This window comes from Microbacterium sp. 3J1, assembly GCF_001049495.1.
GTDB lineage: Bacteria > Actinomycetota > Actinomycetes > Actinomycetales > Microbacteriaceae > Microbacterium.
Map to the genome: position 1 here is coordinate 57,672 of NZ_CDWI01000009.1, position 111,624 is coordinate 169,295.

At 69.5% G+C, this 111,624-nt stretch carries 113 protein-coding genes (2 of these 113 running past the window's edge); 61 read left to right on the forward strand and 52 right to left on the reverse strand.

Features of this window, described 5'->3' with window-relative positions:
- From BN2660_RS06810 to BN2660_RS06825, 3 genes are all read right to left on the reverse strand, one after another.
- On the reverse strand, nt 1-59 hold the start of the coding sequence (locus tag BN2660_RS06810; protein ID WP_091229081.1) for an MFS transporter. Its footprint begins 1,159 nt before the window's first position; 59 of the gene's 1,218 nt are visible here — the first part of the coding sequence; it begins with the start codon at nt 57-59; the stop codon falls past the left edge of the window.
- Nucleotides 60-248: 189 nt separating this feature from the next.
- The gene (locus BN2660_RS16845) at nt 249-1,238 is read right to left on the reverse strand and encodes an SDR family NAD(P)-dependent oxidoreductase (protein ID WP_304364067.1); all 990 of its coding nucleotides are present in this window, start codon (nt 1,236-1,238) and stop codon (nt 249-251) included.
- A gap of 1 nt (nt 1,239) precedes the next feature.
- Entirely contained in the window at nt 1,240-1,515 is a 276-nt protein-coding gene (locus BN2660_RS06825) for a helix-turn-helix domain-containing protein (RefSeq protein WP_091229679.1), read from the reverse strand.
- Nucleotides 1,516-1,575: 60 nt separating this feature from the next.
- Between BN2660_RS06825 and map the strand changes: the two genes are divergently transcribed.
- Nucleotides 1,576-2,346, forward strand: coding sequence for a type I methionyl aminopeptidase (gene map / locus BN2660_RS06830; RefSeq protein WP_091229682.1), 771 nt, complete (start codon nt 1,576-1,578; stop codon nt 2,344-2,346).
- Between the two features lie 91 nt (nt 2,347-2,437).
- Here the strand turns inward: map and BN2660_RS06835 are convergent, their stop codons facing one another.
- The 3 genes from BN2660_RS06835 to BN2660_RS06845 form a co-directional block, all read right to left on the reverse strand.
- Complete coding sequence (locus BN2660_RS06835) at nt 2,438-3,967, reverse strand: glycosyltransferase family 2 protein (protein WP_176697117.1); 1,530 nt, start codon at nt 3,965-3,967, stop codon at nt 2,438-2,440.
- Nucleotides 3,968-4,101: 134 nt separating this feature from the next.
- Nucleotides 4,102-5,289: an RNA polymerase sigma factor gene (locus BN2660_RS06840; protein WP_091229090.1), complete on the reverse strand. Its 1,188-nt coding sequence runs from the start codon at nt 5,287-5,289 to the stop codon at nt 4,102-4,104.
- Entirely contained in the window at nt 5,286-5,663 is a 378-nt protein-coding gene (locus BN2660_RS06845) for a YciI family protein (protein ID WP_091229093.1), read from the reverse strand. Before BN2660_RS06845 ends, BN2660_RS06840 begins: the two co-directional genes overlap by 4 nt.
- 143 nt (nt 5,664-5,806) lie before the next feature.
- Between BN2660_RS06845 and BN2660_RS06850 the strand changes: the two genes are divergently transcribed.
- The 3 genes from BN2660_RS06850 to BN2660_RS06860 all read left to right on the forward strand — a co-directional run bounded on the left by BN2660_RS06850 (nt 5,807) and on the right by BN2660_RS06860 (nt 10,325).
- A complete protein-coding gene (locus BN2660_RS06850) occupies nt 5,807-6,406 on the forward strand; it encodes a PadR family transcriptional regulator (RefSeq protein WP_091229096.1) in 600 nt (199 codons plus the stop codon).
- Between the two features lie 23 nt (nt 6,407-6,429).
- Nucleotides 6,430-8,160: an ABC1 kinase family protein gene (locus BN2660_RS06855; protein WP_091229099.1), complete on the forward strand. Its 1,731-nt coding sequence runs from the start codon at nt 6,430-6,432 to the stop codon at nt 8,158-8,160.
- A gap of 122 nt (nt 8,161-8,282) precedes the next feature.
- On the forward strand, nt 8,283-10,325 hold the full coding sequence (locus BN2660_RS06860; protein WP_255305071.1) for a BCCT family transporter: 2,043 nt from the start codon (nt 8,283-8,285) through the stop codon (nt 10,323-10,325).
- Between the two features lie 488 nt (nt 10,326-10,813).
- Here the strand turns inward: BN2660_RS06860 and BN2660_RS06870 are convergent, their stop codons facing one another.
- Nucleotides 10,814-12,403, reverse strand: a complete 1,590-nt coding sequence (locus BN2660_RS06870; protein WP_091229102.1) for an SDR family oxidoreductase — start codon at nt 12,401-12,403, stop codon at nt 10,814-10,816.
- A gap of 87 nt (nt 12,404-12,490) precedes the next feature.
- Between BN2660_RS06870 and BN2660_RS06875 the strand changes: the two genes are divergently transcribed.
- Entirely contained in the window at nt 12,491-12,739 is a 249-nt protein-coding gene (locus BN2660_RS06875) for a hypothetical protein (RefSeq protein WP_091229105.1), read from the forward strand.
- A 59-nt stretch (nt 12,740-12,798) separates the two neighbouring features.
- Nucleotides 12,799-12,969 (forward strand): CsbD family protein, encoded by a 171-nt coding sequence (locus BN2660_RS06880; RefSeq protein WP_091229108.1) that lies wholly within the window; start codon nt 12,799-12,801, stop codon nt 12,967-12,969.
- Nucleotides 12,970-13,029: 60 nt separating this feature from the next.
- Here the strand turns inward: BN2660_RS06880 and BN2660_RS06885 are convergent, their stop codons facing one another.
- Together BN2660_RS06885 and BN2660_RS06890 are read right to left on the reverse strand one after the other, a co-directional pair.
- The gene (locus BN2660_RS06885) at nt 13,030-13,587 is read right to left on the reverse strand and encodes a MarR family winged helix-turn-helix transcriptional regulator (protein ID WP_091229112.1); all 558 of its coding nucleotides are present in this window, start codon (nt 13,585-13,587) and stop codon (nt 13,030-13,032) included.
- The gene (locus BN2660_RS06890) at nt 13,587-13,829 is read right to left on the reverse strand and encodes a hypothetical protein (protein ID WP_091229115.1); all 243 of its coding nucleotides are present in this window, start codon (nt 13,827-13,829) and stop codon (nt 13,587-13,589) included. The genes BN2660_RS06885 and BN2660_RS06890 overlap by 1 nt, the downstream gene beginning before the upstream one ends.
- 123 nt (nt 13,830-13,952) lie before the next feature.
- Here BN2660_RS06890 and BN2660_RS06895 point away from each other — a divergent pair, with 123 nt between their 5' ends.
- From BN2660_RS06895 to BN2660_RS06910, 4 genes are all read left to right on the forward strand, one after another.
- Nucleotides 13,953-14,393, forward strand: coding sequence for a MarR family winged helix-turn-helix transcriptional regulator (locus BN2660_RS06895; protein WP_091229117.1), 441 nt, complete (start codon nt 13,953-13,955; stop codon nt 14,391-14,393).
- Between the two features lie 73 nt (nt 14,394-14,466).
- Complete coding sequence (locus BN2660_RS06900; protein WP_091229685.1) at nt 14,467-14,802, forward strand: DUF7882 family protein; 336 nt, start codon at nt 14,467-14,469, stop codon at nt 14,800-14,802.
- A 2-nt stretch (nt 14,803-14,804) separates the two neighbouring features.
- Complete coding sequence (locus BN2660_RS06905; RefSeq protein ID WP_091229120.1) at nt 14,805-15,092, forward strand: hypothetical protein; 288 nt, start codon at nt 14,805-14,807, stop codon at nt 15,090-15,092.
- Between the two features lie 48 nt (nt 15,093-15,140).
- Nucleotides 15,141-16,364 carry an MFS transporter gene (locus tag BN2660_RS06910; RefSeq protein WP_091229124.1) on the forward strand — a complete coding sequence of 408 codons (1,224 nt, stop codon included), beginning with the start codon at nt 15,141-15,143 and terminating at the stop codon, nt 16,362-16,364.
- 104 nt (nt 16,365-16,468) lie between these two features.
- On the opposite strand, the gene BN2660_RS06915 is transcribed toward BN2660_RS06910, so the two are convergent.
- Both BN2660_RS06915 and BN2660_RS06920 read right to left on the reverse strand, forming a co-directional pair.
- Entirely contained in the window at nt 16,469-17,221 is a 753-nt protein-coding gene (locus BN2660_RS06915) for an SDR family NAD(P)-dependent oxidoreductase (protein WP_091229128.1), read from the reverse strand.
- A gap of 199 nt (nt 17,222-17,420) precedes the next feature.
- Nucleotides 17,421-18,467, reverse strand: coding sequence for an NAD(P)-dependent alcohol dehydrogenase (locus tag BN2660_RS06920; protein ID WP_091229130.1), 1,047 nt, complete (start codon nt 18,465-18,467; stop codon nt 17,421-17,423).
- A gap of 150 nt (nt 18,468-18,617) precedes the next feature.
- Between BN2660_RS06920 and BN2660_RS06925 the strand changes: the two genes are divergently transcribed.
- Both BN2660_RS06925 and BN2660_RS06930 read left to right on the forward strand, forming a co-directional pair.
- Nucleotides 18,618-19,025, forward strand: a complete 408-nt coding sequence (locus tag BN2660_RS06925; RefSeq protein WP_091229134.1) for an ArsR/SmtB family transcription factor — start codon at nt 18,618-18,620, stop codon at nt 19,023-19,025.
- Nucleotide 19,026: 1 nt separating this feature from the next.
- Nucleotides 19,027-20,004, forward strand: coding sequence for an SRPBCC family protein (locus BN2660_RS06930; RefSeq protein ID WP_091229136.1), 978 nt, complete (start codon nt 19,027-19,029; stop codon nt 20,002-20,004).
- A 117-nt stretch (nt 20,005-20,121) separates the two neighbouring features.
- On the opposite strand, the gene BN2660_RS06935 is transcribed toward BN2660_RS06930, so the two are convergent.
- Together BN2660_RS06935 and BN2660_RS06940 are read right to left on the reverse strand one after the other, a co-directional pair.
- Nucleotides 20,122-20,511 carry a DoxX family protein gene (locus BN2660_RS06935; protein ID WP_091229139.1) on the reverse strand — a complete coding sequence of 130 codons (390 nt, stop codon included), beginning with the start codon at nt 20,509-20,511 and terminating at the stop codon, nt 20,122-20,124.
- Nucleotides 20,512-20,534: 23 nt separating this feature from the next.
- Nucleotides 20,535-21,035 (reverse strand): TetR/AcrR family transcriptional regulator, encoded by a 501-nt coding sequence (locus BN2660_RS06940; RefSeq protein WP_176697118.1) that lies wholly within the window; start codon nt 21,033-21,035, stop codon nt 20,535-20,537.
- Between the two features lie 95 nt (nt 21,036-21,130).
- On the opposite strand from BN2660_RS06940, the gene BN2660_RS06945 reads away from it, so the two are divergent.
- Nucleotides 21,131-22,315, forward strand: a complete 1,185-nt coding sequence (locus tag BN2660_RS06945) for an FAD-dependent oxidoreductase (protein WP_091229143.1) — start codon at nt 21,131-21,133, stop codon at nt 22,313-22,315.
- A gap of 7 nt (nt 22,316-22,322) precedes the next feature.
- Here the strand turns inward: BN2660_RS06945 and BN2660_RS06950 are convergent, their stop codons facing one another.
- From BN2660_RS06950 to BN2660_RS06970, 5 genes are all read right to left on the reverse strand, one after another.
- On the reverse strand, nt 22,323-23,156 hold the full coding sequence (locus BN2660_RS06950) for a ribonuclease H family protein (protein WP_091229145.1): 834 nt from the start codon (nt 23,154-23,156) through the stop codon (nt 22,323-22,325).
- Between the two features lie 40 nt (nt 23,157-23,196).
- Nucleotides 23,197-23,487, reverse strand: coding sequence for a hypothetical protein (locus BN2660_RS06955; RefSeq protein WP_091229148.1), 291 nt, complete (start codon nt 23,485-23,487; stop codon nt 23,197-23,199).
- Between the two features lie 84 nt (nt 23,488-23,571).
- Nucleotides 23,572-23,916, reverse strand: a complete 345-nt coding sequence (locus tag BN2660_RS06960) for a hypothetical protein (protein ID WP_091229152.1) — start codon at nt 23,914-23,916, stop codon at nt 23,572-23,574.
- A gap of 101 nt (nt 23,917-24,017) precedes the next feature.
- Nucleotides 24,018-24,326 (reverse strand): protealysin inhibitor emfourin, encoded by a 309-nt coding sequence (locus BN2660_RS06965; RefSeq protein ID WP_091229156.1) that lies wholly within the window; start codon nt 24,324-24,326, stop codon nt 24,018-24,020.
- A complete protein-coding gene (locus BN2660_RS06970; RefSeq protein WP_091229159.1) occupies nt 24,301-25,365 on the reverse strand; it encodes a M4 family metallopeptidase in 1,065 nt (354 codons plus the stop codon). Before BN2660_RS06970 ends, BN2660_RS06965 begins: the two co-directional genes overlap by 26 nt.
- A 243-nt stretch (nt 25,366-25,608) precedes the next feature.
- Here BN2660_RS06970 and BN2660_RS06975 point away from each other — a divergent pair, with 243 nt between their 5' ends.
- On the forward strand, nt 25,609-27,126 hold the full coding sequence (locus BN2660_RS06975; RefSeq protein WP_091229162.1) for an SDR family NAD(P)-dependent oxidoreductase: 1,518 nt from the start codon (nt 25,609-25,611) through the stop codon (nt 27,124-27,126).
- Between the two features lie 172 nt (nt 27,127-27,298).
- On the opposite strand, the gene BN2660_RS06980 is transcribed toward BN2660_RS06975, so the two are convergent.
- The gene (locus BN2660_RS06980; protein WP_091229166.1) at nt 27,299-27,637 is read right to left on the reverse strand and encodes a winged helix-turn-helix transcriptional regulator; all 339 of its coding nucleotides are present in this window, start codon (nt 27,635-27,637) and stop codon (nt 27,299-27,301) included.
- A gap of 75 nt (nt 27,638-27,712) precedes the next feature.
- On the opposite strand from BN2660_RS06980, the gene BN2660_RS06985 reads away from it, so the two are divergent.
- Nucleotides 27,713-28,369: an FMN-dependent NADH-azoreductase gene (locus tag BN2660_RS06985; RefSeq protein WP_091229171.1), complete on the forward strand. Its 657-nt coding sequence runs from the start codon at nt 27,713-27,715 to the stop codon at nt 28,367-28,369.
- 83 nt (nt 28,370-28,452) lie between these two features.
- Here BN2660_RS06985 and BN2660_RS06990 read toward each other — a convergent pair whose 3' ends face one another.
- Together BN2660_RS06990 and BN2660_RS06995 are read right to left on the reverse strand one after the other, a co-directional pair.
- Nucleotides 28,453-29,517, reverse strand: coding sequence for a sensor histidine kinase (locus BN2660_RS06990; RefSeq protein ID WP_091229175.1), 1,065 nt, complete (start codon nt 29,515-29,517; stop codon nt 28,453-28,455).
- A gap of 28 nt (nt 29,518-29,545) precedes the next feature.
- Nucleotides 29,546-30,217, reverse strand: a complete 672-nt coding sequence (locus BN2660_RS06995; protein WP_091229179.1) for a response regulator transcription factor — start codon at nt 30,215-30,217, stop codon at nt 29,546-29,548.
- A gap of 103 nt (nt 30,218-30,320) precedes the next feature.
- Between BN2660_RS06995 and BN2660_RS07000 the strand changes: the two genes are divergently transcribed.
- Complete coding sequence (locus tag BN2660_RS07000; protein ID WP_091229182.1) at nt 30,321-30,923, forward strand: M15 family metallopeptidase; 603 nt, start codon at nt 30,321-30,323, stop codon at nt 30,921-30,923.
- 15 nt (nt 30,924-30,938) lie between these two features.
- On the opposite strand, the gene BN2660_RS07005 is transcribed toward BN2660_RS07000, so the two are convergent.
- Entirely contained in the window at nt 30,939-33,467 is a 2,529-nt protein-coding gene (locus BN2660_RS07005; RefSeq protein WP_091229185.1) for a DEAD/DEAH box helicase, read from the reverse strand.
- Between the two features lie 134 nt (nt 33,468-33,601).
- Entirely contained in the window at nt 33,602-34,315 is a 714-nt protein-coding gene (deoD, locus tag BN2660_RS07010) for a purine-nucleoside phosphorylase (RefSeq protein WP_091229188.1), read from the reverse strand.
- Between the two features lie 122 nt (nt 34,316-34,437).
- Between deoD and putP the strand changes: the two genes are divergently transcribed.
- Entirely contained in the window at nt 34,438-35,952 is a 1,515-nt protein-coding gene (gene putP / locus BN2660_RS07015; RefSeq protein WP_091229191.1) for a sodium/proline symporter PutP, read from the forward strand.
- Between the two features lie 46 nt (nt 35,953-35,998).
- On the opposite strand, the gene BN2660_RS07020 is transcribed toward putP, so the two are convergent.
- Nucleotides 35,999-36,667: a DNA alkylation repair protein gene (locus BN2660_RS07020; RefSeq protein WP_091229195.1), complete on the reverse strand. Its 669-nt coding sequence runs from the start codon at nt 36,665-36,667 to the stop codon at nt 35,999-36,001.
- Between the two features lie 90 nt (nt 36,668-36,757).
- On the opposite strand from BN2660_RS07020, the gene BN2660_RS07025 reads away from it, so the two are divergent.
- On the forward strand, nt 36,758-36,955 hold the full coding sequence (locus BN2660_RS07025; protein WP_091229199.1) for a hypothetical protein: 198 nt from the start codon (nt 36,758-36,760) through the stop codon (nt 36,953-36,955).
- Between the two features lie 135 nt (nt 36,956-37,090).
- Here the strand turns inward: BN2660_RS07025 and BN2660_RS07030 are convergent, their stop codons facing one another.
- Nucleotides 37,091-38,125 carry an FUSC family protein gene (locus BN2660_RS07030; protein WP_091229202.1) on the reverse strand — a complete coding sequence of 345 codons (1,035 nt, stop codon included), beginning with the start codon at nt 38,123-38,125 and terminating at the stop codon, nt 37,091-37,093.
- Between the two features lie 165 nt (nt 38,126-38,290).
- Between BN2660_RS07030 and BN2660_RS07035 the strand changes: the two genes are divergently transcribed.
- The 11 genes from BN2660_RS07035 to BN2660_RS07085 all read left to right on the forward strand — a co-directional run bounded on the left by BN2660_RS07035 (nt 38,291) and on the right by BN2660_RS07085 (nt 48,824).
- Complete coding sequence (locus BN2660_RS07035; protein ID WP_091229205.1) at nt 38,291-39,241, forward strand: manganese catalase family protein; 951 nt, start codon at nt 38,291-38,293, stop codon at nt 39,239-39,241.
- Between the two features lie 112 nt (nt 39,242-39,353).
- Nucleotides 39,354-39,809 carry an SRPBCC family protein gene (locus tag BN2660_RS07040; RefSeq protein ID WP_091229208.1) on the forward strand — a complete coding sequence of 152 codons (456 nt, stop codon included), beginning with the start codon at nt 39,354-39,356 and terminating at the stop codon, nt 39,807-39,809.
- A 159-nt stretch (nt 39,810-39,968) separates the two neighbouring features.
- The gene (locus BN2660_RS07045) at nt 39,969-40,208 is read left to right on the forward strand and encodes a hypothetical protein (protein ID WP_091229212.1); all 240 of its coding nucleotides are present in this window, start codon (nt 39,969-39,971) and stop codon (nt 40,206-40,208) included.
- A 68-nt stretch (nt 40,209-40,276) separates the two neighbouring features.
- On the forward strand, nt 40,277-43,174 hold the full coding sequence (locus tag BN2660_RS07050) for an ATP-binding protein (RefSeq protein WP_091229215.1): 2,898 nt from the start codon (nt 40,277-40,279) through the stop codon (nt 43,172-43,174).
- A gap of 74 nt (nt 43,175-43,248) precedes the next feature.
- On the forward strand, nt 43,249-43,452 hold the full coding sequence (locus BN2660_RS07055) for a cold-shock protein (RefSeq protein WP_017831237.1): 204 nt from the start codon (nt 43,249-43,251) through the stop codon (nt 43,450-43,452).
- A 195-nt stretch (nt 43,453-43,647) separates the two neighbouring features.
- Nucleotides 43,648-44,682, forward strand: coding sequence for an iron-siderophore ABC transporter substrate-binding protein (locus BN2660_RS07060; protein ID WP_091229688.1), 1,035 nt, complete (start codon nt 43,648-43,650; stop codon nt 44,680-44,682).
- A 44-nt stretch (nt 44,683-44,726) separates the two neighbouring features.
- Nucleotides 44,727-45,770 carry a FecCD family ABC transporter permease gene (locus tag BN2660_RS07065; RefSeq protein WP_091229217.1) on the forward strand — a complete coding sequence of 348 codons (1,044 nt, stop codon included), beginning with the start codon at nt 44,727-44,729 and terminating at the stop codon, nt 45,768-45,770.
- A 5-nt stretch (nt 45,771-45,775) separates the two neighbouring features.
- A complete protein-coding gene (locus BN2660_RS07070) occupies nt 45,776-46,849 on the forward strand; it encodes a FecCD family ABC transporter permease (RefSeq protein ID WP_255305079.1) in 1,074 nt (357 codons plus the stop codon).
- On the forward strand, nt 46,846-47,646 hold the full coding sequence (locus BN2660_RS07075) for an ABC transporter ATP-binding protein (protein WP_091229220.1): 801 nt from the start codon (nt 46,846-46,848) through the stop codon (nt 47,644-47,646). The genes BN2660_RS07070 and BN2660_RS07075 overlap by 4 nt, the downstream gene beginning before the upstream one ends.
- Nucleotides 47,636-48,592, forward strand: coding sequence for a siderophore-interacting protein (locus tag BN2660_RS07080; RefSeq protein ID WP_091229223.1), 957 nt, complete (start codon nt 47,636-47,638; stop codon nt 48,590-48,592). Before BN2660_RS07075 ends, BN2660_RS07080 begins: the two co-directional genes overlap by 11 nt.
- A 67-nt stretch (nt 48,593-48,659) precedes the next feature.
- Nucleotides 48,660-48,824, forward strand: a complete 165-nt coding sequence (locus BN2660_RS07085) for a hypothetical protein (protein WP_218054103.1) — start codon at nt 48,660-48,662, stop codon at nt 48,822-48,824.
- A 261-nt stretch (nt 48,825-49,085) separates the two neighbouring features.
- On the opposite strand, the gene BN2660_RS07090 is transcribed toward BN2660_RS07085, so the two are convergent.
- The gene (locus BN2660_RS07090; protein ID WP_091229693.1) at nt 49,086-50,093 is read right to left on the reverse strand and encodes a LacI family DNA-binding transcriptional regulator; all 1,008 of its coding nucleotides are present in this window, start codon (nt 50,091-50,093) and stop codon (nt 49,086-49,088) included.
- Between the two features lie 215 nt (nt 50,094-50,308).
- On the opposite strand from BN2660_RS07090, the gene BN2660_RS07095 reads away from it, so the two are divergent.
- From BN2660_RS07095 to BN2660_RS07115, 5 genes are all read left to right on the forward strand, one after another.
- Nucleotides 50,309-52,315, forward strand: a complete 2,007-nt coding sequence (locus tag BN2660_RS07095; protein WP_091229226.1) for a beta-galactosidase — start codon at nt 50,309-50,311, stop codon at nt 52,313-52,315.
- A gap of 103 nt (nt 52,316-52,418) precedes the next feature.
- Nucleotides 52,419-53,645 carry a sugar ABC transporter substrate-binding protein gene (locus BN2660_RS07100; protein WP_091229229.1) on the forward strand — a complete coding sequence of 409 codons (1,227 nt, stop codon included), beginning with the start codon at nt 52,419-52,421 and terminating at the stop codon, nt 53,643-53,645.
- Between the two features lie 62 nt (nt 53,646-53,707).
- Nucleotides 53,708-55,330 (forward strand): ABC transporter permease subunit, encoded by a 1,623-nt coding sequence (locus BN2660_RS07105; protein WP_091229232.1) that lies wholly within the window; start codon nt 53,708-53,710, stop codon nt 55,328-55,330.
- Nucleotides 55,330-56,241, forward strand: coding sequence for a sugar ABC transporter permease (locus tag BN2660_RS07110; protein WP_091229237.1), 912 nt, complete (start codon nt 55,330-55,332; stop codon nt 56,239-56,241). The genes BN2660_RS07105 and BN2660_RS07110 overlap by 1 nt, the downstream gene beginning before the upstream one ends.
- A 32-nt stretch (nt 56,242-56,273) precedes the next feature.
- Nucleotides 56,274-59,054 carry a glycosyl hydrolase 53 family protein gene (locus tag BN2660_RS07115; protein WP_091229242.1) on the forward strand — a complete coding sequence of 927 codons (2,781 nt, stop codon included), beginning with the start codon at nt 56,274-56,276 and terminating at the stop codon, nt 59,052-59,054.
- A 170-nt stretch (nt 59,055-59,224) separates the two neighbouring features.
- Here BN2660_RS07115 and BN2660_RS07120 read toward each other — a convergent pair whose 3' ends face one another.
- Nucleotides 59,225-60,067: an alpha/beta fold hydrolase gene (locus tag BN2660_RS07120; RefSeq protein ID WP_091229246.1), complete on the reverse strand. Its 843-nt coding sequence runs from the start codon at nt 60,065-60,067 to the stop codon at nt 59,225-59,227.
- Between the two features lie 96 nt (nt 60,068-60,163).
- Between BN2660_RS07120 and BN2660_RS07125 the strand changes: the two genes are divergently transcribed.
- Entirely contained in the window at nt 60,164-60,727 is a 564-nt protein-coding gene (locus BN2660_RS07125; RefSeq protein ID WP_091229250.1) for a TetR/AcrR family transcriptional regulator, read from the forward strand.
- Nucleotides 60,728-61,335: 608 nt separating this feature from the next.
- Nucleotides 61,336-62,130, forward strand: coding sequence for a tryptophan-rich sensory protein (locus BN2660_RS07130; protein ID WP_091229253.1), 795 nt, complete (start codon nt 61,336-61,338; stop codon nt 62,128-62,130).
- A gap of 143 nt (nt 62,131-62,273) precedes the next feature.
- On the opposite strand, the gene BN2660_RS07135 is transcribed toward BN2660_RS07130, so the two are convergent.
- The 11 genes from BN2660_RS07135 to BN2660_RS07180 form a co-directional block, all read right to left on the reverse strand.
- Nucleotides 62,274-62,945 (reverse strand): response regulator, encoded by a 672-nt coding sequence (locus tag BN2660_RS07135; RefSeq protein WP_091229262.1) that lies wholly within the window; start codon nt 62,943-62,945, stop codon nt 62,274-62,276.
- A complete protein-coding gene (locus BN2660_RS07140) occupies nt 62,942-65,482 on the reverse strand; it encodes an ATP-binding protein (RefSeq protein ID WP_091229265.1) in 2,541 nt (846 codons plus the stop codon). Before BN2660_RS07140 ends, BN2660_RS07135 begins: the two co-directional genes overlap by 4 nt.
- Nucleotides 65,479-66,081: a potassium-transporting ATPase subunit KdpC gene (gene kdpC, locus BN2660_RS07145; RefSeq protein ID WP_091229268.1), complete on the reverse strand. Its 603-nt coding sequence runs from the start codon at nt 66,079-66,081 to the stop codon at nt 65,479-65,481. Before kdpC ends, BN2660_RS07140 begins: the two co-directional genes overlap by 4 nt.
- Nucleotides 66,082-66,124: 43 nt before the next feature.
- A complete protein-coding gene (kdpB, locus tag BN2660_RS07150) occupies nt 66,125-68,482 on the reverse strand; it encodes a potassium-transporting ATPase subunit KdpB (RefSeq protein WP_091229272.1) in 2,358 nt (785 codons plus the stop codon).
- A gap of 1 nt (nt 68,483) precedes the next feature.
- Nucleotides 68,484-70,166, reverse strand: a complete 1,683-nt coding sequence (gene kdpA, locus BN2660_RS07155; protein ID WP_091229275.1) for a potassium-transporting ATPase subunit KdpA — start codon at nt 70,164-70,166, stop codon at nt 68,484-68,486.
- Nucleotides 70,166-70,255, reverse strand: a complete 90-nt coding sequence (locus tag BN2660_RS07160) for a potassium-transporting ATPase subunit F (RefSeq protein ID WP_056276367.1) — start codon at nt 70,253-70,255, stop codon at nt 70,166-70,168. The genes kdpA and BN2660_RS07160 overlap by 1 nt, the downstream gene beginning before the upstream one ends.
- Nucleotides 70,252-70,392 (reverse strand): hypothetical protein, encoded by a 141-nt coding sequence (locus BN2660_RS16585; RefSeq protein ID WP_176697119.1) that lies wholly within the window; start codon nt 70,390-70,392, stop codon nt 70,252-70,254. Before BN2660_RS16585 ends, BN2660_RS07160 begins: the two co-directional genes overlap by 4 nt.
- A 135-nt stretch (nt 70,393-70,527) precedes the next feature.
- The gene (locus tag BN2660_RS07165) at nt 70,528-71,238 is read right to left on the reverse strand and encodes a ThuA domain-containing protein (RefSeq protein ID WP_091229279.1); all 711 of its coding nucleotides are present in this window, start codon (nt 71,236-71,238) and stop codon (nt 70,528-70,530) included.
- Nucleotides 71,235-71,867: a GNAT family N-acetyltransferase gene (locus tag BN2660_RS07170; protein WP_091229283.1), complete on the reverse strand. Its 633-nt coding sequence runs from the start codon at nt 71,865-71,867 to the stop codon at nt 71,235-71,237. The genes BN2660_RS07165 and BN2660_RS07170 overlap by 4 nt, the downstream gene beginning before the upstream one ends.
- A 212-nt stretch (nt 71,868-72,079) precedes the next feature.
- Nucleotides 72,080-74,134, reverse strand: a complete 2,055-nt coding sequence (locus BN2660_RS07175; protein ID WP_091229286.1) for an APC family permease — start codon at nt 74,132-74,134, stop codon at nt 72,080-72,082.
- 110 nt (nt 74,135-74,244) lie between these two features.
- The gene (locus tag BN2660_RS07180; RefSeq protein ID WP_091229290.1) at nt 74,245-74,604 is read right to left on the reverse strand and encodes a nuclear transport factor 2 family protein; all 360 of its coding nucleotides are present in this window, start codon (nt 74,602-74,604) and stop codon (nt 74,245-74,247) included.
- A 120-nt stretch (nt 74,605-74,724) separates the two neighbouring features.
- Between BN2660_RS07180 and BN2660_RS07185 the strand changes: the two genes are divergently transcribed.
- The 5 genes from BN2660_RS07185 to BN2660_RS07205 all read left to right on the forward strand — a co-directional run bounded on the left by BN2660_RS07185 (nt 74,725) and on the right by BN2660_RS07205 (nt 78,608).
- Nucleotides 74,725-75,423, forward strand: coding sequence for a GTP pyrophosphokinase (locus BN2660_RS07185; protein WP_091229294.1), 699 nt, complete (start codon nt 74,725-74,727; stop codon nt 75,421-75,423).
- Nucleotides 75,424-75,605: 182 nt separating this feature from the next.
- Entirely contained in the window at nt 75,606-75,887 is a 282-nt protein-coding gene (locus BN2660_RS07190; protein WP_141651256.1) for a hypothetical protein, read from the forward strand.
- Between the two features lie 68 nt (nt 75,888-75,955).
- Nucleotides 75,956-77,623, forward strand: coding sequence for a molybdopterin-dependent oxidoreductase (locus BN2660_RS07195; protein ID WP_091229696.1), 1,668 nt, complete (start codon nt 75,956-75,958; stop codon nt 77,621-77,623).
- A 59-nt stretch (nt 77,624-77,682) separates the two neighbouring features.
- A complete protein-coding gene (locus BN2660_RS07200) occupies nt 77,683-78,171 on the forward strand; it encodes a MogA/MoaB family molybdenum cofactor biosynthesis protein (protein WP_091229301.1) in 489 nt (162 codons plus the stop codon).
- Complete coding sequence (locus BN2660_RS07205; RefSeq protein WP_091229305.1) at nt 78,168-78,608, forward strand: molybdenum cofactor biosynthesis protein MoaE; 441 nt, start codon at nt 78,168-78,170, stop codon at nt 78,606-78,608. The genes BN2660_RS07200 and BN2660_RS07205 overlap by 4 nt, the downstream gene beginning before the upstream one ends.
- A 221-nt stretch (nt 78,609-78,829) precedes the next feature.
- Here BN2660_RS07205 and BN2660_RS07210 read toward each other — a convergent pair whose 3' ends face one another.
- The 5 genes from BN2660_RS07210 to BN2660_RS07230 form a co-directional block, all read right to left on the reverse strand.
- Nucleotides 78,830-79,063 (reverse strand): MoaD/ThiS family protein, encoded by a 234-nt coding sequence (locus tag BN2660_RS07210; protein ID WP_091229312.1) that lies wholly within the window; start codon nt 79,061-79,063, stop codon nt 78,830-78,832.
- Nucleotides 79,060-79,539 carry a cyclic pyranopterin monophosphate synthase MoaC gene (moaC, locus tag BN2660_RS07215; protein ID WP_091229316.1) on the reverse strand — a complete coding sequence of 160 codons (480 nt, stop codon included), beginning with the start codon at nt 79,537-79,539 and terminating at the stop codon, nt 79,060-79,062. The genes BN2660_RS07210 and moaC overlap by 4 nt, the downstream gene beginning before the upstream one ends.
- Nucleotides 79,536-80,783 (reverse strand): molybdopterin molybdotransferase MoeA, encoded by a 1,248-nt coding sequence (gene glp, locus BN2660_RS07220; RefSeq protein WP_091229319.1) that lies wholly within the window; start codon nt 80,781-80,783, stop codon nt 79,536-79,538. Before glp ends, moaC begins: the two co-directional genes overlap by 4 nt.
- On the reverse strand, nt 80,780-81,550 hold the full coding sequence (locus tag BN2660_RS07225; protein ID WP_091229323.1) for a HesA/MoeB/ThiF family protein: 771 nt from the start codon (nt 81,548-81,550) through the stop codon (nt 80,780-80,782). Before BN2660_RS07225 ends, glp begins: the two co-directional genes overlap by 4 nt.
- A gap of 80 nt (nt 81,551-81,630) precedes the next feature.
- Entirely contained in the window at nt 81,631-82,422 is a 792-nt protein-coding gene (locus tag BN2660_RS07230) for an SDR family NAD(P)-dependent oxidoreductase (protein WP_091229326.1), read from the reverse strand.
- Between the two features lie 88 nt (nt 82,423-82,510).
- Between BN2660_RS07230 and BN2660_RS07235 the strand changes: the two genes are divergently transcribed.
- The 6 genes from BN2660_RS07235 to moaA all read left to right on the forward strand — a co-directional run bounded on the left by BN2660_RS07235 (nt 82,511) and on the right by moaA (nt 87,691).
- Nucleotides 82,511-83,002, forward strand: a complete 492-nt coding sequence (locus BN2660_RS07235; protein WP_091229329.1) for a MarR family winged helix-turn-helix transcriptional regulator — start codon at nt 82,511-82,513, stop codon at nt 83,000-83,002.
- A 91-nt stretch (nt 83,003-83,093) separates the two neighbouring features.
- Nucleotides 83,094-83,486 (forward strand): TOBE domain-containing protein, encoded by a 393-nt coding sequence (locus tag BN2660_RS07240; RefSeq protein WP_091229333.1) that lies wholly within the window; start codon nt 83,094-83,096, stop codon nt 83,484-83,486.
- A gap of 1 nt (nt 83,487) precedes the next feature.
- On the forward strand, nt 83,488-84,267 hold the full coding sequence (modA, locus tag BN2660_RS07245) for a molybdate ABC transporter substrate-binding protein (RefSeq protein ID WP_091229337.1): 780 nt from the start codon (nt 83,488-83,490) through the stop codon (nt 84,265-84,267).
- Complete coding sequence (modB, locus tag BN2660_RS07250) at nt 84,264-85,052, forward strand: molybdate ABC transporter permease subunit (protein ID WP_091229340.1); 789 nt, start codon at nt 84,264-84,266, stop codon at nt 85,050-85,052. The genes modA and modB overlap by 4 nt, the downstream gene beginning before the upstream one ends.
- A complete protein-coding gene (locus BN2660_RS07255; protein WP_091229343.1) occupies nt 85,049-86,104 on the forward strand; it encodes a sulfate/molybdate ABC transporter ATP-binding protein in 1,056 nt (351 codons plus the stop codon). Before modB ends, BN2660_RS07255 begins: the two co-directional genes overlap by 4 nt.
- 498 nt (nt 86,105-86,602) lie before the next feature.
- Entirely contained in the window at nt 86,603-87,691 is a 1,089-nt protein-coding gene (gene moaA, locus BN2660_RS07260; protein ID WP_091229345.1) for a GTP 3',8-cyclase MoaA, read from the forward strand.
- 161 nt (nt 87,692-87,852) lie between these two features.
- On the opposite strand, the gene BN2660_RS07265 is transcribed toward moaA, so the two are convergent.
- A complete protein-coding gene (locus BN2660_RS07265; protein WP_091229347.1) occupies nt 87,853-89,067 on the reverse strand; it encodes an amidohydrolase in 1,215 nt (404 codons plus the stop codon).
- Between the two features lie 10 nt (nt 89,068-89,077).
- Entirely contained in the window at nt 89,078-89,725 is a 648-nt protein-coding gene (locus BN2660_RS07270) for a TetR/AcrR family transcriptional regulator (RefSeq protein ID WP_091229351.1), read from the reverse strand.
- 190 nt (nt 89,726-89,915) lie between these two features.
- Here BN2660_RS07270 and BN2660_RS07275 point away from each other — a divergent pair, with 190 nt between their 5' ends.
- The 6 genes from BN2660_RS07275 (at nt 89,916) to BN2660_RS07300 (ending at nt 97,755) form a co-directional block, all read left to right on the forward strand.
- Entirely contained in the window at nt 89,916-91,580 is a 1,665-nt protein-coding gene (locus BN2660_RS07275) for an ABC transporter substrate-binding protein (RefSeq protein WP_091229355.1), read from the forward strand.
- A 111-nt stretch (nt 91,581-91,691) separates the two neighbouring features.
- Nucleotides 91,692-92,516 carry an ABC transporter ATP-binding protein gene (locus BN2660_RS07280; RefSeq protein ID WP_091229359.1) on the forward strand — a complete coding sequence of 275 codons (825 nt, stop codon included), beginning with the start codon at nt 91,692-91,694 and terminating at the stop codon, nt 92,514-92,516.
- Nucleotides 92,513-93,319, forward strand: a complete 807-nt coding sequence (locus BN2660_RS07285) for an ABC transporter ATP-binding protein (protein WP_091229362.1) — start codon at nt 92,513-92,515, stop codon at nt 93,317-93,319. Before BN2660_RS07280 ends, BN2660_RS07285 begins: the two co-directional genes overlap by 4 nt.
- Nucleotides 93,316-94,404: an ABC transporter permease gene (locus BN2660_RS07290; RefSeq protein ID WP_091229365.1), complete on the forward strand. Its 1,089-nt coding sequence runs from the start codon at nt 93,316-93,318 to the stop codon at nt 94,402-94,404. The genes BN2660_RS07285 and BN2660_RS07290 overlap by 4 nt, the downstream gene beginning before the upstream one ends.
- 1 nt (nt 94,405) lies before the next feature.
- The gene (locus BN2660_RS07295) at nt 94,406-95,491 is read left to right on the forward strand and encodes an ABC transporter permease (protein WP_176697120.1); all 1,086 of its coding nucleotides are present in this window, start codon (nt 94,406-94,408) and stop codon (nt 95,489-95,491) included.
- Nucleotides 95,491-97,755, forward strand: a complete 2,265-nt coding sequence (locus BN2660_RS07300; protein WP_091229368.1) for an exo-beta-d-1,3/1,6-glucosidase — start codon at nt 95,491-95,493, stop codon at nt 97,753-97,755. Before BN2660_RS07295 ends, BN2660_RS07300 begins: the two co-directional genes overlap by 1 nt.
- 45 nt (nt 97,756-97,800) lie before the next feature.
- On the opposite strand, the gene soxR is transcribed toward BN2660_RS07300, so the two are convergent.
- Nucleotides 97,801-98,274, reverse strand: a complete 474-nt coding sequence (soxR, locus tag BN2660_RS07305) for a redox-sensitive transcriptional activator SoxR (RefSeq protein ID WP_091229371.1) — start codon at nt 98,272-98,274, stop codon at nt 97,801-97,803.
- Between the two features lie 93 nt (nt 98,275-98,367).
- Between soxR and fdxA the strand changes: the two genes are divergently transcribed.
- The 6 genes from fdxA (at nt 98,368) to nhaA (ending at nt 101,971) form a co-directional block, all read left to right on the forward strand.
- The gene (gene fdxA, locus BN2660_RS07310) at nt 98,368-98,694 is read left to right on the forward strand and encodes a ferredoxin (protein WP_091229374.1); all 327 of its coding nucleotides are present in this window, start codon (nt 98,368-98,370) and stop codon (nt 98,692-98,694) included.
- Nucleotides 98,691-99,212 (forward strand): flavin reductase family protein, encoded by a 522-nt coding sequence (locus BN2660_RS07315; RefSeq protein ID WP_091229378.1) that lies wholly within the window; start codon nt 98,691-98,693, stop codon nt 99,210-99,212. The genes fdxA and BN2660_RS07315 overlap by 4 nt, the downstream gene beginning before the upstream one ends.
- 303 nt (nt 99,213-99,515) lie before the next feature.
- On the forward strand, nt 99,516-99,830 hold the full coding sequence (locus BN2660_RS07320) for a YciI family protein (protein ID WP_091229382.1): 315 nt from the start codon (nt 99,516-99,518) through the stop codon (nt 99,828-99,830).
- A 17-nt stretch (nt 99,831-99,847) separates the two neighbouring features.
- Nucleotides 99,848-100,276, forward strand: coding sequence for a DUF6855 family protein (locus BN2660_RS07325; protein WP_091229386.1), 429 nt, complete (start codon nt 99,848-99,850; stop codon nt 100,274-100,276).
- Between the two features lie 176 nt (nt 100,277-100,452).
- Entirely contained in the window at nt 100,453-100,623 is a 171-nt protein-coding gene (locus tag BN2660_RS16590; RefSeq protein ID WP_176697121.1) for a hypothetical protein, read from the forward strand.
- Nucleotides 100,624-100,690: 67 nt separating this feature from the next.
- On the forward strand, nt 100,691-101,971 hold the full coding sequence (nhaA, locus tag BN2660_RS07330; RefSeq protein ID WP_091229389.1) for a Na+/H+ antiporter NhaA: 1,281 nt from the start codon (nt 100,691-100,693) through the stop codon (nt 101,969-101,971).
- A gap of 10 nt (nt 101,972-101,981) precedes the next feature.
- On the opposite strand, the gene BN2660_RS07335 is transcribed toward nhaA, so the two are convergent.
- From BN2660_RS07335 to BN2660_RS07355, 5 genes are all read right to left on the reverse strand, one after another.
- Nucleotides 101,982-103,481: an arylsulfatase gene (locus BN2660_RS07335; protein WP_176697122.1), complete on the reverse strand. Its 1,500-nt coding sequence runs from the start codon at nt 103,479-103,481 to the stop codon at nt 101,982-101,984.
- Between the two features lie 85 nt (nt 103,482-103,566).
- On the reverse strand, nt 103,567-104,460 hold the full coding sequence (locus BN2660_RS07340; RefSeq protein ID WP_091229702.1) for a formylglycine-generating enzyme family protein: 894 nt from the start codon (nt 104,458-104,460) through the stop codon (nt 103,567-103,569).
- A gap of 21 nt (nt 104,461-104,481) precedes the next feature.
- Nucleotides 104,482-105,954 (reverse strand): alanine/glycine:cation symporter family protein, encoded by a 1,473-nt coding sequence (locus BN2660_RS07345; protein WP_091229393.1) that lies wholly within the window; start codon nt 105,952-105,954, stop codon nt 104,482-104,484.
- 45 nt (nt 105,955-105,999) lie between these two features.
- Nucleotides 106,000-107,007 (reverse strand): LacI family DNA-binding transcriptional regulator, encoded by a 1,008-nt coding sequence (locus tag BN2660_RS07350; protein ID WP_091229397.1) that lies wholly within the window; start codon nt 107,005-107,007, stop codon nt 106,000-106,002.
- Nucleotides 107,008-107,072: 65 nt separating this feature from the next.
- Nucleotides 107,073-108,734, reverse strand: coding sequence for a glycoside hydrolase family 13 protein (locus BN2660_RS07355; RefSeq protein WP_091229400.1), 1,662 nt, complete (start codon nt 108,732-108,734; stop codon nt 107,073-107,075).
- A 140-nt stretch (nt 108,735-108,874) separates the two neighbouring features.
- Here BN2660_RS07355 and BN2660_RS07360 point away from each other — a divergent pair, with 140 nt between their 5' ends.
- Complete coding sequence (locus tag BN2660_RS07360; RefSeq protein ID WP_091229403.1) at nt 108,875-109,303, forward strand: DUF1761 domain-containing protein; 429 nt, start codon at nt 108,875-108,877, stop codon at nt 109,301-109,303.
- A 174-nt stretch (nt 109,304-109,477) separates the two neighbouring features.
- The gene (locus tag BN2660_RS07365) at nt 109,478-110,746 is read left to right on the forward strand and encodes a hypothetical protein (RefSeq protein ID WP_091229407.1); all 1,269 of its coding nucleotides are present in this window, start codon (nt 109,478-109,480) and stop codon (nt 110,744-110,746) included.
- A 64-nt stretch (nt 110,747-110,810) separates the two neighbouring features.
- Here BN2660_RS07365 and BN2660_RS07370 read toward each other — a convergent pair whose 3' ends face one another.
- Nucleotides 110,811-111,624, reverse strand: the 3' portion of a protein-coding gene (locus BN2660_RS07370) for a beta-N-acetylhexosaminidase (protein WP_218054104.1). It continues 836 nt past the right edge of the window; only the last 814 of its 1,650 coding nucleotides appear in the window; its start codon lies beyond the right edge, outside the window — the gene reads right to left on this strand; its stop codon occupies nt 110,811-110,813.

Below are 111,624 nucleotides of genomic sequence, written 5' to 3' on the forward strand. Positions count from 1 at the left end.
GTGCGACGTGCGTGCGGGGCGGATGCTGACGCTGTCGCGGTCGGCGCGGTGGTGGTCATGAGGCTCCTCGGCTCGGGCGGTCTCTGAGTTCGAAAATCATCGAACTATCGGAGCGTACTCGTCCCGGGCCGATTGTTCAACTATTATCGAACCATGCCTGGCGACCTCACGCATCCGGATCGATCCGAGATCCAGCTGACCGATGTGCTCTTCGCTCTCAGCGACCCCGAGCGCCTCGCGATCGCACGTCAGCTCGCCGACGGTCCGCTCGACATGGCGTCATGCCACGCCACTGATCCGCTTCTCCCCAAGTCCACGAAGTCCCACTTCATGAAAGTGCTCCGCGAAGCGGGCGTCATCCGCAACGAGCCGAACGGTCGGCGACGGATGCTGACGCTCCGCCGCGACGACCTCGACGAGCTCTTCCCCGGGCTGTTGGATTCCGTCCTCAGGCAGTAGCGCGCCGCGACAGGCGCGTCAGCGGAAGTACGAGGCGCCGTTGAGGTCGAGGATCGTCCCGGACGCCCAGACCGACCCCGGCGAGGTGAGGTAGGCGACGGCATCCGCCACCTCTTCGGGGGTGCCCACGCGACCGAAGGGGCTCTCTGCCCGCGGATGCTGTCGCCCTCGGCGCTGTCGAGCTTCGCGGCCTGGCGTTCGGTGGCGATCATGCCGGGCGCGACCGATGTGACCGAGATCCCGTGCGGAGCGAGTGCCAGTGCGAGCGACTGCCCCAGTGCCTGGAGCCCGGACTTCGTCGCGGCGTACGCGGGGTGGTCGGCCTCGCCGCGGAACGCTCCCCGCGAGCCGACGTTGACGATCGACCCGCCCTGCCCGCGGGCGATCATGTGCTGTGCGACGAGCATGCTCACGTTCGAGGCTCCGAGCAGGTTGACGGCGACCATCTCGGACCACGCCCGCTGCCACTGCGCGAACGACGTCGAATCGACCCGGTGCTCGTTCGCCGCGGTCGGGGCCACGGCGGCGTTGTTCACGAGGATGTCGAGATGGCCGACGGCGTCGATCGCCTCGGCGACGAGCCGCTGAGCCGTCTCGGGGTCGCCGATGTCGCCGCCGACGAGGGCGTGTCCCGATCCGTCGAGCGACGCGAGAGTCTGCTCCGCGGCATCCCGATCGCGGCCGAAGTGCACCACCACCCGGTCGCCGCGCCGGGCGAGGGTCTGAGCGATCGCGCGGCCCATTCCGCGGGAGCTGCCGGTGACGAGGGCGTGCCCCATGTCAGGACGCGACCCGCGGCCGGCCGACCTCACGCGCAGGCTCCACCTCGGCCCAGACGGCGTCGAGCGACAGATGCAGCACGCCGGCGATCGCGGCGATGGTCGAGAACGCAGGAGTCGCCACTCGTCCGGACTCGATCTTGCGCAGGGTCTCGGGGGAGACACCCGCGTCGAGAGCGACGCTCAGCATCGACCGGTCCCCTCGCGCGCGCCGCAGCAGGGCGCCGAGACGTTCTCCGCGTTCGACCTCGGCGGGGGTGAGCGGCATCCGAACCATCATGGCGCCCATACTAATACCGGGATAGTCTTACCGGGATAGTTATTGGAGACAGGCATCGTGATCGAGATACTCACCCCCGAACAACTCCGCAGAGCACGCGACACCGGTGCGCTCGTCGGCACCATCCTGCAGACGCTGAAGCAGCGCACCACCGTCGGCGTGAATCTGCTCGACATCGACCGCTGGACGAAGCAGCTGATCGAGGATGCCGGCGCCGAGTCCTGCTACGTCGACTACGCGCCGTCCTTCGGCCGCGGCCCCTTCGGGCACTACGTCTGCACGGCGGTCAACGACGCGGTGCTGCACGGGATGCCGCACGACTACGCCCTCGCCGACGGCGATCTGCTGACACTGGACCTCGCGGTGAAGCTCCGCGGCGTCGCCGCGGACGCGGCCATCAGCTTCGTCGTCGGTCGGAGCGCGGCGGCGGCAGACCTCGCGCTCATCGAGACGACGGAGCGGGCGCTCGACGCGGCGATCGCGGCCGCGCGGCCCGGCAATCGGATCGGCGACCTCTCGCACGCGATCGGCTCGGTGCTGACCGCGGCGGGGTATGCGGTCAACATGGAGTTCGGCGGACACGGGATCGGATCGACCATGCACCAGGATCCGCACGTGGCCAACGACGGACGCGCCGGCCGGGGCTACACACTGCGTCCCGGGCTGCTCCTCGCGCTCGAGCCGTGGGTGATGGCCGACACCGACGTGCTGGTGACGGATGCCGACGGCTGGACGCTGCGGAGCGCGACGGGCTGCCGCACCGCGCACACCGAGCACACGGTCGCGATCACCGAGCACGGGGCCGAGGTCCTGACCCTGCCCCGCTGACGCGGAGCGCCGGAGCGCCGGAGCGCCGGAGCACGGGAGCACAGCCGCGCCGGAGCACGGCCGCGCCGCCCGCCGGAAGGTGTGCGGCCGATCAGCGACGGCGCGACCGGCTCCGCACCCGCCGCGCGGCGCGACCCGCGAAGTCCTTGAGGCGGCCACCCGGCCAGACCCGCCGCAACTCGACCGCGCCGCCCCGTGTCGTCACGGGAGTGCACGTGCGTCCGGCGAGAAGCGGCGAGTGTCCCGCCTCGGCGAGCGTCGCGGCATCCGCCTTCAACGGCACGTCGAACGTCCACCCCGCCCGACGCACCTTGGCGACGAGCCGAGCGCCGCGCGACTCGTCCGACGGGCCGAACACCTTGAGCGGATCCACGGCCACCGTCACCGTGTCGCGGTTCTGCAGATGCGCTCCGGCGACGCGGCGCTCGACGCCCGTGGCCTTGTCGCGCAGGAACAGCTCCACCTGGTCGTTGCCGAGCTCGCGCCCGGCGACGAGAAGGTCGGGCGGCAGACTCGTGGCAGAGAGCGGCGACGACGTCAGGCGTCCTGATCCCGGCTCGAACACCAGCGCGTCCTGGCCGTCGCGGGTCACGGCCACGTGCACCGTGAGGTACAGCCCGCCGCCCCGCGACCAGCGCGCGGCGGTGACCACGGCTCGGCATTCCATCTCGGCCTCGAACTCGGCGAAGCGCACGAGATCGTCGCGCCGGTTCGCGCGCAGCAGCGCAGCCCGGATCCGCTGCGGGAACGCGAGCCCGCCGTCGACCCCGGGGCCGAAGCGTCGCTGCGCGAGCGGCACCACCACATCGAGCAGGCGATCCCGGTACTCGGCGGGGTGCGCGAGCATCCGCTTGCCCGCCAGGCGCTTGAGGATCTTGCCGCGGAACCAGTGCCGCAGCAGCCGGTCGCGCAGTCGCCCCGGCGAGGTGTACTCCTCGACGAGGTCGAGCACGGCCTCGAGGTGCGGGAAGTACGTCTCGGGATCGATGCGCGACGAGCTGGCACTCCCCGCATGCTTGACCCACGCGTAGCAGGGCTCGCTCGCGAGGATCGAAATCGTATCGGCCTCGAAGTACGCCCTCATCACGAAGAGGTGGTCCTCGAGGCGCACCTTGCCCTCGGGGAAGCGGATCCGATTCGTCCGCAGGAACGATGTACGGAACATCTTGTGCGGCGTGAGCATCTCGAGCAGCGGATCCTCGCCGAGCGTCGCCCGCGGGACGTCGTGGCGGAAGATGCGGCTCGGCAGGCGCCGACCGATGCCGACCTCCTTGCCGACGACGACGTCGGATCCGTGCAGGTCGGCGAAGTCGCAGAGCCGCTCGAGCGCGGCATCGAACAGCCAGTCGTCCTGATCGACGAACTGCACGTACTCGCCGCGGGCCTCGTCGATGCCGCGGTTGCGCGGAGAGCCCGGCCATCCCGAATGGGGCAGGTGCAGCACCCGCACGTGCGGGCGGGATGCGGCGACGGCATCCAACCGCGACGCGGTCGGCTCGCCCGAGCCGTCGTCGCACAGCAGCACCTCGAAGCGTGACGCGTCGAGCGTCTGTCGATCGAGCGACGCGATCAGCTCGTCGAACGCCTCGCCCGGATCGAACACGGGGACCACCACGCTCACCCGGATCGATCCCGCCGATCGAGACGACCGTGCGGATCGTGACGATGCAGGGGTGGCAGAGGAGGCGGAGGCGTGCGGTGTCGACATCTTCCGCAGTCAAACACCGCGACCTGTACAGTGCACGGGGCTTGCGCTCAGGCGGATGTGCGTGCAGTCGCGCGCTTGCGGAGGAACGCGGCGACCTCGTCGTCGTCCGCGAGCGCGACGGCCCGCGCGTACGCCTCCGACGCGTCGAGCCCGGCATCCGCCAGCAGCTCCGCGCGCGCCGCCCAGTACGGCTGGAACGAATCCGCGTCCGTCGGCAGCTCGGCCAATCCCGCCGCGGCACCCGAGATACGTGCGGTCACGACGGCCGCGGCGACGCGCGCCCCGAGGGTGGGCGAGACGGTCAGCAGCGCCTCGTACAGCATCCGCAGCGCCGGCCAGTCCGTGCGCCCTGTGCGCCTCCGGTCGCAGTGCACGGCCTGGATCGCCGCCTCCAGCTGGAACCTCCCCGGCGCATCGATCGGCCGGGCTCGCCGCAGATACGCCTCGCCCTCGGCGATCAGCGCTGCGTCCCACTGCGCCGGATCCTGTTCGTCGAGCGGCACGAACGCGCCGCGCCGTCGACGCGCGAGCGTCAGGGTCGTGAGCGCGGCGAGCCCCCACGCCTCCGGCTCGCCATCGAGCAGCCCCGCCAGAGTCACCGCGAGGTACTGGGCCTCCCCGGCGAGAGAGTCCGCGCCGCCACGCCAGCTCAGCGCCGCGCATCCGTACACCGCCTCGAGCACCGCGGGCAGGCGCTCGGGCATCGCGCTGCGCGGGGGCACCGCGAACGGGATGCGGGCATCGCGGATGCGCCGCTTGGCCCGGACGAGCCGCTGCGCCATGGCGGCGGGCGGCACCGCGAACGCACGGGCGACGTCGGCGGCCTCGAAGCCGAGGACGGTCTGCAGCATGAGAGGCGCGCGCACGGACGGATCGATCGCCGGGTGCGCGCACACGAACAGCAGCTCCAGCCGCTTGTCACCGATCGCGAACGGGTCGTGGTCGGCGAGCGGATCGTCGCTCGCGCTGTCGTCGTCGAGAGGGGCGGATGCTCGCATCGCGGCCGACTTCCAGACGTCGCGCAGCCGGTTCCTCGCCACGGTCAGCACCCACCCTTCCGGATTCGACGGCACACCGTCGTCTGGCCAGCGGCGCAGCGCCTCCTCGAAGGCGCCGGAGAGAGAGTCCTCCGCCAGCGCGATGTCGCCGGTCCGCGCCGCGAGAAGCGACAGCAGTCGGCCATAGGAGGCCCGCGCCGCGCGCTCGGCGGCGGCCCGGGCCTCCTCCGAGCTCATCGGTTCGGCGTCCAGACGCCGTCGACCGTGTGCACGGCTCCGGGTCGCACCTCGACGGCGCCCCAGAACGCGGGCGGAGCCTGACGGGCGTAACCGATCGCCGCGTCGAGGTCGGGAACGTCGATGACGACCGTGCCGCCGAGCTGCTCCTTCGTGTCGGCGAACGGACCGTCCTGCACCTGCAGCGAGCCCTCGCGCACCCGCACGGTCGTGCTGACCGCGGACGGCTGCAGCACCTCGCCGGAGATCAGCACCCCCGCGGAGTGCAGCGTGGCGGCGTAGCTCGCGAAAGCGGCCTGTCCTTCTTCGAGCGCCTCGGCGCCCAGGGCCTCGGCATCCATCTCGGGGTAGTGCAACAGCAGTGTGTAACGCATGGTGTCTTCCTCACTGTCAGCGGTCAGCGTACAGAGGGATGACGATCGAGCCGAGGGCTGATCGACACATCGCGAACTCCCACCCCACACTCAGCCTTAACGATATATCGTTGACTATCGCTCACCACTCCAGGGAGGACACCATGGACAACGCATTCCCCTCGAACCCCTTCGGCGGATCCGGCTTCGGTTCAGGCTCCGGAGGCCCCGCATCCATGATCTTCGACGCCATGGATCAGCTGCGCAAGAGCTTCGAGAAGTCGTTCGAGCAGCGGCCCAGCGGCGGCTCGCGCATGGCGAAGGGCGACGTCCGCACCGCGGTGCTGTCGCTGCTCGCCGAGAGGCCCATGCACGGCTACCAGATCATCTCCGAGATCGCCGAGCGCAGCGGCGGAACGTGGAAGCCCAGCGCCGGCTCCGTGTACCCGACCCTGCAGCTGCTCGCCGACGAGGGTCTCATCGAGGCCGAAGAGCAGAACGGTCGCAAGACCTACTCGCTCACAGAGGCCGGTCGGGCCGTCGCCGCCGAGCACACCGAGAACCCCGCGCCGTGGGAGTCTCAGAGCAGGGGCGACGGGACGCACGACAACCCCCGCTTCAGCGCGCTCCCCAAGGCCGGTGTCGACCTCGCGGCCGCGGCCGCACAGGTCGGACGCAGCGGCAGCGAGGAGCAGGTGAAGCAGGCGGTCGAGATCCTCGACGAGGCCCGCCGTAGGCTGTACACGATCCTCGCTCAGGACTGATCTCCCCGACACAAGGAGAATCGATGACGGATGCCGCGGCGCAGGGCGCCCATCGCGCCCGATACCGCCGCATCCTGTCGTTCGCGGCACGCGAGTTCATCAAGATCTGGTGGTTCGAACTCGTCCTGCCGCGGTTCGGCCTGACCTCGATCTCGGAGCGCACGCGCGGACCGCGGATGCAGCGGTTCGCGCGGCGCTTCCATGTGCTCGCCGTCGAACTCGGCGGCCTCATGATCAAGGTCGGCCAGTTCATGTCGTCGCGCCTCGACGTGCTGCCGCCCGAGATCACGAAAGAACTCGAGGGCCTGCAGGACGAGGTGCCGGCCGTGCCCTTCGCCGACATCCGCGCTGTCGCCGAGGCCGAGCTCGGCCACCCGCTCTCCCAGGTCTACGCGTGGTTCGACGAGACGCCGGTCGCCGCAGCATCCCTCGGTCAGGCGCATCGCGCCCGTCTCGCCAAGACGGATGCCGCGGACACCGGCCTCGACAACGTGATCGTGAAGGTGCAGCGGCCCGGCATCGACGGGATCGTCGCGGTCGACCTCGCCGCCCTCCGCCGCGTCGCCCGCTGGGCGATGCGCGTTCGGTTGGTGGCCGACCGCGTCGACGCCCCCGCCCTCGTCGAGGAGTTCGCGGTGACGAGCTTCGAGGAGATCGACTACCTGCACGAAGCCGCGAGCGCGGAGCGCTTCCGCGAGAACTTCGCCGACGACGACCGCGTCGACACCCCCGAGATCGTCTGGGAGCGCTCGACCCGCCGCGTACTCACGCTGTCGGACGTCACGGCGATCAAGATCAACGACACAGATGCTCTGTGGGCCGCCGGGATAGACCCGGCCGAGGTCGCCGATGTGTTCGCCGAGGTCATGTTCGACCAGGTGTTCACGCACAGCTTCGTGCACGCGGATCCGCACCCGGGCAACATCTTCGTGACGCCGATCCCTTCGACGGGCTCAGGGGCCCAGGGGGTGGGCTCAGGGACCCAGGGGGTGGGCCGGAACTTCCGCCTGACGTTCATCGACTTCGGCATGATGGCGGAGGTCCCCGACAACCTCCGCGACGGCCTCCGCATGCTGCTGATCGCGGTCACCGCGCGTGACAGCCGCGGGCTGGTGCGGGCGGCGCAGGAGATCGGCGTGCTCCTGCCGTCGGCCGACACCGCCGAGCTCGAACGCGCGCTCTCGACGCTGTTCTCCCGCTTCGGGGGTATGGGATTCGCCGAGCTCGCGAAGGTCGATCCCCGGGAGTTCACCGACTTCGCCGACGAGTTCGGCGACATGGTGCGGTCGCTTCCGCTGCAGCTGCCCGAGAACATGCTGCTGCTGATCCGCGCGGTGTCGCTGACCTCGGGAATGTGCAGCAGCCTCGACCCGACCTTCAACGTGTGGGATGCCGCCGAGCCCTACGCCGGCCGCCTGCTGCGCGACGAGTCGGGCAACCTCATGCAGGACATGGCGCAGCAGGCCATGGAGACCGCGGCGGTCACCTACCGGCTGCCGAAGCGGATCGACGCCATCATCACCCGCGTCGACGACGGCAACGTCACGTTCGACACCTCGCGTCTCGAGCGCCGCCTCGACAGGCTCGAGGGCATCGCCCGCCGCATCGGCTCGGGCGTGCTGTTCGCCGCGATGCTCGTCGGTGGCGCACTGCTCATGCCGACGATCCCGCCGCTCGGCATCACGCTCCTGTGCGTCTCGGTGCTGCCCCTTCTGCATTCGGTGTTCGCGGGCATCGGCCGCCGCCTGCGCTAGCGCGAGAGCCCCCGGCGGCCCGGCCGCAGAATGCCGGCGGCCCGGCCGCAGAATGCCGGCGACCCGGCTGCAGAATGCCGGCGACCCGGCTGCAGAATGCCGGCATGGGAGAATGGCTTCTCATGGATACTCCCGACGAGAAGCGCAGACCTCGGACCGACGTCCATCCCACCTCCACCGCAGCGATCCGGCAGGCCGCGAAGGCGTCGGAGGCGGCACGCAAGATCGTCCGTGACTTCACGAAGGTCCCGCCGCGCAGCGTGCATCCGGCCCTGGTCCCTGGCGTCTCGGTCGAGGAGACCGGACGCACGTACCGCACCGATCCGCTCGTCTTCGGCATCGCCGTGACGCTCACCATCGCGTTCATCGCGTGGGGCGTCTTCGCGGGCGACAACCTCTCGGGCACGACGTCGGCCGTCCTCGCCTGGGTCGTGGAGTACTTCGGCTTCTTCTTCACGACGATCGCCACCGTCATCCTCGCCTTCATGCTGTTCATCGGCTTCAGCCGCTACGGACGCATCCCCCTCGGCCGCGACGACGAGGAGCCCGAGTTCTCGATGTTCTCGTGGATCTCGATGCTCTTCGCCGCGGGTATGGGCATCGGTCTCGTCTTCTGGGGTGCCGCCGAGCCGCTCACCTTCTTCGAGAGCCCGCCGCCGGGCACGGTCGAGGCGAACACCCTCGAGGCCATGCACACCGCACAGGCCCAGGTGCTCTATCACTGGGGCCCGCAGGCGTGGGCGTTCTACGCGCTGGTGGGCGGCGCGATCGCCTACGGCGCGTTCCGTCGTGGCCGCACCCCGCTGATCTCGTCGATCTTCGCGCCGCTTCTGGGTGAGGGCCGCACGACCGGACCCCTCGGCCGCACGATCGACATCTTCTCGATCATCGTCACCCTCTTCGGCACCGCCGCCTCCCTCGGACTCGGGGCCCTGCAGATCGGCCACGGGGTCGAGATCGTCAGCGGCATCGGCGAACTCGGCAACGGCATCCTCATCGCCGCGATCGCCGTGCTCACCGCATGCTTCATCGCGTCGGCCGTGTCGGGCGTCTCGAAGGGCATCCGGGCGCTGTCGAACATCAACGCGGTCGTCGCCCTGCTGCTCGCGTTCTTCGTGTTCTTCGTGGGCCCGACGCTGCTGATCCTCAACGTCATCCCCTCGGTCGCCGTGCAGTTCCTCGGCGACCTGCCGCAGATGGTGGCGCGCTCCGCCTCGCAGGGCGATGAGGCCCAGATGTTCCTGTCGAGCTGGACCATCTTCTACTGGGCGTGGTGGATCTCCTGGTCGCCGTTCGTCGGCATGTTCATCGCGAAGATCTCGCGCGGCCGCACGCTGCGCCAGTTCGTGTCGGTCGTCATCGTCGTGCCCGCGGTCATCTCGCTGATCTGGTTCGCGATCTTCGGCACGACGGCGATCCACCAGCAGATGGAGGGCGCGGACCTGACCGTCGATCCGCCGGAGGAGGTGCTGTTCGGCGTGCTCGGCAACCTGCCGTTCCCGCTCGTCACCAGCATCGTGCTGATCCTGCTGATCTCGATCTTCTTCGTCACCGGCGCCGACTCCGCATCTCTCGTGATGGGAACCCTTTCGCAGCAGGGGCGCCCGGAGCCGTCGCGCTGGGTCGCGGTCGTCTGGGGTGTCCTGGTCGGGGTGATCGCCGCCGTGCTGCTGGTCACGGGCGAAGAGGGGGCGGGGCTGCGCTCGCTGCAGAACGTCACCATCATCGCCGCCCTGCCGTTCGCGGTGATCATGGCGTTCATGATGGTGGCGTTCATGAAGGATCTGAGGCGGGATCCCATGATCCTCCGCGACCGCTATGCCCGCATGGCCGTGCGGCACAGCGTCATGGCAGGACTCGAGGAGTACGGCGACGACTTCGCGCTCGTGCCCGTCGAATACGACCATTCCGAAGACGACCTCGCCTGGATCGACGAAGCCGACGTCGACGACAGCCTCGCCGAGGTCTATGCGACCGCAACCGAGGCGATCGACGTCATCCCTGATCCCGGGGCGGATGGGGCGGATGCCGCGGCCGGTGCCGGGGCCGGTGCGGCGGGTGTCGGTGCGGCGGGTGCCGGTGCCGGTGCGGCGGGTGCCGGTGCCGACGGATCGGATGCCGATCCCGGTGCGGACCCCGCTGGTCTCGCCGAGCGCCCGTCCTGATCCCCGGCGCGAGATCGCCTCGTTCGGGCCAGCGTCGCGATGCGGGGTCACTGGTGCATCCGAATCGGCCGTTTCCGATGCGGAACTGGCCCCGCACGGTAGTGATGATGCGCAATTGACCCCGCGCGGGAGTCGGGGAGGGGGTGCGAGATCGCCTCGCTCGCGCCACCGTCGCGATGCGGGGCCATTCGTGCGTCCGAATCGGCCGTTTCCGATGCGAAACTGGCCCCGCACGGTAGTGATGATGCGCAATTGACCCCGCGCGGGAGTCGGGGTGGGGGTGCGAGATCGCCTCGTTCGGGCCAGCGTCGCGATGCGGGGTCACTATTGCATCCGAAACAGCCGTTTCCGATGCGAGATTGACCCCGCACGCGAATCCGGGTGCGGAATTGACCCCGCACGCGGGGAGGGGCAGGCGAAGGGCTCAGACCGAACCGGCTCAGACCGAACCCGGTGGTCGAGACCGAACCGGCCGAGACCGAACCGGCTCAGGCCACGGCGGCAGCCGCGGGCGCCTCGCCCCGCACCTCGGCGGCAGCGGTGATCCGGGCGGCCATGCCGGCGAAGATGAACCCGTGGAACGGCAGCACGGCCAGCCAGTACAGCCGGCCGGCGAGTCCCCGCGGGAAGAACACGGCCCGCTGCTCATACCGGGCGCCGGATCCGTCGGGCACGGCCCGCAGCTCGAGCCACGCCTCGCCCGGCACCTTCATCTCGGCGCGCAGCCGCAGCAGCCCCCCGCTCGCGGACGAGGCCTCGGTCTCGCGGCCAGGTTCCTCGACGGCTTCCACGCGCCAGAAGTCGATCGCATCCCCGACCCGCGCATCTGCCTTGCTCCGTCGCCCGCGACGCAGTCCCACGCCGCCCACGAGCCGGTCCATCCAGCCGCGGACGGCCCACAGGAACGGCGACGAGTACCAGCCGTTCGACCCACCGATGCCGATGATGATGCGCCACAGCCCGTCGACCGACGCCTTCGACCGCAGGGTGCGAGCGTCGGTGAACACCGTGCGCCCTGCCCAGTCCGGGTCGCTCGGCAGCGGGTCGCTCGGTGCTCCCGAGACCTCGGAATCCTGCCAGCTCGTCTCGATCGTGTCGGCGTCGACCCGGCCGAGCGCCATCGCGACCGCGCGGCGATACGGGGTGAGCCCGCCGTCGGGCCGGGGGATCAGGTCGTCGATCGCGCGATCCTTGACGATGCACTCGTTCTGCAGCGACGCGACGAGCGGACGTGCGATCGATCGCGGCACGGGTGTCACGAGGTTGACCCAGTGCGATGCCAGGCCCGGCGTCAGCACCGGCAACGCCGCGATGGCCCGCTGGGGGAGCCCGGCCTCGACCGCGTAGCCGTTCATCATCTGGCCGTACCGCAGCACGTCAGGACCCCCGATGTCGACGGCCCGGTTCACGTCGTCATCCAGGCGCGCCGCCCCGAGCAGGTAGTGGAGCACGTCGCGCACGGCGATCGGCTGGATGCGGTTGCGCACCCACTTCGGCGCCGGCATGTACGGGAGCACGTCGGTGAGGTGCCGGATCATCTCGAACGACGCGGATCCCGATCCGATCACCACCCCGGCCTGCAGCACGAGCGTGGGTACGCCGGAGCGCAGGAAGATCTCTCCGACGTGCACGCGCGAGCGCAGGTGCGGCGACAGCGTCACGTCGTCGGGATGCAGGCCGCCGAGGTAGACGATGCGACGCACGCCGGCCTTCGCCGCGGCATCCGCCACCGTCTGCGCGGCCCGCTCGTCGCTCTCCTCGAAGCCCTTGCCGGCGGTCATCGAGTGGATGAGGTAGTAGACGACGTCGACGTCGCGCATGGCCTCGGCGACGGCATCCGCATCGTCGGCTGACCCCTCGACGATCTCGCAGTCCGGTCCCCAGGGGAAGGATGCCGCGCGCGCCGCGTCGCGGGCGAGCACTCTCACGCGATACCCGCCGTTCAGGAGTCGGGGTGTCAGGCGACCGCCGATGTACCCGGTGGCGCCGAGCACCAGAGCGCGGGGAGAGGTTCCGTCGTCGCGGGGAATCGCGCGCAGCGTGTTTTCGAGGCCGGTGGGCTGGGTGAGCTCCGTCATGTCTCGAGAGTAGGACCGAAGTCCGACATTTCCCTAGGCTGGTATATGACTAGTTCATCTAGTAATCTTTATGACGAGGAAGGTGACATGAACGGCGCAACCGAGACCCGCATGAGATCCGCTCCGAGACTGGCAGCGGATGCCGCCTCCGAGCCTGCGTCCTTCACGCCGCTGTCGGCCCGGGATGCCGTCGCCAGGTCGACGGGCATCGATCCCATCCCGGTCGGCGTCGCCCGATCGCCGCTCTGGCGGTCGCTCGGGATCACCGGCCTCGTCGCACTCACGGCTGCTGCGGCGCTGCCGCTGGTCGCTGGCATCCTCGCGATCCCGTTCTGACTGGGCACTCGCACCCGGCTACCTGAACCACCGCTGGAAGATGAGAGAAAGGATCCCCCATGGGACTCGACGACAAGATCAAGAACGCCGCTCAGGACCTCACCGGCAAGGCCAAGGAGGCCGTCGGCAAGGCGACCGACAACGAGAAGCTCGAGGCTGAGGGCAAGGCCGAACAGGCCAAGGCCGACGTCAAGAAGGCCGGCGAGAACGTCAAGGACGCCCTCAACTGAGACCGGTGACACTGTGCGGGGAGGCGGCCGATGCCGCCTCCCCGCCGTGCGTCCGGGGGGTCACTCGCCCGAGGACTCCGCCTCTTCATGCGAGCGGATGACGTCACGCAACTCCTGATCGAGATCCGACGCCTCTTCGATCGCCGAGGTCATGCCCGCGAGGAAGCGGGTCACCACGGCGCGCTCCTTGTCGCTCATCTCGTCGACCAGCGCCAGCATCCGTCGATGCATCGCGCCGAGAGTCGCGCGGACCTCGTCGTCGCTGCTGACTGTGGGCACCACGACTCCGGCGCGGCGGTCGGTGGGGTGCGGCTCGCGGCGGGCGTGCCCACCCTTCTCGAGCCGGTCGATGAGGGTGGTGGTGGATGCCGTCGAGATGTCGAGCATGCGGGCGATGTCGATCGGGCGCACGATGCGTCCGGCTCGCTGCTCGCGCAGGAGGAACCGCAGGGCCACGAGGTCGGTCTCGTTCATGCCCATCGAGGCCCGGGTGCGCGCGCGCATCGCGGTCTCGGCCGCGCGGTAGCGACGCAGCAGATTGAGCACGTCGACGGTGCTCGCGGTGTCTCCGTCGGGGTACCAATAGCCGGACCGGCCGTACTCTGCCTCGCCGTTCATCACGCCACCTCGCCGTCTTCGTCCAGGCGTCCCTGCTGCTCGCGGGTCAGCATCTCCACGGCCCCCGTCTCGACCTCGGCCGGGACGATGCGCAGGACGCCGCCGGTGATGGCGTCGTGCTCGGCGGCCACGATCTGATCGAGGCGCCAGGCGGGCACCGACGGGAACTGCGTGCGCAGACGATCGACCATGTCGGCGTACAGGATGTACCCCGCCTGCTCGACGGTGAATCGCTCGACCATAGAATCCTTTCCGGCCAGGATTCCATCTTCGCATCTGAAAGGGACTGCCTGGTCGCATGGGATTTAGCTAGTCAACCTGCTTACGTGATGTTCGAGTAGAATCGTCGTGTCAGGGGGTGACACATGGATACCAGGACCGAGACCTCGACCGATCTCGTGCAGCTCGTCGATGAGCTCCGCCGTGCCGAGGCGCAGCTCGCTCGACGTCTCGCCGCGCTGCGCGCGCCGAACGACACCGACCGCGAGGCGATGCGGTACATCGTCGACGCTCCGAAGGACTCTCCGGCGACACCGGGCGGCCTCGCCGCGCACCTGAACATCAGCACCGCCGCTGTCACCAGCCTGCTCCGTCGACTCCAGGAGCGCGGGCAGATCCTGATCGGGCCGCATCCGCGCGACGCCCGATCGAAGGTGCTGCGGCCGTCGCTGCGCGATCTCCACTCTCCGGCCGACGAGCTCACTCAGCGGATCGGCGCTCTCGCCGAGGAGTTCACTCCCGAGCAGGGAGAAGCCGTCGCCCGCTTCCTCCGACGCCTCACCGAAGAGATCGGTGACCTCCCGTAGAGGTCGCGTTGCGATTTAACTAGGTAACCTAGTAACCTTTTTCTCAAGCGATCTTCTGCGATGAGGAGAGATGATGGGATATCTGACCTACGGAAACACCAGCGCACCTTTCGAAATCGACGACGAGCTCATGGCTCACCTGCGGGTGGTGATGGTCACCAAGCTGCGCCGCAACGAGTCCTTCCCCCTGACGGTCATGACCGATGACGGTCGCGCCGAGACGCTCTGGATCCACGCATCCATCCCCATGCGGTTCGTCACGGAGTGCGAAGAGGACCCGGCGCTGGACCGGCCGCTGCTCGTCGCGATGATGAACGCGGCGAACTCCGCTCGCGGTCTCGATCTCACGCGTGACGAGTTCGCCGTCGCGCCTTCGCAGTCGCGCCGCCTGCACGCGCTCAGCGCCTGACGATGTCGACGCGCATCAGGCCCGCCGCCAAGAAGGCGGCGAAGGGAGCACGCTCGAGGGGTGCGTCGAGGCCGAAGGGTCTTTGGGTCGAGGTCGAGCCGGGGTTCTTCGTCGGCAACGACAGGAGGCAGTTCCTCGGATCCGTCGACGGGACCTCCGGTGACGGGTTCGACGCATGCGGAAGCCGAGCGGAGTTCCTCGGTCGCTACGACGATCTCGACGCGGCGAAGGCGGCCGTGATCGCAGCATCCGGCGCGGTGCGCATCGAGGGTGGGGCGCTGCTGGCGTAGATCGCGGCACGGGGCGGAGCGCCGGCCCGTACGTGTACGATCGTACGCATGACCTCCGCCGAATCGATTCGACGACCCGCTGCCGATCGCGCCGCCCGCCGTGCGCGGATCGCCGTCTCGGCGCTCTTCCTCACGAACGGCGCTCTTTTCGCGAACATCCTCCCGCGGTACCCCGAGATCAAAGCGGCGCTCGAACTCGACAACGTCGGATACGGTCTGGCGCTCGCCGCCTTCCCTGCCGGGGCCATCGCGGCCGGACTCCTCGCGGCCGTGCTCATCCGTCGATTCGGCTCCGCGCGCGTCGCCGTGCTCGGCACCGTCGCGACCGGGCTCGGACTCCTCGCGGCGGCGTTCGCGCCCTCGGGGCTCGTGTTCGCCGGCATTCTGCTCATCGGCGGAGCATCCGATGCCATCACCGACGTCGCGCAGAACGCGCACGGGCTGCGCGTGCAACGGCTGTACGGCCGCTCGATCATCAACTCGTTCCACGCGATCTGGTCGATCGGCGCGGTGCTGGGCGGCGCGATGGCGGCCGCGGCGATCGCGCTGCAGCTGCCGCTCGGGGTGCACCTCGGGATCTCGACCGCCGTCTTCGCCACGGTGGCCCTCGTCGCGCTCGGCTTCTGCCTTCCCGGGCGGGACGAAGAAGCGGATGCCGATGCGACGGCCGAGCCCGCCGAGGTCACCGGCGCGGTGCGCCGCGGCGTCGCGCCGCGCACCGTGATGATCATCATCGCGCTGACCCTCATCGCCATGGCCGGCGCCGTCGCCGAGGATGCGGGCAACTCGTGGGCGACGCTGTATCTCGCCGAGTCCCTCGGAGCCGCCGCCGCGGTCGCTCCCCTCGGATTCATCGCGCTCGTCGGTGCGCAGTTCATCGGGCGGATGCTGGGCGACGGCATGACCGACAGGTTCGGCCAGCGCGCTGTCGCGCGAGTGGGCGGCCTGATCGCCGCCGTCGGAATGACGCTCGCCCTCGTCTTCCCGACCGTGCCCGGTACCATCGCGGGTTTCGCCGCCGTCGGATTCGGCATCGCGACGCTCATCCCCGCCGCGATGCATGCCGCCGACGAGCTCCCCGGGCTCAGGGCCGGAGTAGGGCTCACGATCGTGTCGTGGCTGCTGCGCCTCGGGTTCCTGCTGTCGCCCCCGTTCGTCGGCTACATCGCCGAGACCGAGAGCCTGCGCGCCGGACTCATCGTCGCGCCGGCCGCCGCTCTCGTCGCGGTGCTTCTGGCCGGTGTGCTTGAGGGTCGCAAGCCCCGGCGGTGAGCGACTCCGGGGATCCGGTCATAACTCGCCGGTCGACGCGCGAAACCGCGCGCCGACCGGCCGGTTCTCCGGAGTCATGAACGCCGACGGATGCCGACCGGACCTCAGGGGGCGGTGTAGCCGCCGTCCACGAGGTGGTAGCTGCCGGTGATGAAGCTGGCAGCGTCGCTGGCGAGGAAGGCGATGAGGTTCGCGACCTCGTCGGGCTGTCCGAGGCGGCCGATCGGGTGCTTGCTCACCAGGAACGCCTTCGCCTCGTCGCCCATGGTGGCGAGCAGCGGGGTGTCGATGAAGCCGGGGCCGACCGAGTTCACGCGCACGCCCTGTGCCGAGTACCCGAGGGCTGCGGATTTCGTCATGCCGACGACGGCGTGCTTGGCGGCGACGTAGGCGGGCGAGTTCGCGAATCCGACGCTGCCGAGGATCGAGGCGATGTTGACGACGGAGCCGCCGCCGTTCGCGAGGATCGACGGGATCTGCGCCTTCATGTTGCGGAAGACGGCGTTGAGGTTGATCGAGATGACCTTGTCCCACGCGGCGTCGTCGTACTCGGCGGTGGGGGCGGATGCTCCGCCGATGCCGGCGTTGTTCACACCGATGCGCAGCGGGGCGAGGGTGTTCGCGAGCTCGACGGAGGACGCGATCCACTCGACGTCGGTCGCATCGCCGACGGATGCCTCGGCGATGCCGCCGGCGGCGCGGATCTCCTCGACGACCGCGTTCGCGTTGTCCGCGTTCAGGTCGTTCACGACGACGGATGCGCCGTTCTGGGCGAGGAGCAGAGCGGTCGAGCGTCCGATGCCGCTGCCCGCTCCCGTCACGATCGCCGAGCGGTTCGAGACGTCGTACTGAGCCATGTTGGGGGCTTCTTCCCGGGCGGTCACGGTGCCGGGAGATCTTCTCGGACGGTCCGTCCTTCTCTCCAGCCTACGCCTGATCCGGGAAGGTGGATTCAGGTGAATGAATGTCTTCACCACGCGGGGTCCGGTCCTGGCCGAAGACGGGAGTGGCCGCTCCGGCTGTAAGCCCGAGCGGCCACGATCGCGGAACTGCCGGCTACGGGACGATGACCGCGCGGCCGCGAATGCTGTTCGAGGCGAGATCCTCGTATGCCTTCGGGCCGTCGTCGAGCGAGTAGGTCTCGGTCTGCACGTGGATCTTTCCCGCGCGAGCGAGATCCAGCACCTCGATCAGTTCCGAGCGCGATCCCCAGTACGGGATGCGAACGGCCGCGTCGTACGCGATCGAGCCGAAGCCGAGAGACATGCTTCCGCCGCCGATGCCGACGATCGTGACGTCTGAATCGAGCGCAGCGACGCTCTGCGCCAGGGCCATCGTCGGATTCGCGCCGACGAAGTCGAACACCGCGTTCGCGCCCAGACCTCCGGTGATCTCGCGGATCTTGTCGGCGGCGGACTCATCGCTGATCAGCACGTGGTCGGCGCCGACCTCCGTGGCGAGCTCGAGCTTCGTGTCGTTCACGTCGAGAGCGACCACCGTGGCGCCCGAGATCGCCTTGAGGATCTGGATGCCGACGTGGCCGAGCCCGCCGGTGCCGATGACGACGGCGAAGGTGCCGGCGCCGAGCTTCGGGAGCGAGCGCTTGATCGCGTGGTACGGGGTGAGGCCGGCGTCGGTCAGTGAGACGTTCTGCACGGGATCCAGGTCGCCCAGCGGCACGAGATGGCGGGCGTCGTCGACGATCATGTACTCGGCCATCGAACCCTGGCTGCCGAGACCGGGTGGGCGGATGCCCTCGGCGGCGGCGTTGGTGCAGTAGTTCTCCATGCCCTGCGAGCAGTTGTGGCAGCGACCGCAGCCCCAAGGTCCGTAGACCGCCACCGCGTCGCCGATCTTCAGCGTCGAGTCGACACCCTCGCCGATCTCGTGGACGATGCCCGCGCCTTCATGGCCCAGCGTCAGGGGCAGCGGATAGCTCTGCTCGAGGTAGTCCTTCTCGGGAAGGCCCATGACGTAGTCGTCGGAGTGGCAGACGCCGCCCGCCGTGACCTTGAGCAGAACCTGGCCGGGGCCGGGCTGCGGAATCGGGATGTCGACGACGACGGGGGGCTTGCCGATCTCGACGTAGCGAAGAGCTTTCATGTGATCCTTCTTCCTGGCGTCCGAGCTGTCTGCCGCGCGGTGCGGAGGCGGGGGCGCTCGACGCCGTCTCTTCCATTATCGATCCGGGGTATGACGCTTTCGCCGAGAGCCTCTTGACACCGCCTCGCTCCAGGCATAACGTACAACCAAATGGTTGCACAACGAGAACTGAGCGAAGCGGAGGTCGACCGTGTGTTCCACGCATTGGCGGCGTCGACCCGGCGTGACATCCTGCGCCGGACGATCGAGCGGGAGCAGTCCGTCTCGACCCTCGCCTCCGAGTACGAGATGTCGTTCGCCGCGGTGCAGAAGCACGTCGCCGTGCTCGAAGCAGCGGACCTCATCGTCAAGCGCGCCGAGGGACGCGAGCGGCTCGTCCGCGCGAACCCCGAGATGATCGCCCGCGCCAGGGCGCTCCTCGCCCGATACGAAGAGCTGTGGCGGTCGCGCATCGCACAGCTCGACGATCTGCTGGCCGAGCCCACGACGAGTTCAGGGACCCAGCCGGCATCCACCACCGACACCGCAGAGAACCACCGAACCGAAGAAGGAGAGTGACATGCCCGTCACCGATGTCATCACTGACGCCGACACCCTCACGATGACCGTCGTCGCCGATTTCGCCGCGCCGATCGAGCGCGTATGGAGCGCCTACAGCGATCCGCGCCAGCTCGAGCGCTTCTGGGGACCTCCCGGATGGCCGGCGACGTTCACCGCGTGGGACCACACGATCGGCGGCCGCGCGACCTACACGATGAACAGCCCGCGCGGCGAGACGTCTTCCGGGTCCTGGGAGTTCCTGTCGATCGACGCCCCGCATGCCTTCGAGGTCCTCGACTCGTTCGCCGACGAGCAGGGGCAGCCGCTCGACGGCTTCCCGGCGCAGCGCATGTCGTTCGCGTTCGAGTCCACCGCCGACGGCACTCGGATGATCACCACGAGTCACTTCGAGTCGGCTGATGCCCTCGAGCAGGTCGTGGAGATGGGCCAGGTCGAGGGTCTCACGCTCGCAATGAGCCAGCTCGACGTCGTGCTGCAGGACCTCCGCGACTACGCGCAGGGCAAGGGGACGCAGGTCGAGCTGCTCGACGACACGCACGTGCGGATCACCCGGCTCATCGAGGGGCCGCGCGAGCTCGTCTGGAAGGCGCACAACGACCCCGAGCTCATGAAGCGGTGGTTGCTCGGGCCCGACGGGTGGGAGATGACGGAGTGCGTCGTCGCGACGGAGGTCGGTCAGAGCTACCGCACGTCGTGGGCCCCGACCGGCGACACCCAGGGAGAGCCGTTCGGCTTCGAGGGGGAGGCGCTGCTCATCGACGCCCCCCGACGGTCCGTGCAGACCGAGCGGATGATCGGCATGCCGGTCGAGACGCTGAACGACCTCAACCTCTATGAGGAGGAGGGGGCGACACTCATCACCCTGTACATCGAGTACCCCGACAAGGAGACGCGCGACATGATCCTCTCCACCGGCATGGCCGATGGCATGGAGACGTCGTACGCCCGCCTCGAGCGCGAGCTGCTCGCGGTCTGAGCTCCGCAACTCCGGAAGACCGGCCTGCTCCTGCGGGAGAGGCCGGTCTTCTGCCGTGCGAGGCGGCTGCTCGGGAGTTGTCGAGCGGAGGGCGAAGCGGCCGGCGCGGACTGCAGGTCAGCGACGAGCCGGACGCGTCGACCACAGCGCGAGCGCGACGAGAGCCGGCTGGAAGAACAGACGCACGAAGCGCTTGATCTCGGTGTTCAATCCGAATCCGTCGCGGTGATGCATCCACTGCGCGATGTTGCCGGGAAAGACGGCGACGAAGAACAGCGCCGCGATGACGCCGACCCGGCGACGATAGCGGTGCGCGAACAGGAGGGCGGAGCCGAGAGCGACCTCTGCCACGCCGGACGCGACGACGGTCGTGTCGGGATCCAGCGGCAGCGACTCGGGCACCTGTGCCTGGAACTCGTCGCGGGCGAACGTCAGGTGCGACACACCGGCGAAGACGAGTGACGAACCGAGGAAGAGACGACCGATCATGCGTGCGGTGTTCGACATGCTGCGAGTGTACGCGCCGGACGTCAGCGAAGCATCGATCGCAGCAGACCGCCCGCCTCCTCCCGCGAGAGGCGGGTGAACATCGGCAGCGCGAGCACGTACCGACCGAAGACGAACCCGACGATCGCCGCTGCCATGCGCCGTGCGTGAGGGAGGCCGACGTCGTGCGCGAGCGGCTCGAAGACGGAGTTCTGGATGTAGTCGCTGATCGTCTCGGCGGCTCCTTCGCCCGAAGACAGGCGGCGGGCGAAGCCGGCGAGACGCGCCCCGTGCTCGGGGTGCTCCCACACCGCGAGGATGCCGTGCGCCAGCCGGTCGACATCGATGCGGCCGGATTCGTCACGCGACAGCGCGATGACGTCGTGGGGTGCGGCGCGCAGGGCGATGGCCGCCGCGAGCAGGCCGTCGCGCGAGCCGAAGTGATAATTGACCAGCGTGTGACTGACACCCGCCTCGGCGGCGAGCTCACGGGAGGAGACGGAGACGAAGTCTCCCGCGTCGAAATGCCTCTGTGCAGCATCCATCAGCCGTCGGCGTGCCGTGGGCTCCCCGCGCGGCCTCCCGCGTCTGTTATTGACCATGCTCGTATCGTCGCACCCGTTCGGCGCATGCTCTCTTCATGAACACACGTATCGACACCGACTGCGTTGTCGTCGGGGGCGGGCCCGCGGGTCTCATGCTCGGTCTGCTGCTCGCCCGGCAGGGACTCCGGGTCACCGTGGCCGAGAAGCACGCCGACTTCCTGCGCGACTTCCGCGGGGACACGATCCACCCGTCCACTCAGGAGCTGCTCGCCGACCTCGGCCTACTCGACGAGTTCCTCGCCATGCCGCACGCCGACATGCCGCGCGTGACCCTCAGCTGGCACGGCACGGAGCTCACGCTGGCCGACTTCTCGCGCCTGCCGACCAGGCGGAAGGTGATGACGTTCATGCCGCAGTGGGACTTCCTCGACCTGCTCGCGGCGGCCGCGGGTCGCTACCCGGGCTTCCGGCTGCTGCGATCGACCCGCATCGATGGCCTGGTGCGCGACGGCGAGCGGATCGTCGGCGTCACGGGCATCGACGCCGAGGGGCCGGTCGAGGTCAGGGCCCGACTCGTGATCGACGCCTCGGGGCGTGACTCGATGCTTCGGAAGCAGGCCGAGCTCGTCCCCACGGGGGTGGCGGCGGCCATGGACGTGCTGTGGTTCAGACTGCCCAAGAGCGAGGGCGAGACCTACCCGTTCGTCCAGGCCGGCGCGGGCATGATCATCACCATCGACCGCGAGGACTTCTTCCAGATCGCGCACGTGATCCCCGCCGGCACCTGGACCGGAACCGATCCGGACGTCGAGCGCATGAAGGAGCGCATCCGCGAGATCTCCCCGCGCCTCGGCGCGGCAGCCGCCCACCTCACGACCGGCGACGTGCACCTGCTGCGAGTGCGGCTGGAACGGCTGCGCCGGTGGTATCGAGAGGGGATGCTGTGCATCGGCGACGCCGCGCACGCGATGTCGCCCGCCGGCGGGGTGGGCATCAACCTCGCGATCCAGGATGCTGTGGCCGCCGCCCGCATCCTCGCACCCGTGCTGAAGGACGGCACGCCGCAACCGGCGGATCTGCGGCGAGTCCAGCGCCGCCGCACCTGGCCCGTGCTCGTGACGCAGCGGGTGCAACGGGCGCTGCAGACTCCGTTGCTCTCCCGTCGCGAGCCCGGGGCGCCGCTCCCGATCCCGCTGCGGATGCTGCGCCGATACCCCGCGCTGACGCGCATCACCGGGCGCTTCGTCGGCCTCGGCGCCCGCCCCGAGAGCGTGCGGTGACGCCGTCTCAGATCAGGCGGCGAAGGGCCTCTTCGAGCGGGATGCCCTGCGCGTTCGCCCGGTCGGCGAGCCGGGCGTGCTCTTCGCCGCTCAACGTCACGCGCAGCTCGACAGGATCGGATGCCGGCTCGTCGTCGAGACCGTCGAACAGGTCGGATGCCTCGGCCCAGAGGGGTTCCGGGGCCAGCCGGGCAGCGTCGGCCTCGACCGCATCGGCCCAGGCGGCGTCATCGTCGCTCCGGCTCGCGGCGATGCTCGCGTCGCTCTGGCGGGAGGCGGCGCTCGCCGCGCCCTGACTGGAGGCGGCGCTCGCCGCGGGGGCGCCGGCGCCGGCCGCGATCGCCGCAGAGCCGGCCGCGGCCGCCCCGGCATCCGTCGCGAGGGTGAAGCCGGGACCCCGGCGAGGTTCCTGCTTCTGCTGGTACGCCTTCGCGGCGGCGTTCGCTCGTTCGTCCGCGGCCTCGTTCAGCGGGTGCCCGGCGTGGCCCTTGACCCACGAGAACTCGACATCGCGTCCGCGGATCGCCTCGTCGATGCCCTCGAGAAGCTCGCGGTTGAGCACCGGACCGCCGTCGGACTTGCGCCAGCCCTTGCGCTTCCACCCCGGCATCCATTTCGTCACCGAGTCGATCACGTAGCGGCTGTCGCACTCGATCAGCAGCTTCTCGGAGATCCCGGCCGTCGCACGGAGCAGTTCGAGCACCGCCTGCAGCTCGCCCTGGTTGTTGGTGCCGTGGGGGGAACCGCCCGCCGCCCAGTTCGCGTCGTCGATGTACCAGGCCCACCCGTTGGGACCGGGATTGCCGAGGGCGGAGCCGTCTGCGGCGGCGGTGATCGTCATCCCTCAACCGTAGCCGGGGCGAGCGACAGCGCCGGAACGGTCAGCGGTCCTCGGGCTCGGGCTCGCGGTTCTCGGACTCTGGCTCCGGCTCGCGGTTGCCGTCCTCGGGCTCGGGCTCGCGGTTCTCGGTCGAGACGGCGGCCGGTGGTGTCGGTGCGACCGGGAACACGATCGACGTGACCGAGCTTCCCGACTCCAGTCGGAGGCCGAGCGACAGGGGGTCGACCGTCGGAGCCGTCTCCAGCACCTCTGCGTCGGAGCGCTCGAGCGGCTCGGACGGCAGCGTCCACTGCGTCTCTTCTTCTTCGGGGCGATGCTGGAACAATCCCATGCGTCCCAGTCTGACTCCGCCCGGCCCGGCGCGCGGGGATTCACACCGGATTGATCGGATGCCCGTCGGTCACTCGCCCGTTGGTCACTCGCCCGTGGGTGACTCGGTGCGGCGGAAGGTGAAGTACCCCGTCACGGCTCCGTGGTTGACCACGCCGGTGCCCGTGCTCAGCATGCGGGCCGAGGTCGTGGCGCCGGACTCGACGAACGTGTAGCCCGTGTGCTCGAGGCGCCAGCCGACGCGCTCGACCTCGCCGAGGAAGCATCCGACGCTCTCATTGGTGGTGAACTCGTTCTGCGCCGAGCCCCACGACGACGGCTCCCCGGTGAGTCGACTCACCTCGACCTGCAGGTGCAGCAGCACGTCGCCGCGTGCGCGGGCGTCGGCCGACAGCTGCAGCAGCCGCGTGGCCTCTTCGGATGTCAGCATTCTTCTCTCCTTCGCGGATATGTCGGCGTCGCGGATGGTGGTGTCCCCGATGGCGGTGCCCGGATGTGGTCGCCGGCGGGCGCGGGCGTGTCGGTTCCTGGTCAGGAGGACGCAGCGGCGCGGACGGCTTCGACCAGATCGCGCCAGGGTCCGTCGAGAGCCGAATCGGGAAGCTCGCGTTCGTGCCGTTCCGACGGGGTCCGTGCGCGGATCAGCCACACGAAGCGGTCGGCGCCGGTGTCGTCATCCGCGTCGTCGTCCCAGGGGCAGCTGTCGATCATGGCGATCCAGTCGGAGGTCTCGGCCGGCTCGGGTTCGACCCGCCACTGCCGCCGGATGCCGGCGATGCCGCCCGACCTCACCACGGCGACGACGACCCTGTCGTCAGTCTGAGGTGCGCTCTCGCTCATCCTCATAGACTCCCACGGTCGTCCACGCGCGTCGAGCGGCGGCGGCCGTGGCCTCGTCGATCTCCGCAGCCGCGGCGAGCGTCGCATCGGCGAACTCCGTGAACGTCGCCGTGCGAGAGAGTCCGCCCGTGAGCGCCCGGTACCAGACGACGCCCGCGACCTCCCACGCCTTGCCCCCGAGGTCGAGGGCGAACACTGCGAACGCCCGGTTCGGGATGCCGGAGTTGATGTGCACTCCGCCGTTGTCCTCGGTCGTGCGGACGAAGTCGCTCATGTGCGCGGGCTGCGGGTCCTTGCCGAGCTCGTCGTCGTCATAGGCGGTGCCCGGCTCGATCATCGACCGCAGCGCCACGCCTTCGACCGCGTCGGTGAAGATCTCGGCGCCGATGAGCCAGTTCGCCTCGTCAGCCGTCTGGCCGAGGAGGTACTGCTCGGTCAGAGCGCCGAACACATCGGCGACGGACTCGTTGAGAGCGCCGGGCTGCCCCTGGTATTCGAGGTTCGCCGTGTGCTGGACGACTCCGTGGGCGAGCTCGTGGCCGATGACCGTCGTGGAACGGGTGAAGCCCTCGAAGACCTCGCCGTCGCCGTCGCCGAAGACCATGCGCTCACCGTCCCAGAAGGCGTTGTCGTAGTCGACGCCGTAGTGCACTGTCGCGTCGAGCGGTGCGCCGGCATCGTCGAGGGAATTGCGGCCGAACGCGGTGAGGAGCAGCTCGAACGTCGCACCGAGCCCGTCGAAGGCCTCGTTGGCCGAGGGGTCGTCGACCGGCGGGTCGTCTTCACTGCGCACGACGGCTCCGGGGAGGGTCTGCGTGTTGCCGGCGTCGCTGATAGTGCGGTTCGGCGCGTCGGAGAGCTGCGCCACGAGGTCGCCGTTCTCGTCGATCGACAGGTCGATGCGGGCGCGGAACGGCGGTCTGCCGGCGGTCAGCGTCTGGCGCGCGGCGGCGGCGGCGCGGGGGTAGCGGCCGGACTCGGCGAGGCGCGCGAGCAGGTAGGAAGGGACGACTCCGTGAAGGGGGGTGTGGCTGCTCATGTTCAGACCCTACGCCGGGGGTCCGACGTCGGGCGAGCGATCGCGGGCCGCGCGGAGGCGGCTCTCCGCATCCGCGCGTGCAGTATTCAGCACGGATCGCCGGCCCGCAGCGGCGCATCCGCGTCGATCAGCGGGTCCCGGATCGCCCGCCGCCCGTCCTTGCTGAATCCTGCACGCGCCCTCGCGGTCACCGCCCGCGGCCGCGCGGCGGAACCCCCAGGTTCCTCGCGTAAAATCGGCCCAATGACCGCCGCCCCCGACGCCGCCCCCGACCTCGGCCCCGGCGTCGACCCCGACGACCTCGCCACCACGCTGCGCGTCCTCGCCGAGCTCCACCGGATCGACAATGAGCACCCCGACTTCGTCGCCGTCCGTCACGCGACCGCCGCGATGTTCAAGGCCGTCAAGCGCGTGCGCCGCAAGGAGATCCGCGACGCGATCGCCGAGGCCGACAAGGCCGTCGTCGCCCGCACCGCCACCGGCGCCCCCGACCGCATCGACGACGAGACCCGCGGCAACGATCTCGCGACGAGCGTCGTCGACGCCCCGATCGCCGGTGAGCTGCTCAAGCCCCGCAACTGCTACATCTGCAAGCAGCCGTACACGCTCGTCGACGCGTTCTATCACCAGCTCTGCCCCGACTGCGCGCGCTTCAGCCACGGCAAGCGCAACGCCCGCACCGACCTCACCGGCAAGCGCGCGCTGCTCACCGGCGGTCGCGCGAAGATCGGCATGCACATCGCGCTGCGGCTGCTGCGCGACGGCGCGCACACCACGATCACGACCCGATTCCCGCGCGACGCGGTCCGTCGGTTCTCGGCGCTGCCCGACTCCGCCGACTGGCTGCACCGCCTTCGCGTCGTGGGCATCGACCTCCGCGACCCCGCCCAGGTGATCGGCCTCGCCGACTCCGTCGCCGCGCAGGGCCCGCTCGACATCCTCATCAACAACGCCGCGCAGACCGTTCGGCGCTCGCCGGGGGCGTACTCGCTGCTGGCGGATGCCGAGCTGCAGCCACTTCCCGACGGTCCTCTGCCCGAGATGGAGACGTTCGGACACACCGCCGACCCGCATCCGCAGGCGCTGCAGGCGTCGGTCGACGCGCATCCGCTGCTGTCGGTCGCAGCCCTCGGCGGAACCGTCGCCGAGCAGGGCGGCCAGGCGCTGACGGCCGAAGACCTGGCGCGCCTCGCGATGGCCCCCGGATCGTCGTCGCTCGAGAAGCACGCCGACGGCACCGCGATCGACGCCGGCGGACTCGTGCCCGACGTCAACCGCGTGAACAGCTGGGTGCAGTCGATCGAGCAGGTGGATCCGCTCGAGATGCTCGAGGTGCAGCTGGCCAACACGACCGCGCCGTTCCTGCTCATCAGTCGGCTGCGTGCCTCGATGGCCGCCTCGCCTGCCCGGCGCACGTACGTGGTCAACGTCTCGGCGATGGAGGGGCAGTTCTCGCGCCGCTACAAGGGGCCGGGTCACCCGCACACGAACATGGCGAAGGCCGCGCTGAACATGCTGACGCGCACGAGCGCGGGGGAGATGCTCGAGACCGACGGCATCCTGATGACCGCCGTCGACACCGGATGGATCACGGACGAGCGTCCGCACTACACGAAGGTGCGCCTCGCGGAGGAGGGCTTCCACGCGCCGCTCGACCTCGTCGACGGGGCGGCCCGCGTGTACGACCCGATCGTCCGCGGCGAGGCGGGCGAGGACATCCAGGGCGTCTTCCTGAAGGACTACGAGCCCAGCCCCTGGTGACCGGGTCGACGCCGGGCGCCGGTTCACCTGGCTGGCGATCGCACGGATGGCTGGCTGATCGGTCGGCTCGGGGCCGCCGAGGCGTACGGCGGCCAGCCAAGTGAACGGGACGGGCCGCCCAGGCATGCGGCGGCCGGCCACATGAACAGGCGGGCCGGACGAGGCGGGCCGGCTACCGGGCGCGGATCTCGAGGTTCTCGGACGCCCAGGTGCCCAGCTGATCGAGGATCGGCAGCAGGCCCTGCCCGCTCGCGGTGAGCGCGTACGACACCGTCACCGGAGGGCCGGCGTCGACCGTGCGCGCGACGAGCCCGGTCTCTGCGAGTTCGGCGAGCCGGTCGGAGAGCACGGTGTCGCTGATGCCGGAGACCGCGCGGCGGAGCGACACGAACGTCGAAGGTCCGCCGCCGAGCGACGACACGATCATGCCGTTCCATCGCTTGCCGAGCACGCTGAAGGCCAGTGTGACGGCGGCATCGCACACATGACGCTCCTCGTCGATCTCGGCCATGCCGCCATCATACCTGTGCTACGTTAACCCGAGCCGCTAAGAAAAACAGAGCGGCTACGAAAACGAAAGGTCGTCATGTCCCTGTTCCGCCTGGATGCCAGCATCCTCCCCGCGTCGTCCGCCAGCCGCTCGCTCGCCGATCTGGTCGAGGCCGAGTGGACGGCATCCCACCCTGACTCCACCGTGACCCGTCGCGACCTCGCCGCGGATCCCGTTCCGGCCACGGCCTGGGCGGATGCCGTCACCGGCGGCTTCGTCGACGAGGCGCAGCGCACTCCCGCGCAGAACGAGGCCCGCGCCCTCGCCACGCAGTTCGCCGACGAGCTCATCGGCGCCGACGCGCTGCTGTTCGCCGTGCCCCTCTACAACTACGGCGTCTCGCAGCACTTCAAGACCTGGTTCGACCTCGCCTACACCGACCCGCGCATCGACCCGCAGGGCACCGCGCTGCGCGGCAAGCCTGCGACCCTCGTCACCGTGCTCGGCGGCAACTACGCCCCCGGAACCCCCAAGGAGGGCTGGGACCACTCCACCGGCTGGCTGCGCCGCGTGCTCGCAGACGTCTGGGGCCTCGACCTGCGCATCGTCGAGCGGCCCTTCACCCTCGTCGGCGTGAACCCGGCGCTCGACGCCTTCGCCGACGCTGCGCGTGAGCTCAAGGAGAACGCCGAGACGGATGCTCGCACCTACGGCCGCGAGCTGGCCGCGCTGCGCGGCGATCAGGTCGCCTGACCGCACCTCGTCACATCGATCGGGCTCGTCTCCGGCACGGCATGCGTGCGGAGGCGAGCTCGATCGCGTGAGGGCTGGGGGACTCAGGGGCTCGGATGCGGCAGCCACACCGTCACGTTCAGTCCGCCGCGCTCCTGGGCCGTGAGCACGAGCGATCCGTCGTGGGCGCGCGCGATGCGCTGGGCGATAGCCAGGCCGAGCCCGACACCGGCGTGATCGTCGCCGCGGGTCCGCTCCGCCCCGCGCTGGAACGGCTCGACGAGCGTCGCCACGAGGTGGGGCGGCAGCACCTCGCCGGTGTTCTCGACCACGACGGCCACGGCCTCGGGCAGGTTGTGCGTGCGCACGGTGACCGCGCCGCCCTGCGCCAGGTTGTGCACGATCGCGTTGTGCACGAGGTTCGTGACCAACTGCTGCACGAGCGGCGCCGACCCCTGCACCCGGGCCGCGTCTCCGGCGACATCGATGGTCACGCCGCGGCGGTCGGCCAGGGGGAGCAGGGTCTCGACGGACTCCTCCGCGAGCAGCGACAGATCGATCGGCTCGCGCGTGAAGGCGCGTCGCTCGGCCCGGCTGAGAAGCAGCAGCGCCTCGGTGAGCTCGATCGCTCGGGCATTGACCTCGTACAGGCGATCGATCAGTGCCTCGACGTCGCGGTCGGGGTCGTTGCGGGCGACCTCGAGCATCGTCTGCGAGATCGCCAGCGGAGTCCGCAGCTCGTGCGACGCATTGGCCGCGAACCGCTGCTGCTCGGCGACGTGCGCCTCGAGCTGTTCGAGCATGGTGTCGAACACGTCGGCCAGGTCACGGAACTCGTCACGGGGCCCCTCCAGGGCGACGCGGTGCGACAGCGAGCCCTGTGCCGCGAGCTGGGCTGCGCGTCCGATGCGGTCGAGCGGCGCCAGCATCCGCCCGGCGATGATCCAGCCGCCGCCCAGGCCGATGGCGAGCAGCACGAGCATCATCATGACAGCGGCCGGGATGAAGGCGCGGATCAGGTCGGAGCGGTTGGGCACGAACCGGTCGGCGACGATCGCGGCATCCGGCACGTACCTCAACAGGAAGACGGCGACCGCGGCGAGCAGCCCCACGCCCGACACGACGACGACGCCGGCGTAGCTCAGCGTGAGCTTCGCGCGGGCGCTCATCCCACGGCGCCGGGCGGGGCGGATCCCGTCAGCCATCGGCATCCGTCTCGATCCGGTAGCCGACCCCCGGCACGGTGAGGATCAGCCCGGGCTCTCCCAGCCGCTTGCGCAGCGACGACACCGTGATGCGCACGGCGTTCGTGAACGGGTCGGCGTTCTCGTCCCACGCGCGTTCGAGCAGCTCCTCGGCGCTGACCACTCCGCCCGCCGCGTCGACGAGCACCTCCAGCACCGCGAACTGCTTGCGCGTCAGGGCGACGTACCTGTCGTCGCGGTAGACCTCGCGGCGGAACGGATCGAGGCGGAGTCCCGCCACCTCCAGCACGGGAGGCCTGGCCCGCTGACGCCGCCGGTCGAGCGCGCGCAGCCGCATCACCAGCTCACGCAGCTCGAAGGGCTTCGTGAGGTAGTCGTCGGCGCCGATCGCGAACCCGGTCGCCTTGTCGTCGAGACGGTCGGCGGCCGTGAGCATGAGGATGGGGATGCCGCTGCCGGATTCGACGATCCAGCGGGCCACGTCGTCACCCGACGGGCCGGGGATGTCACGGTCGAGCACGGCGAGGTCGTAGGCGTTGACGCCGAGCATCTCGAGCGCCGTGTCGCCGTCGCCCGCGATGTCGGCCGCGATCGCCTCGAGTCGGAGTCCGTCGCGGACGGCCTCCGCGAGATACGGCTCGTCCTCCACGATCAGAACGCGCACCGGACAGCTCCCATGTGCTGAGAGCTTACGCACCCGCGCATATCGGGAGCGTATGCGAAACCGCATACGCCGTCGCAACGGGGGCATCCGTTGACTGAGGCGTATGAACTCACGCACCACCCTCTCTCGCCCCGGCATCATCGCGGCCGTGGCCGTCACCATGCTGATGGCGCTCGTCGTCGGCACGCTCGTGTTCCTGGGCCAGCAGTCGAGTGCTGTCGCCTCGCCGCCCGTCACGCGCGAGGAACTCACCGAGGCCGACGGCGTCGTCCGTGAGGAGGAAGCCCTCTCGGTGTTCGACGAGACGCCGGCGGTGTCGAACCTCGACCCAGCGCTGCTCGAGGCGGTGCGGGCTGCGGCGGTGGCGGCCGAGCAGGACGGTGTGCCGATGCACGTGAACAGCGGCTGGCGGTCGGCGGCGTATCAGCAGGTGCTCCAGCAGGACGCCGTGGAGGAGTACGGCTCCGCCGAGGAGGCGGCCCGATGGGTGGCGACGCCGGAGAACTCCGAGCACGTCTCGGGAGACGCGGTCGACCTCGGGCCGCTCCCCGCCCAGGACTGGCTGGCGCAGCGCGGAGCGGAGTTCGGGCTGTGCCAGATCTATGCCAACGAGCGGTGGCACTTCGAGCTGCGGCCCGCGGCCGTCGCCAACGGCTGCCCGATGATGTACGACAACCCGACCAGCGATCCGCGCACCCAGCGGTGAGGCGGGCGGCCTCGGCTACAGCCGGTCGACGGCCGTCACCGTGACGACGGCCGCGCCCTCCTCGTCGGATGCCGCGAGATCGACCGTCGCCGAGATGCCCCAGTCGTGGTCGCCCGCCGGGTCGTCGATGATCTGACGCACCGTCCACTCGGTCGCGCCCTCGGTGAGGAGCAGCAGCCGCGAACTGCGCGCATCCGCCCCGGTGAGGATCTCGTCGTGGTCGGCGAAGTAGCCGTCGAGGGCATCCGACCAGGCGTCGGCACCGAACGACGGATCGAGCTCCGCGAGAGCATCCACGTCCTTGCGCGCAGCGAGCTGCACCCGCCGGAACAGCTCGTTGCGAACGAGGATCCGGAACGCGCGGATGTTGGACGTGAGGCGTTTCGGCGCCGGAGGGACGATGGGCTCCTCGTCGGGGTCCTGCAGGACGCCGGCGACGAGGTCGGTCCATTCGTCGAGCAGGCTGGAGTCGACCTGACGCACGAGCTCGCCGAGCCACTCGATGAGGTCGCGGAGGTCTTCGTCCTTCAGCTCCTCGGGGATCGTCTGCGATGCGGCCCGGTACGCGTCCGAGAGGTAGCGGAGCACGACCCCTTCGGAGCGCGCGATCCTGTAGTACGCGACGTACTCGCCGAACGACATGGCCCGCTCGTACATGTCTCGAACGACCGATTTCGGATGCAGCTCGAAATCGCGGATCCACGGCTGAGCCGCGCTGAACGTCTCGAAGGCGGCGCCGAGTAGCTCCTCCAGCGGCTTCGGATACGTGACCTCCTCGAGCAGCTCCATGCGCTCGTCGTACTCGATCCCCTCACGCTTCATGGCGGCGACCGCCTCACCGCGGGCGAGGAACTGCTGCTGGCTCAGCACGGGACGGGGGTCGTCGAGGGTCGACTCCACGATCGAGATCATGTCGAGGGCGTACGACCCGGTTCCCGCGCCCGTCATCCCTTCCTGTGTCCCTGAGCCTGTCGACGGGTCGAGTAGCTCGAACGCCGCGAGGGCGAACGGCGACAGCGGCTGATTGAGGGCGAAGTTCGGCTGCAGATCGACGGTGAGACGGATCTCGCCCGCATCCGTCTGCTCGACGACACCCGACTCGAGGAGCGTGCGGTAGATGCCGATCGCCCGCAGGGCGAGCTCGCGCTGACGTCGCCGCGGCTCGTGGTTCTCGTAGATCAGCGCCCTCATGTTGCCGAAGACGTCGCCGCCGCGTGCGATGACGTTGAGCATCATCGAGCTCGTGATCTGCATGTGCGAGGTGAGCGTCTCGGGCTCGGCGTCGATGAGCTTGCGGAACGACGGCTCTCCCCACGACACGAAGCCGTCGGGAGCCTTCTTCCGCACGATCTTGCGCTTCTTCTTCGGATCATCGCCGGCCTTCTTGACCGCGGCGGCGTTCTCGCTCTCGTGCTCCGGCGCCTGCGCGACCACGGTGCCTGCCGTGTCGTAGCCGGCGCGGCCCGCTCGTCCGGCGATCTGGTGGAACTCGCGGGCGTTGAGCTGCCGCATCCGCTGGCCGTCGAACTTCGTCAGCGCGGTGAGCAGCACCGTGCGGATCGGGACGTTGATGCCCACGCCGAGGGTGTCGGTGCCGCAGATCACGCGCAGCATGCCGCGCTGGGCGAGTTGTTCGACGAGGCGGCGGTACTTCGGCAGCATCCCGGCGTGGTGCACGCCGATGCCGGCGCGGAGGAACCGCGAGAGTGTCTTGCCGAAAGCGGTCGTGAAGCGGAACCCGCCGATCAGGGCGGCGATCTCGTCGCGCTGCTCGCGGGTGGCGATCTTCGTGCTCGACAGCGCCTGCGCGCGCTCCATGGCGGCGGCCTGAGAGAAGTGCACGATGTAGATCGGCGCCTGGCCGGTGCCCAGCAGATCGTCGATGGTCTCGTGGATCGGCGTCGTCTCGTAGAAGTAGTGCAGGGGCACGGGCCGCTCGATGCCGGTGACGGATGCCGTGTCGCGGCCGGTCCTGCGGGTGAGGTCCGAGGCGAGCTGCGTCACATCGCCGAGGGTGGCCGACATGAGGATGAACTGGGCCTGCGGCAGTTCGAGCAGCGGCACCTGCCACGCCCACCCGCGGTCGGGGTCGCCGTAGAAGTGGAACTCGTCCATGACGACCTGGCCGACGTCGGCATCCGATCCCTGTCGCAGGGCGAGGTTCGCGAGGATCTCGGCCGTGCAGCAGATGATCGGCGCATCCGCGTTGACTGACGAGTCGCCGGTGATCATGCCGACGTTTGAGGCGCCGAACAGGTCGACGAGGGCGAAGAACTTCTCGCTCACCAGCGCTTTGATGGGGGCGGTGTAGTACGTGCGGCGCCCCTCGACGAGCGCCGCATAGTGCGCGCCCACCGCCACGAGCGACTTTCCGGTGCCGGTCGGCGTCGACAGGATGAGGTTGTTGCCTGAGACGATCTCGATGACAGCCTCGTCCTGCGCGGGGTAGAGGGTGATGCCGGTCGACTCCGCCCAGTCGACGAACGCCGTGTAGACGGCATCCGCATCGGAGCCCTCGGGCAGGGTCGTCGGGTCGAGCATCATGACTCGATCCTTTCACCCCCGTCGTGCCGCGGCAGACGAGGGGGCCGAGCAGGATTCAGCACGGATGCTCCGGATCGGCCCGTGGGCGGCCGAAATCGACCGGTTCGCCGCATCCCTGCTGAATACTGCACGCCTCAGACCGAGGTCGCGGCGCGCAGCGCGATCCGGATCATGTCGCCGAACGTCTGCTCGCGCTCCTGAGCGGTCGTCTGCTCGCCGGTGACGATGTGATCCGACACCGTGCAGATGCTCAGGGCCCTGCGGCCGTGGTAGGCGGCGAGGGTGTAGAGGCCGCTCGTCTCCATCTCGACGCCGAGTGCGCCGTGCGCGACGAACGGCTCCGTGAGCTCCGGGCGCGTGCTGTAGAACTGGTCGCTCGAGAAGAGCAGCCCGACGTGCACGGCGGAGTCCAGCGTCTCGGCCTCGCTCGCCTCGACGGCGGCGCGCAGCAGTCCGAAATCCGCGACCGGGGCGTAGTCGAGTCCGTGGAAGCGCACCCGGTTGATGCCGGAATCCGTGCAGGCGCCGTTCGCGATGATGATGTCGCGCACCGCGAGCTTCTCGGTCAGCGCCCCGCACGAGCCGACTCGCACGACGGTCTGCACGTCGTACTCCTCGAACAGCTCGCTCGCATAGATCGCCATCGAGGGCTGTCCCATGCCCGAGCCCTGCACCGAGACGCGGTGGCCCTGCCACGTGCCGGTGAACCCCAGCATCCCGCGGGTCTCGGAGTACAGCTCGGCGTTGTCGAGGAACGTCTCGGCGATCCACTTCGCACGCAGCGGGTCGCCCGGGAACAGGACGACGGGGGCAATCTGACCGGGCTCTGCGGCGATGTGCGTGCTCATGGATTCAGCGTAACCAGCGGTCTCTGCGTGGCGCGCCCGGGGCGTGGCGCGCTGGAGCGCAGCGCCGGACTTGAGATCATCGATACGGATGCGGTGACCGGCACCGCTGAGGAGGGACGACGATGTCCGACCAGATCTTCTTGTACGTGGCGCTCGGGCTGTATTTCGCCGGGATGCTGCTCATCGGATACTTCGCCTACAAGCGCACCTCCGACCATGAGGACTACATGCTCGGAGGCCGCAACCTGCCGCCGTGGGTCGCCGCGATCAGCGCGGGAGCCGCCGACATGTCGGGTTGGCTCGTGATGGGTCTGCCCGGGGCGATCTACGCCGCCGGGCTCATCGAGGCGTGGATCGCGATCGGCCTGACCATCGGCGCGTACCTCAACTGGCTGCTCGTGGCTCCGCGTCTTCGCGCCTACACCGAGGTGTCGCGCAACTCGATCACGATCCCCAGCTACTTCGAGAACCGGCTCCGCGATTCGACCCGCTCGCTGCGCGTCGTCTCGGGCCTCATCATCCTGGTCTTCTTCACTCTGTACATCTCGTCGGGAATGGTCGCCGCGGGCGTCTTCTTCGAGAGCTCGTTCAACGGCGACTACCTGTTCGGGATGCTGCTCGTCGGCGGGATCACGCTGCTGTACACGCTGTTCGGCGGGTTCCTCGGCGCATCCCTCACCGACGTCGTGCAGGGGCTGATGATGCTGATCGCGCTGATCGTGGTGCCCGTCGCGGCGGTGATCGCGATCGGCGGGCTCGAGGAGACGTCGACGCTCATCACCGAGAACGGCGGAGAGGGCTTCCTGTCGATGCTGGGCGGCGGAGCCGTCACGGGCGGCACGTTCCTCGCCATCGTCTCGGCGCTCGCCTGGGGCCTCGGCTACTTCGGGCAGCCGCACATCATCGTCCGGTTCATGGCGCTGCGCTCGCCGCAGGAGGCGAAGAGCGCGCGGCGCATCGGCATCTCGTGGATGGTCGTGTCGATGTTCGGCGCGATCGTCTCAGGACTCGTCGGCATCGCCTACATGGCGCAGCAGGGCATCACGCTCGACAACCCCGAGACGGTCGTGCTGCTGATGTCGCAGACGCTGCTGCATCCGTTCGTCGCCGGTCTCGTGCTGGCCGCCGTGCTCGCCGCCATCATGAGCACCGTCTCCAGCCAGCTGGTGGTGTGCTCGTCGGCGCTGGTCGAGGACCTCTACAAGGTGGTGCGCAAGACGCCGCCGTCCGAGAAGCGGCTCGTGCTGATGGGACGCATGGCGGTGCTCGTCGTCGCGATCATCGCGATCATCCTCGCGATCACGCCCAACGACTCGATCCTCGGCCTCGTGTCGTTCGCGTGGGCGGGATTCGGGGCCGCCTTCGGCCCGATCATCCTGCTCAGCCTGTTCTGGCGCAAGCTCACGAACTGGGGGGCGCTCGCCGGCATGTTCGTCGGTGCGGTGACGGTGTTCGTCTGGAAGGGGCTGAACACCGGGCTGTACGAGCTGCTGCCCGCGTTCGTGTTCGCGTTCGTCGCCGCGGTGGTCGTGAGTCTCGTCACCTACCGGCGCAACGACGAGATCGAGCAGGAGTTCACCGACACCGGGGCGATGCTGGCGATGCCGCGTCCGCACGCCGTGGGCGACACTCCCTGACCTGCGCGGGCTGGGCCGGCAGTCACGCCGGCTCAGCCTTCGCGTGTCAGCCCTCGCGGCGCCGCACGATCTCCCCGATCCACGCGGGCGCGAACGGCGATGTGCAGCCCGGCGCCGTCGGATAGTCGGCCAGCACCTGCAGGCGCTCGCCGATCTCCAGCGCCCGCGCCCGGAGCTTCGGGTGGAAGATGCCGATGTTCGCCAGGGTCTCGTTCATCGCCCACTGCAGTCGCTTCGGGGCGTCTCGGAGGTCGCGCTCGATCAGATCGAGCAGGTGGTCGAGGTCGAGTCCGTCGGCGTCCTTCGCGACCCGCACCGTCGTGAGCGACCAGGCCGCGGCCGCGACCGTCGGGTCGGGGTCGTCGAACCAGCGCAGGCGCAGCTCCTCGGCGAGCGGCGTCTTCTTCGCGACGTAGTTGACGAACCAGTCGTTGATCTTCGGCTGGTCGGTCTCGCGCAGCATGGCATCGAGCTCATCGGCGGTGAAGGCGCCGGGAGTGCAGATCAGCAGGGCGAGCAGCCGGGCGGAGGTGTCGCCGGTGGTCCACAGCTTCTTCGCGAGGGGGTGATCCGTCTTGATGCGCTTCGCGACGGCGCGCAGCTTGCTGAGGTTCATGCCGTGCAGGTCGCCGCGCTTCTCGTTCGCGGCGCGCATCTTCGGATCCTGGAGTGCGCCGAGCTCGGCGAGGGCCTCGGGAACGGTCGTGTCGGACATGGGAACAGCGTAGGCCTGCGGGGTTGTCAAGGCCTGGCCGCGCGCGCCTCGCTCGGCATACCGTCGGAGAAACGGACGGAAGGAACGCACATGAGCACCGACAGCGGACACGACGACATCGACACCGACCGGAACGACATCAGCAGCGAGCCGTCGCCGGGAGCCGAGGGGAACGACGTCCTCGGCGCCGAGGACAACAAGGGCGAGCCGCGCACGGTCGTGCCGTCGGGTGCGGACGACGAGGACGGCGACGGCGACGTCCTGGCCGACGACCCTGAGCAGGACTGAGTTCTCACGCGCCGGGGCGGGCCATCGCCCGTGCACGATTCAGCATAGAAGGGCGGGACCGGGCTGGTTCGGGCCCGAAAGGCGCCGCGCGGACCGTTCGTGCTGAATCGTGCACGCGCGCCCGCCGCGACCCGCTCACTCCTCGCCGACGAGCTCGCCGCGGATGCGCCGCAGATCCTCCATCAGCGATCCGATGAGGATCCAGTGCGCCGATGACGGGGGCGCGATCACGAGCGGCGCCGTCAGTGCGGGGATGGCCGAGGTCAGCGCCTCCGGCTCCGGCGACACGTCCGCGATCTGCACCGCGAGGCGCACGTCGTGGCCGGCGCGGCGCAGCTGATCGGCGATCGCCCCGACTGCGGGCTCCCGCCCGATGGTGTCGTCGTAATGGTCGAAGTAGGCGCGGGTCATCCCGATCGTCTGCGTGACGATGGGCGTCAGCTTCTCGAGCAGTCCGCGCATCTCGGCGAGCTCCTGGCGATGGTTCGACCTGCGCGGATTGAGGGTCAGCGACTCCTCGCCCGCCGCGATCGACGCCTCAGCGGCATCTCGCATCGGGCGCAGCAGCCGCACCTCGACCATGAGCTCCCACAGCTTCTCGGGAGTCTGGGGATGGGGGAGCGCCGCCGCCAGGCGGTCGAGGCTCGCAGCGAGCTCGCTGCCGAGCAGCCCCAGATCGCGTCGCGCGGGGCCGACGAGCACCGGGGGCACGATGAGCGCGTTGACGACGATGCCGATCGCGACGCCGATGAGCGTCTCGACGATGCGCGCGAACGCGTAATCGGGAGTGGATCCGAGTGCGAGCACCAGCATCGCCGAGATCGCGACCTGATTGCCGGTGCCGGGCGTCGCACGGAAGACCCAGGCGACGAGCATCGCCACCACGATGGCGAGCAGCACGATCCAGCTCGGCGACCCGAGCAGCAGACCGAGGGCGACGGCGATGACGACGCCGATGATCACGCCGATGCTGCGCTCGAGCGCCTTCGACAGCGATTGGTTGATGCTGGGCTGCACGACGAGCAGGGCGGCGATCGCAGCGAACACGGGGAGCTGCCCCGGCACGACCCACCCCGCCAGCAGCCAGGCGGCGATGGTCGCCGCGGCGGACTTCACCACCTGCAGCAGCGGCGAGCGCTTGGAGGCGCGGATCGCGGCGGGGATGCGCATGCGGTCAACCGTACTCGCGCGGCATCCGACGCCGGCATCGTGCCCGGCATCCGACGACTGCTCGCCGCATGATAGACGGGCCGCCGTGCTTCGTCCACGGGGGGAATGTCTGGTGCCGATGAGGCGGAGAGTGGGGCTCCCCACCCCAGACAGCGAGGAGACACCATGTACTTCCACCTCCAGCAGCTCATCAACGACATCGAGGTCGACGAGCCGGACCCCGCGGCGGCGAACGCCCTGCAGGAGGGTCTCGGCGGTCAGTTCGGCGAGATGCGCACGATGATGCAGTACCTGTTCCAGAGCATCAACTTCCGCGGGCCCTCGGCCAAGCCGTACCGCGACCTGATCCAGGGCATCGGCACCGAGGAGATCAGCCACGTCGAGCTCATCGGCACGACGATCTCGCGTCTGCTCGACGGCTCGCCCGAGTATCACGGCAAGAAGGATGCTCCGGTCGACGCTCCTGGTGCCGGCGGCGCGGTGCCGCTGAACATCGCGCTGGACCACAGCAACATCCACCACTATCTGGTCGGCGCGCAGGGCGCGATGCCCGTGGACGCGGCGGGCAACCCGTGGCTGGGCAGCTACGTGTACAACTCGGGCAACCTCGTGCTCGACCTGCTCTACAACCTGATGCTGGAGTCGACGGGACGTCTGCAGAAGTGCCGTCTCTACGAGATGACGGCCAACAAGACCGCGCGGTCGACGATCTCCTACCTGATCGTGCGCGACCAGGCGCACGAGAACGCCTACGCCAAGGCACTCGAGACCCTGGGCGTGAACTGGCGGACGGCCCTTCCGATCCCGAAGACCAACGCCGAGAGCTTCCCCGAGGTCAAGCGGCTGCTCGATCTCGGGCTGCAGAGCAAGCAGTACTCGTTCGATCTCGACGACCTCTCCGAGGCCGGGAAGATCTTCCAGGGCATGTCGCCCTCGGGTGACGGCACGACCCTCGACGCGAGCGAGCAGGCGCCGGAGGGCGTGCCGCTGGTGATCTCGCCCGAGCGTCCGGAGGAGTTCGCGCCGGGTGCGGATGCCGACCTGCGAGCTCTCATCGAGGCCACCGCCGCGATGGAGATGGCCGACATCGACGCGACCTTCGGCCGGATGTCCTGACCCGCGAAGGGTGGTGCGCCGGGCGGTCGATGTCAACCCCGTCGCCGAATCCGCGCGCCCGAGGCTGAATAGACCCACACGAACAAGACCGACGAACAGTGAGGAGCATCACATGGTGCAGATCATCGAGACCATCGACGTCCACGTTCCCGTCGACATCGCCTACAACCAGTGGACGCAGTTCGAGAGCTTTCCCCAGTTCCTCGACGAGGTGGAGTCGATCACGCAGATCGACGACACCCACAACCGCTGGAAGGTGAACGTCGGCGGCGCGACCCGCGAGTTCGACACCGAGATCACCGAGCAGCACCCGGACGAGCGGGTGGCGTGGAAGAGCATCGGGGGCGAGACCGAGCACGCGGGCGTCGTGACGTTCCACAAGCTCGAGGACCTGACGACGCGTGTCACGGTGCAGATCGACTGGGAGCCCGAGGGGCTCCTCGAGAAGGTCGGATCGCTCGTGGGCGCGGGTTCGCATGCGGTCAAGAAGGACCTGAAGAACTTCAAGGAGTTCATCGAGAAGCGAGGCGCCGAGACCGGCGCCTGGCGCGGTGACGTGGACGCCTGACACGACCCCAGGTGACGAGGCCCGGACGACAGCATCGCTGTCTCCGGGCCTCGTCGCGTGCACTGAGGTAGGCGGAGCCCGAAGATAGGGCATCCGTCCGATGCCGCGAGGGGGCCTCAGAGCGGAGTGTGAAGACATCACCCCGACAGAGGAGATGTCATGTACGAGCACCCGTACCTCGCCTACACGGTCACCGCGTTCGATCAGGAGCAGCGGGAGCGAGCGATCGAGCGCCGCCGGTTCATCGCCGAGCACCCCGATCAGATCGTCCCCCGGGCAGCAGGCCCGGTGCGGCGGATGCTGCAGCGGATGCGGCTCCGCGGCGCCGGAACCTCGGATGCCGTCGCGTCGGCGGATCGGCGCGCGGGCGGCGTCTGCGAGCCCGTAGCCGCGCGGTGACCCGGCCTTCCACGCTGCCGACGGCAGCGGCCCTCCCGGATGTCGGAGAGGGGTGGCACGATGAAGCCATGCCCCCCTCCGCTCCGAGCGCTGCGATGGTCGGCCGAGACGCCGAACTCGCTGCCGTGCGCGCGCTCTTCGAGCGATCCGCGTCGGGTGTGCCTGCCGCTCTGCTCGTCGAGGGCGAGGCCGGGATCGGCAAGTCGCGGCTCATGCGCGAGTTCGGCGGCGAAGTGGCGAACCGCGCCGATGTGCACGTCGGCTGGTGCCTCGACCTCGGGTCGTCGCGCACGCCCTTCGGGCCGATCACCGGCATCCTGCGTTCCCTCGCGACGCGGCTCGGCGCCGATCGCATCCGCGAGGAGCTCGGCGTCGGCATCCAGGCGCTCGGCATGCTGCTGCCCGAGCTGAACCCCACCGAGCGCGAGCAGACGAGCCCCGACCGGCTGCGCGACGCGATCGCCGCGCTGATCGAGGCGGCCGCCGAGCACGCCCCCCAGGTGCTCATCATCGAAGACCTGCACTGGGCCGACGACTCGACGCTCGCACTCCTCTCCTTCCTGCTGCGCACGCTCGATCGCGGCCGCATCCTGCTGCTGCTCACCTGTCGCAGCGACGACGTGCGCCGTGGCGACGCGGTGAGCCGTTTCATCGGCGAGGCCACGCGGGCCCGGCTCCTCGACCGGGTGACGGTCGGGCGGCTCGACGAGGCCGCCGTGCGCGAGCTCGCGGAGGCGATCACGGGTCGACCGCTCAGCGAGATGTCCGTCGACCGCATCCACAGCCGTGCCGAAGGGGTGCCGTTCTTCGTCGAGGAGATCGCCGGATGCTCGACCGGCCCGCTCCCGACGAGCCTGCGCGACCTGCTGCTCGCCCGCTTCGACCGGCTCGGAGACGACGCGAGACGCGTGGTTCAGGTGGTCGCGGGTGCCGAGCGACCGCTCTCGCATCCGCTCGTCGCGCAGCTGGTCGATCTGCCCGACGGCAGGCTCGACGAGGCGATCCGCGAGGCGACGCTCAGCGGCATCCTCCTCGTCGTCGACGACGAGTACCGGTTCCGGCACGCCCTGCTCCGCGAGGCCGTGCACGACGACCTCCTCCCCGGTGAGCGAGCACGACTGCATCGGGCGTATGCCGAGCTGCTCGAGACCCGCAGGACCCACCACGATGCGCCCGACCCCGCCGCGCTGGCCTATCACTGGCAGCTCGCGCAGGACGACCGTCGCGCGCTCGCCGCGGCGGTGGCGGCGATGCTCGACGCCAAGTCGAGGTTCGCCTTCGCGAGCGCCGCACGCTTCGGCGAGCTGGCCCTCGATCTGTGGATCCAGGTGCCCGATGCGCAGAGCGTCGTCGACATCGATCGCCTCGAGCTGCTGCGGAGCCTGGGTTCCGTGCTGCGCAACGCAGGCGACGGTGAGCGGGCGCTCGCCGTGGTCGACCTCGCTCTCGAGGAGATCGATCCCGAGACCGTCGATCCGCGGATGCATGCGCGTCTCCTGCGCGACCGGGCGTATTACGTCATGAATCTGGGGCGGGCAGGGTCCGTCGCGATGCTGCAGGAGTCGTTGTCGATCCTCGACGCGGGCGATGTCGACGACGACCGGCTGAGGGCGTCGATCCTCAATCAGCTGGGCAGTCGGCACATGGTGGCGGGCGACGCCGAGCAGGCGATCGCGCTGGCGGGCGAAGCGGGCGAGCGCGCGGTCGAAGCCGGTTCCGCAGAAGAGGAGTCGATCGCGGCGAACATCCGCGGCGGCGCTCTCTCGCACCTCGGGGACCTCGCCGCGGGCCACCGCGAGTTCGCCTTCGCCCTGAGCCGGGCCACGACCACCAACGCCGAGCTGCGCTACCGGGTGAACTACTCCGACCTGCTGACGCTGCTGGGGCGCTTCCGCGATGCCGTCGACGTCGCGGAAGAGGGCGTGGCCCGCGCCCGTGCCATCGGCGTGGAACGCACGACCGGCGCCATCATGACTCAGAACATGGCGGTGCCGCTGCTCGAACTCGGCGAGATCGAGCGGGTCGAGGAGATGCTGGCCCGTGAGCTCGCGCAGGGTGGGCTGCGGATCTTCCGGATGTACGCGACGATGACGCGGGTGCGCGTGCTGTCGTGGCGGGGTCGGCACGACGAGGCGGCCGAGATCCTGCGGGAGTGGCGGCCTGCCTTCCAGGAGACAGGCCTCGCCGAACGCCAGATCTGGTACGACGGGATCATGATGCGGGTCTCCGTCGCCGAGAGCAGGGGTGACCTCGAAGGCGCTCTGAACGAGATCCGGGAGATGCTTCACGACGACGGGCCCGTGCAGCTGCACCAGCGCCGGCTGATGCTCGAGGCGGCCTGGCTGATCGCCGAGCTGCGGGCGACGGGCACCGCTGTCGCCGAGGCATCCGACGAGATCCGTGCGGCCTGGCTCGCGCAGCCCGAGCAGCTGCTCGGCGACACCTGGTGGTCGATCGTCGAGGCGTTCCTCACGCCGTCGATTCCCGCGCTGCGGGCCGCCGTCGATCTGGCGGACGGCGACGACGTTCCGGTCACCTTCCGCGTGATGACGCGTCTCGAACTCGCACGGGTGCTGGTGGACGAGGGCGAGCGCACCGAGGCGTCGGCCGTGATCGCCGCCGCCGCGCGGATCGCAGAGCGTCTCGGACACGTGCAGCTCATCACCGCGGTCGGCGTCTTCTCCGCAGCGGCGGGGCTCGGGGCATCCGACGCTGCCTCCCGCGCGGCATCGGATCCCGCGGACGTCGACCCGCTGACGGCGCGCGAGCGACAGGTGCTGTCTCTCATCGCCGAGGGGCTCAGCAACCGCCAGATCGGTGAGCGACTGTTCATCAGCGCCAAGACCGTGAGCGTCCATGTCTCGGCCGTGCTACGAAAGCTCGATGCCGGCAGCCGCACGGAAGCCGCGGTGAAATACCGATCTGCAACTTTCTCTGCCACTATTCAGCCCGCCGTGGTACCGTGAAACTGTGTGCGCGTCGGATGTTCCGTCACGGCACAGGCCGCGAGAGCGGCCGTTCAACAGAAAGTAGAAAACACATGGCCACTGGCACTGTGAAATGGTTCAACGCGGAGAAGGGCTTCGGCTTCATCGCTCCTGATGACGGCTCGGACGACCTCTTCGCCCACTACTCGGCTATCGCCGGCTCCGGTTTCAAGGAGCTCCGCGAGAACCAGAAGGTCGAATTCGACGCTGAGCGTGGCCCCAAGGGCATGCAGGCGGCGAACATCCGCGCTCTCTGAGCGCGCGCTGACTTCCTGAAGCCGGCCGGACCCTCACGGGTCCGGCCGGCTTTCTGCATACCCGGGGGAGTTTCGCCACCCGAGCCGACGGAACCGAGATGAGGCTCGCCTAACTTTCTGTTAGATTAGGCCAGGCTTACCAAAGCCTGGCGCCCTCTGCGCCGCACCCCTCCTCCCAACCCGAAGGGAATGCCTGTGCGCACCTCTCGACTCCTCGCGGCCGCCGGTACCGCTGCAGCCCTCGCGCTCAGCCTCGCGGCCTGTGCCACCCCGGCTGCCGACTCCGGCTCCGACTCCGCCGGCTCGAACCCGGCCGACGACAGCGCCTTCCCCGTCACCGTCGAGCACGTCTACGGCGAGACCACGATCGAGGAGAAGCCCGAGCGCGTCGCCACGATCGCCTGGGCCAACCACGAGGTGCCTCTCGCGCTCGGCATCGTGCCCGTCGGCATGAGCAAGGCGTCCTGGGGCGACGACGACGACAACGGCATCCTGCCCTGGGTCGAGGAGAAGCTCGACGAACTGGGCGGCGAAGAGCCCGTGCTGTTCGACGAGTCCGACGGCATCGACTACGAGGCCGTCGCCGACACCAACCCCGACGTCATCCTGGCCTCGTACTCGGGCCTGACGCAGGAGGAGTACGACACTCTCTCCAAGATCGCCCCCGTCGTCGCGTACCCCGAGGTCGCCTGGGGCACCCCGGTCGACGAGATGATCGAGATGAACTCCAAGGCTCTGGGCCTCGAGGCCGAGGGTGACGCCCTCATCGAAGACCTCCACGCCGACGCCGAGGCGGCGCTCGAGGCGAACAGCGCCCTCAAGGACAAGAAGGTCCTCTTCGCGTACGTCGACCCGACCGACCTCAGCCAGGTCGGCTACTACACCGCGATCGACACGCGCCCCGGCTACCTGAACGACGACCTCGGCCTTCCGCTGCCGTCGATCGTCGAGGAGAACGCCGACAGCACCGAGTTCTACCTGACGGTGAGCTCCGAGCAGGCCGACACCTTCGACGACGTCGACGTGTTCGTGACGTACGGCGACGACTCGCTCATCGCCACGCTGCAGGCAGACCCCCTGCTGTCGAAGATCCCGGCCGTCGCCGAGGGGCGCATCGCGATCCTCCCCGATGCCACGCCGATCGCCGCATCCGCGAATCCGTCGCCGCTGTCGATCCCGTGGGGTCTCAGCGACTACCTCGCCCTGCTGGCGGCACCGCTCACGAAGTGACGTCCGGCGTCACCTCCGCGCACTGAGCACACCTGGGCACCACTGTGACCGCTGTCACCATTCCCACGCCGGGCACCGCAGACCTGCGGCGCCCGGCGTGGGCGCGCACCCTCTGGCTGCTCGCCGGAGTGCTCGTGCTGCTGGTGCTCTGCATCCTCTCCGTCTGCTTCGGCGTCCGCGCCGTGAGCATCGACGACGTCTTCGCCGCTCTCGCCGGTCAGGACGACACCCTGGCCCAGGCCGCGATCGTCAAGCGCTTCCCGCGCACCGTGCTCGCGCTCCTCGTGGGCGCGGCGCTGGCGCTCTCGGGCGCGACCATGCAGGCCGTCACGCGCAACCCGATCGCCGACCCCGGCATCCTCGGGGTATCGAACGGCGCCTCCCTCGCCGTGGTCCTCGGTCTCGCCGTCGTGGGCCTGACCGACCCGTACGGCCAGATGGGCCTCGCGATCATCGGCGCCGCGGTCGCTGCGACCTTCGTCTACACGGTCGGATCCCTGGGTCGCGGTGGTGCGACGCCGCTCAAGCTCGCGCTCGCCGGCGCCGCGACATCCGCGGCGTTCGGCTCTCTCATCAGCGCCATCATGCTTCCCCGTGTCGACCTGCTCCAGGCCTTCCAGTCCTGGCAGATCGGCGGGGTCGGCGGAGCCGAATGGCCCCGCATCGCGATCACGGCCCCGGTTCTCGCGCTCGGCGCCCTCATCTGCATCGCGAGCGCGCGCGGCATGAACTCCCTCGCCCTCGGCGACGACATGGCCAAGGGCCTCGGCGAGCACGTGTTCCGCACGCGTCTCGTCTCCGCGCTCGGCGCGGTCATCCTCGCGGGCGCTGCGACGGCGATCGCGGGTCCGATCGGCTTCGTCGGTCTCGTCATCCCCCACGTGTGTCGGATGCTGATCGGGACCGACCACCGCTGGCTGCTGCCGTTCTCGGCGATGGCGGGTGCCGCGCTCCTGCTCGCGAGCGACATCATCGGCCGCGTCATCGCGCCGTCGTCGGAGGAGATCCAGGTCGGCATCATCACCGCGATCATCGGGGCTCCGTTCTTCATCTGGATCGTTCGTCGCACGAAGGTGCGTGAACTGTGAGCATCATGAACCGGATGGCGCCGTCGCAGACCCCGCCGCCCCCGTCGGACCGCGACCAGATCGCCGCGATCGTCGCGGGTCGCCGAGCCCGTCACCGTCGTCATGCGGTCGCGACGATCGTGCTCGGTCTGCTCGTGCTCGGACTGTTCACCGTGTCGCTGATGATCGGCAACACCTTCTACCCGCTCGACGAGGTCATCCGCGTCATCCTGGGCGAGACGGTGCCGGGAGCCTCGTTCACCGTCGGCGAGCTGCGCCTGCCGCGGGCTGTGCTCGCGATCCTCGCCGGCCTGTCGTTCGGCATCGCGGGCGTCTGCTTCCAGACGCTCCTGCGCAACCCGCTCGCGTCTCCCGACATCATCGGCATCTCCGACGGTGCAGGTGCTGCGGCTGTGATCGGCATCATCGTGCTGTCGCTGGACGGTCCGGTCGTCTCGATCCTCGCGCTCGGCGGCGCCCTGCTGACCGCCGGGGCCATCTACCTGCTGTCGATCAAGGGCGGCTTCGCCGGCACCCGTCTCATCCTGATCGGCATCGGCGTCGCCGCGATGCTGCAGAGCGTGATCTCGTACACGCTGTCCCGCGCCGCGAGCTGGGACATCCAGACGGCGATGCAGTGGCTGACCGGCAGTCTCAACAACGCCTCGTGGGATCGCGTCGGCCCCCTCCTCATCGCCGCGGCGGTCATCGTGCCGCTCATGCTCTCGCGCGGCCGAGCCCTGGGAGCACTGCAGCTCGGCGATGACTCGGCATCCGGCCTCGGCGTGCGGGTGAATGCGACCCGCCTGCTGTTCATCCTCGGCGCCGTCGCCCTGCTGGCCTTCGCCACCGCGGCGACGGGCCCGATCGCGTTCGTCGCGTTCATGGCCGGTCCGATCGCGGCGCGCATCACGGGCCCCGGGGCCACTCTGTTGCTGCCGAGCGCCTTCGTCGGCGCCGTGCTCGTGCTCGCCGGTGACCTGATCGGTCAGTTCGCCTTCGGAGCGCGCTACCCGGTCGGGGTCATCACGGGCGTCATCGGCGCCCCGTACCTCATCTACCTGCTCGTCCGCACCAACCGCTCGGGAGGCTCCCTGTGACCGAGGCGCACACCCTGACCGCTGAGTCGGTCACCCTCGCCTACGGCGATCGCACCATCATCGACGGGCTCGACCTCGCGATCGCCCCGGGCAAGATCACGACGATCGTGGGGGCGAACGGATGCGGCAAGTCGACGTTGCTGCGCTCGCTCGCCCGGCTGCTCTCACCGACCGCCGGCCAGATCGTTCTCGACGGCAAGTCCGTGCACGCGCGACCCACCAAGGAGGTCGCCCGGATCCTGGGGCTGCTGCCGCAGTCGCCGGTCGCTCCCGAGGGCATCGCCGTCGCCGACCTCGTCGGCCGCGGACGGCATCCGCATCAGAAGATGCTCGCCCGCTGGAGCACCCACGACTACGAGGTGGTGGCGGATGCTCTCGCCGCGACCGGCACCACCGATCTCGCCGACCGCAGCGTCGACGAGCTCTCGGGCGGCCAGCGTCAGCGGGTGTGGATCGCGATGGCTCTCGCGCAGGAGACCGACATCCTGCTCCTCGACGAGCCGACGACGTTCCTCGATGTCGCGCACCAGGTCGAGGTGCTCGACCTGCTCACCGACCTCAGCGTCTCGCGCGGCACCACGATCGTCATGGTGCTGCACGACCTCAACCTCGCCGCCCGTTATTCGGACGAGCTCGTCGCGATGAAGGAGGGCCGGGTGCACGTGACCGGCACCCCGCAGGACGTCGTGACCGCCCAGCACGTCGAAGAGGTCTTCGGCCTCGCGAACCAGATCACGACCGACCCGGTCTCGGGCAAGCCGATGGTCACCCCGATCGGAAGGCATCATGTCCGCTGAGACCACCACCACCGACCGTCCCACCTACGTGCTCGCCCGTGCCAAGGTGCGCCGGGTCTCGCGGGTCTCGCCGAACTTCGTGCGGGTCACCTTCGGCGGCGACGAGCTGGCCGAGTTCGCCACCCCGGGGCACGTGTTCGACGCACGGATCAAGCTGATCTTCCCGCCGGCCTCCGGAGTCCTCCCCGACCTCGACCGCAGCACCGACGACTGGTGGGGGTCGTACCTGGCGGTGCCCGAGGCCGAGCGCGGCTCGATGCGCACCTACTCGGTGCGCGAGCTGCGCGTCGACGCGGCATCCGGCACCGAGATCGACGTGGACTTCGTGCTGCACCTCGCGCCCGGGCTCACCGGTCCGGCATCGCGCTGGGCCGACGCCGCGGCGGTCGGTCAGGAGCTGTTCGTGATCGGCCCGCGCCGTGGCGCGATCGGGCACGGGGGAGCCGAGTACGAGCCGGGGACCGCGTCGTCGGTGGTGCTCGCCGGCGACGAGACCGCCGCACCGGCGATCGCGCGCATCCTCGAGGACGCCCCGCGCGATCTCCGCGGTGTCGCGTTCATCGAGGTGCCGACCGGTGACGATGTGCTGACGATCGATGCTCCGACGGGTGTCGAGGTGCAGTGGCTGCCGCGCTCGGAGGGGCAGCTGCAGGGGCTGCGGCTCATCCCCTCGGTGCTCGAGTACCTCGGCGACGCCGATGCCTCCGACGAGGTCGAGGTCGAGGACATCGAGACCGAGGAGCTCCTCTGGGAGACGCCCGACTACTCGGGTCTCGGCGAGCAGATCGACGCGGCGGATGCTCCCGCGGAGCGCTACTTCTGGATCGCCGGCGAGAGCGGGGTCGTCACGACGCTGCGTCGCCACCTGGTGAAGGACCTCGGCATCGATCGCGGACAGGTGGCCTTCATGGGTTACTGGCGTCGCGGTGTCGCGATGCGCGGCTGAGTCCCTTCAGCACGGGTCGTCAGCACGCCCGCAACGAAGGAGATCTCCTGGAACGAAGTCGCTGAAGGTGTATACCGGCCGCACGTCGATCGCCCTCGCTGAGAAGCTCGGTCAGCAGGCGACCGTCTTCCCCAGTCACCACGGCGGCTTCATGGGCGGAGAGTTCGGCTACGCCGGTCAGCCCGAGGCCTTCGCCGCCACGCTCCGCGAGGTGCTCGACCAGCCACGGTGAACCGTTCCGGCCGCACGTCGCGTCGCTCGACGCACGCGCGGTCGCTTCCCGGGATGCTGCTCGGTTGGCACCTGGTGTCGCTTCGACGCGCGGACGGCGGCGCGGGGTGCCAGGTGAATCGCAAGATGAGTGGTGTGGATGCTGCTCAGTTGGCACCTGCCGCCGGTATGGCGCGCGGATGGCGGCGCGAGGTGCCAAGTGAATCAGGGTCAGGAATCAGGGCACCCGGAGCGGGAGCGGCGTCGACGAAGGCTCTGCGCACTACGCGCTCTGGCGCACCACGAGTTCGGTGTCGAGGATGACCGAGCGGGGGGATGCTCCGGCGATGACCTCGAGCAGCACGGCGACCATCTGCGCGCTGATCTGATCCCACGGCTGGCGCATGGTCGTGATCGGCGGCTCGTGCGTGGCCGCGAGGCCCGAGTCGTCGAAGCCGGCGATCGCGATGTCCTCGGGTACGCGACGTCCGGCGCGGCGGGCGGCGGCGATCGCTCCGGCGGCCATCCGGTCGGATGCCGCGAAGACGGCGTCGACGTCGTGCTCGAGCATCCGTGTCATGGCGGCGAGCCCTGAGTCGTACGAGTAGTCGCCCACCTCGACCAGCGTCTCGTCGTACAGGTCGCCGAGCTCCTCGCGGAAGCCCACCAGACGGTAGCGCCCACCGGGGGTGTCGTCGGGTCCTGTGATCATGCCGATGCGACGGTGCCCCTGCGCCACGAGGTGCGCGGCCATCGTGCGGGCCGAGGCGACCTCGTCGACCGAGATCGTCGAGAGATCGCGTTCGTGGCCGAGGGGCAGACCGCAGCAGACGGTGGGGATTCCGACCTCGATCAGCTGGTCGAGCAGCGGATCGGATTCATGCGACGAGATGAGCATGACGCCGTCGACGTGCCCGGCGCTGAGGAACTGGGCGACGCTCTCGCGCTCGGCTGGGGTTCCGGCGACGAGCAGCACCAGCGTCATCGACCGTTGCGCGAGGGCTTCGGCCGCACCGCGCAGCAGCAGGGCGAAGGTCGGATCGTCGAACAGCAGCTGCTGCGGCTCGGTCAGCAGGAACGCGAGAGAGCCTGCGCGACCGGTCGCGAGGCTGCGCGCGTGGTGATTGGCGGTGTACCCGGTGGCGAGGATCGCCTCTTCGACGGCCTGCCTGGCGTCAGGCGATACCCAGTGCCCGCCGTTGATCACGCGCGACACCGTGCTGCGGGATACCCCCGCCTGCACCGCGATCTGGCGGATCGTCGGCTTGCGCTTCGCGCTGACATCACTCATCGCCTGCGACTCTACCCACAGCATCCCGTCCAGCGGTAGTCGGGACTGAGACCGGTCTCAGTTCGGTAACGACGGTTGCGATCGAAGCGACGTCGGGGTAGAACTGAGACCGGTCCCAGTCCCGATCTCCGTGACAACCTGAGACCGGTCCCAGTCGAATGAGCGACAGCACCGCGGGACACGCACCATGACTACACCGACCCGATGGAGTGCCGATGACCTCGCCCCACGCCTGGCCCGACCTGCGCGGCATCGCCTATGGCGGCGATTACAACCCCGAGCAGTGGTCGCCCGAGACGTGGCGCGACGACGTCGCGCTGATGCGCCAGGCCGGAGTCAACCTGGTCAGCGTCGGCATCTTCTCGTGGGCGCTCATCGAGATCGCCGAGGGCGAGTTCGACTTCGGCTGGCTCGACGAGCTGCTCGACCTGCTGCACGAGAACGGCATCAGGGTCGACCTCGGCACGCCCACGGCATCCCCGCCGGCCTGGTTCTTCGCGAACCACCCCGACGCCCACGTGATCGACCGGGAAGGCCGCACCATGGGCTTCGGCTCACGCGGCATGGCCTCGCACTCGTCGCCCGCCTACCGCGAGGCGATCGTGCAGATCGCGGATGCTCTCGCGGCGCGCTATGCGCAACATCCGGCCGTCGTGCTGTGGCACGTGCACAACGAATACGGCGTTCCCGTCGGCGAGGACTACTCGCCGAACGCGGTCGCCGCCTTCCGGCTCTGGCTCCAGGAGAAGTACGGCTCGCTCGACGCGTTGAACAGCGCGTGGGGCACCGCCTTCTGGGGTCAGCACTACTCGGCGTGGGAGCACGTCGGCGCCCCCGCGATCGCCCCCAGCGTCGTGAACCCGGCCCAGCGCCTCGACTTCGCGCGCTTCACCGATCACCAGCTGCGCGCGTGCTTCATCGCCGAGCGCGACGCGATCCGCGCACACGCCGCGCAGCCGGTCACGACCAATTTCATGGCCAATCAGAGCTGGACCACCGATCTCTGGGCCTGGGGCCGTGAGGTCGACATCGTCTCGGACGACCACTACCTGTGGGCCGCTGATGAGGATGCCCACATCGGCTTGGCGATCGCCGCCGACCTCAGCCGTTCGGTCGGCGGCGGCAAGCCGTGGATCCTCATGGAGCACTCCACCTCCGCCGTGAACTGGCAGCCGCGCAACATCGCCAAGAGGCGTGGCGAGATGAAGCGCAACTCGCTCACACACCTCGGTCGCGGAGCCGACGGCATCCTGTTCTTTCAATGGCGCGCCGGACGCTCGGGTGCCGAGAAGTTTCACTCCGCGATGCTGCCGCACGCAGGCACCGAATCGCGCATCTTTCGCGAGGTCGTCGATCTGGGGGCTGCACTCGGCCGCCTCGACGAGGTGCAGGGCAGCACGGTGCGGGCTGACGTCGCGATCCTCTGGGACTTCGAATCGTTCTGGGCGCAGGACCTCGAGTGGCGTCCGTCCGCGGACGTGACGCACGCAGCGCAAGTGCGCCGCTTCTACGAGCAGCTCTGGCATGACGGCATCACGGTCGACTTCGCTCTGCCGGGCCAGGACCTGTCGGGCTACCGTCTGGTCGTCGCCCCTGCGCAGTACCTGCTCAGCACCGCGGATGCCGCGAACCTCACTGACTACGTGAATGACGGCGGCACCCTGCTCGTGTCGTTCTTCTCGGCGATCGTCGACGAGAACGACGCCGTGCACGTCGGCGGCTTCGTCGCTCCGCTGCGCGACGCGCTCGGCCTCACGGTCGAGGAGTTCCTGCCGCTGCGCGAAGGTGAGAGCCACGGACTCGACTGGGCCGATCACGAGGGCATCGTCGCCGACGTCTGGCAGGAGGACATCGCGCTCGAAGGAGCCGAGGTCGTCGCGAGCTTCGCGGGCGGTCCCGGCGAGGGCGAACCCGCGATCACGCGTCACCGCCACGGCGCGGGCACCGGCTGGTACGTCGGAACCCGTCTGGATGCCGCGGGAATGCGTGCACTTCTCCACGAGGTCTATGCGGATGCCGGAGTCACCCCGACGGGCGTCGCCGAAGGCCTCGAAGTCATCACGCGCCATGGCGCCGACGCGGTCTACCGCATCGCCGTGAACCACCGTCAGCACGACGTCGAGCTCGAGGCCGCAGGTGTCGAGCTCCTCAGCGGCGCCGAGGTCTCGGGCGCCCTCACCATCGCGGCGGGCGGCGTCGCCGTCATCCGCACCTCCCTCTGACAGCACGAACGCACCACCCCGCACAACCTGCACCACCTGTACCACCCACACCCGGTCGCGATGACGCGCAGCGCATCGTCGGCCATGACAGATAGGAAAACGCATGCGCAAGCACATCGGAGTCGGCGCACTCGCTCTGGCCGCGGTCGTGGTCCTCGCGGGCTGCTCCGCCGGCTCGTCCGAAGGCGGCGACGAATCGGCATCCGGCGACGGCGCGGAGCTCGTCATCTGGACGGATGCGGAGCGCGAAGCCGCGATCACGGCAGCCGCAGAGGCGTTCGAGGAGGAGACCGGAGCCACGGTCACCCTCGTGCAGAAGAATTTCGAGGACCTCCGCAACGACTTCATCGCCCAGGTGCCGACCGGGGAGGGCCCCGACATCACGGTCGGCGCCCACGACTGGCTCGGCGCCCTCGTCGCCGCGGGCGTCGTCGACACGATCGACCTCGGCGACAAGGCATCGGAGTTCGAGCAGGTCGCGCTCGACGCGATGACCTACGACGGCCAGCTCTACGCGATGCCGTACTCGCTCGAGACGATCGCGCTCGTCCAGAACGTCGACCTCGTCGGCGCCGAGGCCCCCGCGACCTGGGACGACATGATCGCGAAGGGCCTCGCTGCGGGCACCGAGCGTCCGTTCGTCATCAACACCGGCGGCGAGACCGGCGACGGATACACGATGTACGGACTGCAGACCTCGTTCGGCGCTCCCGTCTTCGTGCAGGACGACACCGGCTCGTACACGAGCGAGGTCGGCATGGGCGGAGCGCCCGGCGAGGCGTTCGCCAGCTGGCTCGGCGCCAACGGCGCGAACGGCACCGGCTACATCTCGACCACCGTCGACTACGACATCAACAACGAGCTGTTCGCGTCGGGCAAGGCCCCGTACACGATCCAGGGTCCGTGGGCGATCAGCGCATTCGAGGGCGTCAACGTCGCCGTGAACCCGATCCCCTCGGCCGGTGGCGAGACCGCCGCGCCGTTCGTCGGCGTGCAGGGCTTCTACCTCTCCAGCAAGAGCAAGAACGCGCTCCTCGCCCAGGAGTTCCTCGTGAACTACCTCGGCACCGAAGACGCACAGCGTGCGCTGTACGAGGCCGACCCCCGCATCCCGGCGTGGACGACGCTCGCCGAGGAGGTCTCGTCCGACCCGATCACCGCCGGCTTCGTGGCCTCGGCTCAGACCGGTGTGCCGATGCCGTCGATCCCTGAGATGGGCTCCGTCTGGGATCTGTGGAACGCGGCGCAGGCGCAGATCATCAACGGCGCCGACCCCGTGTCGACGTGGAACACCATGGTCACCGACCTCGAGGCGACTCTCGCCGGTTGATCCTGCCGGACGGGGAGGGGCCGACCCCTCCCCGTCCTGCGATCCGCAGACAGGACGCACACATGACGATCCAGGCACCGCCCACGCAGGCCCCCACCCCGGTGGTGAAGACCTCGCGCGAATCCCACGCCCGCCGCTTCCGCGGCCTGGGCTGGGGCTTCCTCATCAAGCTCGCCCTGATGGCGTTGGTCAACGCTTTCGGGATCATGACGGCGATCTCGGCCTGGAGCGCCGAGTCGTGGATCGTCCTCGGCGCCGTCGTGCTGCTGGTGATCGTCGCCGACTGGGTGTACTTCACCCGCAAGGCCCTGCCGCTGAAGTACCTGCTGCCGGGGCTCATCTTCCTGCTCGTGTTCCAGGTCTTCATCTTCGGCTACACGGCCTACATCGCCTTCACGAACTACGGCACCGGTCATGTCGGCACGCAAGAGCAGGCCGTCGAGGCCGCTCTGATCCAAGGCGAGCGCCGCATCGAGGGCTCGTCCGACTACCCGCTCTCGATCGTGCAGCGCGGCGCAGAGCTCGGCTTCGCGATCGTCGACGACGACGGCGTCGTGCAGGTCGGATCCGCGACGGAGCCGCTGACCGATGCATCCGATGCCGAGATCGGAGCGACCGGCGCCCCGAGCGAGGTGGCCGGCTGGGAGGTCGTCCCGAGAGCGACCGTGCTGACCGACCCGGCGCTCGGCGCGGCTATCAAGGACCTCAGGGTTCCGGTGTCGGACGACCCGAACGACGGCTCGATCCGCACCCGTGAGGGCTCGACCGGCTCGGTGTACGAGCCGACCCTGGTGTGGGATGCCGACGCGCAGACCATCACCGACACGCAGTCCGGCACGGTCTACACGGCCACCGAGCTCGGAGCATTCGTCGCCGACGACGGCACGGCGCTGCCGACGGGCTGGTCGGTGAACGTCGGGTTCGCGAACTTCCTGACGCTCTTCACCGACGCGAACCTCGCGGGCACCCTGTTGAGCGTGACGGTGTGGACCTTCGCCTTCGCGATCCTCTCGGTCGTGCTGAGCTTCGCCGTGGGCCTCGGCCTCGCCATCGTCTACAACGACCCCCGCGTCAAGGGCCGCCGGTTCCTGCGAGCGCTGTTCATCCTGCCCTACGCGTTCCCGGCGTTCATGGCGGCGCTGCTGTTCCGCGGCATGTTCAACGCGGAGTTCGGCGTCATCAACGACCTGTTCTTCTTCGGGTCGCAGGTCAACTGGCTCGGCGACCCGTGGCTCACCAGAGCGGCGGTGATCTTCGTCAACGTCTGGCTGAGCTACCCGTACTGGTTCCTCGTGTGCACGGGCGCGCTGCAGTCGCTGCCCGGCGAGACCCTCGAGGCCGCTGAGATCGACGGTGCGAACAGGATCCAGCGCTTCCGCGCGATCGTGCTGCCGCTGCTGCTCGTCTCGACCGCCCCGCTGCTGATCGCCTCGTTCGCCGTGGCGTTCAACAACTTCACCGTGATCTACACCTTCAACAACGGCGGGCCGGCCATCGCCGGCGCTCCGTACGCACTGGGCTCGACCGACATCCTCGTCTCGGCCATCTACGACGTCTCGGGCGTCTCGGGTGGTGCGGCCGACTACGGCCTCGCGAGCGCACTGTCGATCATCGCCTTCATCGTGGTCGGTCTCATCTCAGCGTTGAGCTTCCGACAGACCCGCAAGCTCGAGGAGTACCAGTGATGAGTGAGACCAGGGTCATCGTGACCGGTTCATCGAGGGATGCCGAGGCCGCCCGTGCCGGAGCACGTCGGCGACGGTGGTGGGGCGAGGTCGGCTGGAAGTACGTCCTGGCCGCTGGCGTGCTGTTCTTCGCCGCTTTCCCGCTCGTCTACGTGCTCTCGGCGTCGCTCAACCCGAACGGCAGCCTCGCGGCATCCAGCGCTCTGTTCAGCGCGTTCGACCCCGCGAACTACATCGCGCTCGGCGAATCCCGGTATTGGGTGTGGTTCGGCAACACCCTGCTGATCGGCGGCGTGACCGCGGTCGGCTCGGTGCTCATGGGCGCCTGCGGCGCGTACGCGTTCTCGCGGTTCCGCTTCAGCGGGCGCCGGGCCAGCCTCACGACGCTGCTCGTGCTGCAGATGTTCCCGCAGGCGCTCGCGTTCATCGCGATCTTCCTGATGCTGCAGACCATCGGCGACGTGGTTCCCGCGCTCGGCATCAACTCGAAGATCGCGCTGATCTGCGTCTACCTCGGTGGCGCGCTGGGCGCGAACACCTTCCTGATGTACGGCTTCTTCAACACCATCCCCGTCGAGATCGACGAGTCGGCGAAGATCGACGGCGCCACCCACGCGCAGATCTTCTGGCGGCTCATCATGCCGCTGGTCGTCCCGATCCTCGCGGTCGTCGCGCTGCTCGCGTTCCTCGCGGCGTTCGGTGACTTCATCCTGTCGAAGATCATCCTCACGTCCGAGGACAACTGGACCCTCGCCGTCGGGATGTACCAGTGGGTCTCGAACCAGCTGACCTCGCGCTGGGGGCTCTTCGCCGCCGGTGTCGTGGTCGCCGCCGTGCCCGTGCTCGCGCTGTTCTTCTCGCTGCAGAAGTACATCGTCGGCGGGCTCACCCAGGGATCCGTCAAAGGCTGATCCTCTCTTCCTGCACCGCTCGAAAGGCCGTCATGCACCGTCGCACGCGTTCCCTTCTCTCCACCACCCTCTCCACCGCTCTGGCCACGGTTACCGCCGTCGCCCTGATCGGCGTCGCCCTGCCGGCATCCGCCGCCTCGCCCACAGCATCCGTGCCTGCGGCCGTCGCGGCCGCCGCACCGGTCGACGCCACCATCACCGTCCCCCGCGTCGAGAACCTGCCCGACGACTTCATCGGCGGCGTCGACGTCTCGTCGGTGCTGTCGCTCGAGGCATCAGGTGTGGTGTTCCGCGACGCCGAGGGCGCACCCGGCGACCTGTTCGAGATCCTGGCGGATGCCGGGGTGACCGACGTGCGGGTGCGCGTCTGGAACGACCCGTTCGACGCGAACGGCAACGGCTACGGGGGTGGAGACGTCGACGTCGACCGGGCGATCGAGATCTCGCAGCGCGCGACGGATGCCGGACTCGGCGTGCTCGTCGACTTCCACTACTCAGACTTCTGGGCAGACCCCGCCAAGCAGCAGGTGCCCAAGGGATGGGCGGGGCTGACGGCCGACGAGGTCGCGGTCGAGGTGGGCGCATTCACCCGCGATGCGGTGCGACGACTGGTGGATGCCGGGGTCGATCTGCGCATGGTGCAGGTCGGCAACGAGACCAACGGCGGCGTCGCCGGCGTGCGCGGGTGGGACGACATGGCCAAGGTGTTCTCCGCCGGTTCCGCCGCCGTGCGGGCCGAGGCGCCGGACACGCTCGTCGCACTGCACTTCACCAACCCCGAGCGCGCGGGCTTCTACGCCGACGTCGCCGCTCAGCTCGACCGCCGCGCCGTCGACTACGACGTGTTCGCGTCGTCGTACTACCCCTTCTGGCACGGCACCCCCGAGAACCTCACGGCCGTGCTCTCGCACGTGGCCGACACCTACGGCAAGAAGGTCATGGTCGCCGAGACCTCGTGGGCGTTCACGCTCGACGATGGAGACGGGCACGGCAACGTGATCGATCTGCCGTCCGAGGCCACGCAGTATCCGGTGAGTGTGCAGGGCCAGGCCGATGCGATGCGCGCGGTCGTCCAGGCCGTCGCCGACGTCGGTGAGGCTGGCCTCGGCGTCTACTACTGGGAGCCCGCATGGCTGCCGGTCGGCACTCCGGCGCAGCTCGAGCAGAACAGGGTGCTCTGGGAGCGCGACGGCTCAGGATGGGCGTCGAGCTTCGCGGGGGAGTACGAGCCCGAGGATGCCGGGCACTGGTTCGGCGGGTCTGCGTGGGACAACCAGGCGCTGTTCGGCTTCGACGGCACCGCCTCCGATGCGCTGAACATCTTCTCGTACGTGCGCACCGGGGCCCAGGCCCCCCGCGCGTTCGAATCGGTGCAGCCGGTCGCGCTGCACCTCGTCGAGGGCGATGCCGTGGAGCTCCCGGGCGCGGTGACGGTGCGGTACAACGACGGGTCGTCGGAGCAGCAGTCCGTGACCTGGTCTTCGGCCGTGGAATTCATCGACGGCATGGGTGAGTACGCGATCTCGGGGGTGACGGATGCTGGCCTCGCGGCCACCGCCACCGTGACCGTCGCCGCTCGCAACTTCCTGCGCAACCCCGGATTCGAAGACGCGGACACGAGCATGTGGAACGCGACCGGATCCGGACTCACGCTCCGCGCCTGGGACGACCCCCGCAGCGGCACGCACTCGGCGCACTTCTACTCGGCATCCGCGTTCTCGTTCGACCTGTCGCAGACCGTGAGCGGGCTGCCGGCCGGGTCGTACATCGCCCGCGCTTCGCTGCAGGGGGATGGCGAAGGTGCCGACGGACGGGTCTCGCTGTCGCTGTCGACGCCGTCTGCGGCGGGCCCGGCTGCGCCCTTCGCGCTCGACGGCTGGCGGGTGTGGTCGACCCCGAGGACTCAGGCGCTGCAGGTCGGCGCCGACGGCACGGCCGTGGTGCGGATCTCGGCGTCTCTGCCGGCCGGGGCGTGGGGCACGATCGACGATCTCGAGCTCGTGCGCGAACCGGTGCCGGGTGCTGACACCTCGCAGCTGCGTGAGCGACGGGATGCCGCTGCGGCTCTCGACCTGACGACCTACGTCGAGTCCTCTACAGGGGCGCTTCCGGGAGCGATCGCGCGGGCGGACGTTGTGCTGGCAGCATCCAGCCCGTCAACGGATGCGGTCGCCGGGGCGCTGAGCCAGCTGGAGGCCGCGGTCGATGCGCTCGTGCTCGAGGATTCGGCGAAGGCAGCGCCGGCGCGTGGCGTGCTGTCGCACGACAACGGTCACGACACCGGTCTGCTCGACGGGGACTTCACCGTCACGATGAATCTGTGGTGGGGCCAGAACGCCACGAAGCTGCGACTCTTCGAGAACGGTGTGCTGATCGCGACGGTTCCGCTGACCTTCGGGGGCACATCGGCGCAGGTCGCGCAGGTCGCCGTGACGGGCAAGACGAACGGCACGTACGAGTACACCGGCGAGCTCGTCAACTCGCGCGGGGTGATGGCGGTGAAGCCCGTCACCGTGAAAGTGAAGGATGCGGCTCCCGGCGCGCCCGTGCTGTCGGCCGACAACGGCGACGGCGACGGCTCGTACACCGTGACCGCGAACATGTGGTGGGGGACGAACGCGACGTCCTACCGTCTGTATGAAGACGGCGTGCTGATCTCCGAGGGCGACATGGTCGCGAACAGCCCTGCCGCGCAGCGGGTGACGGTGCCGGTCGCCGGCCGTGCGGTCGGGAAGCACACCTACCGCGTCGAGTTCGTGAACGCCGCCGGCAGCGCCCAGAGCAAGACGCTGACGGTGGCAGTCAGGCGCTGACGGCATCCGGCCGGGAAGGGAACCCGGAGCATCCGATGGGCGAGCGGCGTGTTCGGATGCGACACGCCGCTCGCGCTCGCACCGGTCCGGGTTTTCCGGTGTGAAGGACAGCGGACACGGCGAACGCCCGGCACCCAGAATCGGATGCCGGGCGTTCGCGACGTGGTGCCTTACTTGCTGAGGAAGTCCTTCAGCGCGGCGTTGACCTCGTCGGCGTGGGTCCAGAGCAGGCCGTGCGGTGCGCCCTCGACCTCGACGTAGGTCGCCTCGGGGACGGCCTTGTGGAAGCGGCGCGCGGTCGCGTCGATCGGCAGGATGTTGTCCTTCGTGCCGTGCAGGATGAGCGTCGGCTTGGCCGAGTCGCGCACCGCGTCGACGTCGCTGCGGAAGTCCTCGATCCAGCTCGGGACGACCGCGTAGGCGGCGACGGGTGCGCTGGTGACCGAGAGGTTCCAGTTGGCGTCGACGACCTGCTGGCTGATGCGGGAGCCGAGGTTCTCGTCGAGGTTGTAGAAGTTGCTGTAGAAGTCCGTGAACCAGGCGTAGCGGTCGCCCTTGGCGGCTGCCTCGATGCCGTCGAAGACCTCCTGCGGCACGCCCTCGGGGTTGTCGTCGCGCTGCACGAGGAACGGCTCGAGCGAGGCGAGGAACGCGAGCTTGGCGACGCGCTCGTGACCGTAGCGGCCGACGTACCGGGCGAGCTCACCGGTTCCCATCGAGAAGCCGACGAGGACGACGTCGCGCAGGTCGAGCGTCTCGAGCACCGTGTTCAGGTCGGCGGCGAAGGTGTCGTAGTCGTACCCGGTGCCGACCTTCGAGGACTGGCCGAATCCGCGGCGGTCGTAGGTGATGACGCGGTAGCCCTGGGCGAGGAGCTCGCGGGTCTGGCGCTCCCAGCTGTGGCCGTTGAGCGGATAACCGTGGATCAGGACGACGGGCTGACCGGCTCCCTGGTCTTCGTAGTAGAGCTCGATCGGGGTGCTGTTCTCGTTTCCGACGGTGATGTAGCCCATGATCCTGGTCCTTTCGGTTCCGGTGAGAACGATCGTTCTCGCTTGATATGACCAACATAGAGAACGCCCGTTCTCATGTCAAGTAAACTTCTGGGTATGACCGAAGACGAGGCACGGGAGCGCATCCTCACGGCGGCGGAGGATCTCTACTACCGCAAGGGATACGCGGCCGTCGGCATGGACGAACTGCGGGGCTCGGCCGGCGTGTCGCTGCGCCGTCTCTATGCGCTCTTCCCGTCGAAGACCGACATCGTCCAGGCGGTCCTCGCGCGCAAGCACCTCGAGTGGGAGTCCGGGCTGACCGGGGCGGTGGCGGATGCCGGAGCGGATCCGCGCGAGCGGCTGCTCGCCGTGTACGGCCATCTCGAGGACTGGTTCTGCACCGACGGCTTCCGCGGTTGCGCGTTCATCAACGCATTCGGTGAGCTCGGCGGCACGAATCCCGAGGTCGCCGCGATCGTGCGCGAGCACAAGGCGTCGTTCCAGGAGTACATGACCCGGCTGGTGGTGGATGCCGGTGGCCCGGCGTCTCTCGCGGCGCAGCTGTCGATCCTCGCGGAGGGTGCGCAGAGCACGGCGGCGATCTCGAGCGATCCTCAGGTCGCCGTGCAGGCGCGCGGCGCGGCGGCGGTCCTGATCGACGCGGCCACCGCAGCCTGACGCGGCGAGCCGTGCGCCCTCCTCCCGTCGGGCGGAGTTCTCCCTTTCGGGCGGAGGGATGCTGCTCGGGCGTCCGCCCCACACGTAGTTCTCCGCCCGATGCGTGGACGTGCGAGGGGATGGCGGCGCTCGCCGGGGTGGGCCACCCCTCGCCCCGTCGGGCTGAGTTCTCCCTCTCGGGCGGAGGGATGCTGCTCGGGCGTCCGCCCCACACGGGGTTGCCCGCCCGATGCGTGCTCCAGTTGAGAGAACGGCGGCGCTCGCCGGGGTTTGGCCGCCCCTCGCCCCCCCCGGGCTGACTTCTCCCTCTGGGGCTGAGGGATGCTGCCTGCGCGTCCGCCCCACACGTAGTTCTCCGCCCGACGCGTGGACGTGCGAGGGGGCGGCGGCGCCCACCGGGGTTGACCGCCCCTCGCCCCGTGGGTCGGAGTTCTCCCTCTCGGGCGGAGGGATGCTGCCTGGGCGTCCGCCCCACACGCGGTTCTCCGCCCGACGCGTAGGCGCAGGAGGAAGCGGCGGCGACACTAATTCCCTAGCCTGGCTAGCTGTTCGCCCAGCGAGAGTCAAGGGGCTGTGCCACGGTCGCGCACGCGCGTACGGTGCGGAGCATGGAATCCCGGACGCAGGACATCGCCCGCCAGATTGTGATCATCGCCTCGGCGACCTTCATGCTGATCGCCGCCGCCGTCGGATCCGGCGCGTTCGGAGGCACGTCCGTGAGCGAGCTGCAGGGCGGGGCACTCTCCGCCGAGGGCTCCTACCTCGCCCCGGCCGGCCCGGCCTTCTCGATCTGGTCGCTCATCTACCTCGGCCTCATCGCGTACACGGTGTGGCAGGCTCTGCCGGCGCAGCGGACGGATGAGCGTCAGCGCTCCGTCGGCTGGTGGATCGCCGCGACCATGATCCTCAACGGACTCTGGCTCGTGACGGCGCAGTTCCTCTCGCTCCCCCTGACGGTGATCGTGATCGCCCTGCTCCTCGCCGCGCTCGCTCGTGTCATCGTCATCCTCGGGCGCACCCGTCCGCGCACCTGGCCCGACCGCATCCTCGTCGACGGCGCCAACGGCCTGCACTTCGGCTGGGTCACCATCGCGACCGTCGCCAACACCGCAGCGTGGTTCACGCAGATCGCGCCCGCAGCATGGGCGGACCAGGCCGAGGTCTGGGCCGTGGCCGTGCTCGCCGTCGTGCTCGTCATCGGAGTCGCCAGCGCCCTCGTGACAAAGCGCATCGCCCCGGCACTGGCCACCGCGTGGGGTCTCGCCTGGCTCGCGGTCGGTCGCCTCACGGGCGAACCGGAGAGCACCGTCACCGCGATCGCCGGCATCATCGTCGCCGTCGCGCTCGTAGCGGCAGGTGTCATCGGGGCGATCCGCCGTCGCCGGTCGGTCGCCCGGCCCTGAGGCAACGGCATCCGGCGTGCACAACGCAGCAAGGATTAGGGGATGCGGCTGAAAAAACGCCGCCACGCCCCGGATGGCCGGATTCCTGCTGAATTGTGCACGCGACGCCCGCGACGCACGCGACACGCACCCGTCGGCAGGGCTCAGAGCACGAGGCGGTAGCCCATCCCCGACTCGGTGAGCAGGTGCCGCGGGGTGCTGGGCGAAGCCTCGAGCTTCTTGCGCAGCTGCGACATGTACAGCCGCAGATAGCCGGAGTCCGAGACCTGCTCGCTGCCCCAGATCTCCTTGAGCAGGTCCTGCCGGGTGACGAGGGCTCCGGGATGCCGGGCGAGATGCTCGAGCATGCGCCATTCGGTCGGGGTCAGGTGCACGCGTGAGCCGCCGCGGGTCACGGCCTTGGTCGCGAGGTCGACCACGACGTCGCCGAACCCGACCGTCGATTCCCCGCCCGCAGGCACCGACCGACGCGACAGGGCGCGCAGCCGGGCGAGCAACTCGTCGACCTGGAACGGCTTGGTGACGAAGTCGTCGGCCCCGGCATCCAGCGCCTCGACCTTGTCGGCCGACCCGGTGCGCCCGGAGACGACGATGATCGGCACGGTGGTCCAGCCGCGCAGGGCCTGGATGACCTCGATGCCGTCGAGCCGCGGCATTCCGAGGTCGAGCATGATGATGTCGGGGTGGGTCTGTGCGGCCGCGGCGACGGCGGCGGCGCCGTCGGCGGCGACGACGACCTCGTATCCGTGCGCGGCGAGGGTGATCCGAAGCGCCCGAACCATCTGCGGGTCGTCATCGGCGATGAGGAGCTTCACTCCGTCTCCTCCAGGTGCGTGAGCTCGGGCTCCCCGGCGAGGGGGAGCGAGATGACCATCGTGAGTCCACCGCCGGGGGTGTCCTCGGGTGTCAGAGTACCGCCCATGCCCTCGGTGAATCCGCGCGACAGGGCGAGTCCGAGGCCGAGCCCGGTGGTGTTGTCGGTGTCGCCGAAACGCTGGAACGGCTGGAAGATCTCGTCGCGCTTCTCGGCGGGCACGCCCCGGCCCCGGTCGATGATGCGGATCTCCGCGCGCTCGCCGAGGGTGCTGGTCGACACGATCACCCGGCTGCCGGTCGGCGCGTGGCGGTGGGCGTTCGCGATGACGTTGACCAGCACGCGCTGCAGCAGCACGGGGTCGGCTGCGATGGGGGGTGCAGAGGTGTCGAGGGCGAGCTCCACGTCGTCGGGTCCGAGTCCGAGTTCGTCGACCGCGGCGAGGATGGGGCCGGCGGCGTCGAGCCGCATGATCGACACCGCGAGCACACCGGCCTGCACACGACTGACGTCGAGGAGGTCCGTGACCAGCGACGACAGGGTGGCGAGGCTCTCGTCGGCGGTGGCCAGCAGCTCCTCCCGATCGGATGCCGACAGCGAGTGCGCCGCACGGAGTCCGCCGATCGCGGCCACGGCAGAGGCGAGGGGGCGGCGGAGGTCGTGGCTCACCGCCGAGAGCAGGGCGCTGCGCACCTGGTCGGTCTCGGCCAGTGCCGCGGCCTCTTTCGCCGTCGCCCGCAGGTCGGTGTGCTCGATCGCGGCGGCCAGTTGCGCGACGATCGCGTCGAGCAGCCTTCGGGCGGGGGTGTCGAGCGGCTCCCCGTGCAGTTCGAGCACAGCGGGTGAGGATCCGCCGGTCCCGACCGGGATCGAGGTCGCGCGGTCGTCGGCCACGGGTTCGCCGTCGCTCGCGAGCACCTCGCCGTCGGGGGTGAGCAGGCGCACACCGCTGAGCCCGAACGCCTCTCGGGTGCGAGTGACGAGCGCGAGCACGGCGTTGTCGCCGCGCAGCACGTTGCCCGCCACGGCGGCCAGCAGCTCTGCTTCAGCCGCGGCCCGTTGCGCTGTGCGCGCCCGGCGTGCGGCCTGATCGACGATGATGCTGACGAGCACCGCGATGATCACGTAGAGCGCGAGAGCGATGACGTGCAGCGGATGCGCGATCGTGATCGTGAAGATCGGCGCGACGAAAAGGAAGTCCAGGGTCACGCCTGACAGCACCGCGGCGAAGACGGCGGGGCGCAGTCCGCCCACGAGCGCGACGACCACCACGAGCAGTTGGAACGCGAGCACCTCGACGGTGATCGATTCGGGGCTGCGGTACGCGAACATCGCCCAGGAGAGCAGGGGGCCGAAGACCAGCGCCACCGCGAAGCCGAGGAGCTGCCGGCGCCAGCCGAGGGCTCCTCCGGTGATGCGCGGCAGCGCGACGCGTCCGCCCGCCGCGGCGTGCGTGACGATGTGCACGTCGATGTCGCCCGAACGGCGGATCACTTCGGAGCCGATGCCGGGTCCGGTGAGTGCGGCGGCGAGGCGTCCGCGGCGGCTGACGCCGATGACGAGCTGGGTGGCATCCGCTCCCTGTGCGAACTCGACCAGCGTGCCGGGGATGTCATCGCCGATGATCTGGTGGAAGCTGCCGCCGAGCGATTCGACGAGACTGCGCTGCGCCGCGAGGGCTCCCGGCGTCTCGTCGCGCAGACCGTCCTGGGCGGCGATGTGCACGGCGAGCAGCTCGCCGCCGGCAGACCGTGCGGCGATCCGCGCGCCGCGCCGCAGCAGCGTCTCGCCCTCGGGCCCACCGGTCAGGGCCACGACGACGCGCTCGCGCGCCTGCCAGGTGCCCTCGATGCCGTGGTCGGCGCGGTAGCTGCGCAGGGCGCTGTCGACCTCGTCTGCCAGCCACAGGAGCGCCAGCTCGCGGAGCGCGGTGAGGTTGCCGAGCCGGAAGTAGTTCGAGAGCGCCGCGTCGATCCGCTCTGCGGGATACACGAGCCCGGCCGACAGGCGGTCGCGCAGCGACTGCGGGGCGAGGTCGACGACCTCGATCTCGTCGGCGGCCCGCACCACGGCATCCGGGATCGTCTCCTGCTGAGCGACGCCGGTGATCTTCTCGACCACGGCGTTGAGAGATTCGATGTGCTGCACGTTGACGGTCGTGATCACGTCGATGCCGGCGCCCAGCAGCGCATCGACGTCCTGCCAGCGCTTCGTGTTCGCGGAGCCCGGGGTGTTCGTGTGCGCCAGCTCGTCGACGAGGGCGATCTCCGGTCGGCGCTCGAGCACCGCATCCAGGTCCATCTCGCTGAGCGGCACCCCGCGGTGCTGATCGACGCGCCGCGGGACCTCAGGGATGCCGATGGTCTGCGCGGCCGTCGCCGCCCGCTCGTGCGTCTCGACGATCGCGATCACGACGTCGCGGCCCTCGTTCAGCAGGCGCTTGCCCTCGGCGAGCATCTCGAAGGTCTTGCCGACGCCGGGCGCTGCGCCGAGCAGAACCCGCAGTCGACCGCGTCGCGCGTGGCGATCTGCGCTCATTCGCCCTCCCGCTCATCGAGCGCGAGATTGAGTTCGGCGACGTTGACGTGCTCGTCGCCGAGGAATCCCAGATCCCGCCCTTGAATCCTAGACTCCACAAGGGCGCGCACCTCCTGTTCGGGCAGGTCGCGCGCCTCGGCGACGCGCGCCACCTGCAGCAGTGCGAACGCGACGCTGATGTGCGGGTCGAGGCCTGAACCGGATGCCGTCACGGCGTCGGCCGGGACCTGCGACGCGTCGACGCCGTCGCGCTCGGCGATCATGGCCGTGCGCTCCTCGATCGCGGCGACGAGGTCGGGGTTCTCCGGGCCGAGGTTGCTGCCGCTCGAGCCGGCGCCGTCGTAGCCGTCGCCGGCCGCCGACGGGCGGGACTGGAAGTACTCCGGCAGCGCCTCGCCGTCGGCATCCGTGAAGGACTGCCCGATCAGCGAGCTGCCCTTGTCGCCGGGAAGGGGAGATCCGTTCGCCTGGAACGGCAGGAGGAGCTGCCCGAGGCCGGTGACGACGAGCGTGTAGCCGACGCCGAGCACGAGCGTGAGCACGAGCATCGCGCGGACGGCGACACCGGCGGTGCGGACCACGGTGCGGGAGGAGGACATGGGATGCCTTTCGGAAGCGTGGAGGAAGCGAGTCGGGCGCCGGTCAGAAGCCGGGGATGAGGGTGATGAGGAGGTCGATGAGCTTGATGCCGATGAATGGCGCGATGACCCCGCCGAGGCCGTAGACGAGCAGGTTGCGCTGCAGGATCTGCGAGGCGCTCGCCGGCCGGTACTTCACGCCCCGCAGCGCGAGCGGAATGAGGAACACGATCACGATGGCGTTGAAGATGATCGCGCTGGTGACGGCGGATGCCGGCGAGTGCAACTGCATGATGTTGAGCACCGCGAGCCCGGGGAAGACGCCCATGAACATCGCCGGGATGATGGCGAAGTACTTCGCGATGTCGTTCGCGAGCGAGAACGTCGTGAGCGCGCCACGCGTGATGAGCAGCTGCTTGCCGATGCGCACGATGTCGATGAGCTTGGTCGGGTCCGAGTCGAGGTCGACCATGTTGCCGGCCTCCTTCGCGGCCGACGTTCCGGTGTTCATCGCGACGCCGACATCGGCCTGAGCGAGTGCCGGCGCGTCGTTGGTGCCGTCGCCGGTCATCGCGACGAGGCGTCCGCCCTCCTGCTCGCGCTTGATCAGCTCGAGCTTCTGCTCGGGGGTGGCTTCGGCGAGGAAGTCGTCGACACCCGCCTCCTTCGCGATCGCGGCGGCGGTCAGCGGGTTGTCGCCCGTGATCATGACCGTGCGGATGCCCATGCTGCGCAGTTCCTCGAAGCGCTCACGCAGGCCATCCTTGACGATGTCCTTCAGGTGCACGACGCCGAGGACCCGGCCCTCCGGAGCGTCCACCTGGCTGGCGATCGCACGATCGGCTGGCTGGGCGTCGGCATCCGTCCCGCCATCCGTGCTCCGACCAGCCATCCGGACGGAGGACGGGCCGGCGGACGTGCCCGAGGACGTGCCGGAGGACGGGCCGACGGACGGGCCGACGGACGGGCCGGAGGACGTGCCGACGGACGTGCCGGAGGACGTACCGACGGACGTACCCGCGGCCCGCTTGACGGCGACCACCAGCGGCGTGCCACCGCTCGACGCGACGCCGTCGGTGAGCGACGTCAGCTCGGCATCCGTCTCGTGTCCGAGCCACGCGGCGATCGCCGACCCGGCACCCTTGCGGATCTCCGTGCCGTCGGCGAGATCGAGCCCGGACATGCGGGTCTGCGCGGTGAAGGGCACGATGACGGCATCCGCCGGTTCCTCGACACGGATGCCGTGGGCGGCCGCCAGCTCGACGATCGAGGCTCCTTCGGGCGTGGGGTCGGCGAGCGACGACAGGGCCGCGAGTCGCAGCAGCTCGTCGGCGTCCACTCCGGTGAGCCGCAGCACCTCGTGGGCGCGGCGGTTGCCGTAGGTGATCGTGCCGGTCTTGTCGAGCAGCAGGGTCGTGACGTCGCCGGCGGCCTCGACCGCGCGGCCCGACATGGCGAGCACGTTGCGCTGCACGAGACGGTCCATACCGGCGATGCCGATGGCCGACAGCAGGGCGCCGATCGTGGTCGGGATCAGGCAGACCAGCAGGGCGATGAGCACCGGGATGCTGGCGGGCGACGCCGCGTACGAGGCGATGGGGTTGAGCGCGAGCACGACGATGACGAACACGATCGACAGGCTCGCGAGCAGGATGTTGAGCGCGATCTCGTTGGGCGTGCGCTGGCGGCTGGCTCCCTCGACGAGGGCGATCATGCGGTCGACGAACGTCTCACCGGGCTTCGAGGTGATGCGCACGACGATGCGGTCCGACAGCACACGGGTGCCACCGGTGACGGCGCTGCGGTCGCCGCCGGACTCGCGGATCACCGGGGCGCTCTCGCCCGTGATGGCCGATTCGTCGACGGTGGCTATACCTGCGACGATGTCGCCGTCGCCCGGGATCAGCTCGCCCGCCGTGACGATCACGACGTCGTCGCGCTGCAGTTCGGCCGACGAGACCTCGACCGTCTCGGAGCGCTCCGCCGTGGCATCCGTGGCGCCGTCGTACCGGACGACGCGTCGGGCCATCGTGCTGGTGCGGGTCTTGCGCAGGCTCGCGGCCTGCGCCTTGCCGCGGCCTTCGGCCACCGACTCGGCGACGTTGGCGAACAGCACCGTCAGCCACAGCCAGATCGCGATGCCCCAGGTGAAAGGAGCGGGCACGGGGGTTCCGCCCGAGTCGGCGGGGCCGCCGAGGAACGGCTCGGCGATCGCGAGCACGGTGGTGAAGGCGGCACCGACCCAGACGAGCAGCATCACGGGGTTGCGCACGAGGGCTGCCGGGTTGAGCTTGCGCAGCGCGCCGGGAAGCGCCTGCGTGAGCTGCGCCCAGCCGAAGGAGCGGGGGTGCGCCGAGGTGTCGGATGCCGCAGCATCCTGCTGTTCCGACGGAGTCTCCGCGGGAGTGGTGATGAGGGTCATGTCAGACGAGTCCTTCAGCGAGCGGTCCCAGTGCGAGCACGGGGAAGTAGGTGAGTGCCGTGATGATGACCGCGACGGCGGTGAGGAGGCCGACGAACTGCGGTCGGTGGGTGGGCAGGGTGCCGGTGTTCTCGGGCACGCGCTGCTGAGCGGCGAACGAGCCGGCGAGGGCCAGCACGAGCACGATCGGGAGGAACCGACCGAGCAGCATCGCGATGCCGAGGGCGGTGTTGAACCACGGGGTGTTCGCGGTCAGGCCGGCGAAGGCGGAGCCGTTGTTGTTCGCGGCGGAGGTGAACGCGTAGAGCACTTCGCTCATGCCGTGCACGCCGGGATTCAGGATGCTGGTCGCCTCGACGTCGGCCCGGATGCCGGGAATCGCGAAGCTCAACGCGGTGCCGGTCAGCACGAGGGTCGGGGTGACGAGGATGTACAGGCTCGCGAGCGTGATCTCCTTGGGACCGATGCGCTTGCCGAGGTACTCCGGGGTGCGGCCGACGAGCAGTCCGCCGACGAACACCGCGATGATGGCGAGTACGAGCATCCCGTAGAGACCCGAGCCGACGCCGCCGGGGGCGACCTCGCCGAGCATCATGTTGAGCATCGGCATCATGCCGCCGAGCGCCGTGTACGAGTCGTGCATCGAGTTGACCGCGCCGGTCGATGTCAGCGTGCTCGCGCTGCCGAACAGTGTCGAGCCGAGGATGCCGAAGCGCACCTCCTTGCCCTCCATGGCCGCCCCCGCGAGTTCCGGAGCGGTGCCGCGGCCCGCGAGCTCGAGGGCCGAGAGGGCGAAGGTCGAGACCACGAAGATCGTGCCCATGACGGCGGCGATCGCGTAGCCCTGGCGGTTGTCGCCGATCATCCGACCGAAGGTGCGGGGGAGGGCGAACGGGATCATGAGGATCAGGAGGATCTGCAGCAGGTTGGTCCAGCCGGTCGGGTTCTCGAACGGATGCGCCGAGTTGGCGTTGAAGAATCCGCCGCCGTTCGTGCCGAGGAGCTTGATCGCCTCTTGCGAGGCGACGGGTCCGCCCGGGATGCTCTGGGATCCGCCCGAGACCGTGGTCACGTCCGTGAAGCCGGCGAAGTTCTGGATCACGCCGCCCGCGATGAGGGCGAGGGCGCCGAGAAGGGCGATGGGCAGCAGGATGCGACCGAGGCCGCGGATGAGGTCGACCCAGAAGTTGCCGATCGTCGACGAGCCGCGACGGGCGAATCCGCGGATGAGTGCGACCGCGACCGCGAGTCCCACCGCGGCGGAGACGAAGTTCTGCACGGTGAGGCCCGCCAGCTGCACCGTGTAGCCCATGGTCTGCTCGGGCGAGTACGACTGCCAGTTGGTGTTGGCGACGAAGGAGGCGGCGGTGTTGAACGCCAGACCCTCGGGAACCGCGGGGAGCCCGAGCGAATGCGGAAGGAATGCCTGCAGCCGCTGGAGGCCGTAGACGAGCAGGAGGCCGACGACCGAGAACGCGAGCACGCCGCGGGCGTATGCCCGCCACGTCTGCTCGGACGCGGAGTTCACGCCGATCAGGCGGTAGACGCCGCGCTCGATCTTCAGGTCGCGGGGCGAGCTGAAGACGTGCGCCATGTAGTCACCGAGCGGGCGGTACAGGAGCACGATCGCGACGATGAGGACGGCGGCCTGGAGGACCCCGAACCAGATGTCCGCGCCGCCCATCAGAACTTCTCCGGGGCGACGAGGGCCACCACGAGGTAGACGACGGCGGCGACCGCGAGGGCCGCGGCGATGATCTCGAACACGATCATGCCCGTGCCTCTCCATTCAGCGCGTCGCGCTGAGCGGAGCCTCGGGCACGGGGGCCCGTTCGCTCCACCCCCTTGGCGACGAGGGAGACGAGGGCGAACAGCGCGAGAGTCAGCGCGATGTAGATGATGTCGAGCACGAGACTCGATACAACTCCCGTGCGGGGCGTCGTTCTGCGATCCTCACGCTTTGCCTACGGCGGTGGGTGAGGATGCATGCGGGATGCTCACGCGGCGGGGTCGGGCGGCCCCGGGGTGCTGCGGCTGGTCGCCGGCTAGTGGCCCCGCGAGCGGCTGGCCCAGAGGAGGCCCCGCTCGACGATGGTGCGGACGTTCGGGTCGCGCAGCACCGCCGGTTCGTGCCCGGGTGTGGCGACGAAGACCCGCCCTTCACCCCACTCGCGGGTCCATACCGCGGGCGACGTGAGGGGCCGATGCCACGGCTGATCGGGACGAGCCGGATGCGTCGTGGTCGCCAGCACGTCGCTGAGGTCGTCGTGGAGAACCCAGTACTGCTCGGTGGTCAGCTCGAAGTCGTCGATCCCGCGGGTGATCGGGTGCTCGCGGCCGAGCTCGGTGATGTCGATGGTGTGCGTGACGAAGCCGTCGGTGCCGTCTCCGCGCCGCTCGCGCTGCGCCTTCGCGGGATGCTCGACGAACTGCCCGCCGACCAGCTGCAGGTAGCCGGTGTGCGCGCGATACGAATCGACGATTCCGCCGTGCCAGCCGGCGAGACCAGTGCCTTCTGACACGGCTGCGCGCAGCCCCCGGAGCGCGGGTTCGGAGATCTCGCCCATGGACACCGCCTGCACGATCAGATCGACGTCGGCCATCGCGACGGCATCGGCGTAGACCTCTGGCGACTCCTCGACGCGCACGGTGTGCCCGTGGGTCTCGAGGAAGGGGATGAACATCTCGGTGGTCTCCACCGGGTGGTGCCCCGGCCAGCCGCCGCGGACGATCAGCGCCCGGCGCGAGGCGGTCATTCGCTGCGCCCGTTCTTGCCGCGCTCACGGGTCCCGGAGGAAGCAGCATCCGCCCTGGTCCACTCCTCCGCGAGGATGCCGTAGTTCAGTCCGTCGAGCCATTCGCCCGACCGGTGCAGGGCGGTCTTGCGGCTGAACTCTTCGCGCCGCATGCCGAGCCGCTCCATCAGCCGCCAGGACGGCTCGTTGTCGGCGAAGCATCCGGCGTGCACGCGTCGCAGCCCGAGGGGTCCGAAGCAGACGTCGATCACCGCGCGGATCGCCTCGGTCGCGTAGCCGCGGCCGGTGAAACGCGGGTCGAGCACCCACCCGAGCTCGGCCTCGACGCCGTTCGCCTCCTCGGCGACCTCGAGCTGCGCCCAGCCGTCGCCGATCTTGATCATGACGTCGCCGATCGGCACCGCCGCGCTGTCGCCGACGGGCAGCAGCTCGACGATGTGCATGGCGGCGAGCCGGTCGGCGTCGAGGTAGCGCTCGCGGAACGCGTCGAGCGTGTCCGGTGCGAGCCCCAACCAGCGGTTGACCTCGGGCAGGCGCCGCCACTCCCACATCGCGTCGATGTCGGGCTCGGTCATCGGGCGGATCAGCAGACGCTCGGTGCGCACGGGCCAGACATCGGAGGCGGTCATGAGCACAGCCTACGGAGCCGCTGCGTTTCGGTTGCGTCGTGCCGCTCCGGTCCAGTTGGCACCTGTGGTCGGTGTGGGTCGCGAATTGCGACGCCAGGTGCCAGGTGCACGCGCAGCGCGTGGGTTCAGTTGGCACCTGTGGTCGGTGTGGGTCGCGAGTTGCGACGCCAGGTGCCAGATGAACGCGCGGTGTGCGGCTCCGCCCACCACGCTCAGCTCTCGGGCGGACCCTCCGGCCGGTGGGCGCGCCGCCCGTTGACGACGACCGGCCGTCCGGCGCGCTCCTGCCCCGGCAGCGGGCGCGAGCGGCGACCGTAGATGAGCTCCGACGAGTCGAGCAGCCACGGCACGAGCGTGATCGAGACGCCGTGCACGAGCATGAGCTGATTGGCCAGACGGCGGGCTCGCCGGTTGTGCAGGAACGTCTCCCACCAGTGCCCCACGATGTACTGCGGCAGATACACGGTCACGACCGACGAGCCGTGCTTCTCGCGATACTGCTTGATGAACTGCGCGACGGGCTGCGCGAACGACCGGTACGGCGACTCGACGATCACGAGGGGGATGGGCACGAGATGGTCGCGCCATTCCTTCTGCAGCGGGGCGACGTCATCGGATGCCACGGCGACGTGCACCGCGATCGTCTTGCCGTGCTTCGCGGCGACCGCGTAGTCGATCGCCTTCACGACCGGCTTCTGCAGCCGGTTCACGAGCACGATCGCCAGGTCGCCGGTCGCCCCGAACCTCGTGGTGTCGTCGATCGCGATCTCGTGCTCTACGTCGCGGTAGTACCGCTTCACGCCCATCATCAGGAAGGCCAGCACGGGGATCGCGAAGAACACGAGGTACGCGCCGTGGGTGAACTTCGTGATCGTCACGATGAGCAGGACGGTCACGGTCATCGCCGCGCCGACCGAGTTGATGAGCAGACCGAGCTTCGCCGAGCGGCGCTCAGACCCTTCGGCGGGGCCTCGGAGCACCCGCCGCCAATGCCGCACCATGCCGATCTGCCCGAGCGAGAACGACACGAACACGCCGATGATGTACAGCTGGATGAGGGTCGTCAGCTTCGCCTGGAACACCACCAGCACCACGATCGCCCCGATCCCCAGCACGATCATGCCGTTCGAGAAGACCAGGCGGTCGCCGCGGGTGTTCAGCGACTTCGGCGCATAGCCGTCGCGCGCGAGCACCGAGCCGAGCAGCGGGAAGCCGTTGAAGGCCGTGTTGGCCGCCAGCAGCAGCACGCACGCCGTCGCCGCCTGGATGATGAAGAACAGGATGCTGCCGCCGCCGAACGTCGCCGACGCGATCTGCGCCATGAGGCTGGGCTGCGGGGTCGAGCAGTCGAAGCCGATGAGGTCGCAGGGGTTCTCGGCGTAATGCACGCCCGAGACGAGCGCCAGAGCGGTGAGACCGGCGAACAGGCAGGCGGCGATCGACCCCATGAGCACGAGGGTCGTCTGCGCGTTGCGGACCTTCGGCGTGCGGAACGCGGGGACGCCGTTCGACACGGCCTCGACGCCCGTGAGGGCCGAGCATCCGCTCGAGAACGCCCGGAGGATCAGCAGGATCACGGCGGCCTGGCCGAGGTCCTCGGAGTGCACGGCGAACTCCGCGCTCGAGGCCACCGGTGCGTCGCCGAGGAACGTGCGGAAGAGGCCCGTCACGATCATGAAGCCCACCGAGCCGATGAACACGTACGTCGGGATCGCGAAGACGAGCGACGCCTCGCGCACGCCCCGCAGGTTCACGATGATGATGAGGATCACGAAGCCGACCGCCAGTTCGACGCGCAGGGGGTCGAGGCCGGGCACGGCGGAGATGATGTTGTCGACGCCGGACGACACCGACACGGCGACCGTCAGCACGTAGTCGACGAGCAGCGCCGCGGCGACGATGACGCCGGGGATCTCGCCGAGGTTCTTCGACGCGACCTCGTAGTCGCCTCCGCCCGAGGGGTAGGCCTTGATCAGCTGCCGGTAGCTGAGCACCACGACGATGAGCAGCACCACGACGGCGACCGCGACGAGGGGTGTGAAGGAGAGGAAGGTGAGTCCGCCGATGAGGAGGATCATCACGAGTTCCTGCGGCGCATAGGCCACGGAGCTCAGTGCGTCGGAGGCGAAGATCGGCAGCGCCATCTTCTTGGGGAGCAGCTGATCGTCGACCTGTTCGCTGGTCAGCGGGTCGCCGATGAGGATGCGTTTGGCGAGCGGAGGAGCATCCGTGTTCGCGCGGGTTTCGTCTGACACGTCGGGCGACATTACGCCCGCTGACGCTTCCCTCACGCGATCCTCACGGAATCCCTACGGGCGGATGCGGGTCCCTTACGGAATCCTCACGGCCTCCCCGTCGGCTCCTTTCGGTCCGGGTGTCACCCGGTGTGCCGACGCGGCATGTACCACTCGGTGAACTCCGTCGCCCTGCCTTCGGCATCCAGTCGCACGATCCAGAGATTGACGTAGTCGCGCTCGGCCGGATACTCGGTGCGACCCTGGATCGCCACGAAGTCGTCGTGCTCGTGGAGGATCGCCCACTCGAACGTCCAGGTGCCGGGGTCGTCGAGGTCCTCGAGCCAGCCGTCGACGATCGCCTGCCTCCCGACGCGCGGCTCCGCATCGGGGCTCGTGAGGTACCGGGCGTCCTCCGTGAAGAGCGCCCCGATCTGCTCGGGGTCGTTCGACCGCCATGCCTCGATGTACGCCTCTGTCCACTTCTCGCCTGCGCTGGTCATGTGCTCCGTTCTAGACCGGGCACGGATGCGGGTCAAGGGTCATGCGCGTCCTGCGCGACGCGGCATGACCCATCGCAGATCCACAGCCCATTCCGATCACGGACGGATAACGTCGGATCCATGACGTCCCTCCAGGTCACCGACGACGCGATACAGCAGACTCGGGAGCTCCGTGACGAGTTCCAGCGATTCCTGAGGGAGTACGAGTTCGGGATGCGCGAGGTCGAGACCAAGATCGGGATCCTGCGCGACGAGTTCACCCACCACCACGCGTACAACCCGATCGAGCACGTCAAGAGCAGGCTGAAGACGCCCGACAGCATCGTCGAGAAGATCGCGCGCAAGGGCATCGCCGAGCCGGACTTCGAGCGCATCCGGTCGGAGATCACCGACATCGCCGGCGTGCGTGTGACCTGCAGCTTCGTCGCCGACGTGTATCGGCTGTTCGACCTGCTCACGGCTCAGGATGACGTGACGGTGCGCACGGTGAAGGACTACATCGCGACGCCGAAGGAGAACGGCTACAAGAGCCTGCACGCGATCATCGAGGTGCCCGTGTTCCTCTCGACGGGGGCGCTGTCGGTGCCGGTCGAGGTGCAGTTCCGCACGATCGCGATGGACTTCTGGGCGAGTCTCGAGCACAAGATCTACTACAAGTTCTCGAATCAGGTGCCCTCGCATCTCGTCGAGAGCCTGACCGATGCCGCCGAGGCCGCCGCGGAACTGGACAGCCGGATGGAGCGCCTGCACCGCGAGGCGCACGGCGTTCCGCAGCGGCAGTTCGCTCCGCCGCCCCCGCCGCACATCGTGCAGGTCTGACGCCGGCCGGTCTGTCTGCGGTGTCGGTCGTGCCGCGTGCAGGATTCAGCAGAGAACGGCCGTTCCGGGGCGATCGGGTGCCCGCAGAGCGGGGTGCCGGCCATCCGTGCTGAATTGTGTACGGGGGTGCCGACGCACTGACCGTGTTGCGCGCTGCCGCGCCGGGCTGACACCATCGGCAGGTGGCCAGAACGATGGAATCCCGCCCCGCGGACGTGGATGCCGGGCACGCAGCAGATCTCGACGAGCTCGTCGGCATCGATCGGGGACGCCAGCTCTGCGAATGCGACCACGGCGACGACGAGGCCTACGCGGCGTGCGGACGTAAGGCGAAGTGGCGCGTGACCGTCGACTGCGTGTGCGGTGAGAACCACCCGCGCACCGTCGAGATCCTCTGCTCGCGCTGCATGCGCACCCTCCGCCAGTCGCACGGACGCGAGGCCATCACCGTCCGTCCCCTCTGACGCGGCATCCGATTCCGCCGCCGCTCCGAACAATCCCTGACCGGGTGTCGGCGAACGAGGAGCAGACCATGTCACAGCGGAACACGCCGAGCGGCACGCGCGGCCACTTCATCTTCTGGGCTGCGATCGCGGGCGTGATCAGCGGCGCGGTCTTCCTCGCGACCGCCGAACTGTTCGCACTGATCTTCGCGCGGGCAGCGAGTCCGATCCTCGCCGTCGGCGGATTCGTCATCGACATCGTGCCGCAGCCGTTCAAGGAGTTCGCGATCGCGACCTTCGGCGAGTACGACAAGATCGCGCTGCTCATCGGTCTCGGCCTCGCCGTGGTCATCGCCTCGGCGATCGCCGGAGTGCTGCAGCTCGTCCGCCCGCCGCTCGGCGTGATCGCCCTGGTCATCGCCGGTGCCCTCTCGACCGCCGCGATCGTCACTCGCGCCGGTGTCACGCCGCTCGCGTTCCTGCCCCCCGTGATCGGCACCGTCGCGGGGTCGGTCATCATCGTGGTCCTGGCGCGGCGACTTCGTGCCTGGCGAGCGTCGTCGAGAGCGGCCGGGGCCGCGGCCGTCACGGAGACGGGAGCGGCCGGGGCCGCGGGGGCGGCACCCACGGATGCGGCACCCGCCGTGAAGGATGTCGCACCGGGCGCGTCCGACAAGCCCGCGAAGTCGATGGACCGCCGCCAGTTCTTCATCCTCGCGGGTATCGCCGGTGCGTCTGCGGTCATCGTCGGCGTCGCCTCGCGCGCCGCCACCATGGTGGTGTCCTCCGTCGAGACGATCCGCGACGCCCTCAAGCTCCCGTCGCCCCGCACGAAGGTGACCGTTCCGCAGGGCGCGGAGCTCGACGTCCCCGGTCTCAGCAAGCTCTTCACCCCGAACAAGGACTTCTACCGCGTCGACACCGCCCTGACCGTGCCCACGATCGACCCCGAGACGTGGCGGCTGGTGATCGACGGCATGGTCGACGAGCGGGTGGAGATGAGCTTCCAGGACATCCTCGACATGGGTCTCGACGAGTATGCGATCACGCTGACGTGCGTCTCGAACGAGGTCGGCGGCGAACTGGTCGGCAACGCCATGTGGCTGGGCGTTCCCCTCCGCGACGTCCTGAAGAAGGCCGGCGTGAAGTCCGGCGCCGACATGGTGCTCTCTCGCAGCATCGACGGCTACACCGCCAGCACGCCCCTTTCGGCACTGACCGACGACAACCTCGACGCGATCCTCGCGGTCGGCATGAACGGCGAGCCGCTGCCGCTGGAACACGGCTTCCCGGTGCGGATGGTCGTTCCCGGCCTGTACGGATACGTGTCGGCGACCAAGTGGCTGACCGAGCTCAAGGTCACGACGTTCGCCGACGACGAGGCGTACTGGACGCCCCGCGGCTACAGCGCCGAGGCTCCGATCAAGTTCTCCTCGCGCATCGACACCCCCAAGCTCGGATCCGCTGTCGCGTCGGGCAAGATCCCGATCGCGGGTGTCGCCTGGGCCCAGTCGGTGGGCATCGAGAAGGTCGAGGTGAAGATCGACGAGGGCGACTGGATGCCGGCGACGCTGTCGGCCCCGATCAACGAGGACACCTGGGTGCAGTGGTTCGTGGACTGGGACGCCACCCCCGGAACCCACTACGTGGCGGTGCGGGCGACGAACAAGAACGGCGACCTGCAGATCGAGGAGCGCGCTCCCATCGCGCCGAACGGCTCATCGGGATGGCAACGCTCGCTCGTCAGAGTCACCTGATCCGTGAGCCACGGCATCCGTGTCGGGGTCGGCGACGCGCCGCCCCCTAGGGTGGAGCCATGACATCGCTCCCCGCGTGCGTGATCACCGTCTCGGACCGCTCCTTCGCCGGCGAACGGGAGGATCGTGGCGGCCCGATCGCCGTGGGACTGCTGCGGGATGCCGGGTGGCACTGCCCCGACGCGCAGGTCGTCCCTGACGGTGCCGACTCCGTCGCCGACGCCCTGCGTCGAGCCGTCGCCCGAGGCATCCGGCTCATCGTCACGACCGGGGGCACCGGTGTGAGCCCGCGTGACCAGACCCCGGAGGGGACGCGTCAGGTCATCACCCGCGAGGTGCCGGGTCTCGCCGAGGAGCTGCGACGCAGCGGTCTCGCCGACACTCCGCTCTCGATCCTCTCGCGGGGGCTGGCGGGCGTCGTGGATCCCGCCGGCGCGCTGATCGTGAACCTGCCCGGCTCGACGCGGGCCGTGGCATCGGGTGTGCCGGTCGTGCTGACCGTCGCCCGACACGTGGTGGACCAGACCGACGGAGGAGACCACTCATGAACGAGGTGAAGATCGCTGCGATCTCGGAGCATCCGCTCGACGTCGAGGCGCACCTGACGGCTGTCGACGACCCGAGGCTCGGCGGGGTGACGACGTTCATCGGCCGGGTCCGCGACAACGATCCGGACGCGCAGACGCCCGTGGTCGGTCTCGAGTACAGCGGCCATCCGGACGCGGAGTCCGTGCTCCGGAGCATCGCCGAGAAGGCGGGATCGGATGCCGTCGCCGACGCCCGCGTCGTCGTGGCGGTGAGCCATCGCATCGGCGCCCTGGCGGTGGGAGACGCGGCCGTCGTGATCGCGGTCGCCGCAGAGCATCGCGCAGAGGCGTTCGACGTGTGCCGCGCGATCATCGAGGACATCAAGAGCGAGCTGCCGGTCTGGAAGCGTCAGCTCGAGTCCGACGGCTCGACGTCGTGGAAGGGCATCGGCGGCTGAGGGACCGCGAGCGCTGTGCGTTCCGCGCCTCGCACTCCGCACGTCTCGCACCCTGCGCCTCGCACCTGCGCCCCGAACCTGCGCCCGAACGCCGTGCGCCTTGCAAGGCCGAGTACGCCTCGTGAGGCCGTTTCCGGCATCCGAGGCCTTGCGAAGCGCACATCGCCTCGCGAAGCGCGCGAAGCGCTCGAAGCGCACGCCTCCCCGGACACCCGCGGCGCTCAGCCCCCGGCGAAGGGTGGCAGGACGTCGATGAGCGTCGCGTCGGCGAGCGATCGGTCGTCGTCGCTGCGGACGCCGTCGACCATGACGGCGCAGCGCGGCAGGATGTCGGCGAGGGCCGGATGCTCCGCCACGACCGCCGCACGCAGCTCATCGAGCGACTGCTCGTCGCGTTCCTCGACGTCGACTCCTGCGGCCTCGGCGGCGGCGGCGAAGTAGCGGACCCGGATCACCGCTCTTCTCCCGGCCGCACCCAGTCTCCGGAGCGTCCGCCCGACTTCGCGACGATGCGCACGTCCTCGATGACGACCGCGCGGTCGAGGCCCTTGATCATGTCGACGATCGCGAGTGCGCTCACCGACACGGCGGTCAGCGCCTCCATCTCCACGCCCGTGCGGTCGGCGGTGCCGACGGTCGCCTCGACGTGAACGCCGTCGTCGACGACGTCGAGCTCGACGCTCGCGCGATGCACGCCGATCACGTGCGCGAGAGGCAGGAGCGAGGCGGTGGACTTCGCTGCCTGGATGCCGGCGATGCGGGCGACGGCGAGCACGTCGCCCTTGGGGGCGGTGCCGTCGCGCAGCGCGGCGATCACATCGGCGCTGCAGCGGACGAAGCCCCGTGCGGTCGCGGTGCGCACCGTCGGCTGCTTGGCCGTCACATCGACCATGTGCGCACGGCCGGCGGAGTCGAGATGCGGGAAGCTCATCCGACCAGCATGACATCGATCGGGTCGCCCACGGCCACGGCATCCACCTCGGCGGGCACGACGGCGAACGCGTGTGCGCGGGCGAGACCGCCGGCGAGATGCGACCCCGATCCTCCCGCCGTCGCGGGTCGCACCGTGCGGGCCGACAGGTCGACGATCGCCGGCAGGTACTGACGGCGTCCGGGTGGGGTCGTCCACGCCGCATCCGCGACGAAGGTCGCCCGGGGGCGGTGGATCTCGGCGCGGCCCTGCAGGGCGAGCAGGGCAGGGCGAACGAACACCTCGAACGACACCGCGACACTGACCGGGTTGCCCGGAAGTCCGAAGACGAGAGTGCCGGAGTCGAGCACGCCGAACGCCTGCGGTTTGCCCGGCTGCATGGCCACGCTCGCGAACTCGACCTCGCCGCCGCCGTCGAAAGCGCCGCGGACGGGCTCGTACGCGCCTGCACTGACCCCGCCGGTGAACACGATCACGTCGGCGCCGCGTTCGACCGCCGTCGCGGTGGCCGAGCGCACGGCCTCGGCGTCGTCCGCGACGCGGGCCACGAGCACGATCTCGGCATCCGCCTCGGCGACCAGCAGCTCGAGCAGTGGGCCGTTCGAGTCGGGGATGCGCCCGCGGGTCGCGGGGTCGCCCGGGGCGAGCAGCTCGCTGCCGGTCGAGACCACCGCCACGCGTGGTGCCCGAGTGACCGACACCGGGTCCGCTCCGGCAGCGACGGCGGCCGACAGCTGGAAGGGGCCGAGGCGCTCGCCGGCGAGGACGACGGGATCTCCTGCTCTCAGGTCGGCCCCGCTTCGGCGGATGAAGGCTCCCGATGCGGTCGGCGCCCGCAGCACCTTCACCTCGCCGAGCGAGTCGGCGAGGCCCCCGACGGTGTCCTCGAACGGGACGATCGCGTCGGCGGCGGTCGGCGTCGGGGATCCGGTCATGATGCGTGCGGCCTCACCCGGTTCGAGGGGCGGGTCGTCGGAGACGCCGGCGGGCAGGTCGGCGACGACGTGCAGGGTGACGGGGGCGTCGGCGGATGCCGAGGAGACGTCCGCCATGCGTACGGCGAAGCCGTCCATCGCGGAGTTGTCGAAGAGAGGGATGTCGTGGGCCGCGATCGCGGGTGCGGCGAGCGTGCGCGAGGCGGCATCGCGGAGCGGGCGGATCTCGGGCGGCAGCGTGCGCACGGCATCCAGCACCGTGGCCAGCTGCTCCTCCACCGTGCGCCGGGGGCTCTGCGCGGCGCTCATGCCGCCACCGCCGACCGGATCTCGACCTCGTGCTGTCTGGCGCTGAGCGCGTCGATGATCGCGAGGCGTCCGAGCAGGGGGTCGCCGGCACCCGTGACGAGCTTGACGACCTCGCTGGCCAGCATCCCTCCGACCTGCACGCACAGCGCTCCCAGCACGCCGACCTGCGCGCAGCTGGGCGGTTCGCCCTCGGTGCCGTGGGGGAAGAGGTCGGCGAGCACGACCGGATCGTGGCCTGCCGGCGGAGACGACCAGAACACCGTGGCCTGCGCGTGCCACTCCTGCACGGCGCCCCAGACGAGGGGGATGCCGAGAGCCTCGGTCGCCGCGGAGACATCGCGCCTGGTCGAGAAGGAGTCGCTCGTGTCGACGACGATGTCCGCGTCGGCGAGCAGCTCGCGCGCGTTCGTCGCGTCCAGCCGCGCGGTGTGCGCGACGACGTGGGCCGCCGGGGCCAGGGCGGCGATCGCGCGCGCCGCCGAGCCGGTCTTGGGTGTGTCGATGTCGTCGACGCGGTGGGCGATCTGCCGCTGGAGGTTCGTGAGCTCGACCACGTCGTCGTCGATCACCGTGATCGTGCCCACTCCGGCGGCGGCCAGCGCGAGCAGCACGGGCGAGCCGATACCGCCCGCTCCGACGACCGCGACCCGGGCGGCGGAGAGACGTCGCTGACCCTCCTCGCCGATGCCGGAGAGGACGGCGTGTCTGGCGGTGCGGACGAGTTCGGCCGGGTCGAGCGAGGGCGCGGGGGCGACGAGCGGCTGCATGGCCCCAGGGTATGCCCGTGGTCCGACGTTCGGGGCGACCGGGCGGCGGGGACCGGCTATGCCGCGAGCACGGGCGCCGCTCAGAGGGTCGTCGTCAGCGTTCCGCCATCCGCACGCAGAGCTGCGCCGTTCGTGGCGGAGGAACGGGGGCTGGCGAGATAGAGCGCGAGATGCGCGATCTCGTCCGGCTCGATGAAGCGCTCCAGCAGCGAGGTGGTGTTGCCGGCGGCGATGGCCCGCTTGAGGTCGGATGCCGGCATGCCCTGCGCCTGCGCGATCTGCTCCACGGCCTGGGCGACCCCCTCGGAGTAGGTCGGTCCGCCCAGGATGCTGTTCACCGTGACGCGGGTGCCGCGGGTCGTCTTGGCGAGCCCGTTCGCGAGCGCGAGCGTCGCGGCCTTCGTCACGCCGTAATGCGTCATGTCCGCCGGCACGTTCACGCCGGACTCGCTCGAGATGAAGATTATCCGCCCCCAGCCCCGTGACAGCATCCCGTCGATCACACGCCGAGACAGGCGCACGCCGCTCATGACGTTCACGTCGAAGTACCGCTGCCACTCGGCATCCGGGATCTCGCCGAAGGGCCGCACATCGAAGACGCCGACGTTGTTGACCAGGATGTCGACTTCACCCACCTCGTCGACGAGGCGCCCCACCTGGCCTGCATCCGCGAAATCGGCAGCGATCCCTCGCACATCGGCGCCGGGTGAGAGAAGCCTCAGCTCATCGGCGACCGCGCGGACGCGACCCTCCTCGCGCCCGTTGATCACCACCGCGGCTCCGGCGCGGATGAGCCCTGCGGCGATCGCGAGACCGATTCCCTGCGTCGATCCGCTGACGAACGCGCGCTTGCCCGTGAGTTCGAGATCCATCGTTCCCTCTTTCGATTGACTTTCCCAAGCAAGTGAATGTCACTTTCCTGATCAAGTCAAATCGCGCGGGGTCCGGTACGCTCGGAACATGACGACCTCCGGCGCGACCGCCCCGTTGTCGGGCGACGATCTCGAGACGTGGGCCTCGCTCGCGATCATGCTCGAATGGCTGCCGGCCGCGCTCGACACCCAGCTGCAACGCGACGCGCAGCTCACCCACTTCGAGTACGGCGTCCTTTACGCCCTCGCGCGCGCCGACGCGGGCACGCTGCGGATGAGTGTGCTCTCTTCGTACGCCAACAGCTCGCTCTCGCGCCTGTCGCGGGCCGCCACCCGTCTCGAGGCGCGCGGCTGGATGCGGCGCGCCGCCGACCCGGCCGACGGACGCTTCACGCTCGCGATCCTCACCGACAGCGGTCGCGCCAAGGTCGATCAGGCATCGCCGGGACATGCGCAGCTCGTGCATCAGCTGGTGCTCGACCGCCTGACGGCGCCGCAGAAGCGGCAGCTGCGGGAGATCACCCGGCGGATCGCCGAGGCCGTCCGCGAAGACGGAGGATGGCGTCCGCCGAACGCCTGACCGTCGCCTCGCGAGGGGTGCGGCGCGTTGATCATCCGCATACGCGGGGAAAACGAGCGCCTTGAACCCGCATTCGCGGTAGAATCGCACTATGTACGCCTATCGCATCGCCCGTGCGGCCCAACTCCTCGGGGTCAGCGACGACACCGTACGGCGATGGGTCGAGCAGGGCGTGCTCCCCGTGACGGATGCCGTGCCCGCCGAGATCCCGGGAGACGCACTCGCCGCCCGGGCGATCGAGCTCGCGGCCGAGGCGAAGGCATCCGGCGAGGGGCGCTCCAGTGCCCGCAACCGTTTCACGGGGATCGTGACGAGGGTGCAGATCGACGGGGTCATGGCCCAGGTCGACATCCAGGCAGGCCCGCACCGCGTGGTCTCCCTCATGTCCGCCGAGGCCGTGCGCGACCTCGACCTCGAAGTCGGGTCGCCGGCGACGGCATCCGTCAAGGCGACGCAGATCGTCGTCGAGGTCCCGAAGGGCTGACATGGACCGCATCCTCCGCCGCACGTTCGTCACCGTCGCCGCCGTCACCCTCGCCGCTCTCGCCCTCGGCGGCTGCGTTTCGCCCGCGCCGTCCGCGCCCGGCTCGACCGCCGACAGCGATACAGGCGGTGAGATCGTGGTCTATGCCGCCGCCTCGCTCGCCGATGCCTTCGACGAGATCGGGGAGGCCTTCACGGCGGCGCATCCCGGTGCCGCGTTCACTTCCGTCTACGACGGCTCGTCGACGCTCGTCGCGCAGCTCGCCGAGGGCGCACCCGCCGATGTCTTCGCCGCCGCTGACGAGGCGAGCATGCAGAAGGCGGCGGCGCTGACGGACGAGTCCACTCTGTTCGCGTCGAACACCCTCGTCATCGCGGTTCCGGCAGGCAACCCCGCCGACGTGCGCACGATCGCCGACCTCGCCGAGGTCACCACGATCCTGTGCGCACCCGAGGTGCCCTGCGGCGCCGCATCGGCGACACTCCTCGACCTGGAGGGCGTGCGCGTCGACCCCGCGAGCCTCGAGCAGAACGTCACCGCGGTGCTGACCAAGGTCGCCACCGGGGAGGCGGATGCAGGTCTCGTCTACGCCACGGATGTGATCGACCGCGACGACGTCGAGGTCATCGTTCCCGCAGCTGCCGCCCAGGTCGTGAACCACTACCCGATCGCGACCCTCGACGACGCGCGGAACCCCGACGCGGCTGCGGCCTTCGTCGCGTTCGTCCTGTCCGACGCGGGACAGGCGATCCTCGCGGACCACGGTTTCGGAGCTCCGTGAGCGCCGCGCGCGACACGGGATACGCGCCGCGTGCGCTGGCGATCCCGGCGCTCATCGGTCTCGCCTTCCTCATCCTGCCCCTGGCCGCCCTGATCGCCCGTGTCGAATGGTCGACGTTCGTCGCCGACGTGACCTCCGAGGCGGCGCGCTCGGCGCTGCTCCTGTCGCTGGGCACGGGACTCATCGCCACGCTGCTGTGCATCGTCGTCGGTGTTCCGCTCGCGCTGTTCATCGCCCGCTCAGGCCCGCGACTCGCGGCGGTGCTCCGGGCGGCGGTGACTGTTCCGCTCGTGCTTCCGCCCATGGTCGGCGGGGTCGCGCTGCTGTACCTCTTCGGCCGCGCGGGGTGGCTCGGAGGACTCGGCATCTCGTTCAGCACCCCGGCGGTGGTGCTCGCGCAGACCTTCGTGGCGCTGCCGTTCCTCGTGCTGGCGGTCGAGGGAGCGGTGCGGACGTCCGGCGTCGAGTACGAGCGCACCGCTGCGGCGCTCGGCGCGGGGCGCTGGACGATCCTGCGCCGCATCACCCTGCCGCTCGCCGCCCCGGGCATCGTCGCCGGCGTGGTGCTCTGCTTCGCCAGGGCGATCGGCGAGTTCGGCGCCACGGCGCTCTTCGCGGGCAACCGCCCGGGTGTGACGCAGACCATGCCCCTCGCGATCTACACGGCTTTCAACGGTGCCGGGGTGTCTCAGGGCGCCGCCGTCGCACTCGCCCTCCTCCTGCTCGCCACCGCGATCGTCGTGCTGCTGCTCGTGCGCGGGTGGCGTCCGGGAGTGGGCCGATGAGCGCGGTCGACGGTCTGCGGGGGCGGATCGTGGTGCCTCGCGAGCATTTCGCCGTCGACGTCGCGCTGCAGGTGCCGACCGGTTCGACCGTCGCGATCATGGGTCCGAGCGGGGCGGGCAAGTCGACGCTGCTGCACGCGCTGGCCGGGTTGGAGCCTCTCGTCGACGGAGAGATCGCCGTCGAAGGGCGGATCGTCGACCGGGTCGCGTCGCCGCGCGTCCGCACTCCTCCGATGCACCGGGGCATCGTGCTGCTCGGACAGAAGCCGCGACTGTTCCCGCATCTGTCCGTGCGCGAGAACGTCGCCTTCGGTCCTCGCGCGGGACGCGCCGAGGCCCGCGCGGCCCGTAGAGGCGCAGACGACTGGCTCGAGCGGGTCGGGCTCCCCGGGGTCGGCGACCGCATGCCGCATGAGCTGTCCGGCGGAGAACAGCAGCGCGTCGCCGTCGCTCGCGCGCTCGCCGCGTCACCCCGCGTCGTGCTCCTCGACGAACCGCTCGTCGCCCTCGACCCCGAGACGGCGGGGGACATCAGACGGATGCTGCGCGACCAACTCGCGTCGACCACGACGATCGCCGTCACGCACGACGCTGCGGACGCGGTGGCGCTGGCCGAGGACCTGGTCGTGATCGAGGCGGGTCGGGTCACGCAGGAGGGCGCCGTGCGCGAGGTGCTCGCCGCCCCGGCATCCGCTTTCGTCGCGTCGATCGCGGGGGTGAACCGACTTCTCGGCGTGGCGGGCGGCGGTCTGTGGCGAGACGGGGACGTGGCGTTGACCAGCGCCGATTCCGCCTCACGCTCGCTCGCCGCGACGGAGGGCACCGCGCTCGCGGCGGTGTTCCGGCCGTCCGATGTGCGGGTCGTCCCGGGGGCTGACGAGAACTCGTGGAAGGCGTCCGTCACGCGCGTCGAGCCGACGCTCGCCGGCGTGCGCGTGCACACCCACCGTGGGGCCGTCGACCTGCCCCTCGCCGAGGCCGCGGGCATCGACGCGGGGGATCGCCTCCGGTTGCGCATCGACCCCGCCGCTGTGCGCTTCGTCGCGGCCTGAGTCCCGCGTCACCGCCCCCGTCCCTTCCCGTCCCGTCCCTCCCCGCCCCGCCCCGTCCGGTCCCGTCCCGTCCCTCCCCGCCCCGTCCCGCCTCGTCCCTCCCACCCGTCCCGTCCCTCCTACCCGGCCCCGTCCGGATGGCTGGCGGATTCCCGGATGGCTGGACGGATGCTGCCGTGTGTCCAGCCATCCGTGACATCGCCAGCCGGATGAACCGTCCCCGTCCGCCCACCCCGCCTACCCCGTCCGGATGCAGCCCACCCCGTCCGAATGCGGCCCGCCGCCTCGTCCCTCCCGTCCGGATGGCTGGTGGATGCCCGGATGGCTGGACGGATGCTGCCACACGTCCCGCCATCCGTGAAATCGCCAGCCGGACGAACCGTCCCACCCCGCCCACCCCGCCCCCGACCTGGCAATATGCCGGTGGTCGGGCGCGAGCGGGCCCCGGTACCGAGGGCGCCGGTAGTCTCGGAACATGACGGGGACCGGGGAAGCGCGATGACGGCCGTTCCGGTCGTGATCGGCATCCGCGCCCCGCATGCGGATGCTGCGACAGCCGCCCCCACACCCGCTTCGCAGGGCCTCGTCGACACCCACGGCCGTGTGCACCGCGACCTACGGATCTCGCTCACCGATCGCTGCTCGCTGCGCTGCACCTACTGCATGCCTGAGCAGGGCAACGAGTGGCTCGCGCGCAGCAGCATCCTCTCGACCGACGAGATCGTGGAGGTCGCCGAGGTGGCGGCCTCGCTCGGCATCCGCACGTTCCGTCTCACCGGTGGCGAACCGCTGCTGCGGGCCGACATCGTCGACGTCGTGCGGCGGATCTCACGGATCCAGGGTGAGGACGGGCCCGTCGAGGTCGCGATGACGACGAACGGGATCAGCCTCGCGAAGAAGCTCCCCGACCTCATCGATGCAGGCCTGACCCGCCTGAACATAAGCATCGACACGGTCGATCGTCAGCGCTTCGCCGATCTCACGCGGCGCGACCGCATCGACGACGTGTTCGAGGGCATCGCGGCAGCGGCGGCATCCGAACTCCGCCCGCTCAAGCTCAACACCGTCGCGATGCGCGGTGTGAACGACGACGAGCTGCCCGACCTGGTCGCGTTCGCGATGGAGGTCGGTGCCCAGCTGCGATTCATCGAGCAGATGCCGCTCGACGCCGGGCACACGTGGGATCGCGCCTCGATGGTGACGCGCGAGGAGATCCTCGAGAAGCTCGCCGCGCGGTGGACCCTCGAGCCCGTCCCCGGACGCGGTGGAGCGCCTGCGGAGAAGTGGCGCATCGACGGCGGACCCCACGAGGTCGGCGTGATCGCCTCGGTCACCGCTCCGTTCTGCGGCGCGTGCGATCGGCTGCGGCTGACGGCCGACGGACAGCTGCGCAACTGCCTGTTCTCCAACTCCGAGTACGACCTGATCGGCGTGCTGCGCGGCGATCCGGCATCCGCACCCGGTCACCGCGCCGAGGGGATTGCGGCCATGCTGCGCTCCTGTGTGCACGGCAAGCTGCCGGGTCACGCGATCAACGACCCGTCGTTCCTGCAGCCGGCTCGCGGAATGAACGCCATCGGCGGCTGAGATGCGCCGCCTTCGGCGGCTGAGATGCGCCGCCATCGGCGTGCACGATTCAGCAGAGAACGCCCGTTCCGCGCGCGCGGAGCGCCGTTCCGGCCCGGATGCCGCCGTTCATGCTGAATTGTGCACGGGGAACCGGGCGCGCCCACAGCGCCGGGCGAGCCTCAGCCCAGGAACTCCCGCGCCGCGGCCGACAGTGCGGTGACCCCGACCTCGATCGTCGGGTGGATCTCCGGCGCGAAGTAGGGGGAGTGGTTGGTCGGCACGTCCTTGTCGAGCGTGCCCGCCGCCATCGCCGCCGCGAACCTCTCGGGGTCGACGCCGCCCCAGAACCAGAAGACGAGCGGCGCACCGGTGTCGCGGGCGAACCACGAGACGTCCTCACTGCCCGTGAACATCCCGGGGTCGACGACCGACGCCTCGCCCAGCGCGCGCTGCAGCGCCGAGGTGACACGGGCGGTCGCATCCGCGTCGTTGATCGTGGGCGGCAGGGTGTGGTCGGTGCGGATCTCGGGCTCGCGCTCGGCTCCGGATGCCGCGGCCTCGGCCCGCACGATCCGCTCGACACTCGCGAGCACCCTGTCGCGCATCTCGTCGTTCGGGTAGCGGAGGCTGAGCTCGAGCTTGGCCTCGGCCGGGATGATGTTGTTCTTGAGTCCGGCGTGGATCGAGCCGACCGTCACGACGGCCACGTCGCGCGGGTCGACCTCGCGCGACGTGATGGTCTGCAGGCGCATGACGGTCGCCGCCGCCATCACGACGGGGTCGATCGTCGAGTGCGGGCGCGAGCCGTGACCGCCGCGGCCGTGCAGGGTGACGGTGAGACCGTCGGATGCCGCCATCTGCGTGCCGGGGCGGACGCCGATCGTTCCGGCGGGCAGCGGGGTGACGTGCTGCCCCAGCACGATGTCGGGGTGCGGTACGAGATCCCGCAGTCCGTCGTCGAGCATGGCTCTGGAGCCGGCGCCGTACTCCTCGGCCGGCTGGATGAGCACGACCAGGGTCCCGGACCACTCCGACCGTTCTGCCACGAGCCTCTCGACGGCGCCGATCATGGCGGTGACGTGCATGTCGTGCCCGCACGCGTGCATGACGGGCACGGTGTTGCCGGAGGGGTCGATGCCGGTGGCGGTGCTGGCGTAGGCGAGTCCGGTGAGCTCCGCGACGGGAAGGGCATCCATGTCGGCGCGCGCCCAGACGACGGGGCCGTCGCCGTTCCGCAGCACGCCGACGACGCCCGTGACTCCGACGCCCTCGTGCACCTCGAGCCCGAGATCCCGCAGGTGCCCGGCTGCGATGCTCGCCGTGCGCGTCTCCTGGAACGAGAGCTCCGGATGCTGGTGCAGGTCGATGTAGAGCGCTTCGAGGTCGATCGTCATGGCCCCGAGCCTAGTCGCGGGTGTACGACTCCAGCGCGGGTCCGGGGTGCAGCACGCCGTTGACGATCGCACGGATCGCGAACTCGCTCGCCTCGCCCAGGTCGAACACGTCGCGGTGCAGCAGCCACTGCAGCTGCAGACCGTCCATGACGGCGAGGATGCTGGCCGCCGCGGTCGCGATCGTGTCGGGTTCGGTCACGCCCTGCTGCGCGCACAGCTCGTGGAACGCCTCGGTGACCTCGCGTCGAAGAGTCGTATAGCGCTCCTCGAAGTACTCGCGACCGGGGTGGTTGTCGGTCACCGACTCCGACGACAGGACGGTGTACGCCTGCACGATGCCCGGCCGGGACTCGTTCGCGATCGCCGTGCGCACGAGGTGCATGAAGAGCTCGGGCCCCCCGGGGATGTGCTTCTCGGCGAGTTCGGCGACGTCGGCCTGATCGCGGTACGCGAGCACTTCGAGGAGGAGCTTCTGCTTCGAGCCGAAGTGGTGGAGGACTCCGGCGTGGGTGATCCCGACCTGCTCGGCGACGTCGGCGAGGGTGCCGTTCGTCGAGCCCTTGTTGCCGAAGATCTCGACGGCCGCCTTGAGGATCTGCTCGCGTTTCTCGCGGGTGGCGGGGCGCACGTTCACCGGCGCGACGGCATGCTTCGACATGGTCCCTCCTCACCTGCACGGGCTCTCGAACGGGTCGGCGTCGATCCTGCATCGGATCGTACTTGCCAACTCTACTTACTGACGGGTAACCTCGCACCAGCTTACTTTCTCGCCAGTAAGCAAATCGCATCGGATGCCCGAGCCTCCGGAGCGCTCACAGCACAACGACCCGTGCCCCCAAGGAGAAGCAATGAAGCTCAGAAAGTCCCTGATCGCCGTCGCGGCGGTCTCCGCACTCAGCATCTCGGTGCTCGCCGGATGCGCAGCCGGCGGATCCGGCGAAAGCGGCGGCGACGGCGGTGCCGCACTCACCATCGCCAAGCCCGACGGCGCCATCACCACCGAGTCGAACAACCCGTTCGTCGGCGATTCCTCAGCGTCGAAGTACGGCTACGGCAAGGTCATCTTCGAGACCCTCGGCCTCGTGAACCAGACCGGCGAGCGCGAGGTCACCCCCTGGCTCGCCGAGAGCATCGAGTGGAACGACGACTACACCGCCGTCACCGTCGTCCCCCGCAAGGACGTCACCTGGAGCGACGGCGAGCCCTTCACCGCCGACGACATCGTCTTCACGTACGAGCTCGTCTCCACGCCCGCACTCGACACCGCCGGCCTCAAGTTCGAGGGGGCGACCGTCGACGGCGACGCCGTGACCCTGACCTTCGCGGAGTCGAAGTACGTCAACCAGGCTCGCGTGCTGCACGTGCCGATCGTCCCGAAGCACATCTGGGAGAACCTCGACGAGCCGGCCACCGACCCCGTCAAGGGCGACGACCTCGTCGGAACCGGCCCCTACGCGCTGTCGAACTGGTCGACCGAGTCGGTCACCCTCGAGGCCCGCGACGACTACTGGGGCGGCGACCTCGCCGTGCCCGAGCTGCACTACGTGTCGTACGGCGACAACACCGCCCTCACCACGGCGCTCTCGCAGGGCGAGGCCGACTGGGCGCAGGCGTTCATCCCGCAGATCCAGGAGCAGTTCCTCGACGCCGACCCCGAGCACAACAAGTTCTACGTCGCTCCGACCACCGGCTCCGCGACGCTCTTCATGAACCTGCACGAGAAGCCGTTCGACGACGTCGCGTTCCGTCAGGCGCTGGCCTGGGTGATCGACCGCGACGCCTACGTCGACATCGCGCGTGAGGGCGCGAGCGAGCCCGTCTGGTCGGTGACCGGACTCTCGTCGATCCTCGAGGACGAGATCCAGCCCGACTTCCAGGGCCAGGAGTACTCGGTCGACGCCGATAAGGCGCGCGAGCTGCTCACCTCGGCCGGATACACGTGGGACGGCGACGCTCTGATCGACCCCGACGGCACGCCCGTGTCGTTCACCCTCTCGGTGCCCTCGGGCTGGAGCGACTGGAACACGGCGCAGGAGCTCATCGCCGAGGACATCTCGGAGTCGATCGGCGCCGAGGTCAAGATCGACATGCCCGACTGGGGCGGCTGGGCGGGGCCCCGCGACGAGGGCACGTTCTCGGCCATCATCCACTGGCTCGAGGACAGCGGCACGGCGTACGGCCTCTACACGTCGACGATGGACCCGCGCTGGATCTCCCCCGAGGGGATCGCCGGATTCAACTTCGGCCGTTTCGAGGACCCGGCGGCGACCGAGGCGCTGAACACCTACGCCAACGCCTCGTCCGACGAGGAGCGCACGGCGGCCATGCAGACGCTGCAGACGATGTTCGTCGACCAGGTCCCCGCGATCCCGCTCGGCGCGCACCCGCTGCTCGGCGAGTTCAACACGCGCAACTACGTCGGATGGCCGTCGGAGGAAGACCCGTACGCATCGGGCGACCCGACGCAGCAGAACATCGTGATGATCCTCACGAAGCTGAAGCCGGCCGAGTAAGCGCACCGCGTCTCGTCTCGCTTCGCTCGCTCGGCGACCGGGGGCCTCCCTCCCGGTCGCCGAGCGAGGACCGGAGGACCCAGACGACACGCCCCCGACGAAGGACACCTCATGTCAGAACCCCTCCTCAGCGTGCGCGACTTCTCGGTCGTGTACGACGTCGATCCGCCCGTCGAGGCGGTGAGGAACGTGACGCTCGAACTGCAGCGCGGCGAGATCCTCGGCCTCGCCGGAGAGAGCGGATGCGGCAAGACCACCCTCGCGTACGGCATCCAGCGTCTGCTGCGAGCGCCGGCGGTGATCGCCGGCGGCAGCGTCACCTTCCACGATGCGTCCGGTGTCGACGTCGACGTCAACGCCCTCGACGTCGAGGCGATGCAGCGCTTCCGGTGGGACAAGGTGTCGATGGTGTTCCAGGGGGCGATGAACGCGCTGAACCCGGTGGCGACCATCGGCTCCCAGCTCGAGGACGTGTTCGAGATCCACCGCCCCGACATGAACCGTCGTCAGCGCCGGGCCGAGGCCGAGGAGCTCCTGGAGATCGTCAAGGTGGGGAGGCAGCGTCTGCGCTCCTTCCCGCACGAGCTGTCGGGCGGAATGCGCCAGCGCGTCATGATCGCCATGGCGCTGGCCCTGCGCCCGCAGCTCATGGTGATGGACGAGCCGACCACGGCGCTCGACGTGCTCGTTCAGCGCGAGATCCTCAGCCAGATCTCGCAGCTGCGCCACGAGTTCGGGTTCTCGGTCATCTTCATCACGCACGACCTCCCGCTGCTGCTCGAGATCAGCGACCGGATCGCCATCATGCGAGCGGGCGAGATCGTCGAGCTCGCATCCGCCGAGCAGCTCTGGCGCGACCCGCAGCACGACTACACCGCGACGCTGCTGTCGTCTTTCCCGCGCCTGACCGGCGAGAGAGGAGTGCTGACCCGATGACGACTCTCGAATTCTCCGGCGTCACCAAGGTCTACAACGTGCGAGGAGCCGGCCAGCTCAAGGCCCTCGACGACGTGAGCTTCACCCTGACCTCCGGCCGGACGCTGGGCCTTGTCGGACAGTCCGGCAGCGGCAAGTCGACGATCGCGAAGATCCTCACCCAGCTCGAGACGCCCACCAGCGGAGAGGTGCGCCTCGACGGAAAGCCCATCCCACGCCGCGGCAGGGGTCTCCGGGCGTACCGCCAGCAGCTGCGCATGGTCTTCCAGGACCCGTTCGCGTCGCTCAACCCGTACCACTCGATCCGCTACCACCTGGAGCGGCCGATCCGCCTCGACGACGTGGTGCCGAAGAAGGAGACCGACGCCGAGGTGCGACGGCTCCTCGAGAGGGTGCGACTCGACGCGGATGCCGTGATCGACCGCCGTCCGCACGAGCTCTCCGGCGGCCAGCGGCAGCGCGTCGCGATCGCCCGCGCTCTCGCATCCCGCCCCTCTCTGCTCGTCGCCGACGAGCCGGTGTCGATGCTCGACGTCTCGATCCGTCTCGGCGTGCTGAACCTGCTCGCCGAACTGCAGCGGGAGGAGGGGCTCGGTGTGCTCTACATCACCCACGACCTCGCGACGGCCCGCCACTTCAGCGACGAGATCATGGTGCTCAACCAGGGTCGCGTGGTGGAGCACGGCGACGCCGACGACGTGATCCTCAACCCGCAGGACCCCTATACGCGCGAATTGCGGGCGGCGTCTCCCGACCCCGACCAGCACTTCGCGACGGCCGGAACGCACGGAGGTGCACTGTGACCACCGCATCCCCACAGCTCCCGCTCGTCGAGGACGAGCGGCCGGACGCCCTCGAGGTCGGCACGACCGCGACCGCCGTGCGCGCCGGGCGGAAGCTCGTGCCGTGGCGGTTCTTCGCCGGCCGTGCGGGCTTCTACCTCTTCACCCTCTGGGCCGCGATCACGATCAACTTCTTCCTTCCGCGGTTCATGAAGGGCGACGCGGTCAGCTCGTACCTGGCCCGCAACCGCAACATCAGTCCGGAGGCCGCGGACTCGCTCCGGATCCTCCTGGGGATCGACTCCGACAAGTCCCTGTGGCAGCAGTACCTCGACTACTGGGGCACGCTGCTGCGCGGCGACCTCGGCATCTCGACGCTGCACGGCCTGCGACCGGTGGCCGAGGTGCTCGCCGCCGCGCTGCCGTGGACGCTCGGGCTCGTGGGACTCGCGACGATCATCTCCTTCGCCCTCGGCACCGTGGGCGGGGCGATCGTCGGATGGAGGCGCGGCAGCAGACTCGACGCGCTCATCCCGATCACGACGTTCTTCAACACCATCCCGTACTTCTGGCTGGGTCTCATCGCGATCGCCGTCTTCTCGTCGACGCTGAAGTGGTTCCCGTCGTCGCACGCCTACGACAAGGGGCAGTCGCCCGAGTGGAGTCTGGACTTCATCGGCCAGGTGATCATGCACGGCACGCTCCCCGCGGTCACCATCATCATCGCGTCGCTCGGCGGCTGGATGCTGGGCATGCGCAACATGATGCTCACCGTGCTCGACGAGGACTACATCACCGTCGCGCAGGCCAAGGGCATGCCGAACAGACGGGTGCTCTGGGCGTACGCCGCCCGCAACGCGGTGCTGCCGCAGATCCAGAGCTTCGCCCTGTCGATCGGATTCATCGTCGGCGGCACGATCGTCATGGAGATGGTCTTCAGCTACCCGGGTGTCGGCAAGCTCCTGCTCGACGCGACGAACGCGAAGGACTTCGCGCTCATGCAGGGCGTGTTCCTCGTGATCACCCTGTCGGTGCTGATCGCGAACATCCTCGCCGACATCGTCTACGCATACCTCGACCCGCGCACGCGCCAGACGGAGGCCTGACATGAGCGTCCCCACCTCGACAGACACCACCGCTCCCGACGGCCGCGCGATCGCGACCGGGATGCCGGAGACGGCGACGTTCCGCACGGCGACGGATGCCGGGCCCCCGCGCAAGACCTTCTGGTCGCAGCTCGTCCAGGCGTTCGCGATGTTCCGCAACCCGAAGTCGATCGCCGGCCTCATCATCCTCGGGGTCTTCGTGCTCGTCGCGATCTTCGCGCCGCTGCTCGCCCCCTACGGCCCCACGCAGAAGGACCGCTCCGCGCTGCGGCAGCCGCCCTCCTGGGAGCACTGGCTCGGCACGACCCACATGGGGGAGGACGTGCTCAGCCAGATCATCTTCGGCACCCGCGGCGTGGTCGTCGTCGGCTTCCTCTCGGCGATCATCGCCACGCTCATCGCCATCACGATCGGCGTGATCTCCGGCTACGTGCGCGGGTGGAAGAGCGAATCGCTCTCGGCACTGACGAACGTGTTCCTGGTGATCCCCGGCATCCCGCTGATCATCATCGTGGCCTCGCAGTTCGAGAACCCGCCCCTCATCGTGATCGCCGCGGTGCTCGGGCTCACCGGCTGGGCCTGGGGTGCGCGCGTGCTCCGCGCGCAGACGATGTCGCTGCGCAACCGGGACTTCATCCAGGCCGCCCGCGCCAACGGCGAGCCGCTGCGCCGCATCATCACGGTCGAGATGCTCCCGAACCTCATGGCGCTCATCGCGTCGAGCTTCGTGGGAACGGTGACCGCGGCGATCCTCGGGCTCACGACCCTCGCGTTCATCGGGGTCATCCCGGTGAGCAACCTCAACTGGGGGACGATCCTGTTCTGGGCACAGCAGAACGGCGCCTTCCCCCGGCTGTGGTGGTGGTACGTCCCTGCGGGGCTCTGCATCGCCATCATCGGCGTCGCGCTGTCGCTCATCAACTTCGGCATCGACGAGTACGTCAACCCGCGGCTGCGGTCGGCGGGCGAGCGCGCTCGGGCGATGAAGAAGAAGGGCCTGAACGTGAACGACCCGGTGACGGCCGTGCGCAGCATCCCGACGAACCATACGACGACACAGAACACGAATATCCAGAACACGAAGTGATGACCTCTCAGACGCTGACCGACTCCCCGACCGCCCTCGACTCCCTTCCCTACCTCGACCCCGAACTGCCGATCGCGGCACGGGTGTCGGACCTCCTCGACCGCATGACCGTGGAGGAGAAGGTCGGGCAGATGCTGCAGCTCGACGCCCGCGACGACCTGGAGGACCACGTCCTCCGCCGCCACGTCGGATCGATCCTGCACACCTCGCCCGAGCGCATCCTGCAGGCTGCCGACCTGACCTCCCGCACCCGGCTGCGCATCCCGCTGCTGGTCGGCGAGGACTGCATCCACGGCCACTCGTTCTGGCCGGGCGCGACGATCTACCCGACGCAGCTCGGCATGGCCGCCACGTGGGACGCGGAGCTGGTCGAGAAGGTCGCCAGGGCCACCGCGATCGAGGTCGCCGCGACCGGCATCCACTGGACGTTCTCGCCGGTGCTGTGCATCGCGCGCGACCTGCGGTGGGGACGCATCGGCGAGACCTTCGGGGAGGATCCGTTCCTGATCGGGGAGCTCGCATCGGCGATGGTGCGGGGCTACCAGGGCTCGGGGCTCTCCGACCGCACGGCGATCCTCGCCACGGCGAAGCACTTCGCGGGCTACTCCGAGACGCAGGGCGGGCGGGATGCCAGCGAGGCCGACATCTCGCGGCGCAAGCTGCGGTCATGGTTCCTGCCCCCGTTCGAGCGCGTCGCCCGTGAGGGCTGCCGCACGTTCATGCTCGGATATCAGACGACCGACGGCGTGCCGATCACCGTCAACGACTGGCTGCTCAGCGACGTGCTGCGCGGCGAGTGGGGTTACACCGGCACGCTCATCACCGACTGGGACAACGTCGGCCGCATGGTGTGGGAGCAGCACGTGCAGCCCGACTACACGCATGCGTCGGCGGCGGCCGTCACGGCCGGCAACGACATGGTCATGAACACCCCCGGGTTCTTCGAGGGAGCGCTGGATGCCGTCGCGCGCGGTCTCCTCACAGAGGATGCGTTCGACGTCGCCGTAGCCCGCATCCTCACCCTGAAGTTCGAGCTCGGACTCTTCGAGGACCCCCGCCTGCCCGACGAGGACGCGGATGCCGTGGTCGGCAGCGCGGCACATGCGGGCCTCAACCTCGAGACCGCGCGGCGCTCGCTCGTGCTGCTCGAGAACGACGGGCTGCTGCCGCTCGATGCTGCGGCACCGCTCAAGGTCGCCGTGGTGGGGCCGCTGGCCGACGACGCGCAGACCCAGCTCGGCGACTGGGCAGGAGGGTCGGGTCAGGCCGGCTGGCTCGACGGCCAGCCGCGGGAGATGATCACGACGGTCCTCGACGGCCTGTCAGGGGTCGGCGGATGGTCGGTGACGCACGCGAGAGGCGCCGACATCCTCACCCTCGAGGACGACCCCCGAGGAGCGAAGTTCCCCGACGGACAGCCCCGCCCCGCGGTCGTGGTGCCCGCGGCGCCCGATGAGACGCTGATCGCCGAGGCGGTCGCTGCCGCAGCGGCATCCGATGTGGTGGTGGCGGTCGTCGGAGACCGCATCGAGCTCGTCGGCGAGGGGCGATCGACCGCGACGCTCGAGCTCGTCGGCGGACAGAACGCGATGCTCGACGCCCTCATCGCCACGGGGAAGCCCGTGGTGGTGGTGCTGCTCGCGTCGAAGCCGCTCGTGATGCCGGCATCCGTGTCGAAGGCCGCTGCCGTGATCTGGGCGGCGAACCCCGGCATGCAGGGCGGCCGTGCGCTCGCCGAGCTCGTCACGGGTGCGATCGAGCCGTCCGGGCGGCTGCCGATCTCGTTCGCGCGGCACGTCGGCCAGCAGCCGACCTACTACAACCAGATCCGCGGCCAGCACGGCGACCGCTATGCCGACCTCACGCAGTCGCCCGCCTGGGCCTTCGGCGAGGGGCTGTCGTACTCGACCGTCGCGTACTCCGATCTGACGCTGTCGTCCGCCGACCTGGGGGTGGACGACACGATCGTCGGAACGGTGACGGTCGCGAACACCGGATCGCGGCCGGTGCGCGAGACCGTGCAGGTGTACGTGCGGGATGCCGTGACGAGCGTCAGCTGGACCGACAAGGAGCTCAAGACCTACCGCCAGGTGGATCTCGCTCCGGGGGAGAGCCGCCGCGTCGACCTGGAGCTGCCGGTCGCCGACTGCACGATCGTCGACGCCGCCGGCATCCGTCGTGTCGAGCCGGGCGGGTTCGCGCTGCTCGTGGGCCCGAGCTCCCGCGACGAGGTGCTCCTCAGTGCGGGGTTCACGGTCTCGTAGCCGCTGCGTCGCGTCGGGTGCTGTCGGTGCCGGGTGCTGTCGGCCTCAGTCCTGCAGGCGCTGCGGGCCGGCGCCCTGGCTGCCGAGGGCGTCGTCGGGGTTGAGCAGCCCGCACGCCTTCATCGACAGGCAGCCGCATCCGATGCAGCCGGTGAGCTCGCGTTCGAGACGTTCGATGCCCTCGCGTCGTCGCTCGAGCACGCGTTTCCAGCGGCGTGACGCGCGCTGCCAGTCGGCATGGCTGGGGGTCTCCGTGAGCGGAACGCCGCCGAATGCCTCCTGGACGTCGGCGAGCGGGATGCCGAGGCGCTTGGCGACCGTGATGAGCGAGACTCGTCGCAGCATGTGCCGGGCGTAGCGCCGCTGATTGCCGGGCGAGCGCGTCGAGGCGATGAGTCCGAGGCTCTCGTAGAAGTGCAGCGCCGAGGGAGCGACGCCCGTGCGTCTGCTCATCTCGCCGATCGTGAGCGGCTCGTCGGGGCCGTGCACCGTGCGATCGGACTCGCTCTCGCCGTCCATCGACGACCTCCCTCGATTTGACCTCAAGTGTACTTGAGGTTTTAGCGTGGCATCCGTGCTTCGAATCCTGCTCACTCCTGTGGTGGCCGCTCTGTGACGTACGTGATCGCCCTTCCGTGCGTCGATGTCAAGGACCGTGCGTGCATCGACGAGTGTCCCGTTGACTGCATCTATGAGGGTGAACGCTCGTTGTACATCCACCCGGACGAGTGCGTCGACTGCGGCGCGTGCGAGCCGGTGTGCCCGGTCGAGGCGATCTACTACGAAGACGATCTGCCGGAAGAATGGCAGGACTACTACAAGGCCAACGTCGAGTTCTTCGACGAGATCGGCTCGCCCGGAGGCGCGGCGAAGCTCGGGATGATCGCGCACGACCATCCGCTCGTCACCGCACTTCCGCCCCAGGAGGCACACGAATGACCAGTCCGCAGCACCCCGCAGCACCCGTGCCCTCTGCGGTGGGTGAAGGACTCAAGGCAGCGTTCCGCGCGCACCCCGCCGGCGTCGCGATCATCACCGCGACGACGCCCGACGGTCCGGTGGGCCTCACGGCATCCAGCGTCGCGTCGGTCGCCGTCGACCCCGCCGCGATCGTGTTCTCGGTGACGAGAGCCACCGGCAGCGCGGGCGCCATCCTCTCGTCCGACACCTTCGTGGTGCACCTCATCGACGACGAGCATTCGGCCCTGGCGCAGAGCTTCGCCGTGAGCGGAGCCGAGCGGTTCACACCCGACCAGGGCTGGAGCGTGCTGCCCACCGGTGAGCCGTACCTCGCGGAGGCGAGGGTCGCGATGCGCTGCCACCCGATGACCACGGTGGCGGTCGGATCGTCGACCGTCGTGATCGCCGAGGTCGACGAGGTGCTGCTGGGTCAGCAGGGGCGTCCGCTCGTCTACCTCGACCGTCGTTTCCACTCGCTGCCGCACGACCAGGGCTGAGGGCCGACCGCGCCCGCCTCCCCGCCTCCCACCACCCTGCCACCCCGCCTCCCACCACCCTGCCACCCTGCCTCCCACCACCCTGCCTCCCACCACCCTGCCTCCCACCACCCTGCCTCCCTGTCTCCCACCACCCTGGCGGAGTTCTCGGCGTGGGGCGGAGGTTTCGGGCTGAGATGTCCTCCCGAGGGGGAGTTCTCCACCCGACGGGGTGGCCCCCGCGTCATGATCCGCGACTGAGTGGGTCTCTCTCGGTGAAGGGTGAACGCAGTCAGCGCTCGCCGAGACACGAAGAGGTCCACGATGAGCACGTTCCTGGTTCTGTACCGTTCGGCAGTGAGCGCCGCCGAGCAGATGGCGACGGCGGATCCCGAATCGGGCGCCGAGTCGATGAAGGCGTGGATGGGTTGGGCCGAGCGAGCGGGCGACGCGATCGTCGACCTCGGTTCCCCCACGCAGAGCATCGCGGGTGGTGAGGCGGGCTCGTTCATCGGCGGCTACTCGATCATGCAGGCGGATGACGAGGCGGGCATCACGGCCGTCCTCGCCGAGCACCCCCATCGCGCGTGGGGCGGGACGATCGAGATACTGGAGATGCTCGAGATCCCGGGCATGTGAGAGAGACGAGGCGCGGTATGACTGAGCAGCACTGGTCGGGCGCGGGAACTCCCGCAGATCCGTGGAGGCTGAAGACGGCGCCCTTGTCGTCCGAGTACACGATCCACCGCGATGACGAGAGCGAGCCGGCGCTCCTGATCTGCCAGGTCGGGTCGACGAGGCTCACCTATCTCGCATCCGCGATCGACGATCTGCACGCAGAGCTGCTGCGGCGAGCGGACTGGGTCGCTCTCGGAGCCGCCGACGAGAAGAAGGAGCCGGCGCCCGACACCGTCGAGGCGTGGGGAAGGTCGGAGGAGAACCCCGTCGGCGGATGGTACGGCCAGCGCAAGGGCTATCGGGGTCGCTTCGGAATGTACCTTCCGCCGCTCCTCGAGGCCCTGGGTCTCGTCGAACTCGAGCACAACTCGCGGAACAACCGGGTCAGAGCCGTTCCGACTGTCTGATGACGCCATCCGGCCGGCCATCCGCAGGCCATTCGGCTGGCCGATATCCGCTCGGCGGGCGAGATCCCCGGGATCCGTCCGCCGACCCGGCGGATCGCCAGCCATCCGCACGGTGCGGCCGGCGGACGAACGGCTTTCCCGGCGGATGCTCCGGAGACCCCCGATAGGCTGGACGCATGGCCCTCTCGATCGCCGGCTCGACGCGCGCTCCGCATGAGCTGCGCTCGGCGACCCCGATGAGGGAATGGATGCGCGTCGTGCTGCACCCCGGCACGAACGGATGGACCAGCGTCTGGGGCACCCTCTCGCACGGCGAGATCGCCGGCTGCCCGCCGCCACGCACCTAGACCGCGCCTCGATGGGGCTGCGGTCGTCCGCGCCGTCCACTCCTTCTCCCGCGCGAGGTTCTTCATCATGTCCGCTTCTCCTGTCCGCCCCCGTCCGCGTCTGCGTCTCGCTCCGCATGAGCTGTGGCGGGGCATCCGCTCCAACGCCCGCAGCGATGTGCTCGGCGGCTCGTTGCTTCTCGCGGCGACCGTCGCCGCACTGATCCTCGCCAACACTCCCGCGGTGTCCTGGTACGAGTCCGTTCGCGACTTCACCTTCGGCATCCCCGAGCTGCATCTCGATCTCAGCGTCGGGGCCTGGGCCGCCGACGGTCTGCTGGCCGTCTTCTTCTTCGTCGTCGGGCTCGAACTCAAGGAGGAGTTCGTGACCGGCCGCCTGCGCGACCCCCGCCAGGCGGCCCTGCCGATCGCCGCGGCGGTCGGCGGCGTGATCGTCCCCGCGGTCATCTTCGCCGTGCTCAACGCGGGTGACGGTGACGCCCTGCGCGGCTGGGCCATCCCGACCGCGACGGACATCGCCTTCGCGGTGGCGGTGATCGCCGTGGTCGGCAGGTTCCTCCCACCCGCGCTCCGCGTCTTCCTGCTGACGCTCGCGATCATCGACGACCTGATCGCGATCACCATCATCGCGACGTTCTACACCGACTCGATCAGCTTCCCGTGGCTCGCCCTCGCGCTGCTGCCTCTCGCCGGATTCGCGCTTCTCGTGCAGAAGGGCGTGCGCGCCTGGTGGATACTGCTGCCGCTCGCCGTCGCGGTCTGGGTCTGCATACACGCCGCCGGCATCCATGCGACCGTCGCCGGCGTGCTGCTCGGCTTCGTCGTGCCGGTCGTCCCCACCGAGCGCGCTCGCGTGCGCCGAGGAGAGGATGCCGACGGCGAGCCGGTGTACGACGGCCTCGCCCCGCACTTCGCGGACCGCTGGGGCGTGGTGGCGACCCTGTTCGCGGTGCCGGTCTTCGCCTTCTTCGCCGCGGGTGTCACGATCGGCGGCGTCGAGGGGCTCCGGTCGGCATTGACCGATCCGATCGCGATCGGCATCATCGTCGGACTCGTCCTGGGCAAGCCGATCGGGATCCTCGCGACCACGTTCCTGCTGAGTCGCGTGCCTGCGCTGCGTCTCGACGAGACGCTGCGCTGGCCGGACCTCACCGGAATGGCGTTCCTCGCGGGAATCGGATTCACCGTCTCACTGCTCGTCGGCGAGCTCGCCTACGGGTCGAGTTCGGTCGCCGACGAGCACGTGAAGATCGGCGTCCTGCTCGGATCCCTCATCGCCGCCGTACTCGGCGGGCTCATGCTGGCGCGACGCAACACGCTCGCCCGGCGCCGGCAGCTCCTCCCCTGAGAGGCGCCGCTCAGGAGCTCCCGACCGTCGACTGCAGCTTCGCCATGACCTGATTGATCGTGAACGACGCCGACTTCTGCCGCGCGGGGAACTCGGCGAGCGTCTGCAGCATCTGCCCGACGTAGGCCTGCGCCGGGATGAACAGGAAGACGTGGTCGAGCACCCAGTCCCAATAGGTGTTGGACGTGATGTCCGCGCGCTCGAACGGGTCGGTGCGCAGGTTGAAGAGCTTCGGGAACCGCAGCTCGATGTAGGGCTCCTGCCAGACCTGCAGGGTTCCGACGGCGCGCTGCTCGAGGAACACGAACTTCCAGTTCTCGAAGCGCAGCGCGGTGAGGTCGCCGTCGTCCGAGACGTAGAAGAAGTGCCTGCGGGGGCTGTGCTCGACGGCGCCCGTGATGTACTCGAGCTGGTTGTGGCCGTCGAGATGGATCGTGAACTCCGTGCCGTGCAATTCGGTGCCCGACTTCAGGCGATCGGCGATGTCGGCGTCGCCGACGGCAGCCAACAGCGTCACGAACCAGTCGTTGTGACTCACGATCCCGTTCAGCGTCGTCCCGGCCGGGATGCGCCCGGGCCAGCGGACCATGGCGGGAACCCGGTAGGCGCCCTCCCAGTTTGAGTTCTTCTCGTTGCGGAAGGGCGTCATGCCGCCATCCGGCCAGCTGTTCATATGCGGGCCGTTGTCGGTGGAGTACATGACGATCGTGTTCTCGGCGAGGCCGAGCTCGTCGAGGAGGTCCAGCAGGCTGCCGACGACGTCGTCGTGGTCGAGCATCGTGTCGTGATACTCGGACTGCCAGCGCCCGGCCCGCCCCTTGCTCTCCTCCTTGGTGTGGGTGCGGAAGTGCATGTGCGTCGAGTTGAACCACACGAAGAACGGGGTGTCGTCCTCGGCGTGCCCCCGGATGAAGTCCGCTGCGGCATCGCGGAACTCCTCGTCGACCGTCTCCATCCGCTTCTTCGTCAGCGGACCCGTGTCTTCGATGCGCTGGGTGCCGTCGTCGTTCGCCCACGAGTGGATCACGCCGCGAGGGCGGAACCTCTCGCTGAACCCGGGGTACTCCTCGTCGGTCGGGTAGTCCGGGTGCTCCGGCTCCTCCTCGGCGTTCAGGTGATACAGATTGCCGAAGAACTCGTCGAATCCGTGGGCGGTCGGAAGATGCTCGTCTCGATCGCCGAGGTGGTTCTTGCCGAACTGGCCGGTGGCGTAGCCGTGGTGCTTGAGCGCATCGGCGATGGTCGGGTCCTCGGGCTGGAGCCCGAGCTTCGCCCCCGGCATCCCCACCTTCGTGAGGCCGGTGCGGTAGGGGTTCTGGCCCGTGATGAACGCCGCACGTCCCGCGGTGCAGCTCTGCTCCCCGTAGTAGTCGGTGAACTTCACGCCCTCATCGGCGATCCGGTCGATGTTCGGAGTCCGGTAGCCCATGAGACCGTCGGAGTACGTGCTCAGGTTGGATATCCCGATGTCATCGCCCCAGATGATGAGGATGTTGGGCTTGTCGGACATGATCGCTCCTCGGTCGGCGGTGAAGCCGGGCAGGTGCCCGTCCGGCTCAGCCAACCAGGCGCGTCCGCCGATGCCCAGGGGTGCCTCACACCGAGCGGGTGAGGCGGAATCCGATGTGGGACATACCGGTGTCCTCCGCCTGCGGAGAACGGGCGGCCGGGCGGAAGCGCAGGCAGTAGTCGGGGGAGCAGAGGTGCGATCCGCCCTTGAGCACGCGGCGCGGGATGCTCGGGAAGCCCTCCTGAGCGCTCGCCGCGGCCAGAAGGTTGGCACGCTTGCCCGGATCGACGGGGGCGTCCGACAGCTTCAGGTGCCGTGGGGTGTAGAAGTCGCTCGTCCATTCCCAGACATTCGCGATCATGTCGTAGAGGCCGTAGCCGTTGGGGGCGTACGAGCCCACCGGCGCCGTGCCGCCCACGCCCCGGTTGTCATACGGGAAGCGACCCAGCCAGGAGTTGGCCTGGGCCTCGCCGCCGGGGTAGATCTCGTCTCCCCAGGCGAACGCCGCGCCGTCGAGCCCGCCCCGGGCGGCGTACTCGTGCTCGGCCTCCGTCGGCAGACGCATCCCCACCCAGTCGGCGTACGCGACCGCGTCCGCGAAGGCGATGTGGACGACCGGATGCTGCAGCCGGTCGTCGATCGAGGAGTCGGGGCCGAACGGATGCCGCCAGGATGCGCCCGCCTGCCACCGCCACCAGTTGCGCCAGTTGCGGAGGTCTGTCGGCCCGTCGGTCGGTGTGAAGACCATGGAGCCGGGCACGAGATCCTTCGGGTCGGCATCGGGGAAGGCTGCCGGATCGAGCGGGCGCTCGGCCACCGTGACGTAGCCGGTGGCATCGACGAACTCGGCGTATCGGGCGTTCGTCACCTCATAGCGATCGATCTCGAACGACGCGACCTCGCGCTCGTGCACCGGGCGCTCGTCGGGGTAGAAGTCCGCCGACCCCATCTGAAAGGAGCCGCCCGGAATCACCACCATGTCGCGACCGTTCGTCACCCGCTACCCCCGTCGTGCGCGCTGCTCACCCTGAACCGGAATCGGACCGGTGACGCTCAGCTCGTCTTCCCAGCACTGGATCCCCGTCACCTCGGGCATGCGCGCCCGGGTGAAGACGGGGTCGAGTCCCGCGCGTCGCTGGTCGGAGTAATCGCGCAAGAGCTTGAACGCGATGCCCGACAGCAGCGCGATCGCGACGAGGTTCACGATCGCCATGAGCCCCATGATGCCGTCGGCCGTGTTCCAGATGATGTCGGCCGAGGCGATGGATCCGAGGAAGATGATCGCGACCACGAGCACACGGTAGGCGGTGAGGACGGCGGGCCGGTTGCTGATGAACTCGATGTTCGATTCGCCGTAGTAGTAGTTGCCGAGGATCGAGCTGAACGCCAGCAGGAAGATGATGATGCTGAGGAGGATGTTCGACCACTCGCCGAGGTTGCTCACGATCGCGTTCTGCGTGAGGCCGATGCCGCGGGTCGCGTTCGCGAGATCCGGCGTCGACACGAGGATGATGAACGCCGTGATCGAGCAGACGAGGAACGTGTCGAAGTAGACGCCGAGCGTCTGGACGAGACCCTGCTTGACCGGGTGCGTGACCGCCGCGCTGGCTCCCGCGTTCGGCGCAGACCCGAGACCCGCCTCGTTCGAGAACATGCCGCGCTTCACGCCCGTCATGATGATCGTCCCGAGTGCGGCGCCGACGACCTCGTTGAAGCCGAACGCCTGGGTGTAGATCGACGCGAAGACCTCGGGGAGGCGCTCGACGTTCATGCCGACGATCACGAGGCCGAGCAGGAGGTAGCCCAGTGCCATGGCCGGCACGACCGCCTGCGTGACGTTCGCGATGCGACGGATGCCGCCGAAGACGACGAGAGCCGTCAGCACGGCCAGGACGATGCCGATGACCCAGGGGATCCAGCCCACCTCGCCGCCGAAGCTCGACGAGACCGTGGCGCTGATCGTGTTCGCCTGCAGTGAGCTGAACGCGAAGGGGAAGCAGATGATCAGGATCACGGCGAACAGGATGCCCATCCAGCGCGCCTTGAGGCCGTGCTGCATGTAGTAGGCCGGCCCGCCGCGGAAGCCGTCCTTGTCGCGCACCTTGAACGCCTGACCGAGCGTCGACTCGATGAAGCTCGACGCTCCGCCGATGAACGCCATCGTCCACATCCAGAAGATCGCGCCGGGTCCGCCGATGGCGATCGCCGTCCCGACGCCCGCGATGTTGCCGACGCCGACACGGGATGCCGCCGAGATCGTGAACGCCTGGAACGCGGAGACGGACTGCGGCTCGCCGTTCTCCTTGCGCGGGGTGCGATCGGTGAGGGTCCGGAACATCTCGGGAATCAGGCGGAACTGCACCACTCCCGATCGGGCGGTGAAGTACAGGCCGAGCACCACGAGTATCGGCAGCACCACCCACGTCCACAGCCCATCGCCGGCCGAGAGCACGAAATCGTTGAGCGCATCCATCGAATCAGTATGGCGGTAGGCAGGAGGTGACGGGGATATTCCGGCTCAGATCAGGCGCGCCGTCGTCCCGCGGACGTTCAGCTCGTAGGGGAGCGCGGCGGGGATGCCGGCCTCCGCGGTCTGGGTGAGCTTCGCCAGCACGGCATCCGCCGCCCGCTCGCCCTGCCCGAGCGGGAACTGGTCGACCGTCGTCAGGCGGAAGAACTCGCCGAGCTCATGGCCGTCGATGCCGACGATCGACAGGTCGTCGGGTACGGCGAAGCCGAGGTCACGGGCGGCGAGGATGGCGCCGATCGCCATCTCGTCAGAGGCGGCGAACACGGCGGTGGGGCGGGGCCCCGGTCGTCCGAGCAGCTGCTTCGCCGCCCGATAGCCGCCCTCGACCGTGAAGTCGGCGGGCTCGAGGAACGCCGGATTCAGCGGGATGCCGGCCTTCGCCAACGCCCGCTCGAAACCCTGGCGGCGGTTCGTCGGGATGTGGAAGTCGATGTCGAACTCGGGGTTCGCGCCGATGTGCGCGATGTCACGGTGTCCGAGGCCGATCAGGTGCTCGGTGGCGAGCTGGGCGACCGCGACGTCGTCGACCGTGAGCGTGTCGAGCTTGGGGTTCGGGCCTCCGATCGCGATCACCGGCAGGCCCAGGTCGAGCAGGTGCTGCGTCTCGTCGTCGTCGAGCTCGATCGACACGGCGATCACGGCATCCACCCGCTGGCGCCGGAGGAACGTGTCGAAGACATGGCGACGCACGTCCTTGTCGGCCGTGATGTTGTAGAGCGTGATGTCGTAGCCCTCGCGCATCAGCGCCGACGAGACGCCGGACAGCACGGTGCTGAAGAACCATCGGTCGAGGAACGGCACCACGACGCCGATGTTGCGGGTGCGGCCGGACGCGAGGCTCGAGGCGCGCGACGAGACCACGTAACCGAGGGTCGCCGCCGCCTCCTGCACGCGCAGCCTGGCCGACTCCGACACGTGTCCGCGTCCGCTGAGCGCGCGCGACACCGTGGCCGTCGACACTCCGGCGAGCCGGGCGACCTCGTCGATGCTCGCCATGGGATTCCTCTCTGAGTCGGTGGGGCGCGACACCCGATCGGATGCCGCGGCCCACCGTGCTCGGCTTACGCCGTGGTGTACCAGACGGCGGTGTCGACGGGCAGTGCGGTGCCCTCGAACGGCTGGCTCGCCACGAGCACGCCGGCGTCGGCCGGCAGCTCGAGCGGCTCCGTGCCGAGGTTCGCGACGACGTGCACGTCACCGCGGCGGAAGGCCACGGCATCTGAGCCCGCGTCCTCCCAGACGAGGGATCCGGAGCCGAAATCGTGCTCGCGCCGGCCGGTGAGGAGCTGCTTGTACAGCGACAGCGTCGACGTCTCGTCCTTCTCCTCGACCTCGCGGGAGTATGCGGCCCAGTCCGCGGGTTGCGGCAGCCACGACGCACCGGTCTCGTTGAAGCCGAAGGCCGGAGCATCCGCCTCCCACGGCAGCGGCACGCGGCATCCGTCGCGCCCGTAGCGCTCGCCGTTCGTGCGGAACCACGTCGGGTCCTGACGGAACGCGTCGGGGATCTCCATGGCCTCGGGAAGGCCCAGCTCCTCGCCCTGGTACAGGTAGGCGGAGCCGGGCAGGGCGAGCATCAGGGTCGTGGCCGCGCGGGCGCGGGCGAGTCCGATGGCGGTGTCGGGCTTGTCCGGCGTGTTCGGGCCGATGCCCTCACCCTGCGGGTTCTCGGAGGTCAGTGCGAGACGCGAGGCGTGGCGCACGACGTCGTGGTTCGACAGCACCCACGTGCTGGGGGCGCCGACGGCGCCGAAGGCGTCGAGCGACTCGCGGATGACATCGCCCAGGGCCTTCGCGTCCCACTCGGTCATGAGGTACGGGAAGTTGAAGGTCTGGTGCATCTCGTCGGGACGCACCCACAGCGCGGTCTGCTTCAGCGTCGGCATCCAGGCCTCCCCGCACAGCGCGCGGTCGCCGTCGTACTCGGCGAGCACCTTGTGCCAGTCGCGGTAGATGTCGTGCACGCCGTCCTGGCCCCAGTACGGCACGTTCGCCTCGCCGCCGCCCATCGAGTCGGCGTCGGCGGGCGGGGTGTAGTCGGGCAGGCCTTCGGCCTTGATCATGCCGTGCGCCACGTCGACGCGGAAGCCGTCGACGCCCCTGTCGAGCCAGAAGCGCAGGATCGAGCGGAACTCCTCGCGGACCTCTTCGTTGTTCCAGTCGAAGTCGGGCTGGGTGGGGTCGAAGATGTGCAGGTACCACTGGCCGGGGGTGCCGTCGGCCTCGGTGACGCGCTCCCACATGCCGCCGCCGAACACGGACTCCCAGTTGTTCGGGGGCAGCTCGCCGTTCTCGCCCTTGCCGTCGCGGAAGATGTACCGCGCACGCTCGGGGCTGCCGGGGGCAGCCTTCAGCGCCGCCTGGAACCAGGCGTGCTGGGCGGAGGAGTGGTTGGGGACCAGGTCGACGACGACGCGGATGCCGCGGTCATGCGCAGCGTTCAGCATCGTGTCGAAGTCGTCGAGCGTGCCGAACAGGGGGTCGACGTCGCGGTAGTCGGCGACGTCGTAGCCGGCGTCGCGCTGCGGGCTCGTCATGAACGGGCTCAGCCAGATCGCATCGACGCCGAGCTCCTTCAGGGAGTTGAGCCGGCTCGTGATGCCGGGCAGGTCGCCGATGCCGTCGCCCGAGGCGTCGGCGAACGAACGGGGGTAGATCTGGTAGATGACCGCACTGCGCCACCACTCGGAACCGGGGGCTGCGATCTGCTCAAGCTGTGCCATGCGACTCAGATTAGTGCAAACGCTTACACGATTGCCATAGGTGGGATCGAATCGATTCGGGCGGGTGCTGGATGTCGGGTGCGACGCGGCACTTGCACACCCGAGAGTATGCTTCGGGCATTCGATGACTGGAGGCTGTCATGGTTCCCGAGATCAACTACTGGGCGGTTCTGCTGGCGACCGCGTCGAGCATGATCGTCGGCTCGATCTGGTACACGCCGAAGGTGTTCGGAACGCGCTGGTCGAAGCTGGCGAACGTCGACATGGACAGGCCGGGAGCGAGCGCGACGATGGCCATCATCACGACGGTGCTCGTGAGCTTCGCGACGGCCTGGGTGCTCGCCGGAGCATCCGCCATCGCCTGGCACTTCTACGACGGGTCGTTCTTCTGGTCCGCGGTGGTGACCGGTGTGCTGCTCTGGGCGGGATTCACCGCCGCCCGGTTCATCACCCACGATGCGTTCGAGGGTCGCCCGACCGCGCTGACCACCCTGAACATCGCCCACGAGCTCGTGACGATCGTCGTCATGGCCGTGCTCATCGGCGTCTGGCCCCCGGCGCTCGGCTGATCGGCGCCGCCCGGATCGCGCCGCCACGGATTCCGTCCGACACGCCGTGAACGCGCCAATCGTGGACTTTCGTCACTTCCCTTCCGACTTCCTGGTATGTCAGCATTTTTCACGTGACCTGATGGTCGCCCGTGGCCGCGAAGAACGGGCTGCGGTTCCGACCGAGGGGGTCTCATGCACGGTTCACCGCGCCGTCCGGCGAAGCGCGTGGTGTCCGCCGTGCTCGTGGCCGCCGCCGTGATCACCGGTGCCGCCACCACCGCCCTCGGTGCCGCCGCCTCTCCGGTCGACCCCTCGCCCGAGACCGACGCCCCCGACCCGACGCTGTCGGTCTCGCTCGCCTACGAGTTCCTCGACGCCCGCGTCGACCAGTTCTGCGACGGTGCGGGGCACTGCCTGCCGCGCAGCTACGAAGGCGGGTTCTTCACCGACCTGCCGACCTGGGACTTCACGCCCTCGTTCGTCTACGACGACGCGCTCGTGGTGATCGCGTACACGGCTCGCGGGCTGCCCGACGACATCCGCCGCGCACAGGCCGTCGGCGACACCCTGCTCTTCGTGCAGGAGAACGACCCGATCGGCGACGGTCGCGTCCGCACCTCGTACGAGCCGCACGGCATCCGCCAAGGACGCGTCGAGATCACCGGACCCGGCACGTTCACCGGCAACCAGGCCTGGGTCGGCATGGCCCTCGCCCGGCTCTACCACGCGACCGGCGAGGCCAGGTACCTCGACGGTGCGCTGGAGATCGCGCAGTGGATCCAGACGAACACGGCCGACATGGTGCGCGCCCCGTTCGGCTACACCGGCGGGCAGCTCGAGAACGGGTCGTCGCTCGAGTGGAAATCCACCGAGCACAACAGCGACATCGCCGGATTCTTCACGCAGCTCGCGGAGCTCACCGGCGACGCCGTCTGGGCGGACCGGGCCGCCGTCGCCGCGGCCTTCGTCACGGCGATGCAGGCACCCGACGGGCACGTCGACACGGGCACGCTGCTCGACGGGAGCACGGTCAACGTGCATCCCAAGCCCCTCGACGCGCAGACGTGGACCTATCTCGGCACCGGCGACGAGCGCTACGGCGCCGCGATGGACTGGGCCCTGACGAACCTCATCGCCACGGACGGGCCGTACAGCGGACCCTCGATCAGCGACGTCGATGTGTCGAAGGTGTGGTTCGAGGGCAGCGGGCACCTCGCGCTCGCCCTCCGACTGCGCGACGCGGCGGGCGACGCCGAACGCGCGGAATCGCTGCTGAGCAGCATCCGTCTCGCGCAGCGCGACGCCCCCAACGGCGACGGCAAGGGCATCGTCGCCGCCTCGACCGACGGCCTGGATTCCGGCTTCGGCGACCTCTACTACGCGAGTCTGCACTCGGGCACGACGGCCTGGTACCTGCTCGCGGCCGCCGGCGACAACCCCTTCGTGCTGCCGGCCGACTGACCGGCCGCCGGCTGACCGACCGACCGGAGGGAGAGTCGTCCTCCCCCTCCGGTGACGGCGGCGCTCAGCCGATGTTCGCCGTGATGCGCGCGAGGTGCGCCGCGGCCTCCTCGGCCGACCGCGTCCTACCGCTCACTCCGGGGCGCTCCTGCCACGGGCGGGGCCCGTCGGCATGCCGGTACTCGACACCCGCGGCGTCGAGACGCTCGAGGTGCTCGGCCAGTCTGGGAGCGAACTCGGCGTAGTCGCGGTCGCCCACGGTCCACAGCGCCTCGGCGACGGCTGCGAGTCGCGGGAACGCGCGGTAGTCGAGCCCGCGCATCGAGTCGATGTGCTCGGTCCACAGATTGGCCTGGCCGCCGATCACATGTCGAGCCTGCTCGGCGTCGAGCTCCGTCGGGACCGGATCGAACGAGTACGCCTTCTCGACGGTCGTGACCGTGCCGGTCGGGATGGGCTCCGAGGCGAGATCCGACTCGCGGTAGTCGAGGTACACCGTGTCCTCCGGGCAGGCGACCACGTCGTGGCCCGCGCGCGCCGCCGCGAGAGCGCCGACCCGGCCGCGCCACGACAGCACGGATGCCCCCTCCGCGAGCCCGCCCTCGAGGATCTCGTCCCAGCCCAGGAGCTTGCGCCCGCGCGCGGCCAGGTGCTGGCCGATGCGGCTGACGAACCAGCTCTGCAGCTCCTCCTCGTCGCGCACGCCGATCTCGCGCATCCGCTCCTGGGTGCGCTCGTCCTCGACCCACTGGATCTTGGGGCACTCGTCGCCGCCGATGCAGATGTACTCCGAGGGGAACAGGTCGATGACCTCGTCGAGGACGTCGCAGAGGAACCGGATGGTCGACTCCTCGACGTTGAAGATCACGGGGTTGATA

Coding starts and splice junctions, on each gene's coding strand:
- BN2660_RS07275 (WP_091229355.1), top strand. CDS start 89,916: ATGAAGCTCAGAAAGTCCCTGATCGCCGTCGCGGCGGTCTCCGCACTC.
- BN2660_RS07340 (WP_091229702.1), bottom strand. CDS start 104,460: ATGGTGGTGATTCCGGGCGGCTCCTTTCAGATGGGGTCGGCGGACTTC.
- kdpA (WP_091229275.1), bottom strand. CDS start 70,166: ATGGGCGGCGCGGACATCTGGTTCGGGGTCCTCCAGGCCGCCGTCCTC.
- BN2660_RS07105 (WP_091229232.1), top strand. CDS start 53,708: ATGACGATCCAGGCACCGCCCACGCAGGCCCCCACCCCGGTGGTGAAG.
- BN2660_RS07255 (WP_091229343.1), top strand. CDS start 85,049: ATGAGCGCGGTCGACGGTCTGCGGGGGCGGATCGTGGTGCCTCGCGAG.
- BN2660_RS07175 (WP_091229286.1), bottom strand. CDS start 74,134: ATGTCGCCCGACGTGTCAGACGAAACCCGCGCGAACACGGATGCTCCT.
- BN2660_RS07045 (WP_091229212.1), top strand. CDS start 39,969: ATGTACGAGCACCCGTACCTCGCCTACACGGTCACCGCGTTCGATCAG.
- BN2660_RS07130 (WP_091229253.1), top strand. CDS start 61,336: ATGGAATCCCGGACGCAGGACATCGCCCGCCAGATTGTGATCATCGCC.
- BN2660_RS06920 (WP_091229130.1), bottom strand. CDS start 18,467: ATGAAAGCTCTTCGCTACGTCGAGATCGGCAAGCCCCCCGTCGTCGTC.
- BN2660_RS07335 (WP_176697122.1), bottom strand. CDS start 103,481: ATGTCCGACAAGCCCAACATCCTCATCATCTGGGGCGATGACATCGGG.
- kdpB (WP_091229272.1), bottom strand. CDS start 68,482: ATGACCCTCATCACCACTCCCGCGGAGACTCCGTCGGAACAGCAGGAT.
- BN2660_RS07195 (WP_091229696.1), top strand. CDS start 75,956: ATGTCACAGCGGAACACGCCGAGCGGCACGCGCGGCCACTTCATCTTC.
- nhaA (WP_091229389.1), top strand. CDS start 100,691: ATGTCCGCTTCTCCTGTCCGCCCCCGTCCGCGTCTGCGTCTCGCTCCG.
- putP (WP_091229191.1), top strand. CDS start 34,438: ATGTCCGACCAGATCTTCTTGTACGTGGCGCTCGGGCTGTATTTCGCC.
- BN2660_RS07180 (WP_091229290.1), bottom strand. CDS start 74,604: ATGACCAGCGCAGGCGAGAAGTGGACAGAGGCGTACATCGAGGCATGG.
- BN2660_RS06850 (WP_091229096.1), top strand. CDS start 5,807: ATGGACAACGCATTCCCCTCGAACCCCTTCGGCGGATCCGGCTTCGGT.
- BN2660_RS06950 (WP_091229145.1), bottom strand. CDS start 23,156: ATGACGATCACCGCCGCCGCAGACGGCTCCGCCCTCGGCAATCCCGGT.
- BN2660_RS07270 (WP_091229351.1), bottom strand. CDS start 89,725: ATGTCGAAGCATGCCGTCGCGCCGGTGAACGTGCGCCCCGCCACCCGC.
- BN2660_RS07110 (WP_091229237.1), top strand. CDS start 55,330: ATGAGTGAGACCAGGGTCATCGTGACCGGTTCATCGAGGGATGCCGAG.
- BN2660_RS06880 (WP_091229108.1), top strand. CDS start 12,799: ATGGGACTCGACGACAAGATCAAGAACGCCGCTCAGGACCTCACCGGC.
- BN2660_RS06885 (WP_091229112.1), bottom strand. CDS start 13,587: ATGAACGGCGAGGCAGAGTACGGCCGGTCCGGCTATTGGTACCCCGAC.
- BN2660_RS06900 (WP_091229685.1), top strand. CDS start 14,467: ATGGGATATCTGACCTACGGAAACACCAGCGCACCTTTCGAAATCGAC.
- BN2660_RS06930 (WP_091229136.1), top strand. CDS start 19,027: ATGCCCGTCACCGATGTCATCACTGACGCCGACACCCTCACGATGACC.
- BN2660_RS06910 (WP_091229124.1), top strand. CDS start 15,141: ATGACCTCCGCCGAATCGATTCGACGACCCGCTGCCGATCGCGCCGCC.
- BN2660_RS06975 (WP_091229162.1), top strand. CDS start 25,609: ATGACCGCCGCCCCCGACGCCGCCCCCGACCTCGGCCCCGGCGTCGAC.
- BN2660_RS07265 (WP_091229347.1), bottom strand. CDS start 89,067: ATGACGATCGACCTCGAAGCGCTCTACATCGACCTGCACCAGCATCCG.
- BN2660_RS07350 (WP_091229397.1), bottom strand. CDS start 107,007: ATGGCGAGCATCGACGAGGTCGCCCGGCTCGCCGGAGTGTCGACGGCC.
- BN2660_RS07055 (WP_017831237.1), top strand. CDS start 43,249: ATGGCCACTGGCACTGTGAAATGGTTCAACGCGGAGAAGGGCTTCGGC.
- BN2660_RS07295 (WP_176697120.1), top strand. CDS start 94,406: ATGAGCGTCCCCACCTCGACAGACACCACCGCTCCCGACGGCCGCGCG.
- BN2660_RS07165 (WP_091229279.1), bottom strand. CDS start 71,238: ATGACCGCCTCGCGCCGGGCGCTGATCGTCCGCGGCGGCTGGCCGGGG.
- BN2660_RS07120 (WP_091229246.1), bottom strand. CDS start 60,067: ATGGGCTACATCACCGTCGGAAACGAGAACAGCACCCCGATCGAGCTC.
- BN2660_RS07125 (WP_091229250.1), top strand. CDS start 60,164: ATGACCGAAGACGAGGCACGGGAGCGCATCCTCACGGCGGCGGAGGAT.
- BN2660_RS07355 (WP_091229400.1), bottom strand. CDS start 108,734: ATGGCACAGCTTGAGCAGATCGCAGCCCCCGGTTCCGAGTGGTGGCGC.
- BN2660_RS07160 (WP_056276367.1), bottom strand. CDS start 70,255: ATGATCGTGTTCGAGATCATCGCCGCGGCCCTCGCGGTCGCCGCCGTC.
- BN2660_RS07080 (WP_091229223.1), top strand. CDS start 47,636: ATGTCCGCTGAGACCACCACCACCGACCGTCCCACCTACGTGCTCGCC.
- BN2660_RS07200 (WP_091229301.1), top strand. CDS start 77,683: ATGACATCGCTCCCCGCGTGCGTGATCACCGTCTCGGACCGCTCCTTC.
- BN2660_RS16590 (WP_176697121.1), top strand. CDS start 100,453: ATGGCCCTCTCGATCGCCGGCTCGACGCGCGCTCCGCATGAGCTGCGC.
- BN2660_RS07100 (WP_091229229.1), top strand. CDS start 52,419: ATGCGCAAGCACATCGGAGTCGGCGCACTCGCTCTGGCCGCGGTCGTG.
- BN2660_RS07035 (WP_091229205.1), top strand. CDS start 38,291: ATGTACTTCCACCTCCAGCAGCTCATCAACGACATCGAGGTCGACGAG.
- BN2660_RS07030 (WP_091229202.1), bottom strand. CDS start 38,125: ATGCGCATCCCCGCCGCGATCCGCGCCTCCAAGCGCTCGCCGCTGCTG.
- BN2660_RS07020 (WP_091229195.1), bottom strand. CDS start 36,667: ATGTCCGACACGACCGTTCCCGAGGCCCTCGCCGAGCTCGGCGCACTC.
- BN2660_RS06965 (WP_091229156.1), bottom strand. CDS start 24,326: ATGAGCGAGAGCGCACCTCAGACTGACGACAGGGTCGTCGTCGCCGTG.
- BN2660_RS07345 (WP_091229393.1), bottom strand. CDS start 105,954: ATGGATGCGCTCAACGATTTCGTGCTCTCGGCCGGCGATGGGCTGTGG.
- BN2660_RS07025 (WP_091229199.1), top strand. CDS start 36,758: ATGAGCACCGACAGCGGACACGACGACATCGACACCGACCGGAACGAC.
- BN2660_RS07185 (WP_091229294.1), top strand. CDS start 74,725: ATGACGTCCCTCCAGGTCACCGACGACGCGATACAGCAGACTCGGGAG.
- BN2660_RS06875 (WP_091229105.1), top strand. CDS start 12,491: ATGAACGGCGCAACCGAGACCCGCATGAGATCCGCTCCGAGACTGGCA.
- moaC (WP_091229316.1), bottom strand. CDS start 79,539: ATGAGCTTCCCGCATCTCGACTCCGCCGGCCGTGCGCACATGGTCGAT.
- BN2660_RS06915 (WP_091229128.1), bottom strand. CDS start 17,221: ATGGCTCAGTACGACGTCTCGAACCGCTCGGCGATCGTGACGGGAGCG.
- BN2660_RS07140 (WP_091229265.1), bottom strand. CDS start 65,482: ATGAGCGCAGATCGCCACGCGCGACGCGGTCGACTGCGGGTTCTGCTC.
- BN2660_RS07360 (WP_091229403.1), top strand. CDS start 108,875: ATGGTTCCCGAGATCAACTACTGGGCGGTTCTGCTGGCGACCGCGTCG.
- BN2660_RS07235 (WP_091229329.1), top strand. CDS start 82,511: ATGACGACCTCCGGCGCGACCGCCCCGTTGTCGGGCGACGATCTCGAG.
- deoD (WP_091229188.1), bottom strand. CDS start 34,315: ATGAGCACGCACATCGCCGCAGAGCCCGGTCAGATTGCCCCCGTCGTC.
- BN2660_RS07365 (WP_091229407.1), top strand. CDS start 109,478: ATGCACGGTTCACCGCGCCGTCCGGCGAAGCGCGTGGTGTCCGCCGTG.
- BN2660_RS06840 (WP_091229090.1), bottom strand. CDS start 5,289: ATGAGCTCGGAGGAGGCCCGGGCCGCCGCCGAGCGCGCGGCGCGGGCC.
- BN2660_RS06895 (WP_091229117.1), top strand. CDS start 13,953: ATGGATACCAGGACCGAGACCTCGACCGATCTCGTGCAGCTCGTCGAT.
- BN2660_RS07325 (WP_091229386.1), top strand. CDS start 99,848: ATGACTGAGCAGCACTGGTCGGGCGCGGGAACTCCCGCAGATCCGTGG.
- BN2660_RS07115 (WP_091229242.1), top strand. CDS start 56,274: ATGCACCGTCGCACGCGTTCCCTTCTCTCCACCACCCTCTCCACCGCT.
- kdpC (WP_091229268.1), bottom strand. CDS start 66,081: ATGTCCTCCTCCCGCACCGTGGTCCGCACCGCCGGTGTCGCCGTCCGC.
- BN2660_RS06855 (WP_091229099.1), top strand. CDS start 6,430: ATGACGGATGCCGCGGCGCAGGGCGCCCATCGCGCCCGATACCGCCGC.
- BN2660_RS07070 (WP_255305079.1), top strand. CDS start 45,776: ATGAACCGGATGGCGCCGTCGCAGACCCCGCCGCCCCCGTCGGACCGC.
- BN2660_RS06860 (WP_255305071.1), top strand. CDS start 8,283: ATGGATACTCCCGACGAGAAGCGCAGACCTCGGACCGACGTCCATCCC.
- BN2660_RS06845 (WP_091229093.1), bottom strand. CDS start 5,663: ATGCGTTACACACTGCTGTTGCACTACCCCGAGATGGATGCCGAGGCC.
- BN2660_RS07240 (WP_091229333.1), top strand. CDS start 83,094: ATGTACGCCTATCGCATCGCCCGTGCGGCCCAACTCCTCGGGGTCAGC.
- BN2660_RS07040 (WP_091229208.1), top strand. CDS start 39,354: ATGGTGCAGATCATCGAGACCATCGACGTCCACGTTCCCGTCGACATC.
- BN2660_RS07205 (WP_091229305.1), top strand. CDS start 78,168: ATGAACGAGGTGAAGATCGCTGCGATCTCGGAGCATCCGCTCGACGTC.
- BN2660_RS07050 (WP_091229215.1), top strand. CDS start 40,277: ATGCCCCCCTCCGCTCCGAGCGCTGCGATGGTCGGCCGAGACGCCGAA.
- BN2660_RS07095 (WP_091229226.1), top strand. CDS start 50,309: ATGACCTCGCCCCACGCCTGGCCCGACCTGCGCGGCATCGCCTATGGC.
- BN2660_RS07090 (WP_091229693.1), bottom strand. CDS start 50,093: ATGAGTGATGTCAGCGCGAAGCGCAAGCCGACGATCCGCCAGATCGCG.
- BN2660_RS06990 (WP_091229175.1), bottom strand. CDS start 29,517: ATGAGCGCCCGCGCGAAGCTCACGCTGAGCTACGCCGGCGTCGTCGTC.
- BN2660_RS06960 (WP_091229152.1), bottom strand. CDS start 23,916: ATGCTGACATCCGAAGAGGCCACGCGGCTGCTGCAGCTGTCGGCCGAC.
- BN2660_RS07230 (WP_091229326.1), bottom strand. CDS start 82,422: ATGGATCTCGAACTCACGGGCAAGCGCGCGTTCGTCAGCGGATCGACG.
- BN2660_RS07285 (WP_091229362.1), top strand. CDS start 92,513: ATGACGACTCTCGAATTCTCCGGCGTCACCAAGGTCTACAACGTGCGA.
- modA (WP_091229337.1), top strand. CDS start 83,488: ATGGACCGCATCCTCCGCCGCACGTTCGTCACCGTCGCCGCCGTCACC.
- BN2660_RS06940 (WP_176697118.1), bottom strand. CDS start 21,035: ATGGATGCTGCACAGAGGCATTTCGACGCGGGAGACTTCGTCTCCGTC.
- BN2660_RS07315 (WP_091229378.1), top strand. CDS start 98,691: ATGACCAGTCCGCAGCACCCCGCAGCACCCGTGCCCTCTGCGGTGGGT.
- moaA (WP_091229345.1), top strand. CDS start 86,603: ATGACGGCCGTTCCGGTCGTGATCGGCATCCGCGCCCCGCATGCGGAT.
- BN2660_RS06890 (WP_091229115.1), bottom strand. CDS start 13,829: ATGGTCGAGCGATTCACCGTCGAGCAGGCGGGGTACATCCTGTACGCC.
- BN2660_RS07225 (WP_091229323.1), bottom strand. CDS start 81,550: ATGCAGCCGCTCGTCGCCCCCGCGCCCTCGCTCGACCCGGCCGAACTC.
- BN2660_RS06970 (WP_091229159.1), bottom strand. CDS start 25,365: ATGAGCAGCCACACCCCCCTTCACGGAGTCGTCCCTTCCTACCTGCTC.
- BN2660_RS07280 (WP_091229359.1), top strand. CDS start 91,692: ATGTCAGAACCCCTCCTCAGCGTGCGCGACTTCTCGGTCGTGTACGAC.
- BN2660_RS06925 (WP_091229134.1), top strand. CDS start 18,618: ATGGTTGCACAACGAGAACTGAGCGAAGCGGAGGTCGACCGTGTGTTC.
- BN2660_RS07170 (WP_091229283.1), bottom strand. CDS start 71,867: ATGACCGCCTCCGATGTCTGGCCCGTGCGCACCGAGCGTCTGCTGATC.
- BN2660_RS06905 (WP_091229120.1), top strand. CDS start 14,805: ATGTCGACGCGCATCAGGCCCGCCGCCAAGAAGGCGGCGAAGGGAGCA.
- BN2660_RS16845 (WP_304364067.1), bottom strand. CDS start 1,238: ATGGGGCACGCCCTCGTCACCGGCAGCTCCCGCGGAATGGGCCGCGCG.
- BN2660_RS06980 (WP_091229166.1), bottom strand. CDS start 27,637: ATGGCCGAGATCGACGAGGAGCGTCATGTGTGCGATGCCGCCGTCACA.
- BN2660_RS06985 (WP_091229171.1), top strand. CDS start 27,713: ATGTCCCTGTTCCGCCTGGATGCCAGCATCCTCCCCGCGTCGTCCGCC.
- BN2660_RS06825 (WP_091229679.1), bottom strand. CDS start 1,515: ATGGTTCGGATGCCGCTCACCCCCGCCGAGGTCGAACGCGGAGAACGT.
- soxR (WP_091229371.1), bottom strand. CDS start 98,274: ATGGACGGCGAGAGCGAGTCCGATCGCACGGTGCACGGCCCCGACGAG.
- BN2660_RS07000 (WP_091229182.1), top strand. CDS start 30,321: ATGAACTCACGCACCACCCTCTCTCGCCCCGGCATCATCGCGGCCGTG.
- BN2660_RS07300 (WP_091229368.1), top strand. CDS start 95,491: ATGACCTCTCAGACGCTGACCGACTCCCCGACCGCCCTCGACTCCCTT.
- glp (WP_091229319.1), bottom strand. CDS start 80,783: ATGAGCGCCGCGCAGAGCCCCCGGCGCACGGTGGAGGAGCAGCTGGCC.
- BN2660_RS06935 (WP_091229139.1), bottom strand. CDS start 20,511: ATGTCGAACACCGCACGCATGATCGGTCGTCTCTTCCTCGGTTCGTCA.
- BN2660_RS06870 (WP_091229102.1), bottom strand. CDS start 12,403: ATGACGGAGCTCACCCAGCCCACCGGCCTCGAAAACACGCTGCGCGCG.
- BN2660_RS07005 (WP_091229185.1), bottom strand. CDS start 33,467: ATGATGCTCGACCCGACGACCCTGCCCGAGGGCTCCGATGCGGATGCC.
- BN2660_RS06945 (WP_091229143.1), top strand. CDS start 21,131: ATGAACACACGTATCGACACCGACTGCGTTGTCGTCGGGGGCGGGCCC.
- BN2660_RS06955 (WP_091229148.1), bottom strand. CDS start 23,487: ATGGGATTGTTCCAGCATCGCCCCGAAGAAGAAGAGACGCAGTGGACG.
- BN2660_RS07320 (WP_091229382.1), top strand. CDS start 99,516: ATGAGCACGTTCCTGGTTCTGTACCGTTCGGCAGTGAGCGCCGCCGAG.